Source organism: Chelatococcus asaccharovorans, assembly GCF_003201475.1.
Lineage (GTDB): Bacteria > Pseudomonadota > Alphaproteobacteria > Rhizobiales > Beijerinckiaceae > Chelatococcus > Chelatococcus asaccharovorans.
In genome coordinates this window covers 109,817-225,159 of the sequence record NZ_QJJK01000007.1, presented here as the reverse complement: position 1 = coordinate 225,159, position 115,343 = coordinate 109,817, and the positions used below count along the sequence as shown (strand labels likewise).

General features: G+C 63.1%; 101 protein-coding genes, 2 tRNA genes and 3 pseudogenes (1 of these 106 cut by a window edge). 54 read left to right on the top strand and 52 right to left on the bottom strand.

Going from position 1 to position 115,343, the window contains the following annotated elements:
* The 5 genes in view from C7450_RS17815 to C7450_RS17795 are tightly spaced (at most 59 nt apart) and all read left to right on the top strand, a layout consistent with a single transcriptional unit that may run on beyond the window.
* Positions 1–513: the 3' portion of an NAD-dependent epimerase/dehydratase family protein gene (locus C7450_RS17815; protein ID WP_110375800.1), read on the top strand. Its footprint begins 555 nt before the window's first position; 513 of the gene's 1,068 nt are visible here — the last part of the coding sequence; its start codon lies beyond the left edge, outside the window; its stop codon occupies positions 511–513.
* A 59-nt stretch (positions 514–572) separates the two neighbouring features.
* Positions 573–1,325 (top strand): ABC transporter permease, encoded by a 753-nt coding sequence (locus C7450_RS17810; RefSeq protein WP_110375991.1) that lies wholly within the window; start codon positions 573–575, stop codon positions 1,323–1,325.
* Positions 1,326–1,335: 10 nt separating this feature from the next.
* Positions 1,336–2,157 carry an ABC transporter ATP-binding protein gene (locus C7450_RS17805; protein ID WP_110375799.1) on the top strand — a complete coding sequence of 274 codons (822 nt, stop codon included), beginning with the start codon at positions 1,336–1,338 and terminating at the stop codon, positions 2,155–2,157.
* Between the two features lie 54 nt (positions 2,158–2,211).
* Positions 2,212–3,636 carry an enolase-like domain-containing protein gene (locus C7450_RS17800; RefSeq protein ID WP_146227384.1) on the top strand — a complete coding sequence of 475 codons (1,425 nt, stop codon included), beginning with the start codon at positions 2,212–2,214 and terminating at the stop codon, positions 3,634–3,636.
* Between the two features lie 45 nt (positions 3,637–3,681).
* Positions 3,682–4,686, top strand: coding sequence for an ABC transporter substrate-binding protein (locus C7450_RS17795; protein WP_110375797.1), 1,005 nt, complete (start codon positions 3,682–3,684; stop codon positions 4,684–4,686).
* Here C7450_RS17795 and C7450_RS17790 read toward each other — a convergent pair.
* The 12 genes from C7450_RS17790 to C7450_RS17735 all read right to left on the bottom strand — a co-directional run bounded on the left by C7450_RS17790 (position 4,673) and on the right by C7450_RS17735 (position 16,410).
* Positions 4,673–5,281 (bottom strand): TetR/AcrR family transcriptional regulator, encoded by a 609-nt coding sequence (locus tag C7450_RS17790; protein ID WP_110375796.1) that lies wholly within the window; start codon positions 5,279–5,281, stop codon positions 4,673–4,675. The two genes, C7450_RS17795 and C7450_RS17790, sit on opposite strands and share 14 nt — an antisense overlap.
* Positions 5,282–5,402: 121 nt before the next feature.
* Positions 5,403–6,185 (bottom strand): SDR family NAD(P)-dependent oxidoreductase, encoded by a 783-nt coding sequence (locus tag C7450_RS17785; RefSeq protein ID WP_110375795.1) that lies wholly within the window; start codon positions 6,183–6,185, stop codon positions 5,403–5,405.
* Positions 6,182–7,291 (bottom strand): Gfo/Idh/MocA family protein, encoded by a 1,110-nt coding sequence (locus C7450_RS17780; protein WP_170147293.1) that lies wholly within the window; start codon positions 7,289–7,291, stop codon positions 6,182–6,184. The genes C7450_RS17785 and C7450_RS17780 overlap by 4 nt, the downstream gene beginning before the upstream one ends.
* 26 nt (positions 7,292–7,317) lie before the next feature.
* Complete coding sequence (locus C7450_RS17775; RefSeq protein ID WP_110375990.1) at positions 7,318–8,205, bottom strand: NAD-dependent epimerase/dehydratase family protein; 888 nt, start codon at positions 8,203–8,205, stop codon at positions 7,318–7,320.
* The gene (gene eda / locus C7450_RS17770; protein WP_110375793.1) at positions 8,202–8,855 is read right to left on the bottom strand and encodes a bifunctional 4-hydroxy-2-oxoglutarate aldolase/2-dehydro-3-deoxy-phosphogluconate aldolase; all 654 of its coding nucleotides are present in this window, start codon (positions 8,853–8,855) and stop codon (positions 8,202–8,204) included. Before eda ends, C7450_RS17775 begins: the two co-directional genes overlap by 4 nt.
* Positions 8,852–9,766 (bottom strand): PfkB family carbohydrate kinase, encoded by a 915-nt coding sequence (locus C7450_RS17765; protein ID WP_110375792.1) that lies wholly within the window; start codon positions 9,764–9,766, stop codon positions 8,852–8,854. The genes eda and C7450_RS17765 overlap by 4 nt, the downstream gene beginning before the upstream one ends.
* 26 nt (positions 9,767–9,792) lie before the next feature.
* Positions 9,793–10,986: a mannonate dehydratase gene (uxuA, locus tag C7450_RS17760; RefSeq protein ID WP_110375791.1), complete on the bottom strand. Its 1,194-nt coding sequence runs from the start codon at positions 10,984–10,986 to the stop codon at positions 9,793–9,795.
* Positions 10,987–11,011: 25 nt separating this feature from the next.
* Positions 11,012–12,379, bottom strand: coding sequence for an FAD-dependent oxidoreductase (locus C7450_RS17755; RefSeq protein ID WP_110375790.1), 1,368 nt, complete (start codon positions 12,377–12,379; stop codon positions 11,012–11,014).
* Between the two features lie 97 nt (positions 12,380–12,476).
* Positions 12,477–13,319: a carbohydrate ABC transporter permease gene (locus tag C7450_RS17750; RefSeq protein ID WP_110375789.1), complete on the bottom strand. Its 843-nt coding sequence runs from the start codon at positions 13,317–13,319 to the stop codon at positions 12,477–12,479.
* A complete protein-coding gene (locus C7450_RS17745) occupies positions 13,306–14,256 on the bottom strand; it encodes a carbohydrate ABC transporter permease (protein WP_110375788.1) in 951 nt (316 codons plus the stop codon). The genes C7450_RS17750 and C7450_RS17745 overlap by 14 nt, the downstream gene beginning before the upstream one ends.
* Positions 14,257–14,316: 60 nt before the next feature.
* Positions 14,317–15,633: an ABC transporter substrate-binding protein gene (locus C7450_RS17740; RefSeq protein ID WP_110375787.1), complete on the bottom strand. Its 1,317-nt coding sequence runs from the start codon at positions 15,631–15,633 to the stop codon at positions 14,317–14,319.
* Between the two features lie 39 nt (positions 15,634–15,672).
* The gene (locus C7450_RS17735; protein ID WP_110375786.1) at positions 15,673–16,410 is read right to left on the bottom strand and encodes a FadR/GntR family transcriptional regulator; all 738 of its coding nucleotides are present in this window, start codon (positions 16,408–16,410) and stop codon (positions 15,673–15,675) included.
* Between the two features lie 369 nt (positions 16,411–16,779).
* Between C7450_RS17735 and C7450_RS17730 the strand changes: the two genes are divergently transcribed.
* From C7450_RS17730 to C7450_RS17710, 5 genes are all read left to right on the top strand, one after another.
* Positions 16,780–17,484: a glutathione S-transferase N-terminal domain-containing protein gene (locus C7450_RS17730; protein ID WP_110375989.1), complete on the top strand. Its 705-nt coding sequence runs from the start codon at positions 16,780–16,782 to the stop codon at positions 17,482–17,484.
* 37 nt (positions 17,485–17,521) lie between these two features.
* A complete protein-coding gene (locus tag C7450_RS17725; protein ID WP_110375988.1) occupies positions 17,522–18,220 on the top strand; it encodes a glutathione S-transferase family protein in 699 nt (232 codons plus the stop codon).
* Positions 18,221–18,441: 221 nt separating this feature from the next.
* Entirely contained in the window at positions 18,442–19,734 is a 1,293-nt protein-coding gene (locus C7450_RS17720; RefSeq protein WP_245449879.1) for a YbfB/YjiJ family MFS transporter, read from the top strand.
* Positions 19,735–20,105: 371 nt separating this feature from the next.
* Entirely contained in the window at positions 20,106–21,029 is a 924-nt protein-coding gene (locus C7450_RS17715) for a hypothetical protein (RefSeq protein WP_245449877.1), read from the top strand.
* Positions 21,030–21,248: 219 nt separating this feature from the next.
* On the top strand, positions 21,249–21,671 hold the full coding sequence (locus tag C7450_RS17710) for a cupin domain-containing protein (protein WP_110375987.1): 423 nt from the start codon (positions 21,249–21,251) through the stop codon (positions 21,669–21,671).
* A gap of 209 nt (positions 21,672–21,880) precedes the next feature.
* Here the strand turns inward: C7450_RS17710 and C7450_RS17705 are convergent.
* From C7450_RS17705 to C7450_RS17680, 6 genes are all read right to left on the bottom strand, one after another.
* Positions 21,881–21,955 (bottom strand) — tRNA-Glu (locus C7450_RS17705).
* A 156-nt stretch (positions 21,956–22,111) separates the two neighbouring features.
* Complete coding sequence (recJ, locus tag C7450_RS17700) at positions 22,112–23,800, bottom strand: single-stranded-DNA-specific exonuclease RecJ (RefSeq protein ID WP_245449923.1); 1,689 nt, start codon at positions 23,798–23,800, stop codon at positions 22,112–22,114.
* A gap of 590 nt (positions 23,801–24,390) precedes the next feature.
* On the bottom strand, positions 24,391–25,389 hold the full coding sequence (gene glpX / locus C7450_RS17695; RefSeq protein WP_110375783.1) for a class II fructose-bisphosphatase: 999 nt from the start codon (positions 25,387–25,389) through the stop codon (positions 24,391–24,393).
* A gap of 33 nt (positions 25,390–25,422) precedes the next feature.
* Positions 25,423–26,745 carry a homoserine dehydrogenase gene (locus C7450_RS17690; protein WP_110375782.1) on the bottom strand — a complete coding sequence of 441 codons (1,323 nt, stop codon included), beginning with the start codon at positions 26,743–26,745 and terminating at the stop codon, positions 25,423–25,425.
* A 124-nt stretch (positions 26,746–26,869) separates the two neighbouring features.
* On the bottom strand, positions 26,870–28,087 hold the full coding sequence (locus C7450_RS17685; RefSeq protein ID WP_110375781.1) for an LL-diaminopimelate aminotransferase: 1,218 nt from the start codon (positions 28,085–28,087) through the stop codon (positions 26,870–26,872).
* A gap of 284 nt (positions 28,088–28,371) precedes the next feature.
* Positions 28,372–28,770, bottom strand: coding sequence for a hypothetical protein (locus tag C7450_RS17680; RefSeq protein ID WP_146227382.1), 399 nt, complete (start codon positions 28,768–28,770; stop codon positions 28,372–28,374).
* Positions 28,771–28,900: 130 nt separating this feature from the next.
* Between C7450_RS17680 and phaC the strand changes: the two genes are divergently transcribed.
* Positions 28,901–30,709 (top strand): class I poly(R)-hydroxyalkanoic acid synthase, encoded by a 1,809-nt coding sequence (phaC, locus tag C7450_RS17675; protein ID WP_110375986.1) that lies wholly within the window; start codon positions 28,901–28,903, stop codon positions 30,707–30,709.
* A gap of 27 nt (positions 30,710–30,736) precedes the next feature.
* Here phaC and C7450_RS17670 read toward each other — a convergent pair whose 3' ends face one another.
* Entirely contained in the window at positions 30,737–32,047 is a 1,311-nt protein-coding gene (locus tag C7450_RS17670) for an OmpP1/FadL family transporter (RefSeq protein ID WP_110375779.1), read from the bottom strand.
* 400 nt (positions 32,048–32,447) lie between these two features.
* Here C7450_RS17670 and C7450_RS17665 point away from each other — a divergent pair, with 400 nt between their 5' ends.
* Complete coding sequence (locus C7450_RS17665) at positions 32,448–33,299, top strand: fumarylacetoacetate hydrolase family protein (RefSeq protein WP_110375778.1); 852 nt, start codon at positions 32,448–32,450, stop codon at positions 33,297–33,299.
* Between the two features lie 94 nt (positions 33,300–33,393).
* Here the strand turns inward: C7450_RS17665 and argC are convergent, their stop codons facing one another.
* The 4 genes from argC to rplM form a co-directional block, all read right to left on the bottom strand.
* Complete coding sequence (gene argC / locus C7450_RS17660; protein ID WP_110375777.1) at positions 33,394–34,347, bottom strand: N-acetyl-gamma-glutamyl-phosphate reductase; 954 nt, start codon at positions 34,345–34,347, stop codon at positions 33,394–33,396.
* Between the two features lie 114 nt (positions 34,348–34,461).
* Complete coding sequence (speB, locus tag C7450_RS17655) at positions 34,462–35,418, bottom strand: agmatinase (RefSeq protein ID WP_245449875.1); 957 nt, start codon at positions 35,416–35,418, stop codon at positions 34,462–34,464.
* A gap of 144 nt (positions 35,419–35,562) precedes the next feature.
* Positions 35,563–36,042: a 30S ribosomal protein S9 gene (gene rpsI, locus C7450_RS17650; protein WP_110375776.1), complete on the bottom strand. Its 480-nt coding sequence runs from the start codon at positions 36,040–36,042 to the stop codon at positions 35,563–35,565.
* Between the two features lie 2 nt (positions 36,043–36,044).
* Positions 36,045–36,509, bottom strand: coding sequence for a 50S ribosomal protein L13 (gene rplM, locus C7450_RS17645; RefSeq protein WP_110375775.1), 465 nt, complete (start codon positions 36,507–36,509; stop codon positions 36,045–36,047).
* 476 nt (positions 36,510–36,985) lie between these two features.
* Here rplM and C7450_RS17640 point away from each other — a divergent pair, with 476 nt between their 5' ends.
* From C7450_RS17640 to C7450_RS17630, 3 genes are all read left to right on the top strand, one after another.
* Positions 36,986–37,426 (top strand): CoA-binding protein, encoded by a 441-nt coding sequence (locus C7450_RS17640; protein WP_110375774.1) that lies wholly within the window; start codon positions 36,986–36,988, stop codon positions 37,424–37,426.
* Between the two features lie 162 nt (positions 37,427–37,588).
* The gene (locus C7450_RS17635) at positions 37,589–38,878 is read left to right on the top strand and encodes an O-acetylhomoserine aminocarboxypropyltransferase (RefSeq protein ID WP_110375773.1); all 1,290 of its coding nucleotides are present in this window, start codon (positions 37,589–37,591) and stop codon (positions 38,876–38,878) included.
* A 10-nt stretch (positions 38,879–38,888) separates the two neighbouring features.
* Entirely contained in the window at positions 38,889–40,181 is a 1,293-nt protein-coding gene (locus C7450_RS17630) for an O-acetylhomoserine aminocarboxypropyltransferase/cysteine synthase family protein (RefSeq protein WP_110375772.1), read from the top strand.
* A 294-nt stretch (positions 40,182–40,475) separates the two neighbouring features.
* On the opposite strand, the gene C7450_RS17625 is transcribed toward C7450_RS17630, so the two are convergent.
* Positions 40,476–41,555, bottom strand: coding sequence for a COX15/CtaA family protein (locus C7450_RS17625; RefSeq protein ID WP_110375771.1), 1,080 nt, complete (start codon positions 41,553–41,555; stop codon positions 40,476–40,478).
* Between the two features lie 161 nt (positions 41,556–41,716).
* Here C7450_RS17625 and C7450_RS17620 point away from each other — a divergent pair, with 161 nt between their 5' ends.
* Complete coding sequence (locus C7450_RS17620) at positions 41,717–41,932, top strand: DUF2842 domain-containing protein (protein ID WP_110375984.1); 216 nt, start codon at positions 41,717–41,719, stop codon at positions 41,930–41,932.
* A gap of 10 nt (positions 41,933–41,942) precedes the next feature.
* Here C7450_RS17620 and C7450_RS17615 read toward each other — a convergent pair whose 3' ends face one another.
* Entirely contained in the window at positions 41,943–42,998 is a 1,056-nt protein-coding gene (locus C7450_RS17615; protein WP_110375770.1) for a polysaccharide deacetylase family protein, read from the bottom strand.
* A gap of 236 nt (positions 42,999–43,234) precedes the next feature.
* Here C7450_RS17615 and C7450_RS17610 point away from each other — a divergent pair, with 236 nt between their 5' ends.
* Positions 43,235–44,452: a GNAT family N-acetyltransferase gene (locus C7450_RS17610; protein WP_170147291.1), complete on the top strand. Its 1,218-nt coding sequence runs from the start codon at positions 43,235–43,237 to the stop codon at positions 44,450–44,452.
* 72 nt (positions 44,453–44,524) lie between these two features.
* On the opposite strand, the gene C7450_RS17605 is transcribed toward C7450_RS17610, so the two are convergent.
* Positions 44,525–44,929, bottom strand: a complete 405-nt coding sequence (locus C7450_RS17605; protein ID WP_245449921.1) for a cupin domain-containing protein — start codon at positions 44,927–44,929, stop codon at positions 44,525–44,527.
* Between the two features lie 285 nt (positions 44,930–45,214).
* Complete coding sequence (locus tag C7450_RS17595) at positions 45,215–47,365, bottom strand: GumC family protein (protein ID WP_110375766.1); 2,151 nt, start codon at positions 47,363–47,365, stop codon at positions 45,215–45,217.
* Between the two features lie 177 nt (positions 47,366–47,542).
* On the opposite strand from C7450_RS17595, the gene C7450_RS17590 reads away from it, so the two are divergent.
* The 4 genes from C7450_RS17590 (at position 47,543) to C7450_RS17575 (ending at position 52,578) form a co-directional block, all read left to right on the top strand.
* Entirely contained in the window at positions 47,543–48,106 is a 564-nt protein-coding gene (locus C7450_RS17590) for a polysaccharide biosynthesis/export family protein (protein ID WP_110375765.1), read from the top strand.
* 98 nt (positions 48,107–48,204) lie between these two features.
* Positions 48,205–49,320: a glycosyltransferase gene (locus tag C7450_RS17585; RefSeq protein WP_245449873.1), complete on the top strand. Its 1,116-nt coding sequence runs from the start codon at positions 48,205–48,207 to the stop codon at positions 49,318–49,320.
* Between the two features lie 137 nt (positions 49,321–49,457).
* A complete protein-coding gene (locus C7450_RS17580) occupies positions 49,458–50,972 on the top strand; it encodes an undecaprenyl-phosphate glucose phosphotransferase (RefSeq protein WP_110375764.1) in 1,515 nt (504 codons plus the stop codon).
* A gap of 199 nt (positions 50,973–51,171) precedes the next feature.
* Entirely contained in the window at positions 51,172–52,578 is a 1,407-nt protein-coding gene (locus C7450_RS17575) for an O-antigen ligase family protein (RefSeq protein WP_146227381.1), read from the top strand.
* A gap of 120 nt (positions 52,579–52,698) precedes the next feature.
* Here the strand turns inward: C7450_RS17575 and C7450_RS17570 are convergent, their stop codons facing one another.
* The 3 genes from C7450_RS17570 to C7450_RS17560 all read right to left on the bottom strand — a co-directional run bounded on the left by C7450_RS17570 (position 52,699) and on the right by C7450_RS17560 (position 57,890).
* Positions 52,699–53,982, bottom strand: coding sequence for a porin (locus C7450_RS17570; protein WP_170147290.1), 1,284 nt, complete (start codon positions 53,980–53,982; stop codon positions 52,699–52,701).
* 1,018 nt (positions 53,983–55,000) lie between these two features.
* Positions 55,001–56,344, bottom strand: coding sequence for a porin (locus C7450_RS17565; protein WP_110375761.1), 1,344 nt, complete (start codon positions 56,342–56,344; stop codon positions 55,001–55,003).
* 787 nt (positions 56,345–57,131) lie between these two features.
* Positions 57,132–57,890, bottom strand: coding sequence for an SDR family NAD(P)-dependent oxidoreductase (locus C7450_RS17560; RefSeq protein WP_110375982.1), 759 nt, complete (start codon positions 57,888–57,890; stop codon positions 57,132–57,134).
* Between the two features lie 312 nt (positions 57,891–58,202).
* Here C7450_RS17560 and C7450_RS17555 point away from each other — a divergent pair, with 312 nt between their 5' ends.
* The 6 genes from C7450_RS17555 to C7450_RS17530 all read left to right on the top strand — a co-directional run bounded on the left by C7450_RS17555 (position 58,203) and on the right by C7450_RS17530 (position 65,619).
* Entirely contained in the window at positions 58,203–58,985 is a 783-nt protein-coding gene (locus C7450_RS17555) for an ATP-binding cassette domain-containing protein (protein ID WP_110375760.1), read from the top strand.
* A complete protein-coding gene (locus C7450_RS17550; RefSeq protein ID WP_110375759.1) occupies positions 58,985–60,025 on the top strand; it encodes an ABC transporter permease in 1,041 nt (346 codons plus the stop codon). The genes C7450_RS17555 and C7450_RS17550 overlap by 1 nt, the downstream gene beginning before the upstream one ends.
* Before the next feature lie 93 nt (positions 60,026–60,118).
* Positions 60,119–61,069 carry a sugar-binding protein gene (locus tag C7450_RS17545; protein WP_110375758.1) on the top strand — a complete coding sequence of 317 codons (951 nt, stop codon included), beginning with the start codon at positions 60,119–60,121 and terminating at the stop codon, positions 61,067–61,069.
* 157 nt (positions 61,070–61,226) lie between these two features.
* Positions 61,227–62,309: a substrate-binding domain-containing protein gene (locus C7450_RS17540; protein ID WP_110375757.1), complete on the top strand. Its 1,083-nt coding sequence runs from the start codon at positions 61,227–61,229 to the stop codon at positions 62,307–62,309.
* Positions 62,310–62,551: 242 nt separating this feature from the next.
* Positions 62,552–64,846, top strand: coding sequence for an ABC transporter permease (locus C7450_RS17535; RefSeq protein WP_110375756.1), 2,295 nt, complete (start codon positions 62,552–62,554; stop codon positions 64,844–64,846).
* Positions 64,843–65,619 (top strand): ATP-binding cassette domain-containing protein, encoded by a 777-nt coding sequence (locus C7450_RS17530; RefSeq protein ID WP_110375755.1) that lies wholly within the window; start codon positions 64,843–64,845, stop codon positions 65,617–65,619. Before C7450_RS17535 ends, C7450_RS17530 begins: the two co-directional genes overlap by 4 nt.
* A gap of 48 nt (positions 65,620–65,667) precedes the next feature.
* Here C7450_RS17530 and C7450_RS17525 read toward each other — a convergent pair whose 3' ends face one another.
* From C7450_RS17525 to pyrC, 8 genes are all read right to left on the bottom strand, one after another.
* Positions 65,668–66,660 (bottom strand): dienelactone hydrolase family protein, encoded by a 993-nt coding sequence (locus C7450_RS17525; protein WP_110375754.1) that lies wholly within the window; start codon positions 66,658–66,660, stop codon positions 65,668–65,670.
* Positions 66,661–66,779: 119 nt separating this feature from the next.
* Positions 66,780–67,817: a LacI family DNA-binding transcriptional regulator gene (locus C7450_RS17520; protein ID WP_110375753.1), complete on the bottom strand. Its 1,038-nt coding sequence runs from the start codon at positions 67,815–67,817 to the stop codon at positions 66,780–66,782.
* A 99-nt stretch (positions 67,818–67,916) separates the two neighbouring features.
* Entirely contained in the window at positions 67,917–68,393 is a 477-nt protein-coding gene (locus tag C7450_RS35145) for a hemerythrin domain-containing protein (protein WP_410369498.1), read from the bottom strand.
* Positions 68,394–68,849: 456 nt separating this feature from the next.
* Positions 68,850–69,587: an acetoacetate decarboxylase gene (locus C7450_RS17510; RefSeq protein WP_110375751.1), complete on the bottom strand. Its 738-nt coding sequence runs from the start codon at positions 69,585–69,587 to the stop codon at positions 68,850–68,852.
* A 57-nt stretch (positions 69,588–69,644) separates the two neighbouring features.
* A complete protein-coding gene (locus C7450_RS17505) occupies positions 69,645–70,814 on the bottom strand; it encodes a patatin-like phospholipase family protein (RefSeq protein ID WP_110375750.1) in 1,170 nt (389 codons plus the stop codon).
* A gap of 945 nt (positions 70,815–71,759) precedes the next feature.
* Positions 71,760–72,299, bottom strand: coding sequence for a cold-shock protein (locus C7450_RS34895; RefSeq protein ID WP_323748783.1), 540 nt, complete (start codon positions 72,297–72,299; stop codon positions 71,760–71,762).
* 616 nt (positions 72,300–72,915) lie between these two features.
* Positions 72,916–76,374: a pyruvate carboxylase gene (gene pyc / locus C7450_RS17495; RefSeq protein ID WP_110375748.1), complete on the bottom strand. Its 3,459-nt coding sequence runs from the start codon at positions 76,372–76,374 to the stop codon at positions 72,916–72,918.
* A 169-nt stretch (positions 76,375–76,543) separates the two neighbouring features.
* Positions 76,544–77,584, bottom strand: a complete 1,041-nt coding sequence (gene pyrC, locus C7450_RS17490; protein ID WP_110375747.1) for a dihydroorotase — start codon at positions 77,582–77,584, stop codon at positions 76,544–76,546.
* A 333-nt stretch (positions 77,585–77,917) separates the two neighbouring features.
* Between pyrC and mgtE the strand changes: the two genes are divergently transcribed.
* The 8 genes from mgtE (at position 77,918) to C7450_RS17450 (ending at position 85,587) form a co-directional block, all read left to right on the top strand.
* A complete protein-coding gene (mgtE, locus tag C7450_RS17485) occupies positions 77,918–79,264 on the top strand; it encodes a magnesium transporter (RefSeq protein ID WP_425351233.1) in 1,347 nt (448 codons plus the stop codon).
* Between the two features lie 369 nt (positions 79,265–79,633).
* Positions 79,634–80,074 (top strand): hypothetical protein, encoded by a 441-nt coding sequence (locus tag C7450_RS17480; protein WP_110375745.1) that lies wholly within the window; start codon positions 79,634–79,636, stop codon positions 80,072–80,074.
* A gap of 175 nt (positions 80,075–80,249) precedes the next feature.
* On the top strand, positions 80,250–80,801 hold the full coding sequence (locus C7450_RS17475) for a sigma-70 family RNA polymerase sigma factor (RefSeq protein WP_425351225.1): 552 nt from the start codon (positions 80,250–80,252) through the stop codon (positions 80,799–80,801).
* 8 nt (positions 80,802–80,809) lie between these two features.
* On the top strand, positions 80,810–81,514 hold the full coding sequence (locus tag C7450_RS17470) for a hypothetical protein (RefSeq protein WP_146227379.1): 705 nt from the start codon (positions 80,810–80,812) through the stop codon (positions 81,512–81,514).
* A 37-nt stretch (positions 81,515–81,551) separates the two neighbouring features.
* Positions 81,552–83,312 (top strand): S8 family serine peptidase, encoded by a 1,761-nt coding sequence (locus tag C7450_RS17465; protein WP_170147289.1) that lies wholly within the window; start codon positions 81,552–81,554, stop codon positions 83,310–83,312.
* Positions 83,313–83,559: 247 nt separating this feature from the next.
* Entirely contained in the window at positions 83,560–84,399 is an 840-nt protein-coding gene (locus C7450_RS17460) for a hypothetical protein (protein WP_110375741.1), read from the top strand.
* Positions 84,396–85,067 carry a chromate transporter gene (locus tag C7450_RS17455; RefSeq protein WP_110375740.1) on the top strand — a complete coding sequence of 224 codons (672 nt, stop codon included), beginning with the start codon at positions 84,396–84,398 and terminating at the stop codon, positions 85,065–85,067. The genes C7450_RS17460 and C7450_RS17455 overlap by 4 nt, the downstream gene beginning before the upstream one ends.
* On the top strand, positions 85,060–85,587 hold the full coding sequence (locus C7450_RS17450) for a chromate transporter (RefSeq protein WP_110375739.1): 528 nt from the start codon (positions 85,060–85,062) through the stop codon (positions 85,585–85,587). The genes C7450_RS17455 and C7450_RS17450 overlap by 8 nt, the downstream gene beginning before the upstream one ends.
* Before the next feature lie 129 nt (positions 85,588–85,716).
* Here C7450_RS17450 and C7450_RS17445 read toward each other — a convergent pair whose 3' ends face one another.
* Together C7450_RS17445 and C7450_RS17440 are read right to left on the bottom strand one after the other, a co-directional pair.
* Positions 85,717–86,754, bottom strand: a complete 1,038-nt coding sequence (locus tag C7450_RS17445; protein WP_110375738.1) for an aldo/keto reductase — start codon at positions 86,752–86,754, stop codon at positions 85,717–85,719.
* 176 nt (positions 86,755–86,930) lie between these two features.
* Positions 86,931–87,347 (bottom strand): VOC family protein, encoded by a 417-nt coding sequence (locus C7450_RS17440; protein ID WP_425351232.1) that lies wholly within the window; start codon positions 87,345–87,347, stop codon positions 86,931–86,933.
* Positions 87,348–87,907: 560 nt separating this feature from the next.
* Between C7450_RS17440 and C7450_RS17435 the strand changes: the two genes are divergently transcribed.
* The 3 genes and pseudogenes from C7450_RS17435 to C7450_RS17425 all read left to right on the top strand — a co-directional run.
* Positions 87,908–88,001 (top strand) — tRNA-Ser (locus tag C7450_RS17435).
* 56 nt (positions 88,002–88,057) lie between these two features.
* Positions 88,058–88,633, top strand: coding sequence for a tyrosine-type recombinase/integrase (locus C7450_RS17430; protein ID WP_146227378.1), 576 nt, complete (start codon positions 88,058–88,060; stop codon positions 88,631–88,633).
* 29 nt (positions 88,634–88,662) lie between these two features.
* Positions 88,663–89,174, top strand: a pseudogene (locus C7450_RS17425) (IS5 family transposase); the annotation flags it as partial.
* Positions 89,175–89,438: 264 nt separating this feature from the next.
* On the opposite strand, the gene C7450_RS17420 reads toward C7450_RS17425, so the two are convergent.
* Both C7450_RS17420 and C7450_RS17415 read right to left on the bottom strand, forming a co-directional pair.
* The gene (locus tag C7450_RS17420; protein WP_110375735.1) at positions 89,439–91,184 is read right to left on the bottom strand and encodes an adenylate/guanylate cyclase domain-containing protein; all 1,746 of its coding nucleotides are present in this window, start codon (positions 91,182–91,184) and stop codon (positions 89,439–89,441) included.
* 40 nt (positions 91,185–91,224) lie between these two features.
* Positions 91,225–92,205, bottom strand: a complete 981-nt coding sequence (locus tag C7450_RS17415) for an ABC transporter substrate-binding protein (RefSeq protein WP_110375734.1) — start codon at positions 92,203–92,205, stop codon at positions 91,225–91,227.
* A gap of 265 nt (positions 92,206–92,470) precedes the next feature.
* On the opposite strand from C7450_RS17415, the pseudogene C7450_RS17410 reads away from it, so the two are divergent.
* Positions 92,471–92,896 (top strand): annotated as a pseudogene (locus tag C7450_RS17410) (transposase); the annotation flags it as partial.
* A 286-nt stretch (positions 92,897–93,182) separates the two neighbouring features.
* On the top strand, positions 93,183–93,587 hold the full coding sequence (locus tag C7450_RS35140) for a phospholipase D-like domain-containing protein (protein WP_425351224.1): 405 nt from the start codon (positions 93,183–93,185) through the stop codon (positions 93,585–93,587).
* A gap of 356 nt (positions 93,588–93,943) precedes the next feature.
* On the opposite strand, the gene C7450_RS17395 is transcribed toward C7450_RS35140, so the two are convergent.
* Positions 93,944–94,918 (bottom strand): GlxA family transcriptional regulator, encoded by a 975-nt coding sequence (locus tag C7450_RS17395; protein ID WP_110375732.1) that lies wholly within the window; start codon positions 94,916–94,918, stop codon positions 93,944–93,946.
* A gap of 292 nt (positions 94,919–95,210) precedes the next feature.
* On the opposite strand from C7450_RS17395, the gene C7450_RS17390 reads away from it, so the two are divergent.
* From C7450_RS17390 to C7450_RS34605, 10 genes and pseudogenes are all read left to right on the top strand, one after another.
* Positions 95,211–95,735, top strand: a complete 525-nt coding sequence (locus C7450_RS17390; protein ID WP_170147288.1) for a cupin domain-containing protein — start codon at positions 95,211–95,213, stop codon at positions 95,733–95,735.
* Between the two features lie 11 nt (positions 95,736–95,746).
* On the top strand, positions 95,747–96,883 hold the full coding sequence (locus C7450_RS17385) for an FAD-dependent oxidoreductase (RefSeq protein WP_110375730.1): 1,137 nt from the start codon (positions 95,747–95,749) through the stop codon (positions 96,881–96,883).
* Positions 96,877–97,170 (top strand): hypothetical protein, encoded by a 294-nt coding sequence (locus C7450_RS17380; protein ID WP_110375729.1) that lies wholly within the window; start codon positions 96,877–96,879, stop codon positions 97,168–97,170. The genes C7450_RS17385 and C7450_RS17380 overlap by 7 nt, the downstream gene beginning before the upstream one ends.
* A 29-nt stretch (positions 97,171–97,199) precedes the next feature.
* The gene (locus C7450_RS17375; protein WP_110375728.1) at positions 97,200–98,231 is read left to right on the top strand and encodes an ABC transporter substrate-binding protein; all 1,032 of its coding nucleotides are present in this window, start codon (positions 97,200–97,202) and stop codon (positions 98,229–98,231) included.
* Between the two features lie 19 nt (positions 98,232–98,250).
* Positions 98,251–99,333 (top strand): ABC transporter ATP-binding protein, encoded by a 1,083-nt coding sequence (locus tag C7450_RS17370; RefSeq protein ID WP_245449867.1) that lies wholly within the window; start codon positions 98,251–98,253, stop codon positions 99,331–99,333.
* Positions 99,330–100,229 (top strand): ABC transporter permease, encoded by a 900-nt coding sequence (locus C7450_RS17365; RefSeq protein WP_110375726.1) that lies wholly within the window; start codon positions 99,330–99,332, stop codon positions 100,227–100,229. Before C7450_RS17370 ends, C7450_RS17365 begins: the two co-directional genes overlap by 4 nt.
* Positions 100,222–101,052, top strand: a complete 831-nt coding sequence (locus tag C7450_RS17360; RefSeq protein ID WP_245449865.1) for an ABC transporter permease — start codon at positions 100,222–100,224, stop codon at positions 101,050–101,052. The genes C7450_RS17365 and C7450_RS17360 overlap by 8 nt, the downstream gene beginning before the upstream one ends.
* Positions 101,053–101,083: 31 nt before the next feature.
* On the top strand, positions 101,084–102,121 hold the full coding sequence (locus tag C7450_RS17355; RefSeq protein WP_110375980.1) for an Ldh family oxidoreductase: 1,038 nt from the start codon (positions 101,084–101,086) through the stop codon (positions 102,119–102,121).
* 497 nt (positions 102,122–102,618) lie between these two features.
* A complete protein-coding gene (locus tag C7450_RS34020) occupies positions 102,619–102,786 on the top strand; it encodes a hypothetical protein (RefSeq protein ID WP_170147287.1) in 168 nt (55 codons plus the stop codon).
* Positions 102,787–103,211: 425 nt separating this feature from the next.
* Positions 103,212–103,450: pseudogene (locus C7450_RS34605) on the top strand (IS630 family transposase); the annotation flags it as partial.
* A 119-nt stretch (positions 103,451–103,569) separates the two neighbouring features.
* Here C7450_RS34605 and C7450_RS17345 read toward each other — a convergent pair.
* The 6 genes from C7450_RS17345 to C7450_RS17320 form a co-directional block, all read right to left on the bottom strand.
* Positions 103,570–103,974 carry an acetyl-CoA carboxylase biotin carboxyl carrier protein gene (locus C7450_RS17345; protein ID WP_110375725.1) on the bottom strand — a complete coding sequence of 135 codons (405 nt, stop codon included), beginning with the start codon at positions 103,972–103,974 and terminating at the stop codon, positions 103,570–103,572.
* 1 nt (position 103,975) lies between these two features.
* Positions 103,976–104,947 carry a 5-oxoprolinase subunit C family protein gene (locus C7450_RS17340; protein WP_110375724.1) on the bottom strand — a complete coding sequence of 324 codons (972 nt, stop codon included), beginning with the start codon at positions 104,945–104,947 and terminating at the stop codon, positions 103,976–103,978.
* Positions 104,944–105,603, bottom strand: coding sequence for a 5-oxoprolinase subunit PxpB (gene pxpB, locus C7450_RS17335; protein WP_110375723.1), 660 nt, complete (start codon positions 105,601–105,603; stop codon positions 104,944–104,946). The genes C7450_RS17340 and pxpB (C7450_RS17335) overlap by 4 nt, the downstream gene beginning before the upstream one ends.
* Positions 105,603–106,958, bottom strand: coding sequence for an acetyl-CoA carboxylase biotin carboxylase subunit (gene accC / locus C7450_RS17330; protein ID WP_110375722.1), 1,356 nt, complete (start codon positions 106,956–106,958; stop codon positions 105,603–105,605). The genes pxpB (C7450_RS17335) and accC overlap by 1 nt, the downstream gene beginning before the upstream one ends.
* Positions 106,959–107,027: 69 nt before the next feature.
* A complete protein-coding gene (gene accB, locus C7450_RS17325) occupies positions 107,028–107,516 on the bottom strand; it encodes an acetyl-CoA carboxylase biotin carboxyl carrier protein (RefSeq protein ID WP_170147286.1) in 489 nt (162 codons plus the stop codon).
* Between the two features lie 46 nt (positions 107,517–107,562).
* A complete protein-coding gene (locus C7450_RS17320; protein ID WP_110375720.1) occupies positions 107,563–108,321 on the bottom strand; it encodes an SDR family oxidoreductase in 759 nt (252 codons plus the stop codon).
* Positions 108,322–108,520: 199 nt separating this feature from the next.
* On the opposite strand from C7450_RS17320, the gene C7450_RS17315 reads away from it, so the two are divergent.
* The 4 genes from C7450_RS17315 (at position 108,521) to denD (ending at position 112,735) form a co-directional block, all read left to right on the top strand.
* The gene (locus C7450_RS17315) at positions 108,521–109,471 is read left to right on the top strand and encodes a LysR substrate-binding domain-containing protein (protein ID WP_110375719.1); all 951 of its coding nucleotides are present in this window, start codon (positions 108,521–108,523) and stop codon (positions 109,469–109,471) included.
* Between the two features lie 151 nt (positions 109,472–109,622).
* On the top strand, positions 109,623–110,294 hold the full coding sequence (locus tag C7450_RS17310; RefSeq protein WP_110375718.1) for a 4-carboxy-4-hydroxy-2-oxoadipate aldolase/oxaloacetate decarboxylase: 672 nt from the start codon (positions 109,623–109,625) through the stop codon (positions 110,292–110,294).
* 286 nt (positions 110,295–110,580) lie between these two features.
* The gene (locus C7450_RS17305; protein ID WP_110375717.1) at positions 110,581–111,525 is read left to right on the top strand and encodes a LysR substrate-binding domain-containing protein; all 945 of its coding nucleotides are present in this window, start codon (positions 110,581–110,583) and stop codon (positions 111,523–111,525) included.
* A gap of 229 nt (positions 111,526–111,754) precedes the next feature.
* On the top strand, positions 111,755–112,735 hold the full coding sequence (denD, locus tag C7450_RS17300; RefSeq protein WP_110375716.1) for a D-erythronate dehydrogenase: 981 nt from the start codon (positions 111,755–111,757) through the stop codon (positions 112,733–112,735).
* A 71-nt stretch (positions 112,736–112,806) separates the two neighbouring features.
* Here the strand turns inward: denD and C7450_RS17295 are convergent, their stop codons facing one another.
* From C7450_RS17295 to pxpB (C7450_RS17285), 3 genes are read right to left on the bottom strand one after another with little or no spacing between them, the layout of a single operon-like run.
* Positions 112,807–113,574: a LamB/YcsF family protein gene (locus C7450_RS17295; protein WP_110375715.1), complete on the bottom strand. Its 768-nt coding sequence runs from the start codon at positions 113,572–113,574 to the stop codon at positions 112,807–112,809.
* Positions 113,575–113,612: 38 nt separating this feature from the next.
* Positions 113,613–114,584, bottom strand: a complete 972-nt coding sequence (locus C7450_RS17290) for a 5-oxoprolinase subunit C family protein (RefSeq protein WP_110375714.1) — start codon at positions 114,582–114,584, stop codon at positions 113,613–113,615.
* Entirely contained in the window at positions 114,581–115,279 is a 699-nt protein-coding gene (gene pxpB, locus C7450_RS17285; RefSeq protein WP_245449863.1) for a 5-oxoprolinase subunit PxpB, read from the bottom strand. The genes C7450_RS17290 and pxpB (C7450_RS17285) overlap by 4 nt, the downstream gene beginning before the upstream one ends.
* Positions 115,280–115,343 lie beyond the last annotated feature (64 nt).

Below are 115,343 nucleotides of genomic sequence, written 5' to 3'. Positions count from 1 at the left end.
TATGCCAATTCGGTGGTCGGACGCGAGCGCACGTTCCAGTATTACTCGCGCTTGCATGACACGCCCGGCCGCATTGCACGGCTCGTCTATGCCATCGACATGCGCTACGGCGTGCTGCAGGAAATCGCCAGCTGGGTGCTCGCCGGCAAACCCGTGCCGCTCGACACCGGCCACGTCAACATCATCTGGCAGGGCGACGCCAGCGCCCAGATGATCCGGCTGCTGCGCCATTGCGACGTGCCCGCGAGCCCCATCAACATCGGTGGCCCGGAGACGGTGAGCGTACGCAAGATCGCCACCCAGTTCGGCGAGCTCTTCGGCGTCGAACCCAAATTCTCCGGCGAGGAGAGCACCAGCTGCCTCTTCGTCAACTGCGATGCGGTGGCCGAACGCCTCGGCAACCCCGTCGTGCCGATCAATCCGATGGTGCGCTGGGTCGCGGAGTGGATGAAGAGCGGCAAGCCGCTCTACGGCAAGCCCAGCAAGTTCGAAGTGCGCTCGGGAGTCTTCTAATGGCCGATACCGCCCAGGCGACGCCCGGCACCGGAAACGGCGAGGCCCCGCGTCTTGCGATGCAACTCGGACGGATGGGGCCGGCCATCGGCATCCATCTCGCCCTGCTGGCCCTCTGGTATGCCGTGACCGCGTGGGGCGGCATACCCCGCTTCATCCTGCCGTCGCCGGTGGATACGGTGGCGACGCTGCTGCAGCCCCATTACAACTGGGGAATGCATATCTATATCACGACGATCGAAGTCTTCGGCGGATTTATACTGGCGAGTGTGTTCGGCGTTGCCTTGGCGGTGGTGTTCTCCTGGTGGCCGGTGACTGGCCGCACCGCCATGCCGCTTCTCGTCACGTTGAACATGATCCCGAAGGTGGCGATGGCGCCGCTCCTCATCGTGTGGCTGAGCTACGGCATCGTTCCCAACATTGTCATCGCCTTCACGATCTGCTTCTTCCCCATCGTGATCACCACCGCACGCGGCCTGCGTGAGGTGGAATCGGATCTTGTCGATCTCGTGCGGGCGTTGCGCGGCTCCCGCAAGCAGATCTTCACCAAAATCCAGTTGCCGAGCGCCCTGCCCTACATCTTCTCCGGCATGCGGGTCGCGGCGGTGCTGGCGGTGGCCGGTGCGGTCGTCGGCGAGTTCATCGGGTCCGAGCGCGGCCTCGGCTATCTGATGCTGCAGGTGCAATCGAGCCTCGACACGCCCGCGATGTTCATGTGCCTCGCCCTGATCTCCGCCATCGGTATCGTGCTCTACGGTCTTGTCGTTTTCGGCGAGCGCCTGTTCGTCGTCGCCGACGCCCGCCTCGATTGAGGACAAAGACATGCTCACCACGCTGAACACAGGCTCCCCGATCGCCAGCGGCCAACCCGTGACGGATGCGCCGCCGCCCTTCATCCACCTCAAGGGCGTGCGCAAGGTCTATCGTCAGCGCGGGCAGGAGTTTCTGGCCGTCTCCGATGCGACCTTCGATGTGGCGGAGGGCGAGCTGATCACGCTCGTCGGCCCATCCGGCTGCGGCAAGAGCACCTTGCTCAAGATCCTCGCCGGGCTGCACGGCCACGACGGGGGTATCGTGCGGATCGGCAACGACCGCCAGCCCTTCGACGCCGGCCGGGACATCGGCATGGTGTTCCAGCAGGCGCTGCTCCTGAAATGGCGGCGCATCCTGGACAATGTCATGCTGCCCGCCGAGATCCTGGGGCTGCCCGTCAAGGAGAGCCGCGAGCGCGCGCGGCACCTGCTCGCCCTCGTCGGCCTCGCCGGCTTCGAGGACAAGTTCCCTTACGAGCTCTCCGGCGGTATGCAGCAGCGCGTCTCCATCGCCCGCGCGCTCGTCCACGACCCGAAGCTCGTGCTCATGGACGAGCCTTTCGGCGCACTCGACGCCCTGACGCGCGAGCGCATGAATATCGAGTTGCGCCGGATCTGGCAGGACAGCGGCAAGACGATCCTCTTCGTCACGCATGGCATCGCGGAGGCCGTGTTTCTGGGGACGCAGGTGGTCGTGCTGACGGCGCGGCCGGCACGGATGGCGGCGCGGATCACCATCGACCTGCCGGAACCGCGCACGCTCGACATCAAGACCCATGACGCCTTCGGGGCCTATACCCGCGAGATCTACGGCCTCTTGGGCATGCATTGATTGGGGATGCGTTGACAGCGGAGCGGGCCGCGGCACGGCAAAGAGGCGACCTTGATGGACGACCTGCCTGGACTACGCCTGATGGAGATGCGGCTCGGCGAGCGGCTCTGGCCGCTTCGCATCCCGTTCCACTACGGCCGGGTCACCGTCGACAGCTTCGCTGAGGTGCATCTCGCGCTCGACGCGGTCATCGGCGGACATACCGTCACGGGCTATGCCGCGGAAATTGCCGCGCCGAAATGGTTCGAGAAAGACCCGGGCATTAGCGCGGATGAAAGCGTCGATCGCTTGAAATGCGCGGCGATCCGCGCCGTTGAAATTGCCTCCGGCATAACGGCGGAGCTGCCGAGCCTCGCCGTGCTGGAACGGGAGCTCACGCGAGCCATGGCGACCGACACCACGCTCGCCCTGGCCGGGCTGACCGCGCTGGAGCGCTCGTTCGGCGTGGCGCTGGTCGAACGGGCGGCGATCGATGCGCTCTGCCGCGGCGTGGGCCTGTCTTTCGAGCAGGCTGTCGCGTCGGATCGACTGGGTCTGGCGGCCGAACAGGGCGACCGTTATCGCGCCTGGCTGGCGACACGTGGCGCGGCGCCCGCGACCATCGGCGTCCGCCACACCGTCGGGCTCGACGATCCGCTCGACGGAGCCGGCGCCGGCAGCGGTCCCGATGACGGGCGGCCCGTGACCTTGGCCGATGTCATCGCGGCAACGGGGATCCATCGCTTCAAGGTGAAGCTCGGTGGCTCGCTGGCGGCGCTCGATCGTCTTGAAGCGATCGCCGACGTTCTCGACGCGGCGCTCCCGCGCTACCGCATCAGTCTCGATGCGAACGAGGCCTTCGAGGATGCCGAGAGTTTCGCCGCGGTGATGGCGGAGATCATCCGGCGGCCGCGCCTCAACAAATTCGCGGCAGCGATCGCCTATGTGGAGCAGCCGCTGCATCGCCGGCTCGCGCTCTCCGTCGACCTGAGCCGGCTCGCGCTGCCCTGGCCTGTCATCATCGACGAGTCGGATGACGGCGACGACGCCTTCGCGCAGGCTCTCGCGCTCGGCTATGCCGGGGTCAGCATGAAGACCTGCAAGGGCGTGCTGCACGGCCTGCGCAATGCCGCGCAGGCGGCTGCCGCCGGCGCCTTCGTCACGGCGGAGGATCTTTGCGTCCAGCCCGGCATCGCCCTGCAGCAGAACCTCGCCGCGGCCGCCACGATCCGTGCGGCGGATTGCGAGCGCAACGGCCACCATTTCGGCCCGGGCACCGCCGCCCTGCCGGCGGACGAGCGCGCGGCGATCGACGCCTTGCACTCTGATGTCTATGGGCCGGAGGGCCTTCGCATCGCGGCAGGACAGATCCGGCTTGGCTCCACGCTCGCCGCGCATGGCTTCGGGACGAGCCTGACGCCCTGCCAAGGCGAACCACTCACCAGTATTCGGATGGGTTCGCAGACATCTCGATCGGCAGAGAACAAAGCAACGTATTGAATCCGCGCAGGCGGATTGAAACCAAGGATCATAGGGGAGGATAGGATGAAGCGTATAACACGTAGGCTGGCCGTTATCGCCGCAGCACAGGTCGGGCTTCTCGTCGGCGCCGCGGCGCTTGCGCCCGCCGCGCAAGCCGCGGAGAAAATGACACTTCTTTTGAACTGGGTGCCACAGGGCGATCACAGTCCCTATTACTACGCTCGCAAAATGGGCTGGTATGCGGAGGAAGGCATCGACCTGACGATCGAGGGCGGGCGCGGATCGGCGGCGACCATCCCGCGCGTCGCCGCCGGACAGGTTCAGGTCGGCATTGCCGACATGGCCAATATTCTCGAAGGGCGCAGCAAGAATATCGACGCCGTCGGCATCATGGCGCTCTATGCGAATACCGCCTTCGGCCTCTATTGGAAGAAAGGCGGCGGTATAGCGTCACCCAAGGATATCGCCGGCAAGAAGATTGGCGCGCCGGCTGGCGACGCGGTCCGTCCGATTTGGCCGGTCATCGCCAAGGCGATCGGCATCCCTGCCGACTCGGTGACCTGGGTGAATATCGCCCCGGAAGCGAAGGTTGCCTCGCTGCAGGCCGGCATCATCGATGTCTCGCCCCATCTCTACAGCGTCCATGACGTCTATGAGAAGTCCTTCGGCAAGGATCTCGGCTATGTCTCCCTGCGCGAACTGGGCGTGAACCCCTATGGTCTCAGCTTCTTCACCAGCGGGGCCTATATGAAGAGCAATCCCGAGACGCTGAAGAAATTCCTTAAGGTTTCGCAGAAGGCCATCCGCGCCTGTTTTGAAAACCCGAAGCCATGCACGGAGGTGCTCGCCTCCGAGACAAGCCAGAACGCCGAGGACGTGCTGGCGAACTGGAAGCGCGTCGAAACGCTGATCGCCGATGAGGTCGGCCGCAAGGTCGCGATCGGCGCCTACGACCCCGCGCGCGTGAAGGCAGACGTCACGATGATCGAGACGCTATTCAATGTGAAATTGGGATCCGGGCCGTTCTTCACCAACGACTACCTTGATATGTCGATCAAATTACCCTGAGATCGACCTCACCCGTTCGCGCGGGGGCGATGAGATCGACCAGGGCGCGGGCATCAGCACGCAAGATGTCGGGTGCCGTGTCGAGCCGTTCCAAAACGGCGAGGCCACGCGTGAAGACGACCAGAAGGCGTGCCGCCTGCTCCGGCGACACCGCAAGCCGCCCGGCCGCAGCCGGGCGGCACAGGGCTGCATGCAAGGTCGCCTCGAGCTGCGACAGCAGGTGGCGGAGACCGTCCTGGATACGCGCGCTCGCGTGCCGCGCCTCCATCGCCATCCGCGTTGTCAGACAGCCGCGTCCGGTGGGCGCGGCTGTCATATTGTCGATCGCGGTATCGAGAAAAGCCGTCAGCGCCGCGCGCGGATCCTCGATGGCGAGCGCCTCCTGCGCCGCCGCAAGGAAACGCGCCTCATAGCGCGCGAAGCTCCGCAGGAAGAGCTCTTCCTTGTCGCCGAAGGCATTGTAAAGGCTGCCGCGCTGCACACCGCTGGCCGCGGCCAGGTCGGTCATCGACGTCGCATCGAAGCCTTTCGCGCGGAAGAGGCCTTCCGCACGCTGCAAAAGCCTCTCCTCGTCGAACTGGCGTATCCCGACCATCGTCCCGACCCTGATTGACACTTCCAGACCCAGCAAGTCCGTCAACCTAGAGCAAATCCGACTTGCATGGAATCGCCTGATGCCATCCAAGCTGGGCCAGTCCGCAACAGACGGACTTGCGCTAACTCCCCGGTGGAAACATTGTTGTGTAGGGACCTGCCGCCGCTTCCCCACCATCAAGGGAAAGCGTGTGCCCTGTTATGTGCCCCGCCATGTCGCCGGCCAGGAAAACGATGGCCGCCGCGATTTCGTCCGGCCTCGCCAGCCGTCCGGAGGGAATAGAGCGCGCACGGGCGGTGGCACCGGCCTCGCCCTTGGCGCGGACATAGGCGGAGGTGGCCACCGGGCCTGGCGCGACCGCATTGGCGGTCACACCTGAGCCGGCCAGTTCGACAGCCATGCCGCGAGTCAGGGCGATCAGCGCTGCCTTCGATGTGGAGTAGGGAAGCTGACGCAGCGGCGCGAAAAGGCCCGCCGACGAGGCGACATTGACGATCCGCCCCCAGCCTCTCTTCCGCATATCGGGAACGAGCAGGCTGCACAGCAGCGCGGGCCCAAAGACATTGGCATCCATGCTGCGCCGCAACTCCTTGTCGAGTTCGGACCCCAGCGGTTTTGCATTGCCCATCAGGCCGGCGTTATTGACGAGAACATCGACCTGGAAGCCGTCGCTCGACAGGCGCGACACAGCCCGTGCGATGGATCCGGAATCGGCGACATCCATCGCCACCGACAACGCCCCCTCCGGCAATACGGCCAGCGCGGACAGAAGCCTCGCCTGATCGCGCCCTGCGATGGCGACCCCGTGGCCGGCCGCAGCGAAGGCCTGCGCGGTTGCGAGCCCGATCCCGTCGCTTCCGCCGGTCACCAGAACCAGGCGCCGTGTCGAACCGGCGGCGCTCACGCTACGGCCTCCGCAACGGCGCCATCGTCCGCGACATGGATGGCGACATGGACGGCGACATGGACCGCACCGGCGCTGGAGCGATAGGCGGCATCCAGGACGCGCATATCCTGCACCCCCTTCCCCGCCGGCATCGGCACCGGAGTACCGTCCAGCATGGCGTCCACGAAACAGCGATGCTGGTTGTAGGGATTTGTCCAATCGCTCATCGCAGGCGCCAGCAGCCCATCGAGGACGACGCGGGTGCCTGGTGTCTCATAGCGGATGGCCTCCCCGATGAACGGACTGTCGGCCTTCATGGTGACGACCGAATTGTCGATGTAGGCGAACGACCCAGCGCTGCCGTGCAGCGACATCTGTTCGCCCTTCACGCACCATGCGGCTTCGATCACCCCCAGTTCGCCGCCGGCAAATTCCACGATGGCGGACATGAGGTCATCACCCTCGATATGGTCGCACATCAGGTTCGTGCCAATCGCGGTGGTCCGTATGATGGGCTGATCCAAAAGCCACTGTGCGAGATTGAGATAATGGCATGCAAGCATGGCGAAGGACCCACCACCGACGGCAGCGCGAGACCCGCGCCAGAAATTCGCGGGACGGTTGCGCCAGACATGCCCCATACCGTTGGCGAGCTTGCAGTTGATCGATCCGACTTTCCCCAGAACGCCCTCCGTGATCATGCGTCTCAGATCGCGAAACACGGGATTGTCGAGCGAGTTCATATAGAGCGCCAGAACCTTGCCGGAGTCTTCGGCAACGCGCTCCAGTTCCTCCGCCTGTGCCAGCGTCACGGTCATCGGCTTCTGAAGCAGGACATGCCTGCCCGCCTTCAGCGCTGCCGAAGCTTGCGCCAGATGTAACGGGTTCGGCGTGGAGATGACAACCGCGTCGATATCGCTGGCGATAAGGTCTTCCACGCTGGCGGCGACCCTGCCTCCGAAGCGGGCAGCGAGTTCCCCCGCGCCGGGATCGAACGGATCATGCAAGGCCACGAGCAAACTGCGCGGATACTCGCCGTAGAGCGCGGCATATTTCGACGCCACACCTCCCGTTCCCAAGAGGCCCACGCGAAGCCGTCTTCCGGATTCAGCACCTGTCGCCATCGTGAATGTTCCTTTCCAAGCCTTGTCTAGACGGTCAACGCCTTGCCAGAGTCGAGAATGGCGCTGTGTGACCATCGGTATCGGGGCCGATAGCCGAGCGCTTCCATGGCTCTCTCCGCAGAAAACAGCGAGGGACTGCCATCCAGCGCGATGCGGCATTGAAGTCGGCCGTAATATTCGGCGACGAGTTCCGAAAGGGACCGCTCGCAGAACGCATGCTCTGCGGCGATATTGAACAGCTGATATCCACCGGCGGGCACTGCCGCCGCCAGCGCAACGCCCTGCGCAGCGTCCCGCGCATCTACATAGGCCCAGTTACTGCGCGCGGCCTGTTGCGGATCACCGATGCGCTTTCCAACATGTTCGGAAAAATGGTCCGCCTCCCACACCACCGGCAGGCGGATGGCAATGCCGGTCAATCCGTCCCGAAGGCAAAGCAGGGCCAGCAGGTCTTCGCCGAGTTTTTTGGACAGCGCGTAGCCGTCGCGCGGCCGAACCGGATGCGCTTCGTCGATCGGCAGATAGGATGGCGGGACAAGATCCGGCCCCCGCGAGAGGCCGAGCACCGACTGGCTCGAGATATAGACCACGCGCCGCACGCCGGCTCTGACCGCGGCAAACAGCAACCGCGCGGTGGTCGCTGTGTTGAGGGCCAGCACGTCCTCTTCGGAATATCCACGCCCGAGGTCGGCTATAGCCGCCGCGTGGATCAGCACATCCGTTCCGGCGAGCAGCGGCGCGAGATCGTGCGGCGCCGACAGGTCGATCCCATGGTGTTCGTCGGGCGCATATGGCAGGAGGGGGAACGGGCCGCGATCCAATCCTGTCACGAACCATCCGTCGGCGACGAATCGCTCGACCAACCGACGCCCAAGCAGGCCCGAAGCCCCCGACACGACGCATCGACGCCTCATAAGCCGTCCCCCGCAACAGCGGCGCCGAGAAGCCTCCGGGCCTCTGACATGTTTCGGGACAGAGCGGCCGGGCGAGTTGCGCCCGGCAGCAGGCCTGCGTGAAGCCAGCTCCCGCCGACGGCCAGAACGTTCCTCAGCGACGCATATTTCGGCAATGCGGCTTCGCCGATCCCGCCGGTCGGGACGAACAGCGTACCGGGAAACACGTTCGCGTAGTCTTTGAGGATCGTCGCTGCGTCATTCGGTTCAGCCGGGTAGAATTTCAGCACATCCAGCCCGTATTCCGCCGCCAGCATGACATCGCCGGCGGTCTGCACACCGGGCACGAGAGGGAGCGGCGACGATAACGCGGCCGCTGCAAGCGCGGGTGTCAGGCCCGGGCTGATCATCACATCCGCTCCGGCCTCAACGGCGAGCCCGACGCCCGCGGCATTGATCACCGTGCCCGCCGCCAGCAACACCTCCGGGTGGCGCCGGCGGCAGAGGCGCAGAACCTCCGGCGCGCGGGGGCTGCGCAGCAGGATCTCAATAGCCTCGGCTCCTCCCGCCACGAGGTCGTCGACCAGCGCCGTCGCCGCATCAACGTCGCCGACCGACACGATCGGCATGACGCGCGCTGCGCCGAGCCGGCCAATCCATTCCCTGCTCATGGCTGCCTCGCTTTCAGAAACCCTTCCACCTCGACCCGGGTCGGCGCGCCGCTGCGGCCGCCATAGCGGGAGCACTTGATGGCTGCCGCAGCGCTGGCAAACCGCAAAGCCTCTTCCAGCAGGAGCCCCCGCGTGATCGCGACAGCCAGGGCACCATGGAAAATATCCCCGGCAGCGTTGGTGTCGACGGTCTCGACGTGGAAGGCCGGCATGGACCTGATGTCGCCTCCCGGCACGCACCAGCTCAACCCGTCCGCGCCTTCGGTCACGATGACGCAGGCGTCCGTCATCGCCGACAGTTCCCTCACGGCCCGAGCCGACGATGAGGAGGGGCACAGCACGCTCGCTCCGTCCAGCGACGCAACCACATGGGACGCCAAGGGAACGAGACCGGCCAGGATCTCCGGCGCTCCGACATCGAGATCGAGGATTGCCGGAACGCCGGCCGTCCGCGCCGCGTTCAGCGCATGGGTGGCCGCTGCGGGCCAGCGCACATCGACGAGAACGCCGATGAAATCCCTAGCGGCAAATGGATCAGAGCCCGGCGCGGTAAGAAGCGCAGGATCGTAGTGCGGCACGACGATCCGTTCGCCCCGCGCATCCAGCGTGATCGACGCGATGGCCGACAATACGCCGGGAACCCGCCTGACATGCGATGTCTCGATGCCCTCCCGCCCGATCTCAGCAACGAGGAAATCGCCGATTGCATCCTCCCCCGCCGAGGCCCAGAGGGCCACATGGCAGCCGAGGCGTGCGATGGCTGTGGCCGCGCTCGTCGCCATGCCCGCCGCGACCAGCGCGACACGATCGGCCAGATATTTCCCCGGCCCCTGCGGCAGTCTCGGCACGTGCAGCATCAGATCGCAGGTCAGTGCGCCAACACAGAGAATGGGTGGAACGGCTTCAGTCATGGATGGCTTCAATCATGGCCGGACCGTCAGACCGAGAGGCCCTGGCGAACCGCGAGGTCGAAGCCGTGGATGACACCACGCAGCTCGGCGAGCCCCTTGAGCCTGCCGATCGCAGAATAGCCCGGACGCGTTCCCGCCTTGTCGACATCGTCCAGCATGAGATGCCCGTGGTCCGGCCGGAATGGTATGTCGCTGTCGTGCCGCCCCTCCGCCCGGCGGCGCAGCTCTTCCCGCCTCAACGCGAACACGACGGCCGTCATGTCGCTGCTGCCGCCAAGATGCTCCGCTTCATGGAATATCGTTGCGGATTCGCGCTTCACATTGCGCAGATGCGCGAAATGGATGTCGGGACCGAGCTCATGAACCATCGCCGGCAGATCGTTCGCCGCGCGTACGCCGAGCGAGCCGACGCAGAAGGTCACGCCATTGGCGGGTGACTTGACGCCCGAGACAATGCGCCTCAACTGCTCGCTCGTGCCGGCAACACGCGGCAGACCGAACAGGTTGATGGGCGGATCGTCCGGATGGATGCCCATGCGCACGCCATATTCCTCCGCCACCGGAACGACCTCACGTAGGAAATCGAGAAGCGTGGCGCGATAGTCATCCTCGGTGATGCCCTCGTAGCGCGCAAAGGTCTCCATGAATCCCTTGCGCGAATAGGCGATCGTGCCTCCGGGAAGTGGCGCGAGCACGGTGGCTTCCAGTTGAGCCTTGCGCTCCGGCGACATCGCGCGGAAACGCTGTTCGGCCTGTTCGAGCATCGCTGCGTCATAAGCGGCTGCGGCGTTTCCACGCTCGAGGATGAACAGATCACAGGCCGCGAAATCCGTGAGGTCGAAGCGTAAAGCCAATCCGCTCGGCAGGGGATAGCGGAGATCGGTGCGCGCCCAGTCGATCACGGGGATGAAATTGTAGCAGACCACCTTCACTCCGGCGGCGGCCACCGCGGCGAGGCTCGCCTTGTAGTTGTCGATATGCTGGTGCCAGAGCGGACCCCGCACCTTGATGTCATTGCTGACCGGAATGCTTTCGACGACATCCCAGGTGAAGCCGGCGGCGCGGATCAGATCCGAATGAAGCCGCACCGCGTCGTCATGCCAGGCCTCACCATCGGGAATGTGATGCAGCGACGAGACGATGCCGGCTGCGCCAGCCTGGCGCGCGCCATCGAGCGATACCGGATCGGATGGGCCGAACCATCTCCATGTGGCTTTCATGTCCGCGTTCCTTCGTCAGCCGAGCTCAGCGCACCGCCGAGGCGGGCACGTCATCCATGCCGTCGCCGACCGAAAGGACCTTTTCCGCCCTGTCGAGGATGACAGCCCCATTGGCAAGAAGGCGCGACTGGAGCTCCGACACCTTGAAGCCGCGGGTCGATGTCCCCTTGGCGCAGGCCAGTGCCGCCGCGGTGCCTGCGGCCTGGCCCATCGCCATCGCCGTCACCGTCACGCGGCTCGAGGCCAGCGCCGAACCATCGGCCGAGTGGCAGCGGCCCGCGACCAGCATATTGTCTATTCCGCGCGGCAGCAGGGTGCCGTAGCCGATGTCATAGGGGCGTACGATCTCGTGCATATGGTAGCCGGAGGCATGTTTGGGATGGCGGTCGCGCCACCAGCAGCCGAGCGCGATCACGTCCTTCTGGCTGCGTTGCTGATCGATGTCATCGCCCGTCAGCCTGCTGTCGCCCGCGATCCGGCGCGTCTCGCGCACGCCGGCAAACGGCCCGGTGCTCGATAGGTACGAATCCTTGAACGCCGGCACATGCCGCTTGAAAAGATCGAACATGAGCGCCGCATCGATGCGGCCCTGCACCTCCGCGCGGGTCAGGTCCTCGGGATTGATGCCACTGCCTGCCGCGCGGCAGGCGTTCACATAGACCTCGCTGTCCGCTTCCAGCCTGCCGATCCACGGACCGCCATAAAGGGCAAGATCGCGCTTGCGATGCGCTTCCTTCAACGCGGCGCTGCACTGGTCGCGCGTGTCTTTGTCGATGTGGACGTTGCCGATGCGGAAATGCAGGCTCATCGGCTGCATCTCGTCATCCATATCGAAATCGGCGCCGGCATAGGCGGCGGCGTCGGCATCGCCCGTGGCGTCGACCACCATTTTCGGCGTGACCACGCTGAGGCCCGCCTTGTTGGCGATGACCACGCCCTCCACGCGGCCGCCCTTGCAGATCACATCGACGACCTGGGTATAGTAGAGCACCTTCGCACCGCTTTCGGCGAACATGCGGTCGGCCTGCCGCTTGAAACCTTCGAGGTTGAAGCGGATCTTGTTCCGATTTGGCGTATCTCGCAGCTCGCGCAGTTCGTTGCTGGGGCTGAACGCCCTCGTCATCACATCGCTGCCGCCACCCGTGGCCCCGCGCGCGAATTCCTCGACGATGCCGCCGACGACCGGCAGGCCGCTCCGCAGATCCACGAAGCCGTCGAAGGACGCTCCAATGACGCCGGTAATGTAGCCGCCCGAAAAGCCGAAGCGCTCTATGAGAAGGACGGAGGCGCCTTCACGCGCGGCGGCGATGGCCGCCACCGTACCGGCGCAGCCCGCGCCACAGACAAGCACATCGGGACTGGCCGAAACGCCAAGGCTCCGGGAATACTGCATGGTCAAGCTCCAAAAGCATGATCGGGTTCTTGTGGGACAGCCGGGCCAGCCGGCCGTGCAGCAGCACGCTCGCGGTTCCCCTTGAACCGCAGGCGGTTCAGCCTTTCATTCCGGACAGGGTGATGCCCCGCACGAAAAAGCGCTGGGCCAGCGCGAAGATGATGATGACAGGCAGGATCATGGTCACCGTCCCGGCCATGACGAGATGCCATTGGCTGGCGACATCGTCGCCGGTAATCAGGCTATAGAGCCCGAGTGGCAGCGTGTATTTGGACGTATCGTTGATATAGAGCAGCGGCGAAAGGAAATCGCCCCAGCTCTGCTCGAAGGCGAGGATCGCCACGACGGCGAGCGCCGGCTTCGAGAGCGGCAGCACAACCTTCCACCAGATCTGCAGCTCATTGGCGCCGTCGATGCGCGCGGATTCGATGAGAGCCTTCGGAAGGCCCCGGAAGAACTGGTGCAGCAGGAAGATGAAAAAGGCGTGCGTGCCGAGGTATGACGGGATGATCAAGGGATAATAAGTATTGATCCAGCCCAGTTGCTTGAAAATCAAGAACAGCGGGATCATCCGCACCGCGAACGGGAACATCATGGTCGAGAGCATGATGAGGAACAGAGCCCGGCGTCCGGGGAAACGCAGCTGGGCGAAGCCGTAGGCGATGAAGGCGCTGGACAGGACGTCGCCGGCAACCGACAGAACCGAAACGACGAGCGAGTTGAGCATATAGCGCGCGAAGGGAAAGGCCTCGACCATGACGGTCCAGTAGTTTTCCCATGCCACGGGCTGCGGCAGCACGCGCATCGGCTCGTAGAGCTGCCCTTGGGTCTTCAGCGAGGTTGCCGTCAGCAGCACCACCGGCAGCAGCCAGATGGCGCTCAGACCGAAGAGGACGATGAAGCGGCCGCGTTCCGACCACCATTGCTCAGACGCGGTCATAATTCACCCACTTGTCCGAGGTCTTCATGATGAGGATGGTGAGCGACAGGATGATCGCCACCAAGACCAGCGCCATGGCGGATGCGTAGCCCATCTCGAGGTATTCGATGCCGCGCCGGTAGAGGTACATGATGTAGACCATGGTCTGGCCGGCGGGCCCGCCGCGCGTGAGGATGAAGACCGCGGCGAAGACCTGAAACGAATTGATAATGCCGATGATGAGATTGAAGTAGATCGTGGGCGTGAGCATCGGCAGCGTCACGAAACGGATCCGCTGCATGAAGCCCGCGCCATCAAGGTCGGCCGCCTCGTAAAGTTCCTTCGGAATGTCCTGCAGGCCCGCCAGGAAGATCATCATGGTATGGCCGATCTGCCAGACACTGAGGCTCACGATGGCGAGCAGCGCGAACTTCTCGTCACGCAGCCAGTTTGGTGCGACGACGCCGAACCAATCGCGCAGCGCTGGATTGACAAAGCCGTATTGCGGATTGAGCAGCCACAACCACAGGATCGAGGCTGCGACCAGCGGCACGATCGCGGGCAGGTAAAGGGCAAGCCGGAAGAGCCCGATGCCCCGCGCCTGCGTGTTGATCAGCATCGCCAGCACCAGGCCGACCGCGATGCAAGCCGGCACACGGATGAGCGAGTATTCCACGGTGACGGCGAGGGAATTTCGGTACTCGCCGTCCTCGAAGAGCATACGGGTGAAATTACCAAGCCCGGCCCAGCGTGGAGCCGAAACCACGTCGTAGTGGGACAGACTGAGATAGAACGTGGCCAGAATCGGCCCCAGAGAGAAGAGCGTGAAGCCGATGAGCCATGGCGCGATGAACAGATAGCCCCAGAGCGCTTCACGCGTCGAATGGCTCAGGCCAGAAGCCTTGTGGCGCACGCGACGCGCCGACGCTGGCCGTTGCTGGACGATGATCTCGGCCATTTTCCATATCCGGTTGGTGGCTGGTGGGGGCCGCAATGGGGCGCCCGCGTCGTCAATGGATCAGTTCGTGCGGGCGAGGATCGCCTTCACATCCGTGGCCGCCGTCTTCAGGGCATCCTCGGGCGTCTGGTTGCCAAGAAGCACCGCTTCCTGCATCTGCTGCAGGCGGACATGGACCTGCTGGAAGGCACTTGGCGCCTGGCGCGACTGCACGAGATCGCCATTGGCCTTGAAGGCTGCTGCAAAGGCCTCCGGTACGTCCACCTTGCAATTGCGCAGCGGCGAGTCGACGCGCTTCTGCACGGTGAAGAATGTGCAGGCGCCGCTACCGCCGCCGATGAACTGGAGGAGCTTCCACGCGCCTTCCCGGTTCTTCGCGCCTTTGGGGATGGCATAGCCGGGCGTGCCATAGGCCAGATAGCGTTCCGTCGCCTGCGGATTGTCGCTATTGATCGGAGCGACAAACACGCCAACCTTGTCGAGCATCTGCGGCGCATCCTTGGCCATGATGTTGTAGAGGAACGGCCCGTCCATGATCATCGCCATCTTGCCGGCGTAGAAACTGGGGCGCAGGTCCTTGAAGGTCGAGCCGAACTGGCGCACCGCGTTCGGCCATCCGCCGGCCGTGCGTTGCGAGAAGCCGAGCATCCATTTCAGCGTGTCGAGGCCCTGGGGCGAATCGAAGGCCACGCCCTTGGCATCCGGCGTCAGCACCTCGCCGCCATTGCGCGACAGCCATTCGATGAAGGCATTCTCCGAGCCGCTGCCCGTCGAGCAGTTCAGGCAGATGTTGACGCCGAGCTGGGAGATAACGTCGCCCTTGCGGACCGTGGTCTTGGCTGCCGCCTCCTCGAGCTCTTTCCAGGTCTTGGGCGGGTTGTCGGGGTCGAGCCCGGCCTTCTGGAAGAGCTCCTTGTTGTACCAGATCATCAGGGAGGTCGGCACCTTGAACGGGAACTGTATGAGCTTGCCGTCGAAGCGCGAGCCTTCGATACCGCCGGCGTAAAAGATCTCGTCGAGCTTCAGCCCGTCTCGCGCCACGAGGTCGTCCAGCGGCCTGAACGCGCCGAGCCCCGCCCATTTCGGAAAGTCGTTGGCCTGCGTCATGTAGAGATCCGGCACGTCGCCGGAGGCGACCGCCGTCAGCATCCGCTGCGCGGTCGTATCACTGCTGAGCGTGACGTTCTCAACGACATATTGCGGATTCTGCTTTTCGAACTCATTCAGAATGGAACGGAGCTGCGCCGTGCGGCTGCCGTCCCAGTTGTTCCAGAAGACGATCTTCTCCGCCGCAAAGGTCGGACTCGCCGAAAGGGCGAAACCGACAGCCGCGGCGGCCGACAGCAACGCATGAACAAGCGGTTTCCTTGTTGACACGGCTCTACCTCCCTGTGGTTATTCTGGCGCTTGGCGCGCTCAGTCTTTGCTTTGGTCGTTCCTGATGCGGCGGGCCCAGGAATTGCTGAGATGCCGGCGCATCGCGATACGGGCAGCATCCGGATCAGAGGCCCGGATCGCCCTGAGAACATCGGCGTGCTCTGTCAGCACGAGGCCGAGGCGCTCGGCCTTGTTCTTTTCCTTTGTCACATTTGACGTGACCTCGATCCATGCGGGCATCACCACTTCCAGCATCTCTTGAAGAAGCGGAAGGCCGGCGGCCTGCGTGATGGCGCGGTGGAATCGCACGTCGCAGGACAGCGCCCCCAGCCAGTCGGTCCCCTCCACCTTCTGGCGCGCCTCCGCGAGCGTTGCTTCAATCTCGTCGAGATCAGCCTGCGTCCGTTTTGCAGCCGCCCTTGCGGCCGTTTCACCTTCAAGTATGCCGCGCACATCAAACAATTCGGCAATTCGGTGCGCGTTCATCGACGCCCAGACATTGAATGGTTGTGCCAGGGGATTCTCGGAAACGAACGTTCCGCGTCCCTGCTCGATGCGGATCGTGCCGGTCGCTTGCAGCGATTGCATCGCCTCTCGCACGACCGTCCTGCTGACACCGAACATCTCCGAAAGCACAGGCTCGGCAGGAAGCCGTGACCCGGCGACCAGTTCCTTGCTGCGGATGAAGCCGAGCAACTGATCGATGACGAACTCACGACGGCCGCTGTCATTGAGCCTTGTAACCCGCATAAAATCCCACCTCGAAGCTGAATACATAATACGTATGACGAATTATGTATTGCCGTCAAGTGAGTCTCTCGGCGGGTCGTGCCGAATTGAGCCGGATCGCGAAGCCGCGCCTTGCAGGACGCCCGACGCGCTGGCCAGGCCCTTGTTCGATCGGGTTGCGACGTGCCGAAACGGCCCTCGTCGGCGGCGGCCATTTTGGTGGGGATCGGCCCCGGCAGTGGTCGGGGCAGCTTGCCGAACGGCCGCGCCGCGCCCTTCCGACAGGCAGCCCCAACGTCCCGCGACCAAGGGATCCAAGACAGCGATTTCATTCCTGGCCGCCCACGTCATTCTTGACATATCCGTCAAACTTGACAGTCTCGTCGCGACTGAAGCTGGGATTTGGAGGATGCCGTTTTGATCGAGCTTCTGTATTGGACGACGCCGAATGGCCATAAGATCGTGATCGCGCTGGAGGAGCTCGGCCTTCCCTACCGGATCACCCCCATCAACATCTCAACCGGCGAGCAATTCAAGCCAAGTTTCCTCAAGGTCAGCCCCAACAACCGCATCCCGGCGATCATCGATCACGCGCCGGACGACGGCGGTGAACCGCTCGCCGTTTTCGAATCCGGCGCCATCCTCGAGTATCTCGCTGATAAGACCGGCAAGCTCCTGCCGCAGGAACGACGCCCGCGGTTCGAGGCGCTGCAATGGCTCTACTGGCAGATGGGCGGCCTCGGTCCCATGGCGGGCCAGGCGCACCATTTCCTTCACTACGCGCCGGAGGATGTCGCCTATGCCAAGGATCGCTACGTGAAAGAGGCCAATCGCCTCTACGGGGTGCTCGATCGCCGGCTCGCCGATCGCGCCTTTGTTGGCGGGGACTTCTCCATCGCCGACATCGCCATCTATCCCTGGGTGCGTTCCCATGCGCGTCACGGGCAGGATCTTTCCGAATTCCCGGCCATCCATCGCTGGTACGATGCGATGGGCGCCCGCACCTCGGTCGTCCGGACCTATGAAATCGCCGACACGATCAACAAGGCGCCGACCGTCAGCAAGGAAGCGCAGAGCGTCCTGTTTGGCCAGACGGCGAACTCCCACGCCCCGCGGCCGTGATCGGCCTCGGGGCCCTGGTCGGATGGCCGAGACCCAGATGAGCGATGACATGCTGAAACTCTATGAACTGGCCGGCGCGGACGAAGCAGTGCGTTTCAGCCCGCATTGCTGGAAGACCCGCATGGCGCTAGCCCACAAGGGGCTCGAGGCCGAGCGCATTCCCTTTCATTTTACCGACAAGGATGTCATCGCTTTCTCCGGCCAGGGCCTTGTGCCGGTGCTGGTCGACGGAGAGACGGTCGTCCATGATTCCTGGCAGATCGCCACCTATCTGGAAGAGCGCTTTCCCACGCCCACGCTGTTCGGCGGCGACACCGGCCGCGCCGTTGCCCGCTTCGTCAACGCCTGGGCCGACGGCACGCTCGGTCCCGTCATCGCCAGGGTCATCGCCCTCGACATCCACAGCCGCATCGCGGCGAAAGACCAACACTACTTTCGCGAGACCCGCGAGAAGCGGTTCGGGATGTCCCTGGAGGCCTTCGCGGCCGAGCCGGGAACCCATGTCGCGGCGTTGCGCCAGGCTCTGGCGCCGCTGCGCTTCACCTTGCGGCAACAACCCTTCCTCTGCGGCGAAGCCCCGGCCTATGCCGACTTCAGCGTCTTCGGCATGATGATGTGGGCGCGCTGCATCAGCCCGATCGAGCTCCTGGAGCAGGACGATCCGGTTTTTGCCTGGCGGGAGCGCCTGCTCGACGCCCATGACGGCCTCGCCCGGAATGCGCCACGCGTCGCATGACGGGCATGCGGCCGTGATGGACGGCGTCGCGCGATTGCCTGCCGCGGCGATACGCGACACGATCGTGACGCCTCGCGTCACCGTCCGCGTCGGGCCGCCACGCATGGCAGGGACGCGTTGAGGCTGATTGCTAACGCGACGGCGCAGACGTAAGTCACCGCCGTCACGGGATGGCTGCACCTTCGCCTGCCGCGCCGTCAACAGCCTCCAGGTCGAGCGTTATGCATCAGCCCACCCCAGCCGCCCAGCCGCAGATGCGGTTTCGCGCCTTGCTGACAATCACGGCAGCAAGCGCCGCGTCGCTCGCGGTCGCGATGGGAATCGGGCGTTTCGCTTTCACCCCGGTCCTGCCGATGATGCTGCACGACGGGGTCGTCGACCTGGAAAGCGGCAGCTATCTCGCGACGGCAAATTATCTCGGATATCTCGCGGGGGCGATGATCTGCACCGCGCTACCGCGCAGCTCCACGCGGCAACTGACCGTCGCGATCCGGCTCGGCCTCATCGCGACTGCGCTGCTCACGGCGGGAATGGCGTGGCAGGCCAGTGTCTTCTGGGGCCCCTTCCGCTTCCTGTCGGGCGTGGTCAGCGCGATCGTCTTCGTTTTCACCAACGACTGGTGCGTTCGCGAGCTCGCACGCCGCGGCAAGCCAAATCTCGCGAGCCTGATGTTCATCGGCCCGGGACTCGGGATCATGCTCTCAGGCCTCGCCGCCAGCGGCATGGTGGCCGCGGGCTGGCGCGCATCCGACGCATGGCTTGCCTTCGCAGCCCTGGCGCTTGTGATGATCGCCTGTGTCTGGCCGGCCTATCGCAGGTCGGCCGCGGAGTTGCCCGCCCCCACAGCGGCCGCGTCCGCGACGCGGACTGAGCATCAGGGAGCGGTGACGGCTCAATCCCAGCAGGCCGATAAAACGCCGCGGGAAAGCTCGAGCGAGATGGCCGTCTTCGCCGTGGCCTACGGTTTCGCCGGCTTCGGCTATATCGTCACCGCGACCTTCCTGCCCGTCATCGCCCGCGACGCCTTGCCGGGTTCGGCCTGGCTTGACCTGTTCTGGCCGATTCTCGGAGCCTCGGTCGTGGTCGGCTGCATCATCGGCACGCGCGCCCCGCCCTGGATCGACTATCGCGCAGCCCTCATCGCTGCCTATCTCGTGCAGGCACTTGGCGTCGCCCTCACGCTCGCCTGGCCGAGCGTGACCGGCTTCGTCATCAGCAGCATCCTCGTCGGCTTGCCCTTCACGATCATCTCCTTCCTGGCAGTCCAGGAGATTCGCCGCCTGCGACCGCACCACGTTTCGCGATTTGTGGGGCTTCTCACCGTGACCTACGGAATCGGCCAGATCGCCGGCCCCCCGCTTGTCGGTATCCTCGTCGGTCAGGTGGGGTCGCCCAGCCTCGGCTTTGCCATCGCGCTTGGCGTGGCGGCCTCCTCGCTGGTGTTCGGGGCTCTGCTCTTCGCGCTGATGATCCGCCTCTGGCCCATGCCAAAGACCGACCCATACCGCAGATAAGCAGCCCCGGCTGATCCCGGCCACGGATGCACCAAGCCGGCCGCTCCGATCGTCGCCGGCGGCCAAGAGGCCGATGTGCCCCGCGCGGGCCTTGTGCGCCTCCGCGTCCGACCTGCGCACCATGATCACCCTGTCCATTGATACATCGACGGGACTCGTTTTCAGCGCAACGGTGCCGGCTTGAATACGGCGAATGAGAATTCCTGCGCTGAATTGTCTGCATGCGACGCGAGCCCGTAGGAGGGCAGCGCTCAATGGCGCACACCGTTCGAAGATGTGGCGGGTGCGTTTGAACGCGCTTAGCGTGCATCGGCCCTTCTGGATCGATAATGTCTCGCCCACATCATTCAGGAGCGCGCACGAGGGAAGTCATGGTTGGCGAAATTCGGCTTGTGCTGTCGGCGGACGAGATTCTCGCGCATCCGCATTTCGGAACGGCGCGCGACATTTATATCCGCGAGATGCTCGAACTGCACGAGAACCAGCCGACAGAGAACCGGCTGCTCATCGATGGTGGAACCGCATCCATTTTCTTCAGCGTCATCATCATGAACGCCGGCTATCAACCTCATGTCCGCTCGACGTGGCCGACCATGCAGCTTCTGAAGAGCCAGATGGAGACCCATGGCATTGCAAGCGGTCGTCGCACCCACGACATCGTCCGCCGCCTTATAGACCTGGGATATATCACGACGTTCACAACGCAACGCGACCGGCGCAGCACCCTGCTCGCGCCGACCGACAAGATGCTGGCGCATGATCAGCGCTCCCTGATTGTTTATTTCCATCCCCTGCATGCGCTTTTTCCCCATCCTGGATATCCGGAGCCGATGCGACGGGACCGAGCCTTTCATCGCGTGGCGCGGGAAGTCAGCATTGCCTTTCTGGCGCACGCACAACAGTTCATCCGGGCCAATCCGGTGATCACGTTCTTCCTGCCCCGCCAGGCCGGTCATATGATTCTGACTAAGCTCATGCATTTGTGCGGCGATGAGGATGATCACGGGGTGCCGAAGGTGTCCTTCGTTAGGATTGGCGACAGTTTCGGCGTATCGCGCACCCATGTCCGCAAGTTGTTGCGCGAGGCGGAGAGCTTCGGCTTTGTCCGTCTGTCCGGCGACAGTGTCGCCGTCACGCCTGCCTGCCGTTCGGGCTTCGCGCGATTTCTGGCCGATACGATGGCCGGTAATGATCTTGTCTATCGATTGGCCATGGCGAAACTGGCTTCGACGGCGGTCGCCGGCACGCAATCTGCCGGCCCAGCCTTGGCGGATCTCTCGAGCAGCACGGCTTGAATCGACCAGCCGACGCCATACAAGCTATTGCAGGCGAAAAGTTCCATAACACTTCCGGGACGACGCTTTTAATGTCCATTCAGTTTGCGCAGAGCCTCCGACGGAGTGGTCGATCAGGTGACCGACAACACCGGTGCTTTCGGCGTTGCCTGGGGCCCTGCCGGCATGAGAGGCAGCATCAGCGCAACTGCGGTTGGAATGTCACCATCGGAGAATGTCATGGTACCCATTGTTATCTCAGAGGGGATTGCGCGCATTCACGTCCAGGGCGCGACTGATCCGGCGGTCAACTGGCTGGGCGCCTTTGCGACCTGCGGTGGGCATGGGGCGACCCAGTCCTCCACGATCGTCTACGAAATCCCTGTGGGCGGGCGCCTTGGCTGGCACACGGATGCCACCGAAGAGACCCAGTACATCCTGTCCGGGAAAGGCGAACTATTGATGGAGGATGGTACCCAGGCCATCGGACCGGGAAGCGTCTTCGCCCTGCCGCCGAATGTGCGGCACGACATCGTCAATACGGGCAACGAGACGCTTCACGCCGTCGCGTTCTTCGCCGCGGCCATGTTCACCCAAACCTTCGATCAGGTCATGCTGCCCCCTAACACGCACGTACTCGGCACGCCCAACCGGGAGGGCTGAGCGGCTGCCGCGGTGCGGGGCGGCTTCCGATCAATCAACGCTCATCATGATTTGCCGGCGCCCCAGAAGGGGCTGCCGGGGATGAGCAGCGCCTGGAGCACCGGCATGTCTCCGCCGGGGAATGTAACAGGCAGAGTTTCATCGCATGATCAGCAGGACTGCAGCAATGCTCCGCCGCCCATCCGGCTGTTTGCGGATCTGCCCAGAAGTGGCGCGCTCTAGGGGAATCGAACCCCTCTCTCCACCGTGAAAGGGTGGCGTCCTAACCGATAGACGAAGAGCGCTCCGGCAACAGGCCGATCGCTCGGCTGCGTTGGCGCGAACATATAGAGGCCTTCGCAACGGGCCGCAAGCCTTCCTGCAAGTCAAATGATCACCGATTGCCATAACTCACAGGAAGATCGATCAGCGGCAGCCGTGACGGGCAACCGCAGCCTCGGTCAGCGCACCGGCTCCGCCACGTCGAGCACGCGCAGGCTCACTTTGACCTGCCCGCCCCAGGTATCCAGCGCCAGGGTGCCTGCCACATGGAGCATACGTCCGCGCGCGCCCAGCAGTGCCTGCCCCAGCGGGCGGTCGGCACTGCGGAAGGCCATGCCGCCAAGGCTGGTGCCATCCCCGCTCTTCAGCGTTACGCGAACATGCCCCTTGACTTCGGACACGTCCGCCAGCCGGTGGTGGGGAAAGGCGAAGACGGGCTCCGGATTCCCGGAGCCATAGGGACCCGCCTGGGCGATGCCGGCGACGAGCGCCGGATTTGCGCCGCCGGCCGTCACGGCCGCATCGATTGCAAGGCCGCTGTCGATGCGGGCCTCCGCGACCGTGGCCGCCAGCATGCTGTCGAGATAGGCCGCGAACGGCTGAAGGCCGTCGGAACTGAGCGTGACGCCGGCGGCCATCGCATGCCCGCCACCCTTGACGGCGAGCCCCGCCTCCACCGCCGCGCGCACGGCGCGGCCGAGATCGACACCCGGGATCGAGCGGCCGGATCCAGTCCCGCCCCCCGGCGTCAGGGCGAAGGCGAAAGCCGGCAGACGGAAGCGCTCCTTGAGGCGGGCCGCGACGAGCCCGACGATGCCCGGATGCCAATCCGCGGATGCGACAACCAGGACCGACGCATCTCGCTCCCCAAGCTGGCGCTCCGCCTCGGCTGTCGCCTCTTCCACGGCCTGCTGTTCGATGACCTGGCGCTCGCGATTGAGCCGGTCGAGCTCTCCGGCGATCTGCGCCGCCGCCAGACTGTCGTCGGTGAGCAGCAACTTGGCGCCAAGGGCTGCATCGCCGATGCGGCCGCCGGCATTGATGCGCGGCCCGACGAGAAAGCCGAGATGCCACGCCTCCGGCGGGCCGCGCAGCGCAGCCGCATCGAGAAGCGCCGTCAGTCCCGGCCGTCGCCGCTGCCGCATCACGCCGAGCCCCTGGCGGACGAAGGCGCGGTTCAGGCCTTCGAGGCGCACCACATCGGCGACCGTGGCGAGGGCGACGAGATCGAGATCGCCGAGGAGATCGGGCGGGCCGCCGCGCCCGTCCCAGAAGCCCTCGCCGCGCAGGCGCCGGTTGAGCGCGACGAGCACCATGAAGACGACGCCGGCGGCCGCGAGATGGCCCAGGCCGGAGAGATCGTCCTGGCGGTTAGGATTGACGATCGCTGTCGCCTGCGGCAGCTCCTGCGGGGCCTGATGATGGTCGATCACCAGGGTGTCGAGGTGAAGCCGAGCCGCCTCGGCCAGCGGCTCGAAGCTCGTCGTGCCGCAGTCGACCGTCACCAAGAGGTGCGCGCCCTCCGCCTTCAGAGCCCTGATGGCCTCCACATTCGGCCCGTAACCCTCGGTGATGCGATCGGGAATATGAATGATGAAGCGGGTGCCGCAACGCGCGAGGAAACTGGCGAGCAGCGCGGTGGAGCAAGCGCCATCGACGTCGTAGTCACCGAAGATCGCCACCGTCTCCTGACGGGCGATCGCTTGCGCCAGCCGGTCGACGGCCGCCTCCATATCCCGCAGGACTGAGGGATCCGGCATGAGGTCGCGCAACCGCGGTTCGAGATAACCGGAGGCCTCCTCGCCTGCGATACCGCGCGCCGCGAGGATCCGCGCCACGACATCCGGCAACCCGTGGGACTGGACCATGGCGAGCGCCGTCGCCGCGCCGACATCATCGAGCCGGTCGCGCCACGTCTGCCCGAGTGCGGACTGGGCCACACCGAGGAAAGGTCTGGGGACAGAGGTCGGGGACGTTGGAATCACCGGGTGACTTTAGAGGCGCGCGCGCCGCATGGAAATGAGGCGCGATCATCTGTACCCGGCTTATCCCGCATGGGCCATATCAGGCCTAGAGCAAATCCGGCTTAGATGGAATCGTCTGACCATCTAAGGCGATGAATTTGCTCGTCAATTTTCGAGCGTTGCCAAGTCCGCGACAGACGGACTTGCTCTCGAGTCGGCAATTGTTGAATCACCTGAATCGCTTGGCAGCCGGAGCTGCGAAACTGAATCCGCCACATCGAAGCTCGGACAATGATTCACTATTCACGCATAATACATTGCGCTCAAAGCGTTTTTCCGCGCAAAGACGCGCCGGAGGCAGCAATCTCGCCTGCCATCCCGGAACCGGCAAAGCCGGTGTCCGGGATCCATGAACACGACGGTGGCCCGAGGTTGCTCCACGGCTTCCCCCCGGACGAAGCCGCAGCACACGGCGTCCTCCGGAAGACGCGCAATCAGCCGAGATGGAACTTATCGAAGTTCCGGTGTTCGGCGCTGATGCGACGAACCGTGCCGGTCGCCGAACGATAAACGAGCGTATCGGTCTCGATGAAGCTATTGCCGAAGCGCACCCCCGAGAGAAGCGCGCCGTCGGTCACGCCCGTGGCCGCGACGACGACATCGCCCGAGGCCATGTCCTCGATCTGATATTTCCGGTTGGGGTCGGAAATACCCATCTTCGCCGCGCGCTCGAGCTGCTCGGGCGTGTCCAGAATGAGCCGCGTCTCCATCTGCCCGCCGACACACCGCAGGGCCGCCGCCGCAAGCACGCCCTCGGGGGCCGCGCCGATGCCCATGTAGATGTCGATGCCCGTCTTCTCCGGCATGGTGGTGAAAATGACCCCCATGACATCACCGTCGGTGATGAGCCGCACGGCGGCGCCGACGCGCCGGACGGTGGCGATGAGATCCGCGTGGCGCGGCCGGTCGAGGATAAGGACAGTCAAATCCTCAACCTTGACGCCCTTGGCCTTGGCGAGGGCGTTCAGGTTGTCCTCAGGCGATGCGTCCAGGCTGACGAGCCCGCGCGGATGGCCCGGGCCAATGGCGATCTTGTGCATATAGGCGTCCGGCGCGTGGAGCAGCGTGCCCTCTTCCGCCATCGCCATCACGGCGATGGAGCCCGGCATGTCGCGCGCGCAGAGCGTGGTGCCCTCCAGCGGATCGACCGCGATATCGACTTTCGGGCCGGATTTGTTGCCGACCTTCTCGCCGATGAACAGCATGGGCGCCTGGTCGCGCTCGCCCTCGCCGATCACCACCGTGCCATCGATGGCGAGGCGGTTGAGCTCGCGGCGCATGGCATCCACGGCCGCCTGGTCGGCCGCCTTCTCGTCGCCGCGGCCGCGTAGCTTAGCCGCCAGAACAGCCGCGCGCTCGGTGACCCGCACCAGCTCCAGCGTCAGGATCCGCTCAATATGCGGGTTCGGCTTGGGGCTGCTAGGATTGGTCATCAGCTTTCGCTCCTGCGCATCGCTTTGATTGTACTATTCCCGCTCGATCCGGATGATCTGCGGTGTTTCGACGACGTATCCGTCACCCACCACCTTATCGATGGCCTGACGCACTGCGGCCTCTGTCGTCGCGTAGGTGATCAGGACGACGGGAACCGGCGCGCCGGACCTGCCCGTCGGATCACGTGTCGCTGCATCTTCAGAGCGGTGCTGCACGATGGATTCGAGCGAAATATCGGCTTCGGCGAAGCGGCCGACGATCGAGGCGGCGGCGCCCGGACGGTCGTTCACCGTAAGCCGCACATAATAGCCGCCATGGTGGAGCTGCATGGGTGCACGCTCGGCCTTGCGGAGCTGGGCCACCGGGAGCACGAAAGGCATGCCGCCCGATCCACGGGCGATATCGGCGATGTCGGCCACGACGGCGGAGGCCGTCGCGTCGCCACCGGCGCCCGGGCCGATCAAGGTGATCTCGCGCACGGCGTCGGCTGCGATGGTCACTGCATTGGTGACACCCATGACCTGGGCAATGGCCGAGGTCAGCGGCACCATGGTGGGGTGGACGCGCTGCTCTATGCCCGTTGCCGTGGCCTCGGCGACACCGAGCAGCTTGATCCGGTAGCCGAGTTCCTGGGCCATGCGGATATCGATGGGTGAGATCGCCGAGATGCCCTCCACATGGATCGCATCGGCATCGACCGCTGCGCCAAAGGCAAGGCTCGTCAGGATCGCCAATTTGTGGGCGCTGTCGAAGCCGCCGATATCGAAGGTCGGGTCGGCTTCCGCATAACCGAGGCGCTGCGCCTCGCCCAGGCAGACATCGAAGCTCAAGCCTTCGGCTTCCATGCGCGACAGGATGTAGTTGCAGGTGCCGTTGAGGATGCCGGAAATCCGGGTGATGGCGTTGCCCGCCATGGCCTCGCGCAGGGTCTTGACGATCGGCACGCCACCGGCAACGGCCGCCTCGAACTGCAAGGAGACACCCTTGGCCTCCGCAAGCGCAGCGAGCTCGCTGCCGTGGCGCGCGAGCAGGGCCTTGTTGGCGGTCACCACATGTTTGCCGGCCTTGAGGGCCGCCTCGACGGCAGCCTTGGCGGTGCCTTTTTCACCGCCTATGAGTTCGATGAAACAATCGATCTCAGGCGAAGCGGCAAGCGCAACGGGATCGTCAAACCACGTGAAACGATCGATGTCGAAGCCGCGGTCGCGCGCCCGGTCGCGGGCGGAGACGGCCGTGACCCTTACCTCGCGCCCTGAACCTGCGCTCAAGCTCCTGGCGCGGCGATCGAGCATGAGCACGGCGGATGCACCCACCGTGCCAAGGCCGGCGATGCCTATGCGAAAAACTTGAGTCATCGTTCGTTAAGACCAGGCCTGATGTTGGTTCCCGCAGGAACATGCGCCAGCATGCGGCGGCCTGTCCGCTCCTGCTGATCGGCACAAGGGTGTGGAAGCCGTTGGCTCCACACCCATTTGCGATCTAGCGGTGAGCCGCCAGTGGCACGACGTTGTGCAACGTTTTCTCCGCGGTTTCAAGGAAGCGCCGCAGATTTCGCGCCGCCTGGCGGATACGCTGCTCGTTCTCCACCAGCGCGATGCGCACGAAATCATCACCATGCTCGCCAAAGCCGATGCCCGGTGCGACCGCCAGATCCGCCTTCTCAATCAGCAGCTTGGAGAACTCCAGGCTGCCGAGCGACCGGAACGGCTCGGGAATTTCAACCCAGGCGAACATCGAGGCGCTCGGCGCAGGAATCTTCCATCCCGCCCGCGCGAAAGCATCGACCATCACGTCGCGCCGGCGGCGATAGGTGTCACGCATCTCGACAATGCAATCGTCCGGGCCGTTGAGCGCAGCCGTCGCCGCCACCTGGATCGGCGTGAAGGCGCCATAGTCCAGATAGGACTTGACCCGCGCCAGCGCCGCCAGCAGCCGCTCGTTGCCCACCGCAAAGCCCATGCGCCAACCGGCCATGGAATAGGTCTTCGACATGGAGGTGAATTCCACGGTCACGTCCATCGCCCCCGGCACCTGCAGCACGGACGGCGGCGGTTCGCCGTCGAAGTAAACCTCGGCATAGGCGAGGTCCGACAGGAGAATCAGCTCGTGCTTCTTGGCGAAGGCGACGAGATCCTTGTAGAAATCGAGCGACGCCACATAGGCCGTCGGGTTCGAGGGATAACAGACCACGAGCGCGATCGGTTTCGGAATCGAATGCACGACCGCCCGTTCGAGCGCCGGAAAAAACGCCGGCGTCGGCTCTGCGGGCACCGAGCGGATCACGCCGCCCGCCATGAGAAAGCCGAAGGCGTGGATGGGATAGCTCGGGTTGGGCACGAGCACCACGTCGCCCGGTCCGGTGATGGCCTGCGCCATATTGGCGAAGCCTTCCTTCGAGCCCAAGGTAGCCACGACCTGGGTGTCCGGATTGAGCTTCACGCCGAAGCGGCGCTCATAATATCCGGCCTGCGCGCGCCGAAGCCCACCGATCCCCTTGGAAGCGGAGTAGCGATCCGTGCGCGGACGCCCCGCCGTCTCGACCAGCTTCTCGACGACATGCCGAGGAGCGGAGAGATCGGGATTTCCCATGCCGAGATCGACGATATCGGCGCCATTGGCCCGGGCTGCGGCCTTAGCTCGGTTCACCTGCTCAAACACATAGGGGGGCAGACGCTTGATGCGGTGAAAATCCGACATGGCTTCGTTCCAATCAATGGTCCGGGACGACTCTCTCGCGTAGTGGACCGATGTTGTGAGGCCCCCGCCAAGGGCACAGGCTCTTTCTTCAACCGCCGGCGACGCGGCTGAATATCGTCTCGCCCCCATGCGCCAGCAGCGGTATGATGGCGCAGGATCGCTTATATATAACGGCTTTCGTTCCAAAGGCGTTTATTGCGTTTCAAATTCTAGCAGAAACGTAACTGTCCGACATGTCCCACCAGTCGTCAGTCGCCCGATGCGGCCTTGCTCGACCAGATTCCTCATTCCTGCGGCAGGGCCGGCGGCTTCGGAATGGGGCGGGCGTTGGTCTCGGCCCCCATCGACCGGGCCGTCGTACCCGCGGCCTCATTGGCTTGCCGGCGGGCATCGATGCTCTGCGCGAGCGCATCGACGTCGGACTTCGGCCTTGCCTTGGAGGGACGGTCGGGCGCGCGAACGCCAACGGGCATATAGCCGACATCGTCGCGCCGATTGTCCCGCACGAACTGCGCCGGCTCCGGCTCCTTGGCGCCGAAGCCCGTGGATACCGCGACATCGCGCACGGGATTGCAGGCGGTGAGGCCGCCGAGCACAACGGCAAGAGCGATGGCAAGGCGGGCGACCTTCGCCTGCGGCGCAAAAACCATCATCATCTGCCTCTTGTCATGCGTCTGCAGCACCTGCATCTCAATACCCGCTGTCCACCTGCGTCGCCAGAGGTGCCTTTGTAATCGAACTGGCTTTAATATTAAGTCGAAAATATGAGACGCGCGGGTATCGACGATGCATTCGCCCCTGAATGGAGCCGACATGACGAAGACCACCGACAAGGAACCGCGTGACGCGGGCTTGACGGATCTGGATGAGCTCTCCCGCAACATCGCACAACTCGTCGAGGAAGCGGGCAAGGCAACCGCTGCCTATCTCCGCCCCCTGGAGGAAAACGGTCCGAAGGTTGGCAAGGCCGACGAGGTCAGCGATGTCGTCAAGACCATGAGCCAGCTCGCCGAAAAATGGATGTCCAATCCGCAGAAGGCAATCGAGGCCCAGGCCAAGCTGACGTCGAACTTCCTGGCCCTGTGGAGCGCGAGCCTGAAACGGCTTGGCGGCGAGGCGAGCGAGCCGATCGTCAGTGCCCATCCGCGCGACAAGCGCTTTCTCGACCCGGAATGGCAGGACAATCCGGTGTTCGATTTCGTCAAACAGGCCTATCTCATCAGCACGACCTGGGCCGAGCAGATCGTCGAGGGCGCCGAAGGGCTCGACGACCATACGCGCGACAAGGCCCGCTTCTATGTGAAGCAGATCGGCAGTGCGCTTTCGCCGTCGAATTTCCTCACGACCAACCCCGAGCTCCTGCGCGAGACCGTGCGCGAGAACGGCGCCAATCTCGTACGCGGCATGAAAATGCTCGCCGAGGATATCAAGGCCGGGAACGGCGAACTGAAAATCCGCCAGAGCGACCCCACCCGCTTCAAGCTGGGTGAGAACATAGCGATCACCCCCGGAAAGGTCATTTTCCGCAATGAGATGATGGAATTGATCCAGTATGCGCCAGCGACCGCCACGGTGCTGCGCTGCCCCGTCCTGATCGTGCCGCCCTGGATCAACAAATACTACATTCTCGACATCAACCCAGACAAATCCCTCATCCGCTGGATGGTGGGACAAGGGTTGACCGTGTTCTGCGTTTCCTGGGTGAACCCGGATGCGAGCCTCGCCTCGAAGAGCTTCGAGGACTATATGCGCGAGGGGCTTTTTGCCGCGCTCGATGCCATCGAGCAGAACACCGGAGAGAAACGGGCAGCGGTCATCGGCTATTGCATCGGCGGCACCATGCTCTCGATGGCGCTGGCCTATATGGCGGCGCAGGGGATCGATCGCGTCGTCGCCGCCACCCTGCTCACGGCACAGGTTGACTTCTCCCGCGCCGGCGATCTCAAGGTCTTCATCGACGAGGAGCAGATCGCGGCGGTCGAGGAGAAGATGAAACCGGTCGGCTATCTCGAAGGCATGCATATGAGCACGACCTTCAACATGCTGCGGCCGGACGACCTGATATGGCCCTACTACGTCAACGTCTACCTCAAGGGGCAGGCACCCTACCCCTTCGACCTCCTGCACTGGAACAGCGACCCGACGCGCATGGCGGCGGCGACGCATTCCTTCTATCTCCGGCGGTGCTATCTCAACAACGACCTGGCGCGCGGCAATATGTCGATCGACGGCATCAAGCTCGACCTCGGCAAGGTCACTCTCCCCGTCTACAGCCTGGCGACTCGAGAAGACCACATCGCACCCGCCCGTTCCGTGCATCTCGGCGCCCGCCTGTTCGGCGGCCCGGTGCGACTGGTGATCGCGGGGTCCGGCCATGTCGCCGGCGTCGTGAACCCACCCCACAAGAACAAGTATCAGTTCTGGACGTCGGACGCCCCACTCGGCAGATCCCTGGAGGAATGGCTGGCGGGCGCAAAGGAGACGCCAGGCTCGTGGTGGCCGGACTGGCACCGCTGGCTCGAGGCCCTGGCGCCCGAGCGTGTTCCGGCGCGTGACCCGGACCACGGCAGGCTCAAGCCGCTCTGCGATGCTCCCGGCACCTATGTGCAAGTCGTCTCCTGATGTGACAGGGAGCCGCTCCGCGTCCAATCAGTACGTCGCGGGCGTATAGCGATCGACGAAGACGGGGCGGGCCGCCGCATCCCAACGATAGCGCCAGGCGAAGGAAATGACATCGACGGACGATTTGCCGTCGGCGATGAAGGTCGATCCATTGAAGTCTTCGTAGGCCCCGGTGATCCGGACTGGGGCCTGCCGCATGAACTGGCGCGAATAGCCGATGTCGAGGCCGAGTTTGTCGGTGGCCTGGTAGCTCGCGCCGAGGGAGGCCCATAGCTTGTCTGAATCGATCAGCCGGGGGCTGCGCGCCTCGTTGGTGACTGGCGACGTCTCGAAGCCGACGCCGGCACGCATCGTCACGCCTTCATGCCAGAGATATTCGGCACCGAGGGACAGGAAGGTGCCATCCCGGTAGCCGAACGCCAGGCTGCTGACTGGCAGCCCGGTGGCCCGGCTGATGACGGCGGAGCGCTCCATCCGGCTCCAGTTGGTCCACTCGCCCGTCGCCAGGATCGTCCAACGGGGATTGAGCATCTGGGAGATCCCCAAGCTCAGCGTTTCCGGCAGGGTTATGCCGGCCGTGATCGGGACGGGAATGCCCGGTGTCCCAGCCCATTGACCCGAGATCTCATGGTGCACGGCCGAGCGGAAGCCGATGCCGACCATCGTGCCAGGCCTTGGCTGAACCGTCGCGCCCAGCGAGAAGCCGACACCGAGGTCATTACCTTGCAGAATGGCGCTGGGAGCTCCCGGCGCTCCATTCACAGCCTGTTTGAACGTCAGGTCAAGATATTGCGCCGTCACCCCGGCGCCGAGCGTAAGCCAGTCGTTCACACGATAACCAACGGTCGGTGTAAACGCCGCACTCGTCAGCCGCGAGGAGCGCGCGTAGGATTGCCCGGCCCAGTCCTGCCGAGGCTTCGAGCTGAAACCGTAAGGCGTGTTCAGCGCGGCACCGATCCACAGCGCCTCATTAATCTGGTAGCTTCCGTAAGTCGCCGCCACATAGCGCCCCTGGCCCATCTCCCCGGATGACCAAGGCGAGCCGCCGGCGAGATCCGCCGCCATGAGCGTGTGCCAGTCGGGCGACAGGCGCGCCTGCGTCCGCGCGAGGCTGATGTCGCTTTCGCTTTGCAGACCGGGAAACAAGGCGATCGATGCCGGATTCCAGACGATGGAGCCAAGGCCGCCGCTTCCTGCAGCCACCCCCGCGAATGCAGCTCCCTGACTGCGGGCATTCTGCTCCCGCACGCCGATAGCGCCGGCCGCGGCACTTCCGCTCCCGCCAAACAGGCCGAGAGCCAAGGCCACCGCCCACCACCAGAGCCGCCAACCACTCATCCCGATGCTCCATGATCGCAATTGGTAACGGTTTCAGGCGAGGCCGCTGGCCAGCGCCCGACACATACGCAACGCAACCTCCTCGCACCGCCGGTTCGGCGCCTTCCTTTCCCTATGCCGATGTTGCCAAGGCCTCCGCCGCCGAGAAACGCGCTGCCAAGGCCGATGCCGAAGATCCGGCCTGTTCCCCAGCTGTCCCAATCTCGCCAATCCCGTGCGGGAATCAGCCGCTTTTCGGCTTCGCATGTTGGGCGACGAAGACGGGTAAATACAACTTAAAGTTTATTTCTTCAGATCGCATTCAAATAACGGTTGCTTATTTCATCCAACATGTCAGGTCGCACTTGCGGCATTTGCCGAAGGCGTTACACATCTCACCAGCAAACAGGAGTGAACGCTGATGAAGCTTGTGCGTTTCGGCAAGGTGGGTGAAGAAAAGCCTGGGTTGATCGATGCTGACGGGACGATCCGTGACCTCAGCGGCGTCGTACCGGACATCTCTGGACCCTACCTGTCCAAGGAGAAGCTCGCGGAACTCGCCAAGCTCGATCCGGCCTCGCTGCCGAAGGTCGATGCCGGTGTCCGCCTCGGCCCCTGCGTCGGCAATGTCGGCAATTTCATCGCGGTTGGCCTGAACTACGCCGACCACGCTGCCGAAACCAATTCGCCGATCCCAAGCGAGCCCATCCTTTTCAACAAGGCCCGGTCATGCATCGTCGGCCCGAATGACGACGTGATGGTGCCCTTCGGCTCCGAGAAGATGGACTGGGAAGTCGAGCTCGCCATCGTCATCGGCAAGACCGCCTCGAATGTCTCGGAAGCGGATGCCCTCTCGATCGTCGCCGGCTTCTGCCTCTGCAACGACGTGTCGGAGCGCGCCTGGCAGACCGAGCGCGGTGGCCAATGGATGAAGGGCAAGGGCTGCCCGACCTTCGGTCCGCTCGGTCCGTGGCTGGTGACCCCCGACGAGATCGCCGACGTGCAGAACCTCGGCATGTGGCTCGACGTCAACGGCAAGCGCATGCAGACCGGCTCGACGAGCACGATGATCTTCGGTGCGCTCTATCTCGTGCACTACATCTCGCAATTCATGCGGCTCGAAGCCGGCGACGTCATCACCACCGGAACGCCGCCCGGCGTCGGCATGGGCATGAAGCCGCCGGTCTATCTGAAGGCCGGCGACATCATGACGCTCGGCATCGAGGGCTTGGGATCGCAGCGCCAGACCGTGGTGCCCTACAAGGCCGGCTGATCGTCGTCCCAAGCATCCGACAGAACAAGAAGCCCGGCCTGATCCGATCAGGCCGGGTTTTTTTGGCGATGATGTGTAATGGACGACCGCCGCTCTACTGTCCCAGCATCAGCTTGATGTTCTGGACAGCGGCGCCGGATGCGCCCTTGCCGAGATTGTCGAGCCGGGCGACGAGCACCACACGGCCACCATCCTTGTCCGAGAACACGAAGATTTCGAGATTGTCCGTGTTGTTCAAGGCTTCGGCATCGAGGCGTCCGCCGATGGCATGGGAGCCCTCGATCCCGATGACCCGCACGAATTCGCAATCACGATAGCGGGCCGCGAGAGATGCCGCGAGATCGTCCGCCGGCGGCTGTGCCGGCAAGGCCGACAGATTGAGCGGCACGCTGACGAGCATGCCCTGCCGGAAATTGCCGACCGAAGGAATGAAGATCGGTGCCACATCCAACCGGCTCAGCGCCGTGATCTCGGGCAGGTGCTTGTGGTCGAACCCCAGGCCGTAGAGCTCGAAGGCAGGTGCGCGGCCCGCCTCGTAGGCCTCGATCATCGTGCGACCACCGCCGGAATAGCCACTGACCGCGTTGATCGTCAGCGGATAATCCGGGGGAATGAGGCCACAGTCGACGAGTGGTCGCAGAAGCGCGATCGCACCCGTGGCGTAACAACCGGGATTGGAGACAAGCCGCGCGGCGCGAATCGCGTCCGCCTGGCCCTCGGCCAGTTCGGCGAAGCCGTAGGTCCAAGCCGCGTCGGTACGATGGGCGGTGCTCGCATCGAGGATGCGCGGTGCATCGGCGCCGAGATCCCGTGCGAGTGCGACGGCCTCACGCGCCGCCGCATCCGGCAGGCACAGCACCACGAGGTCGACGGCCGCCATCATGGCCTGGCGCGCCTTTGCGTCCTTGCGCAATTCGGGATCGATGCTCTTGACCGTGATGCCGCTGAGCGACTGCAGGCGTTCGCGGATACCAAGGCCGGTCGTTCCCGCCTCTCCATCGATGAAGATGCTTGGCACGGTTCCATCCTTGAAGGACGCGGCACTCATATCGGGCACTCCTGGTGACCTTCGGACACGCGACACCGATCGGCGTCCGGCATCTCCGTCGATGTACGGCGTTCAGCCAAAACTTCAAGGGAAAACGTGGTTGGTGAAGTCCGCTCAATCATCCTTTTCGGCGAGGATTTGCAGGTAATGCTGCACGATCGCAGCGGCTGCAAGCGCGGTCGTATCCGCGTGGTCGTAGGGCGGGGAGACTTCCACGACATCCATGCCATGCCAGTCGAGCCCGCGCAGCCCCCAGAGGATCATCAAGGCCTCGGCAGAACTGAAGCCCCCCGCCACGGGTGTTCCGGTGCCAGGTGCGAAGGCGGGATCGAGCGCGTCGATGTCGAAGGAGAGATAGGCAGGTGCCGCGCCGACCCTTTCCTCGATGCGCTGGATGATGCCTCTCACGCCGAGTTCACGCCCCTCGTAAGCATCGATGATTTCGATGCCGAAGTCATCGGGCGCAACCGTGCGGATGCCGAGCTGGATCGACCGTGACGTGTCGATGAGGCCTTCGGCCTCGGCGGTGGTGACGAAACTGCCGTGGCCCTGCCCGAGATCATCGCTCCAGGTGTCCTGGTGCGCATCGAATTGGACGAGGGCGAGCGGGCCGTGCATGGCCGCATGGGCGCGCAGCAGCGGCAAGGTGATGGAATGGTCGCCGCCAAGCGTGACGAGGTGACAACCGTGGCCGAGAATATGCGTCGCCTCTTTCTCGATAAGCGCAGGCACGTCCTGAAGGCGCCGGTAGTCAAAGGCACAGTCGCCCCAGTCGACGACGCTCAATTCGGCGAAGGGGTCGAGCCCCGAGGGAAATTGCGGATCGCCGTCGAAGGTCGCCGACGCCCGGCGGATCGCCTGCGGACCAAACCGTGTGCCGGGCCTGTTCGACGTGCTGCAATCATAGGGAATTCCCCAGATCACCGTATCGATGCCGACAAGATCGCGGCTGTAGCGCCTGCGCATGAAGGAGAGCGCCCCGGCGAAGGTGGGATCGCTCGCGCCTCCCCGCACCGGCCCAAGAAAGGCATTATCGATGGCGGGCCCGGGATGTGGCTCGTCAGACGGCACGGTGATTCCCTCGTCTAATGACCTTTTCCGAAGTTCAGCCCTTGGATCCCTTCAGGCGCAAGAAAAAAGGGCGGCTGACGCCGCCCTTTTTCTGTATATCCGTATAGCCAAGGTAACGGACGCCCCGAAAGGCGCCGGCCAGTCTCAGCGCTTGGAGAACTGGAAGGAGCGGCGAGCCTTGGCGCGACCGTACTTCTTGCGCTCGACCACGCGGCTGTCGCGGGTCAGGAAGCCTTCCTTCTTGAGCACCGAGCGCAGCTCCGGCTCAAAATAGGTCAGAGCCTTGGACAGACCGTGACGCACGGCACCGGCCTGGCCGGACAGCCCACCACCGAGGACGGTGACATTGATGTCGTACTGGTCAACGCGGTTGGCGACGACGAGCGGCTGACGCAGGATCATCCGCAGCACCGGGCGCGCAAAATACACGTCGATCGGGCGGTCGTTGATCGTGATCTGGCCGGCACCGGGCTTGATCCAGACGCGGGCGATGGCGTCCTTGCGCTTGCCGGTGGCATAAGCACGGCCGTAGGCGTCCAGCTTCTGGACATGCACAGGTGCGTCGGGCGTGGCCGGCGCAATACGCTCGCCCAGCTCGGAGAGGCTCTGGAGGGTCTCGGCCATGATCAGGCGCTCCTCACGTTCTTACGGTTCATAGCGCCGACGTCGAGAGTGACAGGCTGCTGGGCTTCGTGGGGATGGGACGCGCCCTTGTAGACGCGGAGGTTGCCGAGTTGCTTGCGGCCAAGCGGCCCGCGCGGGAGCATGCGCTCGACGGCCTTCTCGACGATGCGCTCCGGGAAACGGCCCTCGAGGATGAACTTCGCAGTCCGCTCCTTGATGCCGCCTGGGTAGCCCGTGTGATGGTAATAGACCTTCTGGTCGCGCTTGCGGCCGGTCAGGACCACCTTGTCGGCATTGATGATGATGATGTTGTCACCATCGTCCACATGCGGCGTGAAGGACGGCTTGTGCTTGCCACGCAGCCGAAGGGCGACGATCGTAGCGAGGCGGCCGACAACGAGCCCGGAGGCGTCGATGAGCACCCACTTCTTCTCGACGTCGGCTGGTTTGGCCGAAAAAGTCTTCATGAGGGTCTTCCGAAACTGATACGGCGGTAAGCCGCGCTGCCACAGCGCATACGGACAAGCCGCCGCGCGAGAGTGACGATCGCATAATCAGGGCAGGCGCTGCTGTCAAGCGCGATAATCGGCGCAGGCTGGCAAAAAAGGAATAAAAAACATCATCTTAGGATAAATGGTAATATAATACCGCTTTTTTTGCGCTTCCCTCTCCCGTCCCGCCCCGGTCATCCCGGAAGCCGCGCCGCGGCTGTCCGGGACCCATGAACACCGGTGGTGCCGAATGGTGCGCTACAATGGTCATGGATCCCGGGCTCCCTGTTCCGCAGGGCCCCGGGGTGACAACGGGAGGCAGAGTTGTCCGAGATGACAACGGCTGCGGCGTCCCCGGCGACAACGGGGATCATCAGGGGATATGCCTTTCCGCTTCATGGCAAACGATGGCTGCGTTACCGTCGCGCCGGCAAGGTGAAGCGAGGTGACCCATGGCCCATGACCATTACGACGACGATCTGATCCGCCGCGTTCTGACGGAGACCAGGACGATCGCGCTTATCGGCGCGTCGAACAATCCGGCACGGCCAAGCCACGGGGTCATGGCCTATCTCATCGATGCAGGCTACGCGCTCTACCCCGTCAATCCGGGCCTCGCCGGGCAGACGCTCCTCGGGCGCGATGTTTTTGCGACGCTCGCGGATGTGCCCGTTCCCGTCGACATGGTCGATGTCTTCCGCAATTCGGAGGCGGCCGGCGCGGTGGTCGACGAAGCGCTGGCCCTGCCGGCCCTTCCGAAGGTCATCTGGATGCAGCTCGGCGTTCGCAATGACGCCGCCGCGAGGCGCGCGGAGGCCAAGGGGGTGACGGTGATCATGAACCGCTGCCCAGCCATCGAACGCCCTCGCCTCTTCGGCGGGAGCCATCCCTGAAGGGCGGCAATCGCCGCGGCAATTCCTATGGCCAGAAAACCCAGCCCCGCCCATGATTTCGTCGTTGACCGACCGGTCCGTTCGGTTTATCGAACAATACGGCCGTTAAACAGGAAATGACAGATAAGGTGAGCGCGGCCGCACCACTGAGGAGAGATGGCAATGGCTGATAAAGAACCCGGTTTCGACACGCTGGCCATCCACGCCGGTGCTCATCCGGATCCCACCACGGGTGCGCGCGCCACACCTATCTATCAGACGACATCCTTCGTCTTCAACGATGTCGAACATGCCGCGTCGTTGTTCGGCCTGCAGGCCTTCGGCAATATCTACACGCGCATCGGAAACCCGACGAACGCCGTGCTCGAGGAACGCATCGCCGCCCTCGAGGGGGGCACCGCGGCGCTGGCGCTCGCATCGGGCCACGCAGCGCAGTTCCTGACCTTTCATGCCTTGCTTCAGCCCGGTGACGAATTCATCGCGGGCAACCGGCTCTACGGCGGCTCGATCAACCAGTTCAACAACTCCTTCAAGAGCTTCGGCTGGAATGTCGTCTGGGCAGACAGCACCGACCCGGCGAGCTTCGAGCAGGCCATCTCGCCGAAGACCAAGGCGATCTTCGTTGAATCCATTGCCAATCCGGGCGGCGTTATCGTCGATATCGCGGCGATCTCGGCGATTGCCAAGAAGGCCAATCTCCCCCTCATCGTCGACAACACCCTGGCGACGCCCTATCTCTGGCGGCCCATCGAGCACGGCGCCGACATCGTCGTCCATTCGGCGACCAAGTTCATCGGTGGCCACGGCAATTCGATCGGCGGCCTGATCGTGGATGGCGGCTCGTTCAACTGGGTCGGCGACAAGCGCTATCCGCTCCTTTCCGAGCCGCGTCCGGAATATAACGGGATGGTGCTTGGCGAGACTTTCGGCAATTTCGCCTTTGCCATCGCGACGCGCGTGCTCGGCCTGCGCGATCTCGGGCCGGCGCTGTCGCCCTTCAATGCCTTCCTCATTCTCAACGGCGTCGAGACCTTGTCGCTCCGGATGCAGCAGCATTCCGACAACGCGCTCGCGGTCGCCCAGCATCTGTCGCAGCATCCGGCCGTCGCCTGGGTGGGCTACGCCGGCCTCGAGACGAGCCCCTATTACGCGCTCACCCAGCGTTACCTGCCGCGCGGCGCCGGCGCTGTTTTCACCTTCGGCCTGAAGGGCGGCTACGACGCGGGCATCAAGCTTGTCTCCAATCTCAAACTCTTTTCCCATCTTGCCAATATCGGCGACACCCGCTCGCTGGTGATCCACCCTGCATCCACCACCCACAAACAGTTGACCGACGCGCAGAAGGTCGCCGCGGGGGCCGGACCGGACGTCGTGCGCCTGTCCGTCGGCATCGAAGACAAAGACGACCTGATCGCCGATCTCGACCAGGCGCTTGCCGCCGCCAGCGCCTGAGGAACCCAGCATGTCAGACCAGAACAAGCCCCTCGCTTTCGCAACCCGCGCCGTCCAGGCCGGCACGGCCCCCGATCCGGCCACCGGCGCCCGCGCCACGCCGCTATTCCTGACCAACGGCTTCGTCTTCGATGGCCCGGACATGGCCGCCGATATCTTCGCGATGCGCCAGACCGGCTTTTCCTATTCGCGCGGTTCCAATCCGACGACGGCCCCGCTGGAGCGGCGCATCGCCTCGCTCGAAGGCGGCACGGGCGCCGTTGCCATAGGCTCCGGCCAGGCGGCGCTTCTCGTCATCCTCATGACGCTTCTCGAGAGCGGCGACGAATATCTGGCGGCCAGCATTCTGTTCGGTGGGTCATTGGGCCTGATGGGCAGGCTCGCCAAGCGCAACGACGTGAAGCCGATCTTCGTCGATGCCGACCGGCCCGAGAATTTCGAGCGGGCCATCACGCCGAAGACCAAGGCGATCATCATCGAGTCGATCGTCAACCCCTCGGGCGAAGTCGTTGATATTGAATCGATTGCAAAGATCGCGCAGAAGCACAAGCTGCCGCTCATCGTGGACAACACGCTGGCGACGCCCTTCCTCATCCGCCCCTTCGAATACGGCGCCGACATCGTCTTCCACTCGGCCTCCAAGTTCCTCGGTGGCCATGGGCAGGTGATCGGCGGCGCCATCGTCGACGGCGGCCGGTTCGACTGGAAGGGTGACAGTCGCTTCCCGATGATCTCGGAGCCGTGGCCGGACTACGGCAACATGGTGCTCACGGAGAAATTCCCGGCGAGCCCCTTTGCCGTGGCTTCACGTCTTTACGGCCTGCGGGACCTCGGCCCCGGCCTCTCGCCGTTCAACGCCTTTATGATCCTGACAGGGATCGAGACGCTTCCCCTGCGCATGAAGCGCCACTGCGCCAATGCCCATGTGGTGGCCAACTATCTCGCCTCACATCCGGCGGTGGCGTCGGTGAGCTATCCGGGACTGGAGGGGCATCCCAACCGCGCGCTCGCGCTCCGCTACAGCCCGCTCGGGCCGGGCTCCGTCTTCACCTTCGCCCATAAGGACGGAGAGCCGGGCGCGCGGCGCTTCCTGAAAAACCTCAAGCTCTTTTCGCATCTCGCCAATATCGGCGAGACACGCTCGCTCGCCATCCACCCGGCGACGACGACGCATAAGAGCATGAGGCCGGAGCTGCAGGCGAAGGCGGGCGTCGGTCCGGAGGTCATCCGCCTGTCCATCGGCCTTGAAGATACCAAGGATCTGATCGCCGACCTCGAGCAGGCGCTCGCAGCGACCGCTTAAGGCGCGGTTACACCTCTCCCGGCGGGGAGAGATCGGCACGCAGTGCCGGATGAGGGGATGGCGACTGTCGTCCCCCTCATCCTGCCCTTCTCCCCGCCGGGGAGAAGGAACGCCACCCGGAGAAGGGTTCACCTCTCCCTTGTGGGAGAGGTCGTGCCGCAGGCACGGGTGAGGGACACACGTCCTTAAATGCGAAGGAAACCTTCTCCCGTTTGGGAGAAGGATGCGATCGACAACACTTTGCTTATCCGCGAATCATCGCAAGGCCTTAGCAAAGCTTGCGCATAAAATGATTCAGGCCGGCTTAACCAGCAGCCGGCGATGGGCCGTCGCATGACCGAGGAGGAGCATGGCGAAACCCTGATGCAGCAGGCCGGCCCAGACCGGCACGACGAGCAAGAGGGTGACGATGCCGATGCCCGCCTGGATGACCACCAGCATAGCCAGGATTGCAGCCCGCCGCGCCGCCGGTGAATCCGGCGCGATCCGGCGAGACCGGTAGACATGCCAGAAGGTGACAGCCAGAAGCACATAGGCGCCAAGGCGATGATTGAACTGCACCGCCGCGATGGATTCGATGACATTCAGCCAAAGCGGCTTGATCGGTAGCAGCGTGTCGAGCTGCGGGGCAAAGCCGCCGTCCATCAGGGGCCAGGTGTTGAAGGCGAGCCCCGCATCAAGGCCGGCGACCAGGGCGCCAAGTGCGATCTGCACGAGAACGATCGCGAGAACGAGGCTCGCGCCGAAAGCCAGCCGGCGCTCGCTCGCCTGGACGGGACGGAGCTTGAGACCAACGGCGACCCAGATCAGCGCCACGAAGATCGCCGAGGCGGCCATGAGATGCGCCATCAGCTTCACCGGTGCGACCGCCGTCATGCCCGGCTTGAGGCCGGAGGCCACCATGATCCAGCCTATGGCGCCCTGCAGGCCGCCCAACACGCCGATACCGAGCAGAACGGCAAGGAAACGGCCGCGCACCCAGCCCTTCGCAACGAAAACGAGCAATGGGAGCAGATAGGCGGCGCCGATCAACCGCCCCAGGAAACGATGCCCCCACTCCCAGAGGTAGATGTGCTTGAACGCGGCGAGGCTCATGCCCTGATTGAGGAGCTGATACTGCGGAATCTGCTTGTACTTCTCAAATTCCGCCAGCCAGGCCGCCTCGCTGAACGGCAGGAGAGCGCCGGTCACCGGCTTCCATTCGGTGATGGAGAGGCCCGAATCCGTCAAGCGTGTCGCGCCGCCGACAAGGATCATCACGAAGACAAGCCCGGCGACGCTGAACAGCCACAGGCGCAAGGCCCGCAGGCGCGCCCGGTCGGTTGCATCATCCGCGCCGCGCACCGTGCCGTTGATCTCTGCCACACTGGCCATGGATAACTCACCCGTCCTGTCATGCCGCATCACCACCCTCCCCGCGCGGTTCGGTGGGGGTTGCGGACGGCGTGCAACCGACACATAGTCCGCGCCGGCTGCGGGAACAACGCTTCCTGCCGCCGCACCCTCGCTCGCAGCCCCTTCAAGGACGGATGGTCATGCGCCGGCGCACGCGCAAATTTCTCGGAACGGTCTTCATGCTGGTGTTCGTCTGCGTCTATGCGCTTGTGGCCATGGCCCTGGCGCAAGGGCGCGTGCAAGCCTCATCGAGCGGCGTCCAGATGGCCTTCTACGTGATCGTCGGTCTCGCCTGGATCCTGCCGCTGCTGCCCCTCATCCGCTGGATGGAGCGCCCGGACGCCGCCGACCGCTGAAACCTGCCGCTCAAGCGATATTGAGCCGGCGCCCGCGGTTCCAGAGGAGGAAGGGCACACCGGAGGCGAGGGCCTCGACCGCGGCGGCAGACTGGAAAGCCCCGTTTAGCGAGACGCGCGGCAGCGCATGCAGATGGTGGAGATGTTCCGCGAAGATGTGACCCGGCCGGGTCGTCACCGCCAGTTCGAACCCCGCCTCGGCCGCCGCGTCGAACTCACGCTCACCGGCCGACTCGGGGTCGCCGACGGGATAGGCGAAATGCCGAACGCCGCGGCCGAGCTCGCGCTCGATCGTGACCCGGCTCATGTGCATCTCCGTACGCACCATCTCCAGGCCGTGCTTGGCCAGCATCGGATGGGTCATCGTATGGGCGCCGATCGACACGCCCGGCTGACGTGACAGCGCACGCAAGTCGTTCCAGTCGAGACAGAGATTTTCGACGAGTGCCGCACCATCGACGCCGGTGCGCTCCGCGAGCATCGCGACCACGGCACGCAGGCGCTCCTCGGGACCTTTGCGCAACTGCCAGTAGAGCTGGTTGAAGGCGGCTGACTTCTCGGCCGCACTCCGCGCCGGCAGGCTGAGCGACAGGGGCTCCTCCTCGCCGATCTCGACATCGAGCCGATCGAGGCGCCGGATGGCTTCCTCGAGCTCGAGCCACCAAAGGCTCGCGCTGCGATCAGCAAAGCCGGGCGTGACAAACACTGTCCAAGGCACGCCATGGCGCTGGAGCACAGGCAACGCGAATTCCGCATTGTCGCGATAACCGTCGTCGAAGGTCACCGCCGCGAACGGACGCGCGCCGGGTTCCCGGAGCCGCCGCGGGATATCGCCCAGGGCGACGAAGTCATGGCTGCGTCCGACAATGCCCAGCGCCTTGTCCAGGAAGTCCGGCGTGACTTCCAGAATGGCGTTGGGCGCAAAATCGCGCGGCACCCATGGCCGGACGTGGTGCAACATCAGGATCAGGCCTCGCCCTTGCGCGAAGGGGCGCAGCCAACGATTGGCCCGCGCGGCGGAGATCGCGGCGAATCCCATGCGCAACACGGAATAGCGGGTACTCATGAGCCTTTCCCCTGTAACGCAGGCACAATGCGCGAGAAAGATTGATCCAATCTTTTCGCAACAGCAGGATCATGCGCGCGAAGTTGATTTCTTCTCCGCTAACCGCTTTCACAAGCATCAATTGACGGCGCTCGCCTCCGCGGGGTACCTCCGCGCTGGCGCCGCCGTTGCTTGAGGCACGGCCGATGACACGCATGGTTGGGGTGCAAGGACCTTCAGCACAGGATGGAATCGCCATGAGCAACATACCGAGCGAAGGATCCGCAACGACGAAGACCCGTCCCGTCCACGAGGCCGGCCGCACACCGGCCATCGCGCGGACGCTCGGCCCGGTCAGGATTTACCGCGACGTCGAGGCAGTCGCCAGCCTCTGGCGCGAATTCGGCGCAAGCGCGCTCGGCACGCCCTATCAGATGTTCGACTGGGTGATGGCCTACGCGAAGACGCTCGGCGCGGCCAACCACGAGACACTCATCGTCGCCACCGTGGAGGATACGGCGGGCAAGCCTGTCCTGCTGCTTCCGCTTTCGCTCCATCGCCAACAGGCAACCACGATCGCGACATTGCCCGGGGGCAAGCAGGCGAATTTCCACATGCCGCTCTTCGATGCCGGCGCGCTGCACCTTTTCGACAGAACCACATGCCTTACCATCCTGCGCGAGATCGCCCGGGCCGCCGGCAACATCGATGTGTTCGCCTTCTCCAACCAGCCCGCAGAGTGGCAGGGCACGCCCAATCCCTTCGTCAGCCTCGGGGGCCATCTGAGCCCCAGTCCGGGCTTCAAGCGCGCCCTCGATTTTCCGCCCGACAAGACCGCTCATGTGCTGCACGGCGGCGAGACGCGCAAGAAGATGCGCAAGAAGGAGCGGCGCCTGTCGGAAATCGGCGTTCTGGATTACCGGCAGATTGTCGATCCCGCGGAGATTTCACGCGTCCTTGATGTCTTTCTGGATCAAAAGGGCCTGCGCTTCCGCCAGAAGCACATCAACAACCCCTTTGCGCATCCTGCCGCAGTTGCCTTCCTGCAGCGCGGCAGCGCGCCGGCGGACGGCCGCAAGCCCGCGATCGAGCTCTATGCCCTCTTCGTCGGGGAACGGATCATCGCCACCTTCGGTGGAACCAGTGCCGGCACGCGCTTCTGCGGCATGTTCAATTCGTTCTGCACGGAAGACGACGTCGTCAAGTCGAGCCCCGGCGATCTGCTTCTGACCCATGTCATCGAGACCCAGTGCCGGCGCGGCCTCGCGACATTCGACCTCGGCGTTGGCGAAGCGCCCTACAAGCTCGTCGTTTGCGACAAGATCGAGGAATTGACTGACTCCTACATTCCTGTGAGCGCTAAGGGGCATGTCTACGGTCTGGCCGATGGCGGGTTGCGCACCGTCAAGCGGTGGGCGAAGCAGACGCCGTGGGTCCTGGCCCTTGTGGAGCGCGCGCGCCGGAAGCTGGCGTGACCCGGCCCTACTGGCCCGCTCCAAAGGCCGGTCCGCTGAACTGCGTCGCGGGATCCGATCCTCGCTTCTGCATCAGTCGTGGAGGATGGTGTTGGAGGCCCCCTTGTCGACCTGGTCGATGACAAGGAGCTTGACCGGTGTTGCGCCGATATTTGTCCCCCGGTGCCATTGACCGATCATCTCGACAATGAAGTCGCCGGTCTTGTAGTCGTCGCTTTTGTTGGTTTCGGTGTTGGTCACGCGCAGATCGCCCGCCAGCACATAGGCATAGCGGGGAAAGGGATGCTTGTGCACCGGCAGTGTCGCACCCGGCGCGATGTCGAAGGTGGACACGATGACCTCGGCATTGCCCCGGGGCAAGGTGATGGGCTGACCGCTCGCCGTGGTCGTCGTCGACAGGAGCGGGGTCACTAGAACGCCCTGGATGGCCGGAGGCTTGTTGTCGTAGGCCTGCGCGAAACCGGAGACGAGAACCACTGCGACCAGTGCGGGCAGTCCGCGGGACGCGAACCTGGAAAGATACTTCACCCTCTCCCCCTTCATTATTGCTTGATGTCGAGATTTGCGGGCCAACCTCGCGCATTTCCGGACATGTGACTACTGAAAAAACCCGGAACCTGGCATCCGAGCACGCCAAATTCCCATCCGGCGCCGGGCAGCTCAAAACAGCGGTCCGCGAGACCCTGACATCCTCTGACGTCCGTCATGCGAGCGGCGGCCACCGCTTGCATCACACGGCTTGCATCATACAGGGCAGAGCCATCAGGCCGCGCGATGTAGCGGACCATCATCCTCCGCCGGCGTCACGGCGACCACGATGTTCTGGGCACCCAGTTCCTGCAGGTTCTGGTAGGCGCTCAACGTGGCCTCCTCGCTCTCGCCCTCGCGTGCGACCAGAACGGAGCCATCGGTGCGGCTCGCGAATGCGCCGAGGATTGCAGGATCCAGCCCCGGCGACAGGCCGCATACGACCCAATCATACGTCTGGTCGAGCGCCGAGAGGGAAAGGGCAATGGCGTCAGGATCGCGAACCAGCACCTCGGACGGCTGGGTGCCATGGGCCATCACGTGCAGGCGCGAGCCCGCCTCGCGCCCCAGCACGTCGGAAAAGCCAGCGTGCTCGGTGACAAGATCGGTCAGGCCGGGCTCGTCGAAATCCGCGTCCCTGTTCGCAACGAGGTTGATGAGCACGACCCGCGCCCTGCGCGAAAGATGGCGCGCCAGAGCCCTCGCCATGTCCGTGTTGCCTGCGGCAACAGTTGCTTCCGCGACAAACAAGCGGCGCCCTCGCTCATTGTTCTCCGGCAAGGCCAGTTTCGACAGGATGACATCGAAGGTGCCGGAGCTGCCGGGCGGGGATCCCGGCGAGGGGGCCTGCTGCGCCCCGACGTCGCGGAACTCCGCATCGATGGGGGCGGGCAAGGTCAGGAACGGCTCCTGCGTCGCCTGGGTCATCGGCGCTGCGACTGGGCCGTAGCTTTCCTCCTCACGCGCAACAGTCGCCCGCCCGGAAACCAGTTCCAGCGACAGCACACCGACAAATGTCAGAGCGAAGGTGGCCAGCGTAGCGATGAGGATGATCGGGATCTTCTTCGGGAAGGAGGGCACACTCGGCGCGACCGCACGGGACACGATCCGCGCATCGGCAGGCGCGGCATCGCGGCTGTCGCGCACCTGGGCCTCCCTGTACTTGGCGAGGAAGCCCTCGAGTTGCTCACGTTCGCTACGCGCATCGAGCTCGAGCGCCCTGAGCTTCACCTCGTTCTCGTTCGCGTCGACGGCGACCTGCTTTTGCGTGTTGATCGCCGCAACCAGGCTGTCCACCCGCGATCCCGCGAGGCGCGCATCGCTCTCGAAGGCGCGCACGGCGCGTTCTGCCGCCAGGCGAATCTGGCTATCGAGGTCGGCAAGCTGGGCGTTCAGTTCCTTGATGCGGGGATGTTCAGGAAGAAGATTGCGCGATTCCAGCGCGAGTTGTGTGCGCAGGGCAATGCGCTGTTCCGTCAGCCGGCGCACGAGATCATTGTTCGCGACATCCGGAATCTCCAGAAGATTGCCTGAACCCAGCATGCTGCGGATCATATTGGCTTTCGCCTGTGCATCCGACTGGGCCGTGCGCGAGGCGGCGAGCTGGGCGGAGAGATCGGCGAGTTGCTGCGTCGGCAGCGTGGCCGTGCCGCTTCCCAACAAAAGGCCCGTCTTGGCGCGAAAGTCCTCGACACGCGCTTCAGCCTCGGCGACGCGCTTGCGCAGCGGCTCGATATTGCTCGCGAGCCATTCGGAGGCGGATCGTGCCGCCTCCTGTTTTACGGTCTGCTGCAAGGCAATGTAGAGTTCGGCAACCGTATTGGCGATGCGCGCGGCAAGGTCCGAATCCTCCGATGTGAATTCGATGGCGAGCACGCGCGATTTCCCCACCTGGAAAACCTGCAGTTGCTGGGCAAAGATGTCGAGAGCCTGCTCTTCCGGATTGATCCGCGGCGCCTCGCCTCTGACCCCGAGCGCGTTCATGACGCGGCGCACCAGCCCGATCGAAGCATCTGGATTATTGAACAGCGGATTGTTCGTCAGATCGAGTTTGCGGATGGCCTCACGCGCGAGGTCCCGTGACATGATCAACTGCACCTGGCTCTGGACGGCCTCGCTGTCGATCTGGCCTTGGAGCTCCTGGGCCCCACCTGGACGCGTGTAGAAGTTGTCGCCATTCTGAAGGATGACGCGCGTTTCCGCAGTGTAGCGCGGCGCCATGAGATTGACGGCGACGACCGCAGCGACGCAGGCCATTACGGTGGGGATGATGATCCACAGCCGCCGCGCCATGATCGCGCGCCAGATCTGGCCCACGTCAAGATCGTCCACCGGCCGCAAAACAGCGTCCCTGTCTGCTGCACCGGCGCCAAAGAACTTCGACATGGGCTCACCTACGCATCATTAGCCGCAAAAGAACATCACTTCTTGGTTGCCGTAGAGTTAAGGCCACCGCGCCACCTGCCGTTCGGAAACAACGGTCGACGTAAGATCCTATCCCGCTGACTCTTTATTAACCATGCGAGGCTACCGTGCAGCAGTAGCATTCATTGTAGCAAAGCCATGGCGCGCACACATTCGCTTGTTTATGCCCTCCTCATCGGTCTCGCGTGCACAGCTTGCGCTCAGCGTCAACCTGCCGTTGAGGTCTTTCGCGCTCTGCCATCTCAGCCCTATACGCTCGGGCCGGGCGACAAGCTTCGCGTCATCGTATTCTCACAGGACAACCTTTCGAATATCTACGCGGTGGATGCGCAAGGTCGCATCACGATGCCGCTCATCGGCACGATCCCGGCAACCGGAAGGACGACGACGGACCTCGCCAAACTCATCGAGCAGAAGCTGCGCAGCAGCTATCTGCGGGAGCCGCGCGTCACGGTCGAGGTCGAGACCTATCGGCCGTTCTTCATTCTGGGCGAAGTGCAGAGCTCGGGCCAATATCCCTTCGTCAGCGGCATGACCGTGCAGACGGCCGTTGCCATTGCCGGCGGCTTCTCGCCGCGGGCAAACCAGAATGAAGCGGAGATTACACGCCAGCTTGGCGGCAAGGTGGTTATCGGCACCGTTCCCTTGACCTATCCCGTCCAGCCGGGCGACACCATCATGCTCAAGGAACGCTGGTTCTGAGAGCCGACAAAAGTCGCGTGCGATCCCCGCGCCCTGATCTCCGCTCAGGCCACCTGGGGATGTGGTGTCAATTGCCAACGGACAGCGAGTGAACCGCCGTGCGTATCCTGCATGTCTTCCGCACGCCGGTCGGCGGTCTGTTTCGCCATGTGATGGATCTTGCACGCGGACAAAGCGAGCGCGGCCATGACGTCGGCATCATTTGCGATGCGACCACCGGCGGTGCGCGCGCCGATGCGGCCCTTGCATCCCTGGAGGCCTCGCTCTCGTTGAGCGTCAGGCGTGTCGCAATGGGGCGCCTGCCCGGCGTTGGCGATCTCGCGACGATCCGTACGGTTGCCCGTCATGTCCGTCACCTCCGGCCCGATGTTGTTCACGGCCACGGCGCGAAGGGTGGCCTGTTCGCCAGGCTCGCCGCCAGCCGCAAGCCTGGCGGCCCCGCGCGCGTCTATACGCCCCACGGTGGCAGCTTTCACTACGGCCCCGCGCATCCGGCGCACCATCTCTACATGGCCGTGGAACGGTATCTCGCGCGCCGCACCGATCTCTTCATTTTTGAAAGCGGCTTTGTCCGCGAAGAGTTTCATCGCTACCTCGGCCCCTCCGGGCAGTTGGAGAAGGTCGTCCACAACGGCCTCACCGAGGCGGAATTCGCCCCGCTCTCCCGCCCGTCCCCGGCCTTTGATCTCCTGTTCATCGGGGAGCTCAGGACCTTGAAGGGCATCGATATTCTCCTTGACGCCATTGCCCTTCTCAGGGCGAGCGGACAGCCCGTCCCGCGCCTTCTCATCGTGGGCGCGGGGCCGGACGAGGCAGCCTTCCGCGCGCAGATCGTCAAACTGGGGCTCTCTGATACGGTGACCATGCGGCCACCATCCCCGATCCGCCATGTGCTGCCCGAGGCACGCGCGATGGTCGTCCCGTCCCGCGCGGAATCCCTTCCTTATGTCATCCTGGAAGCCGCCGCGGCCGGACAGCCGCTGATTGCCACGCGGGTGGGCGGCATCCCCGAAATCTTCGGCCCGGCCGCCTCGCGGCTGGTCGCCCCCGCCGACGTTCCGGCTCTCGCCGCCGCGATCACGCAGACCCTCGGCGACGCCAATCGCGCGCTCGCGGACGCCGAAGCGCTGCGCGACTATGTGCATGCCTCTTTTTCAGTCAGCCTCATGGTCGATGGAATTCTCTTGGGATATGATGAAATCCGTGCTCGATAGCGGGATCAACCATTGCGTTAAAGCTTCCGTGACGCTTATCAATTAGGCATATGTGCCGCAGTGATCCGCCGCCAAGTGCCGCGGTGGGCTATGTTCGTCGGCCAGCGCGGGGTCTTGGGTCGGCAGAGAGGCGGCATATGCCTACCTACGATATTCGTGATCTTCTCAAGCAACCGATCCCAGCCGATGCCGCGCGGCCGTTGACGCCGCTTGCCGAGGAGATTGCCGCCCGTCCCGTCAAGCCGACCTATTCGCCGGTCGTCCTCGCCGGAATTGCGCGCGTGGTCGATTGTGCGACCGTGGCCGCGGCGGGCCTCGGCGTCCATGCACTCTACCTCAAGCCGGACAGCCAATTCCCCCTCATCCACGGCATCACAATCCTGTCCGTCGCCATCCTCACCGTCATCGTGTTCCAGGCGCTCGGGATCTACCATATCAGCTCGTTTCGGACGATGCTCGCCCAGGGACTGCGCGTGATCGGAGGCTGGTGCGGGATCTTCCTTGTTCTGATGGCCGCCTTGTTCTTCGCCAAGCGCGGCGAGGACTTCTCGCGTGTCTGGCTCGCAAGCTGGTTCCTCGTCGGCCTCGTTCTCCTTCTGGTAGGGCGCACCCTCTTGTCCTACGCGGTGAAGGCCCTCACCCGGGCGGGCCGGCTCGATCGACGCACGGCGATCGTCGGCGGGGGTACAGCTGCCGAGGAACTCATCCGCGCACTCGACGGCCTGCCTGACACAGGCCTGCGGATCTGCGGCGTCTTCGACGACCGCAGCGACGAACGGTCACCCGACATCGTCGCTGGCTATCCGAAGCTTGGTAACGTGAGCGATCTCGTGGAATTCGCCCGGCGCGCCCATCTCGATCTCGTCATCTTCACGCTGCCGATCACCGCAGAGGACCGTCTGCTCTCCATGTTGCGCAAGCTCTGGGTGCTGCCGATCGACATTCGCCTGGCCGCGCATCGCAACAAGCTGAGGCTGCGGCCGCGCGCCTATTCCTATATCGGCGCCGTGCCGGTGCTCGACGTGTTCGATAAGCCGATCGCCGACTGGGACCTCGTCCTCAAATGGCTGTTCGACAAGGTCGTCGGCGCCCTGCTCATCATCCTCCTGTCGCCTGTCCTGGCCGCAACGGCCCTCGCCGTGAAGCTCGATTCGCGCGGCCCGATCCTCTTTCGCCAGAAGCGCTACGGCTTCAACAACGAGTTGATAGAGGTCTTCAAGTTCCGCTCGATGTATGTCGACCAGTCCGACGCCGATGCTGCGAAGCTCGTGACCAAGGGGGATCCGCGGGTGACACGGGTCGGCCGCATCATCCGCAAGACATCACTGGATGAGCTGCCGCAATTGTTCAACGTGGTGTTCAAGGGCGACCTCTCGCTGGTCGGCCCCCGTCCGCATGCGGTCAAGGCCAAGGCTGAGAACCGCCTCTATGACAAGGTGGTCGATGGCTATTTTGCGCGCCATCGCGTGAAGCCCGGCATCACGGGCTGGGCGCAGATCAACGGCTGGCGCGGCGAGACCGATACCGAGGAGAAACTGCAGCGCCGCGTCGAGCACGACCTATTCTACATCGAGAACTGGTCCGTGCTCTTCGACCTTTATATCCTGATCCGGACCCCCTTCGCCCTGCTCTCCACCGAGAACGCCTATTGAGCGCGTGGATGCCAGGGCCGGACGCACAAACGGCCGGCCATCGGAGGGCCGCAGCGCGTGCGTTTCCGCCTTCCCTCGCGTCGCGAAAACGTTGGAACACCCCGGCTCTAAGCAATTCCATCGGAACCGCCGCCCCGTTATCGCGGAATTGTTCGAAGATGCCTTGCGTCCCTTCCCGACAGCCTCCGCCAACGGAACCATGGCCCAGGCGCGTCCGATAGCCGGAACAGGCGGCACGACGCACGACGATCTGCGGCAGGCTGCGGCTGCCCTGGCACCGCGCCGGGCGCGGCGTGGCGGCAAGCTACGCATCTCGCTCGCGCGCCTCGACAGTCTCGCGCTCTGGCTGTTCGTCTTCGCGGGCGCATTCGTCCTGATCGAACCGTCCTTGTACGAGCTTCTCTTCCCCCTCGCCCTCGTGACCGCGCTGCTCATCGGCTTCCGGATTCCCGCAAGTGCAGCACCGATGCTTGGTCTGTTGACGCTCTTCAATATCGGTGGGGCCGTCTCGCTGATGCCCTATCTCAATGAAAGCCGCAGCGTCCTATTCATCGTCATCTCGATCTATCTCGCGATGACGTCCGTCTTCTTCGCATCGGTCCTCACGCAGGCGCCGCTCCGGCGGCTGGAAACCATACGCTCCGCCCTGATCTGGTCGGCCTGGCCGGCCGGCATCGCCGGTCTTCTCGGCTATTTCGACATCGCCGGCCTTGGCGGCATCTTCACCGTCTACGGGCGTGCCTCCGGCACCTTCAAGGACCCCAATGTTATGGGTCCCTATATGGTGCTGCCCATCGTCTATATCGTTCAGGGGCTCATCGAGCGCCGCACCGGGATCCTCAAGACGATCCTCCTCCTCAGCGTTCCGCTGCTCGCCCTGTTCCTGTCGTTCTCGCGCGGCGCCTGGGCTGATCTGGTCGGCGCTCTGGGACTCCTCTTTGCGCTCAGCTTCATCACGGGTGCCACGCTCGCCCAGAGGCGCATGATGATCTTCTACGCGCTCGGCTGTGTCGCCATCCTCCTGGTGATGCTGGGCGTTGCCCTTTCGATCGACGGCGTGCGTGAGATCTTCACCATGCGCGCCTCGCTGTCACAGGACTACGACGAAGGGGCGACCGGGCGCTTCGGTAACCAGCTGCGCAGCATCCCCCTCCTCCTCGAGCACGTCAACGGCTTGGGGCCGTTGCGATTTCACGTCTATTTCGACGCCGACCCCCACAGCGTCTATATCAACGCCTTTGCATCCTATGGGTGGCTTGGTGGTCTCTCCTACGTGACCTTGATCGCCGCGACGTGGGTGGTCGCATGGCGCACGGTTTTCCGGCGGGGGCCGCTGCAGCCCCACGCGATCGCCGTCTGGTCCGCGCTGATCGTCATAACGATCCAAGGGTTCCAGATCGATACCGACCATTGGCGGCAGTTCTATCTGATGCTCGGCCTCATCTGGGGCATTGCGGCGGCGAGCAAGGCCCATGCGAAAGCCGATGCGAAGGCTCGCAGCGCCGCCGAAGGTCTCCACTCACCGCTCGCCGCTCCGCCGCGTCAGACAGCCATCACCCATCAGGGAGGGGCCGGCCAAACGCAACGCCTGGAGCATCTTCGATAAACGCCAGTTTACCGGATCGGCTCTGCGATCGGGAGAGACCGTTCGCAGAAACGGCGACCCTGTTGCCAAGGCCGCCGTTCTGCAATCAGACAGGCTGGAGCCGACGCCTTTCGGCAATCGTCAGAAGTCGCGCTGGAAGCGCAGACGTGCCTGCCACTGGTCCTCGGACGACTTGTAAAGCGCCGTGGTGCCATTGTCATAGACGAGTGTGCGGCCGCTCGGGTCGAGCTTGGTGTAGAGAACCTCGACACCGATATCCATGGCGCTGACCGGTGACCAGATGAGGTTGGAGCCCACCGTCCAGGTGTTGAAGTCGCTAATGCCATAGGTGGAGGTAACGGCACCGGAGTAATTGACCTTGCTGTAACCACCGAAGACGCTCTGGCGAATATTCGGCGTCCAATAGTGGAGCATCGCGGCAAGAGCGTTCCACCCTTGCGTCTTCTTGATATCCCCATTAACGATCGCGCCGTCGGTCGCGACGCCCACCATCGGCCCGATGACCTGATCACCGTTGATGCCGATATAACTGAGGGCGCCATCCGTATAGGCCGCCTGCAACCACATGTAATCGCCGGCAGCGAGCATCGGCAGCTTCACCTTCACGCCGCCTTGCACGGCAAAACCGTATGTGGTGTCTACCCTGCTGCCGAAGGTGTCGGTGCCGTAGATGGTGCTTGAATTGAGCTGATGCACCGCGCCGGAGAGCTGTGCAGATCCCCATTCCTGATCCAGCAGCAGATTGCCGACCACGTCCGGCAGCCGTTCGCCGGCGGCATTATAGTAGCTCGTGCCGACATTGCGCTGGTTGCGGTCTTCAAGTGAGATGGTCGCCGAGAAGCCCGACCCGAAGGTCGCGGAATAGGCCAGCAACTGGGTCTGGCCGTCATCGGAACCGAGCGAACCGCCGTAGTTCAGGTCATTCGCGTAGAAGTCGAAGAATGATTGGGCGACACCGGCCGTAAAGCCGGCAAACTGAATGAACGCCTTGTCGAGGCTCGAGTCGGTCACGCTGCCGGCCGGAACGCCAAGCGCGCGATAGGCCCCGCTCTGGCGCGTCAGCTCGAAGCGGAAGTAGGCGCGGATCGTGCCCCATTCGGAGGACGAGCGGGCATCGACCTCAAGGCGACCGCGCGCCAAGAAGCCTGTCGCATCCGCCGAGCGGCCGTTGCCGGGCACCGACCACTTCGGTTGCGCGTAGAGATACTCGGCACGAACATAGCCGCCAAGCTTCAGGCAGAGGTCACTGCCCGGAATGTAGAAGAAGCCGGCACCGTGAACCGAGCATACCCGGACATAGTCGGCCGGCGCGGCCTTGGCCATCGGCAGATCGGCCGCCAGAGCGCCCGATACCGAAGCGAAAGCGGCAACAGAGCTCAACAGCACGAGGGAAGCCAAACGCATCTCAGTCTCCTCCAACGGCGAAGGCCGTAACATCTGGCAATACTTTACGCGCAGCGCGCATTTGCGGTCGATGGGAAACAACCCAAGAATTCATCAAGACTGCATATGCGACAAAAGCGCAACAGATAGTTGATTACCATTTATTCAAAGCGTTCCGAATTCGCACAAAATATGGACAACGCAATATTTCCTCTGAAAACGCATAATTTAAAATAATTATAACTCGCATCCAGCGGCTATAACTTACTCAAAAAAGATCCTGATGTCGCTTCACACCCTCTACTTGTCCTGTGTTTTGGATCCCATGGAAAGTTTCCGCCAACTTAAGAAGGTAACCGCGCGACCTTTATTGAGACGGCCCATCGCATTCAAAGACGATGCTACACATTTCGATTGCCACTCGGACCTGCATTGTTGTCCACATTCATTAAAAGCCGAATGATTGAACACCAAGCTGCGTCTCGCTCCGCTCAACAATAAACACGCATATTCCCGGGCTCAGCCGGTATCGGCGGCTGCACTACAAGCCGGATTGGCGCGGAGCATCGCCGGTGAACTCTGGCTCACTGGCAATGTTCTCGATCCTAGAGCAAGTCCGTCTTTTGCGGACTTGCTCTGCTCATAAATTCAACAGTAAATTCAATGACTTATATGGAATCAGACGATTCCATATAAGTCGGATTTACTCTAGTTTTTACGGAATGCCTTCACGCGAACTGGGATCCACATCGCTCGACAATGCGCCGGCGGAAACGCGGCGCAGGGGACGATGCTGTGGCCGAATGGGGGACGCATTTCTCGCCGGGCTCGATCACTACGCCCGTCGGATCGTTCACGGCCCGTGCGCGGCGCCACGGCTTCATCAGGCGGCGAAGGCGAGGCGCCCATCTCAATGTCATGACATCTTGGGAGCCTCGCGGCCCCACGGCGGCGCAGATTCGCGGATGGTCTTGCAGCAACGAAAAAACCCCGGTGCCAGGCACCGGGGTTCCATGAACTCAGAGAGCTCAGTCTGGGATCAGAAATCGCGCTGGAAGCGAAGACGACCCTGCCACTGATCTTCGTTGCTCTTCTGATAAACGGTCGTAGCCCAGTTACGCTTGGCATCGACCTTGGCGTAGAGGACTTCCACACCGATATCCATCGCCTTCACCGGCGACCAGATCAAAGCCGAAGCGGCCTGGAAGACCTTGAAGTCACGGTAGACGCTGCCAGCAACAACCTGGCCGGGGAAATCAACAGAGGTGTAGCTGCCCCACAGGGTCGAACGCAGGCTCGGGGTCCAGTAGTGCAGGAAAGCGCCGAGAACGTTCCAGCCCTTGGTCAGCTTGACACCGCCTGTCGCGTAGGGCGTCCCGCCAACATTAGCGACCGGGATCACGTAGTCGGACACCGGCAAAATATTGGTAAGACCGCCGAGCCCCGGATTGCCCGTCACACCGATGTAGCTAAGAGCGCCTTCCGCATAAGCGGCCTGCAACCAAAGCTGATCACCAGCGGCGAGCATCGGCAGGTTGATCTTCACACCACCCTGGATGGCATAGCCATACTTGTTGTCCACGCGGCTGCCGCCGATGTAGGTGCCGTAATTGTAATCCAACAGAGAGGAATTCAACTGACGCACGGCACCCGACAACTTGGCCGAACCCCAGCCCTGATCAACGAACAGGACACCGACCACGTCGGGCATGCGCTGACCAGCGCTATTATAAGTGTAAACAACCGTATTCGCGCCAGCAACTGCGCGCTGATTGCGGTCTTCGAGCGAGATCGTCGCCGAGAAGCCCGAACCGAAGGTCGCCGTGTAAGCGAGCAACTGAGTCGCGCCCTGGTCCGAACCCGGGAGAACGCCCGGAGCGGAACCCCAGTTCAGAGACTCAGCATAGAAGTCGAAGAACGACTGAGCGACACCGGCCGTGAAGCCCGCGAACTGGATGAAGGCCTTATCCAAGTTCGAGTCGTTCGCGCTGCCCTGCGGCCCGGCGTAGGACGCGCGGTACACACCGCTGTTGCGCGTCAGCTGGAAACGGAAGAAGGCACGGATCGTGCCCCATTCGGACGAGGTACGGGCATCGACGTCGAGCTGACCACGGCCGCGGAAGCCGGTGGCGTCACGATTGCGACCCTGCCCCGCACCGTTGTTCAGCGGCTCCTGATACATGAACTCGGCACGGACGCGGCCGCCGAGCTTGATGCAGGTGTCGCTGCCGGGGATGTAGAAGAAGCCCGCGCCGTGGACCGAGCAAACGCGAACATAGTCAACCGGCGCAGCCTTCGTCATGGGAAGATCTGCGGCTTGAGCCCCGGCAACCGCGGCGAAGCCTGCAGCGCTACCGAGTAGAAGGCTCTTAACGAGCTTCATTCTGACCTCCAAAAAAATCGAGACCCATTGGGAGCAGGCTTTCTTCAAAACCAGACCGGAGCCTGAACTTCAGAAGTGCCCTTTTCCCCGTTTTTTGTAGGTTATCCTCCGGTCACTCACTCCGAAGAGCCCATGCCAGCGGTTTAACCCGCGATGCGTAACGGGTGCCCCCGACGCCTCATTACCATGCTGGACGGAAGCCCAACGTTCAATCAGTTCCAAAGCACGGACGGGAGGCTGGGGGTGTTTTTGACCCCCATGTTGCATAAACGACACTTTAAGAGACCGCGGGAGCGAACATTTCCGAGCGAAGACCCATTCATTAGCGAATTGATGCGGCGCAGCATCCGTTGCTGCGTTGCGACATCACTGAATCACGGCATCAATGCGGCACGATTCGGGAAATCACGCACCTCAGCCACCATCTGCAGCGCTGCGCCGCGTCCGACGCGGATCCTATTCGACACGCGATATCACCTTCCCCATGGGAGCGTCGCGCAGGCCCCTGAGACCCGGCGGCAGGACCCGCTCTGTATCTGCACCCGCCACGGACGGCACCGGACCAGCAACACCTACTGCCATCCAGAGAATCATGATAGATAGCGCAACCTATCGTTGCACTGCCGGTGCTGCTGCGCATTGCGCGCAACCACTGAGGCATCCGCTGTCAAATAGCGGCGTCCGGATGCAGCTGATGCCGCCGCATGCGAGGCACGAACGCCCCTGTAAGAGGCATCATCTTAATCTTTAGGGCGAGCGCAGCGTTATGCAATCCGCGCGTATCCGCTCAGACCCAACCGCCGTCGACCACATAGTGCTGATTGGTACAAGCTGAGGCCTCATCAGACGCAAGAAAGATAGTGAAGCGCGCAAGCTCATCGGGAACCAGCCTGCGCTTCAGGCACTGCCGCCGCATGAGCTCCTCTTCTCCTTCGGGCGTCATCCACTTCTCGATCTGCCGTTCGGTCATGATCCAGCCCGGCGCGATGGCGTTCACGCGGATGTTGTAAGGGCCGAAATCACGGGCGAGCGACCGCGTGAGACCGAGGACCGCCGATTTCGACGCGGTATAGACAGCCATATTGCCCTGTCCGACCATCCACGAGGTCGATCCGAAATTGATGATGACCCCCGCCTTCCGGTCCTTCATGTCCGGCAGCACAGCCTGCGCGGCGAAGAACTGGTGCTTGAGATTGACGGCGATGCGATCGTCCCAATAGGCCGGTGTCACCGTTTCGGTCGCGTGGCGCTCGTCGTGGGCTGCATTGTTGACGAGGATGTCGATGGGGCCGAACTGGGCCCGGATTGCGCCGATCGCGGCGACAAGGGCGTCGATGTCGGTGACATCGGCCTTCTCGAAATGCACGGTGCCGCCTGAGGCGCGAATTTCATCGGCAAGCGCGCGGGACTCCTCCTCTTTGATGTCGAGAAACCCCACCTTGGCGCCCTGCTGCGCGAAGCGCCTTACGATACTGGCGCCGATGCCGGAGCCTCCACCGGTCACCACGACAGTCTTGGCCGCAAGATCGGGATAAATCGCTGACATGGGCTCGCCCTCCTCGCCGGACATGGTTCAGCCGGCACCATTATGATGATCGCCTCTCAAGAGGCGGCAAAATTGGGCTGAGCGTCAACCCCGGACACCTCAGCCCATTCACGCAAATCAAGCAACTTTGCTGCCTTTAAGGCAAGCGTGATCTCAAATTCCTTTTTTCTTTCAATAACAAGTGGCGCCTGGGCGACAAGCGCGCATTGGCCGTGATAGGATAATATACCTGAGGATCGAACATCAATATTCTACGTTATTGGACCAAATGGGGGGTTGCGGAAGACAGAGGCTTTGGGCATCGTCACGTCAATGGGCCCGTTGAAGGCGCGCAGCCAGACCAGGGAGGATCGTTTGACGCTCCTGAGACTGCGGGGGATAGGCAAGGAATTCGGCGCGATACGCGCATTGGCGGAGATCGACCTGACGGTCGCCGCCGGCGAGGTCGTCGGCTTGATGGGCGACAACGGCGCCGGCAAGTCGACGCTCGTGAAGATCATCGCGGGCAACTTCCCCCCCTCGCATGGAACAATGATCTTCGACGACCAGCCGGTGCATTTCTCGCGTCCGATCGATGCGCGCTCTGTCGGCATCGAGGTGGTCTATCAGGACCTCGCGCTCGCCGATAACCTCACGGCGGCCGCCAATGTCTTCCTCGGCCGTGAGCTCAAACGGCGGCTGGGACCTGTGACGGTTCTCGACCATGCGGCCATGAACAGGCGCGCCGCTGCGCTCTTCCAGGAACTGAAGTCTGAAACCCGCGCCGACGATCTGGTGCGACAGATGTCCGGCGGCCAGCGTCAAGCCGTTGCGATCGCCCGGACACGGCTCAAGGAAGCCAAGCTTGTGCTGATGGACGAACCGACCGCGGCGATCTCCGTACGCCAGGTTGCCGAAGTCCTCGACCTGATCCGCCGTCTGCGCGACGCCGGCATAGCTGTCATCCTGATTTCCCACCGCATGCCGGATGTCTTCACCGTCTGCGATCGCGTCGTCGTGCTGCGGCGTGGATCCAAAGTGGCTGATAAGCCGATCCAGAGTTCAAGCCCGGAGGAGGTCACCGCCCTCATCACCGGGGCAAAGGAGGCGGCCTGATGGACGATCTGTCGACGGCCGGACGACATAGGAGCGAAAGCGGATTCACCAATGTTGGCCGCGCGCCTTGGTGGCAGCGCGGTTTTTTTGCGTCCCAGACAGCCTATGTCGTGCTGGCCTTTCTCATCATTACCGTCGCCATCTCTTTCGTGGCCGACAATTTCCTGAATCCGGAAAACCTGCTGCGCACCTCGCAGAACTTTTCTTATGTCGGCATTGTGGCCCTGGGGGCCACACTCGTCATCATCACGGGCGGGATCGATCTCTCGGTCGGATCGGTGATGGCATTGACCGCAGTCGTGACCATGATCGTCATGAAATGGATCGCGGAAACGGCGCTCGGCTTCGTCTCGATGCCGCTTGCGCTGCTCATCGGGCTGATGGTCGCGGGCTTCATCGGCCTGGTCAACGGCCTGCTCATCGCGCGCCTCAAGCTGTCGCCCTTCGTCGTCACGCTCGGCATGCTGTCGATCTGCCGCGGGCTCACCTACGTGATCACAAAGGGGCGCAGTCAGGCACCGGGCGGGCCCAGCGTCGATACGTTCTATGCGCTGACCAACGGCAAGCTGTTCGGCCTGCCAATCCCGCTTGTCTATCTCCTCATCGGCGCGGCCATCATGGGCTTCGTCCTGCACCATACGGCGGCCGGACGCCATATCTTCGCCATCGGGGGCAACGAGCGCGCTGCCGCGTTGACGGGCGTCGCCGTGGAGCGCGTGAAGATCGGCGTCTACGTCGCCTGCAGCATGACGGCCGGCCTCGCCGGCATTCTGATGTCCGGCTGGCTGGGTGCGGCGCAGGCCAATCTGGCAACCGGCTACGAACTGACCATCATCGCCGCTGCGGTCATCGGCGGGGCCAATCTTGCCGGCGGTTCCGGAGGTCCCGTCGGGGCGATCATCGGCGCAGCGCTGATCGAGGTCATCCGCAACGGCCTCGTGCTGGCGGGGGCCGACAGCTACTGGCAAACCGCCATCATCGGCATGATCATCATATTCGCAGCCATCGTTGACCGGTTGAGGAGCCTACGCGCGGCCTGAACCGAGATGGGCGGCCGCCAGGGAGAGCACGTACCACGAGCACGTAACAGGGGGCACATATAAGCCCAGCGCGCAGCAAAGGGAGAGAGATCAATGAAACGCTTTGTGTTTGCGGCTCTGGCCGCCGTCGCCATTGCCGCACCGTCGCTGATATCACCGGCCATGGCCCAGCAGAAAATGCGCTTCGCCATCGTTCCGAAAGCGATGAACAATCCCTATTTCGACCTGTCGCGCGACGGCTGCATGAAGCGCGCCAAGGAACTCGGGAATGTCGAGTGCATCTATAAGGGACCGATCGAGCACGAACCCGCAAGCCAGGTGCAGATCATTCAGGATCTCATCACGCAACGGGTCGATGGCCTCGCGATCTCCGTCTCGGATGCCGAGGCCGCAATCAATGTGATCAAGCAGGCGCGCGATGCCGGCATCCCCGTCATCACCTTCGATGCGGATTCGCCAAAATCGGCGCGGCAGGCCTATGTCGGCACCGACAACAAGGAAATGGGCCGCCAGCTCGGTCGTGAACTCATCAAGCGCAAACCCCAACCGGGCACCTTCATCACCCAGTCGGGCGGACCGGCGGCTGAAAATCTGAACGAACGCCTGGCCGGGCTTTACGAAGTGGTCAAGGCGGCAGGCTGGAAGGAAGCCAGTGGCTCGCCGAGCTATTGCAACGACGATTCGGCGCTCGCTGTTCAACAGCTCAGCGACATGGTGACGGCCAATCCCAATGTGGATGCGGTGGTGCCGGTCGGCGGCTGGGCGCTCTTCGCGCCCGAGGCCTACAAGGGCTTCGTGAACGCCAACAAGAAGAACTACGAAAGTGGCAAGCTCGCGCTCGTCATGCCCGATACGCTCAAGGTGGAGCTCGAGCTCCTGCGCGACGGCTATGCCAATGTGCTCGTCGGACAGCGCCCCTTCGAGATGGGCGAGAAGGCCATGGACATCCTGCTTGCCCTGAAGAAGGGCGAGAAGGTCGAGCCTATCACTTATGTCGGCCTTGACGTCGTCACGAAGGACAACGTGGCGGAATTCCTGAAGTAAGCCCTTTCAGATGGGAGAGCGAACCTCTCCCATCTCCTGCGGCGCGAATTGCAAGTCTCGAGACCGCTTCTGCAAAAGATTAGTCCGGCGTAAACATGTACAGGCTCGGGCAAGGTTGTCCGATGTTCCATCAAAAGACCCGTTGGGAGGCATTCAAATGAAGACCCTCGCTATCGCCACTGCGCTTGTGGCTGGCGTTTCGTTGGGCAGCGTCGCGGCCCATGCTCAGTCCGGCGCACTCTCGAAGGCCGTAGGTGGCTACTCCTTCGAAGACGCAGCGAAGGAAGCGCCGGACACCAAGAATTTCAACTCCAAGGACGGCAAGCTCACCTTTGCCATCATCACTCACACGGCGGGCAACGGCTTCTTCGATCCGACCTATGTCGGTGCGAAAGCGGCAGCCAACGCGTTCGGCATCAATCTGATCACGCTGGGCTCCGAGGCTCCCGTTGATGACATTCCCCGTGAGATCGAGATCATCAACCAGGTGATCAACGACCCGACCATCGATGGCGTCATCATGACGACGCCGCAGTCGGGCGCTTATGACGACATCGTGAAGAAACTTGAGGCCAAGGGGATCCCGGTCGCGACAACCAATTCGTTCGACCCCAATCTCGCCAGCCGCTCGAAGATCTCGCATACAGGCCAGGATGCCGGCGCAGCGGCGATCGGCGGCGAAGCGCTGGCGCAGTGCCTTATCAAGAACGACGTCAAGGGAGGCTCCATCATCTTCCCGTCGACGACGACGCTCGGGAATGTCGAGGTCAACAACCGTATCACCGCGGCATTCCAGGCAACGGTGAAGGCGCTCAACGCGGCCGGCAAGCTGAAGGACTTCAAAGTCGACGCCGGCCCGCAGAACATCGGCATCGACGTGGACAAGGACAATATCGTCGGCTCCATCGTCACACTGATCGAGAGCCGCAAGGACGTGGTCGGCGCTTTCGCGGCCAATGGCTTCGTGACGCCGGCCCTGGGGGATGCCATCAGCCAGCTCAAGCTCAACGGCAAGGTCTGCGCCTTCGGTTTCGACCTTGGACCGAAGCAACAGGAGCAGATCCGCACAGGCGCTCTGACCGGCTCACTCGGCCAGCAACCCTTCCTGCAAGGCTTCTGGCCGGTGGCGCAGCTCTACCTGCAGATCGATCGCGGCATCTCGGCAGCCAATCTCGATACACGCGCCCAACTCGTGACCAAGGATAGCGTCGACAAGGTCGGCAAACGTTTCGAAAACTGATCGATTTGCACGGGAGGCCCGCCGTTGCGCCGACACTGCGTGGCTGCGTCGGGCACCACCATTCACAAGGGAGGGCGATCGACGCCAACGCGGAATGAGCGAGCCAACTTCGGCAGCTTTCGTTGCGCGTATGCGCCGGCGTCGGGCGGCTCTCCCGTTGGTGTCGATCCACAAGGCGCACCACAATCGATATGCGTTCGCGATGACGCGCGCGCGCCAGTGCGTTTGAGAATGGAAGCTGAATGTCTCTTGAAATGACCGCTGGTCCTCCCCCGTCCAGACGCGTGAAGCTGCCCCCGCAGCTGCTGGGCAGCTGGGAGGCCGGCATGCTTGTCTTCATGGCCTTCCTCTATCTGGCCGGCGTCCTCATAAACCCCGCCTTCTTCGGCACGACCGACGCCATCTCGGCGGTCCTGCGCGACACGGCGCGCTTCGGGGTCATGGCGGTGGGGATGACATTCGTCATCGTCAACCGCGATCTCGATCTCTCGGTCGGATCAACGCTCGGCCTCGTGGCCGTCAGTTTCTCCATCCTCTTTGCACCGACGCATCTGAACCTCGATGCCGGCACCGCCATGCTGATCTGCATCGGCCTTGGACTGCTCGTCGGGCTTATCAACGGCCTCCTGGTCGCCATCCTGCGCGTGCCGCCCTTCATTGCCACATTGACCATGCTGTTCATCGGCCGTGGCGTGGTGCTCGGCCTCACCGGTGGCAAGACCATCAGCTATGAGATCAAGGCGCGTGACTACGGGTTCTTCGCGTTCGGCGAGACCAACGCACTCGGCTTCAACAACCAGATTCTGATCTTCCTCGTCTTTGCGATCGCCGGCGCCGTGTTGCTCGCCAAGACCCGCATCGGTTACGAGACCTACGCGACCGGGGGTAACGACCAGGCGGCCCAATATGCCGGCATCAATACGCGCTGGGTACGCATTCGCGCCTTCTTGCTATCGTCGCTCTGCGCGGCGGTCGCCGGCCTCATGAATGTCGCCCAGGACAAAGGGGTGACGTCCCAGTACGGCCAGGGCGCAGAACTCATTGTCATCGCCGCCGTCATCGTGGGTGGGGCATCCATCGCCGGCGGCCGCGGGCGTGTGCTCGGCGCCTGCCTTGGCGCGGCGCTGGTCGTTCTCATCGATAAGGTACTGCGCGAGGGTGTACCCACAACGCGGGTGATTGATGTCGGCGGCGTCAAGATGGAAGTGGCAGCGATGGCGCAATTACCGCCGGGAGCGGTTCCGGCCTTCCTTGGCCTGCTTCTGCTCGGCGCCGTCCTGCTCGAACCCGTTGTCGTGCGCGGCAATGTGCTCGGCCGCCTGAAAGCCTGGCTGCTGCGGCAGGAGGCGCCAGCGTCGCACGATAGCGGCGGCATCGCCATCGTCGGCGTCAAGACCATGGGTGCGGCGAGCGACGCACGCGGCGTCGGTCTGCGCGGATTTCGGGCCTTCCTGCACCGTCGCGATGCGGCCGCCATCATCCTGATGGTCGTGCTGTGGGCCGCCGGTTTCTGGCTGCGGCCGGACTTCTGGGGCTCGCTCGACAATTCCTTCAACCTGCTTCTCGCGTTCACCGAGATCGGCCTGCTGTCGCTCGGTCTGACTTATGTCATCGCCAATGGCGACATCGACCTGTCGGTGGGATCGGTGCTCGCGCTCTCCGGCGCGGTCGCCGCCTTCACCATGAAGGAACTCGGCGGAGATCCGGCGACCGCCGTGGTGCTCGCGCTTGCCGCCGGCGTCGCCTGCGGGTTGTTCAACGGCTGGCTCACCGCAAAGATCGGCATGCCCGCCTTCGTGGCGACGCTCGGCATGTTCTACATCGCCCGCGGCCTCGCGGCCTGGCTCGTCTCCGGCCGCCAGCTGTCTGCCTTTCCCGAAACCTACAATCTGCTCGGCCGCAACCTGTCCGTGGTGCTGGAATCTTTTGGCATACACGCGACGGGAACGTTTGCCGCCGTGGCGCGGGCCGTCAGCGTCCAGACCCTGTTCCTCGCCGTGGTCGCGGGCATCGCAGCGGTGGTGCTCGGCGCCACATCCTTCGGACAGAAGGTTTATGCAACAGGCGGCAATGAGCGGGCAGCGAGCTATGCGGGCATCAACACCCAGCGTGTGCGCCTGTTATCGCTCGTGTTCTCCTCGCTCTGCGCGGCAGCGGCAGGCGTCATCTATGTCGCCTACTACCGCAGCTTCAATCCGGCGGCCGGCCAGTTGCGCGAGCTCGATGCCATCGCCTCGGTCATCATCGGTGGGGGATCGATCTTCGGCGGCTACGGCACCATCATCGGCTCGCTCGCGGGCGCGGCGGTCATCACCTTGATCCGGGCCCTGTTGTCCCTGCAGATCTTCATGAGCGACGGTTCCTCCTTCGTGATGCCACAACATTGGATGAACGTATTCATCGGCCTCATCCTTTTGGCGGCGGTGATCGGTGACATATGGTTGAGGCAGAACAACATCGTCAGCGAATGGAAGCGGCGGCGACAAGCCCGCGCACAGGCCCGTCACGACACCCGCGCGACAGGAGTAGCAGCATGACCACCCCGATCATCGCGATGCGCGGCATCGTCAAAACCTTCGGCGCCGTCCAGGCCTTGCGAGATGTCAACCTTCATCTCATGCCAGGCGAGATCCTCGGCCTCGTCGGCGACAATTCCGCGGGCAAATCGACCCTTATGAAGGTGTTGACCGGCGCCTATACGCGCGATGGCGGCGATGTGCTCGTGAATGGTGAGATCACGCATTTCAAGAGCCCACACGAAAGCCGAGATCTCGGCATTGAGATGATCTACCAGGATTTCGCCCTGTGCGGGAACATGGACGTCGGGCAGAACATCTTCCTCGGCCGCTGGCCGAAGCGCTTCGGGCTCTTCGTCGACCGTCCGAAGATGTATGAGGAGGCACGCGCCGTGCTGTCCCGCCTCAAGGTGGATGTGAACTCGGTCTTCCAGAAGGTCGAGAGCCTCTCCGGCGGCCGACAGCAGTCGGTCGCCATCGCGCGGGCCATCTCCTTCAATCCGAAGGTTGTCATCTTCGACGAGCCGACCGCCAATCTTTCAGTGATGGCGACGGAACGCCTGCTCGAAACCATGAGCGAACTGAAGCGCCAGGGTGTCGCCCAGATCATCATCTCGCATCGCCTCACCGACATCTTCGAGGTCGGCGACCGCATCATGGTGCTGAAACGCGGCGAGAACGTCGGCGATCGCTACATCGCCCATACCACGGAGCGCGAGGTGCTCGAGCTCATCGTTTCCGGCACCCCCGAGACCGCCCTGACCGCTGAAGAAGCGATGAAGAAGGCGGCTTAAGCATGCCAGCCGCGTGCTCCCTGGTCAGACCGGGGGCACGCGGTCTTGCTATTGGCGATCAAGCAAGTACCTCTGAACGGCTTTCTCAACGATTGCGTCTGCTTCGGCCCGGGCGGCTGGATTGCCACCGTAGGATGCGCCGCGCCGCATGCACGAGCGCAGGTAGGCACTGATGTCGCCCGGCGGAACGATCGTACCCGTGTCCCATCGCCGGGCCTCGACCGGATCGAGCGCGATATCGAGGCCGCAGTCTCGTGCTGTCTGGGCTCGGGGCAGATAGCGGACGGGCGTGGGCAGATCGAAGCCGTGATGGGCGCCAGCGAAGATGAACATGTCCACCCGCGCCCCCTTGCTACGGAGAAAGTCGACGTAGCGACCGCAATGAACCGCCGGCGTGTAGTCATCATCGCCTCCGAGCAGAAGGAACACCGGCGCCGGCGACACCTCCTCCGCCTTGTAGGGGATCGAGCATGATGAATAGAAAGCGATGTGGAGCGCGAAGCGCAGGTCATCATCGATGACTGCCCGGCGGAATGGCGCGAGTGTCGTATACAACGCGATCTGCCCGCCCTTCGAATAGCCGATGATACCGATGCGGTCTTTGGCGATGCCGGGATGGGAGGCGAGAAGCTTCAGCGCCGTCAATGCATCGGTGACGCTTGCCGCCAGCGGAAGTCGGCTCTGGTCATCGCCCGTGCTGGAAAAGCCCCTGGGCCTGAAGCTGTCGACGACGAATGTCGCCACCCCAAGCTCATTGAGGCGCGCGGCCCAGTCCTGTTCCCGCCCCGGCAGAATCCCGCCGCTGCCGTGCATGATGATCATCGCTGGGAAAGGGACCGGCGCTACATTTGGAAGGGTCAGGTGACCGGCAATCGTCGTTGGCCGGCCACCGCCAGCCATCATCTCGGTCGGTCCCGTCGGCGTGCGCGATGCAAACTCGATCGCCCCCACACGTCCATCCGCGAGATCGGAAACGGGCTCGGCCTGGCACAGGCCGCCCGCGACGACGCACAGTAACAACCCGGCAACGGCGGCGCGCATCGCAATTATCTCCCCAGGCAGACCGGGCGCAATTCCGTGTTGGAAACCCGGCGATTGTAAGACCCAGCCCAAGCCTGCGGCCGTGTTCCACGTCTGGCGCGAGGGCCTCTGGTGTCCCCTCAGGGCAGATTATCACGCAGAAAAATGTCGATGCGAATGCGCTCCTGCTCCGCGACAATCGGCTCGCCGCTGCAATGCGCCAGCAGCACACGCGCCGCAGAGCGGGCCTCATGCCCTGGATCCTGATTGATGATGGCATCGATCACGCCATGAAGCAGCAGACGCCGCGAATGACCGGTCAATTCGTGGCCGATGATGATGAGATCCTGGTCGCGCCCGGCGGCGCGCGCGGCCGTCGCCAGCCCCTGCAGGCCCGCGCCGGCATTGTAGATACCGACCAGATCGGGATTCCTCTCGATGATGTCTTCGACCACCTTCTGGGTCAGAGCGATATCGTCCCTGCCCTCCTCGGCGGCGAGCACGCGCAGCCCCTCAAATTCGCCCGTAATGACCTGGAAGAACCCAAGCAGACGCTCGGCGTGATCGCGCAGCGCCAGTGAACCGGCAACCACGCCGATGGTGCCCTGCCGTCCTGACGCGAAGCGGCCCATCAAGGCGCCTGCGGTGCGCCCTGCGGCCGTATTGTCGATGCCGACGTAGCGCAACCGACGCGAGGTCGGCGCGTCGGATACCAGCGTGACGACGGCAACGCCGCGGCCAACGAGATCATCGATCGCTCCCCTCACCCGCGGATGGTCGAGAGCCACGACCGCCACACCGCGGTAACGCGTATCGAGCCCTTCGAGCGCCTGAGCCAGCGTCTCGGGATCGAAGACATCGACGCGCCGTACATCGATGAAGGCCCGCTGCCCCGCCAGCCAATCGGCCGTTGCGGCAATCTGCTCCTCGAGCAGCCGCATGAAGCTGTTCGTGCCCGCCGGCATGATGAAACAGAAGCGGAAGGTTTCATTGCGGGCAAGCCGCGTCGCGAGCGGATCAGGCCGGTATCCCAACCGGTCGATGGCCGATTGCACGCGCTCTACGGTCCGGTCTCTGACACCGGGGCGGCCGTTAAGAACGCGATCCACCGTGGCGAGAGAGACCCCCGCCTCTTCGGCGACATCCTGGAGCGTGACTCTGGCGACGGGAACAATCATGACATTCCATGCTGCCCTCATTGCTTGAGGTACGCAACTCACGCAGCGTTCTTAGGGGGATTTGTCGACAGGTGCTTGCACCACCATCCGTCGCGCCGGTCAATGGCGAACGGGCGATAGACAGCGGTCGGCAAGATGTGGCCATACCGGTATAGGCGCGCGCGTGCGCCGTGACTGGAAATCATGCCCGATAGACAGGCGATCGCGAAGGGTCAGGCGCTGATGCGCGATGGGCAGGAGAATGCCATTTTCGAGCGCGAGATGCGTCTCGGCGAGGAAGATGAGCCGCAACAGATCGGCACGAAGCGCCACAGGAATCTGCATGCGTCCCTCGTGACGGCAGGCCGTAAGCTGTGCCATAACCGTTGCGGCGGCATCCTCCAGAAGACCATGCTCGCCGAGCAGTTGCCTGATCAAGGGCTCTATGTTGTCCTCTCGACGTTTACGCTGGAAAAGCAGCGGAAACAGGCTGTCTTCTTCATCGGCGCGATGCAGGGTGGCATCGGCCTTCAAGGGGCGCATGACCGCTACTACATCGGCAACATCGACCTCGCGCGCCTCGATCGTACGAATCATGCAATCGAGGATCGCGCGCTGGCGATGATGCTCCACCAGCAGAAGATCGACCGGGTCGTTGCAATGATCGAGACCACCGCTCGATAGCAATGCACGGGATAGGCTCTCCGATGCCATGACTACGCTTTCGCCCTTTCGGCGTGACGCGAGAAGCTGGATTTGCCCTCGACGCGAGGGCGAATCCAGCTTCTCGATCAGATCACACCCAGATTGTCGATATGGAGCGAGAAGGACTCCAAGTATCACCGCGATCGCAAAGCATTTGTGCGATCATCCAATCATAAGGTGAATTGTTCGGAAGCTACAAAGTCATAACAGCCGCAGAATGCCGCCATCAAACTTGCATTTTGTGCACGCCCTCGGGGTAAGCATCGCTGAAATAGAGCAACTCTCACCCCGCCGGATCGCGCCCCTGCGGCATCACAAGAGCGTGTCCGGCATGCCAATGACAAGATGTCAGCGCAGATAATCGTGAACGACCTTGCCGAGCCCCAGCGTCAGATCCGCGACGATGTGCAGGGCGGATATGACCTCGAGCACCGGCAACTCAGCCACAGGCGCCAGGGCATGGGGCTGAAGGGCCAGAGCCGCCGGGCCAGACCAGGCCCCTTTGATGGTGACATCCTCGAGATAATACTCGACGATCTCGCAGATGCGCGGCGAGCCATCGACATGCGGGATGATCTTCAGAAGAAAGTTCGGCGCCAGCAGCGCGGCTTTCACCGTTTCTTCGGGCACGACCTTGTGCTTGTAGCCCATCGTACCCGTGGCAACGCGGACTGGACCATAGTCGAGCGTGCCGACGAGCGTATCGATTTCGGCGCGCAGGACGGGTGACGCGAGTTTCTTCGGGAAGCCCCACAGTTCGCGTCCGCCGGCAATTGGCGGATGATCGTTCAAAAACATGCAGTGGGTATAGCCGCCCTTGCGCCCCTCGAACGAAACGGGAATGACCTGTCCGGTTTCCGTATAGTCACCGAAACCCGTCGAATTCGGCATGCGGATGAATTCATATTTCACCACCGGATCGGTGATCTCGAGAGGCTCCGGGACCAACGCCCGCAGCCGCTCGGGATCCGTGCGATAGGTGATGATCATGTATTCCCGGTCGATGAAGCGATAGGGGCCTGGCGGATAGGCCGGGCTTGTCAGCGGCATGGCGAAGGCCCGTTCACGCACTTCATGCTCTTTCATGCTGCACTCCTCAATCCACCGGGATGGCCGTTCACAATCGATAGGCATACACGCCGCTCACTCATAGCCGCTCATCGCGCAGTCGAAGGTCATGACGCCTTCGATATTCGTCGGGCGCTGGTAGATCTCATCATGCCGGAGGGTTCTGACTGCATCATGATAGCCTGCTCTCCAGTGCTCTTCCATGCTTATGCGCGAAAATTCATAGTCCTTACTGTCACCTTCGTAATTCTTCGAACGATATATAAGATGAACTACGTTATAAAGATGTCGATCCGACGCATCTTTCAACATCTCGTAATCTGAGCCCTTCTTATATTCGTCGGGCAGCGTTGCGAGAAAATCAGCAAGAGTGACACGTAGCCGCTGTATTTTCTTGAACTGATCAGTACTGGCGCGCGTGCGACTGGAGAACTGCACCTCCTTTTGCCGCACCGATACTTGCGTCAGGTCCGCCGGAAACTGGCCGCGGGCGCTCCAGAGATCGACCTGAAAGGCGAGCGTATCCTGACGCGAATTCTGCACCACCCATTGTAGCGGCGTGTTGGAGATGAGGCCGCCGTCCCAGTAGAATTCCCCATCGATCTCGACCGCTGGGAAGCCGGGCGGCAGCGCTCCGCTCGCCATGATATGCTCGGGGCGGATAACATGCGTGGCTGTATCGAAATAGGAAAAGTTGCCACTGCGGACATTCACGGCGCCGACGCTGAGCCGCATGCCGTCATTGTTCAGCCGGTCGAAATCAACGAGGCGTTCCAAGGTGCTGCGCAGTTCCGCGGTGTCATAGTAGCTCGTTGCGCCAGGGGTGCCCGCCGGCATCATCCAGGGTGGCGGATAGCGTGGCGTGAAGAAACCAGGCGCGCCTCCGGTCAGGGCATGGAAAGCGCTGAACTGGTTGAAAGCCCCGCGTGCGGCATCGCCCTGCGCCGTCTTTTGGGCCACCGGTGTCAGAAAATCCCAGTAAGGACGCGTCGTTATCTCTTCCCAGAACTGTCGCAACCTCGCGACGCGCTCCTTCGGGGGATTGCCGGCGATGAGGGCCGAGTTGATGGCGCCAATGGAAATGCCGGCGATCCAATCCGGATGGAGATCTGCCTCCGCCAGCGCCTCATAGACGCCAGCCTGATACGATCCGAGCGCACCGCCCCCCTGCAGCAAGAGCGCAACAGAATCAAACGGTGGGCGTTTGACCATCCTGTGGCTTTTCCTCAGGCCCTTTGCCGGCATTGCCAACTCCCTCTCGCCGCATAGAGCGGCCTCTATGAAAGACATATATCATTCAGAACTGAAGCTAACGTGACTTTCGCTGATGAAGCTAGTGGTTCTGCTCCGACATTTGCATCCGTCTGATACGGGCCTTGGAGCAAATGTCGGAGTCAAGAGAACCACTAGCAAGTTAATGGTTTTAGTGGAGCTTTTGAATTTGACATTTGATCTGGAGCCTCCTGTCAGGCGGGACTCACATGTCAAATTCGCTCCACTCGTGCGGTGGATTTGAAATGCGTCACAGACTGGATCGAGGGTGTCGAACGAATTTCAAATCCGCAAACCACACGAGAATCACGATCTTGGCGGTGAATTGAATGCGACATGCGGTACGCGCGCGATGTCGGCATCGCGTGCGCATGTCAAATCCGAAAATTCCAAGAGAATCATAAACAACCGAGTGGTTCTCCCGTTCTCAACATTTGCCCGCGAGGGCCGATACAAGTGGGATGCACATGTTGGAAGCGAACCACGCATATCGCTGTCGAATCCGAAGTTCGACCGACGTCTCCCGGAAATGATACGAATTTCCGCTCAGGGGCACTCATGCATCGCAGCACAATGCGCGCTAACAGGCGCAAAACAAGCGATGCGACGATGGGACCGGCGCAGCTTTCGGGCCGTTCACTGCAAACTGCTCCCGTCTGGCCGAACGAGCGTTCGCGGGGAGCAAGCTCCACGTCCGGCCAGGACAGTGTTCAAGGCAATATTCCAGAACAGTGTTCATTTGCTGGAGGGGCGACCTTGAACGAACAAGCCCCCGGGCAGACCCGAGGGCTCAAACTGCAGACATGGCCATTACTTCGGTGCGGGGCGCCGCAAGCGAAATGCCCGCACCAAAGCTATACCGAATGCAGGTCGTGCATTCGGCACGCAAGGCTATCTGGTCCCCGTTTCGAAGCGGGGTCAGTAGCTCTCGGCAATATTCGCCGCTTCGCGACCTTTGGCCCCTGCGACCACGCTCATCTGCACCCGCTGACCTTCGGCAAGGTCGTTGAGCCCTGCGCGCTGCAGAGTGGAAGCATGAACGAATACGTCGCGACCGCCGTCGTCCGGCTGGACAAAGCCGAAGCCCTTGTCACGGTTGTACCATTTCACCGTGCCATTCAGTTCCTCGGACGGACCGTCGGCGCGAGGCGGATAGCCGCCACCCCCTCCACCGCCGCCGCCGAAACGGGGCGCCGAAGGCCGCGGTGCGCGCTGTTGCGGCGGCAGGTCCTCAAGCTCGATGACCTCAGCCACCTGCGGTCCCTTGGGTCCATCGCGCAGGCGCACCATGGCGCGAGCACCCGCCTCTGCGCCCGCATGGCCAGCGGCCTCAAGCGTACGCAACGACAGGAACGCGTCACCCGAGCCATCGGAGCAGGCAACGAAGCCAAAGCCCTTGCTGGGATTGAACCACTTCACGGTCGCTTCGATCACAGGACCGGCGGGCGGTGCGAACATGCTGTCTCTCGGATCTCCGCCGCGCGGATCTCCACCAGAGCGCGGGCTGCTAAAGCCGCTATCGCGCGCGTCAAAACCGTCTCTACGGCCGCCGCCCCGGCGGCGCGTATCACGGGAATCATCATATCGGTTCATACAGGAAGATCCAACTAGAGAGATATAGCTCTTATCCGAACAAGGTTTCGGCGCACCACACGATTACGCTTCTTAACTTTATGCAACCCTCATGCTCGTGGCGAGCGAAATCATAACCTCGATTTGGGCAACACGCGAGCACCCAAATGCGGTAAAATTGCAAGTTTTTTTGGTCTTTTTTCCCAGCTTGACGCTGGAGAAAATCGCAGTTCCGGCTTCGCCGATCAGAGCTTAACGCCCGCTAGCCATCGTAAAGCCCCGCTGAAGGTGCCGACGCCGCGACGCTCGCCTTGTGTGCGGGCCGGATGAGACGCCAAGATGTACGAGCAGGGAGATGTAAATTATTGTTTTATTTCAACATCTTATTACATCCCGCGACGCGCGAGCGATCTGCCTGACGGCCCCGGGACGGGAAGGATCCAGCTACTGACATGCGGACAGCCGGTCACAAGAGGGAGCGGCTGCCCGACAGCTGGATCGTCTATGACAGCACGATCAGAAGATCCTTGGCATCGATCGGGCTGGCGCGATGAACGAGAATCTCGGCGACCGTTCCATCACGCGGCGCATGCAGAGTCGTTTCCATTTTCATGGCCTCGATGGTCAAGAGGACGTCGCCAGCCTTCACGGGCTGGCCGACCGTCACGGCGATCGATGAGACCGAGCCCGGCATGGGAGCGGCGACATGGGCATCATTGCCATCCTCTGCCTTGCGGCGCTCGGGCTGCGAGGCAACCGCAGCGCGATTGGGAACCTTGGCGATACGCGGCTGCCCGTTCAGCTCGAAGAAGACACGTACCTGGCCCTCTTCATCGGTTTCACCGATCGCCTGCAAGCGCAGAACGAGCGCCTTGCCCTTCTCGATCTCCACCGAGATCTCGTCACCAACGCCCATGCCGTAGAAGAACACGGGTGTCGGCAACATGGATACGGGGCCGTATTTGCGCTGTGCACCGGCGAATTCTGCGAACACCTTGGGATACATGAGATGCGCCGCAAGCGCCGCGTCATCAGCCTCGCCGTCGAGCGCCTTTGCCGCCTCGGCACGCGCGGCATCGAGGTCGCAGTCGGCCAGAAGCGAGCCCGGCCGAGCCTTCGAGGGTGTCTCGCCCTTCAGCACTTTCCTGACGAGCGCTTCGGGCCATCCACCCGGCGGCTGGCCGAGATCGCCCCGCAGCATCTCCACGACCGAAGCCGGGAAGGCGATCTCCCGCTCAGGGGCGAGAATATCGGCGGGGGTGAGATCCTGCGCCACCATGGTGAGAGCGAGATCGCCGACGACCTTGGATGAAGGCGTCACCTTGACGATGTCGCCGAAGAGGTCGTTCGCCGCCCGATAGGCCTTGGCGACCTCGTGCCAGCGGGTCTCGAGCCCCAGTGAGCGCGCCTGCTCCTTGAGATTCGTGAACTGCCCGCCCGGCATTTCGTGCAGGTAGACTTCCGAGGCCCCGGCCTTGAGGTCGCTCTCGAAGGCCGCGTATTGGGCGCGCACCGCCTCCCAATAGAAGCTGATCTGGCGGATGGCTTCGGGATCGAGCCCGCTCTCCCGGTCGCCATGCCGCAAGGCTTCCACCATCGAGCCGAGACAGGGCTGGGAGGTGAGACCGGACATCGCATCCATGGCGCCGTCGACAGCATCGGCACCGGCTTCGATCGCCGCCAGCATGCTCGCCGCCGAGATGCCGGAGGTGTCATGGGTATGGACGTGGAGCGGAAGACCGACCTCCTCCCTGAGCGCCTTCACCAGAACGCGCGCAGCCGCAGGACGCAGCAGCCCCCCCATGTCCTTGAGGCCGAGAACGTGGCAACCCGCTGCCTCCAGCTCCTTGGCGAGGCCGACATAGTAGTTCAGCGAGTATTTCGCGCGATCGGGATCGAGAATGTCGCCGGTATAGCAGATCGCGCCCTCGGCAATCTTACCCGTTTCGCCCACCGCATCGATCGCCACCCGCATGTTCTCGACCCAGTTGAGACAGTCGAAGATACGGAACAGGTCGATGCCGCCCTTCGCGGCCTGAGCCACGAAGAAGCGCACGACGTTATCGGGATAGTTGGTGTAGCCGACGCCGTTGGCCCCGCGCAGCAGCATCTGCAGCATGAGGTTGGGCACGCGCTCGCGCAGCAGGGACAGCCGCTCCCAGGGATCCTCGTTGAGGAAGCGCATGGCGACGTCGAAGGTCGCGCCTCCCCAGCATTCGAGCGACAACAGCTGCGGCAGGCCGGATGCATAGGCATCGGCGATCCCGACGATGTCGTGGGTGCGCATGCGCGTGGCGATCAGCGACTGGTGCGCATCGCGCATCGTCGTGTCGGTAAACAAAACGCGCTGCTCTGATCGCATCCACTGGCCGAAGGCCTTGGCGCCGAGATCGTCAAGCAGCTGTTTGGTGCCAGCGGGCTTGTCCGCCGCGAAGACCGGCGCGATGGGCTTGCGCGCCTCCGCGGGCGGACGCGGGCGGTTCTTGACCTCGGGATGGCCGTTGACGGTGACGTCGGCCACATAGGTCAGGAGCTTGGTGGCCCGGTCGCGGCGGCGGCTGAACTGGAAGAGTTCAGGCGTATCGTCGATGAAGCGCGTCGTATATTCGGCCTTGATGAAGCTTGGATGGTCGAGCAAAGCTTCCAGGAAGGTCAGATTGGTGGCCACACCGCGAATACGGTATTCGCGGAGCGCCCTGTTCATGCGGTGCGTCGCCTCCTCGGGAGTTTGCGCCCAGGCTGTTACCTTCTCCAGCATCGGATCATAGAAGCGCGTCACCACCGCACCCGAATAGGCCGTGCCGCCGTCGACGCGGATGCCGAAGCCAAAGGCGCCACGATAGGCAGAGATGCGCCCATAGTCCGGAATGAAGTTGTTCTCCGGGTTTTCGGTCGTGATGCGGCACTGGAGCGCATGGCCGTTGAGATGGATGGCCTCCTGCGGCGGAATTCCGGTCTCCGCCACATTCCCGATATGGCCGCCCTCGGCGATGCGGATCTGTGCCTTGACGATATCAAGCCCCGTCACGACCTCGGTCACGGTGTGCTCAACCTGGATGCGCGGGTTGACTTCGATGAAATAGAAGGCGCCGGTGTCGGCATCCATGAGGAATTCGACGGTGCCGGCACCGACATAGCCGGTGGCGCGGCCGATCTTGAGTGCAGCCTCGCACAGCGCCTGGCGCTGGCTGTCGTCCAGGAAGGGCGCCGGTGCGCGCTCAACCACCTTCTGGTGGCGGCGCTGAATGGAGCAGTCGCGCTCGAAGACATGGACAAGATTGCCGTGCGTGTCGCCGAGGAGTTGCACCTCGACATGGCGTGCGCGGCGGACGAGCTTCTCGAGATAGACTTCGTCCTTGCCAAAGGCCGCCTTCGCTTCGCGGCGCGCGGTCCTGACGGAATCGATCAGGGCGTCTTCGCTCTCGATCGGACGCATGCCGCGTCCGCCGCCGCCCCAGGAGGCCTTGAGCATGACGGGGTAGCCGATCTCGGCCGCCATCCGCTTGATCTCGGCCGGATCGTCCGGCAGCGGCTCCGTCGCCGGCATCACCGGCACGCCGACCGAGATCGCGAGATTGCGCGCGGCCACCTTGTTGCCGAGCGTGCGCATGGTCTGCGGGTGCGGGCCAATGAATATGATGCCGGCGGCCGCGCAAGCTTCGGCAAATTCCGGGCTTTCCGACAGGAAGCCGTAGCCGGGATGGATGGCGTCGACCTTGGCCGCCTTGGCAACGCGGATCACTTCGTCGATCGCGAGATAGGCCTCAAGCGGTCCGAGCGATTTCTCCCCCTGGGCCCCTCGCCCCACCTGGTAGGCCTCGTCGGCCTTGAAGCGGTGAAGCGAGAGCTTGTCCTCCTCGGCGTAGATCGCAACCGTCTGGATGCCGAGCTCGGTCGCGGCACGGAAGACGCGAATAGCGATTTCCGAACGGTTGGCGACTAACAGCCTTTTGATCTTCATTATGCATCGCTCCTGATGGGCGCATTGCGGCGCACCTTATTTTGCTGCGATGCAATATTCAGACTATCTTGGCGAGAAATACAAGCCTGACATGTCAGCATGCCTCAACCCGGGTCCACGCGGGCATTTCGCGGACCAATGAAGATGCAGATGAAGATGACGAGGGCCGTCAGCCCTCGACGGTCCACGTCACCTCTTCGCCGCCGCGATAGACATGCACGGCCTCGCCGGTCGCCAGCGCCACATCCTCGGCGACAAAGCGGGGCCGCTTGACCAGCGTGACGGTGCCCTGATTGGGCTCCAGGCCGTAGTGACGCGGGCCATTGAGGCTGGCGAAGGCCTCGAATGTGTCAAGCGCGCCTTCCTCGTCGAAAACCTGTGCATAGGTCGCCAGCGCAACCGGCGCGACGAACAGGCCGGCGCAGCCGCAAGCCGCCTCCTTCGCGCCGCGGGTATGGGGGGCCGTGTCGGTGCCGAGGAAGAAGCGCGGACTGCCGGAGGTGGCGGCGCGGCGCAACGCCTGCCGATGGTTCTCGCGCTTGGCGATGGGCAGGCAGTAATAGTGCGGGCGAATGCCGCCCTGGAAGATGGCATTGCGGTTGAACATGAGATGGTGCGGCGTGATTGTGGCGCCAATGCCGGGCCGGGCGGCCTCGACAAAGGCGACGCCCTCGGCGCTCGTCACGTGCTCCATCGTGATGGTGAGGCCGGGGAAGCGTTTCGCCAGCGGCTCGAGCACCCGTTCAACGAACACGGCCTCGCGATCAAAGATGTCGACCTCGCCATCCGTGACCTCGCCATGCATGAGCAGCGGCACGCCGGTGCGCTCCATGGCGGCCAGCACGGGATAGACCGCCTCGATGCGCGAGATGCCGAAATGCGCATTGGTGGTCGCGTGCTGCGGATAGAGCTTCACGGCCGCGATCGTGCCGTCGGCATAGCCGGCAATCACATCGGAGGCATCCGTGTCATCGGTCATGTAGAGCGTCATCAGCGGCTTGAATTCGCTGTCCGGAGGCAGCGCCGCCTCGATGCGCCGGCGATAGGCCAGCGCGTCCGTCGTGGTCACGACCGGCGGCACCAGATTGGGCATGATGATGGCCCGTCCGAACTGGGCAGCCGTATGGGCGACGACCGCCTCGAGCATTGCGCCGTCACGCAGATGCACATGCCAGTCATCGGGGCGGCGGATGGTGATGCGTTCGCTCATGCTCAACTCCAGTCTGCAGGCGCGTCATAGACCAGCCGTGCCGCCGAGAACAGATGCAAGTCGCAGAGGCTGCGCGAAGAGGCCGCCATGGACAAGCGGCACCCGGCCGCACATATGAACGCATGGAACGCGCGTGCGACCGTTGACGCAACGGGCCATTCGGTTCATGACACCGCACGGCCATAGTGGCCAGGGCTTTGGAGCCATTCTCACCATGTCAAGCGACAGTAGCACCGCCCGCCCGGAGATGGCTGCCCGCTGAGCCTCTGGCTTGCCGTGCCGCCATGCCCCAGTGGCGCGGCAGCGGAGTAAGCCATGCAGAACGATATCCTGATGCGCGGCCGCGCCGTTTTGGCGCGGGACCTGAACGCCGACAACCCCTCGACGGCCCTTCTCGTGGAGCGTCTTGCCGCGCTCGAACCGGGCGACGCGGCAGCGGCCCTCCTGGTCCTGCCGCGCCGTCGCGCCGTCGCGGTCCTCGACCGGCCCGAATTCGAAACCGCGCCCGACGTATTGACCGCCCTGCCCCGGCAGGAAGCCGCTGCTTTTCTCGCGGATATGTCGGCCGACCGCGCCACCGACGTCCTGGGCCTGCTCGATGGGCCCTTACGCAACGAGTTGCTGGCCCGGATCGAACCCCGCGCCCGCGCCACGCTGAAGCAATTGCTCGCCTATCCCACGGACACGGCCGGCGGGATCATGACCACGGAATTCGTAGCCCTCCCCGAGGCCACCACAGTGGCGGCAGCACTCGCCCACCTGCGCACCGTCGAGCAGAGCCGTGAGACCATCTACGCCATCTATGTGGTGGATTCCGACCAGAGACTGACAGCCGCCATCACCCTGCGCCGGCTGATCTCGGCCGATCCTTCCGCGGCGATCATCACGCTGTCGGCGGGCAGGCCGCCGGTCGTCGTCCATTCGGATACGGACCGGGAAACGGTCGCCAGCGCCATTCGCCGACATGATCTGCTCGCGGTGCCCGTTGTCGACGCGGCGGGACATGTCCTGGGAATCGTCACCGTCGACGACGTCCTCGACGCGATCATCGCGGAAACAACGGAAGACGTGCAGAAATTCGGCGGGCTCGAGGCCTTTCATGCGCCCTATCTGCAAATCGGCTTCCTGTCGATGATCCAGAAGCGCGCGGGCTGGCTCTGCGCCCTGTTTCTCTCCGAAATGCTGACCGCATCGGCCATGCAGCATTTCGAAGCGGAACTGGAGCGCGCCATCGTGCTGACGCTCTTCATCCCGCTCATCATGAGCTCGGGGGGCAATTCGGGCAGCCAGGCGACATCGCTTCTCATCCGCGCGCTCGCGCTCGGACAGGTCAGACTGCGTGACTGGTGGCGGGTGGTGTTCCGCGAATTGCCGGCGGGCCTCACGCTCGGCATCATCCTCGGCACGATCGGCATGGCGCGTATCGGCATCTGGCAGGGGCTCGGGCTCTACGATTACGGCCCCTACTGGATGCTCATCGCGGCAACGGTAGGCGCCGGCCTCGTCGGCATCGTGACCTTCGGCTCGATGGCGGGCGCCATGCTGCCCTTCATCCTGCAGCGTCTCGGCTTCGATCCGGCGAGCGCTTCGGCGCCGTTCGTCGCCACCCTCGTCGATGTCACGGGCCTCATCATCTATTTCTCGGTGGCGACGGTCATTCTCAGCGGCACGTTGCTGTAGCGGGCCGAGTGGCCGATCGACATCGACAGGCGCGCGTCCGCTTCCGCCCGTGTCATCCCCGGCGTCGCGTAGCGACGGAAAGGGGATCCATGAACCATGGCGCTTGATCTCTGGATCCCCTTTCCGGCCGGTTGCAACACGGCTGTTGCCGTGTTGCTCGTGAAAAAGCCAAGTCGGGAACACCCGACTTGGCACCGGCCGCCGGGGATGACGCGGGGTACTGGCCCGAGCTTCGCCTTCGACGGCGCCTCCTCTCGCAAAAAAAAACCCAAAAAAATCGCGCGGGGCATGAACCTTTTTCCGCGTCGCCGCGACCAACGGTCATCGGGATCGCAGAGGGCGATGCCGCACCCAAGATGGAGAACACCGATGACCACTTTGTCCTTCAAATCCGCGGTTTCCCTGAAGACCGCCGTTGTCGCGCTCACCCTGGCGAGTGCCGCTCTCACCGCCTCGTCCTTCACCAGCGCGGCCTATGCCGGCCCCGGCTTCGGCGGGCCGGGCACAATCGCCGCCCCGGGCGGCAAGGGTCCAGGCGGCCACGGCGGCGGTGGTCATGGTGGCGGACATGGCGGTGGCTCGGGGTGGGGCGGCCCCGGCAAGCCTGGTCCACACTGGGGTGGCGGCTACCGCCCGCACCGCCCCGGCTACTGGGGACCGCGTGGCGCCTTCTATGCAGGCCTGCCCATCGCCATCGGCATTGCCGGCGCCACCGCTTATGCCAGCGCGCCGGACTGCTACCGGGTCTATCGCAAGGTCTTCGTGAAGGGCGTCGGCCGCGTGGTGCGTCCGGTCACGATCTGCGACTGATCCCACCCCATGAGTTCCACGCGAACGCGAAGAGGGGGCGGATGACACATCCGTCCCCGATTATCCGGCCATCAAAGGCGCCCTGTTCATCACAAACGATTGGCAACGGTATCAGACTGCGGCAGGCTCACGCCAGATTGTCCCGTGGCAGAGACCGGGAAAAACGATGGTGGGGATGTCCGAGGCAGACTTGGTGGAGCGTTTGGCGGCCGGCGACAAGGCCGCCATGCGGGCGATCTTCAATGCCCATCACCTGCGTGTCTTCCGCTTCGTCGTGCGTCTGATAGGGCGGGAGGACATTGCCGAGGACGTGGTGACGGAGGTGTTTCTCGACCTCTGGCGGCAGGCTGGGCAGTTCGAGCAACGATCGAGCCTCTCCACCTGGCTTTTGGCGATCGCCCGCAACAAGGCCTATTCTGCCTTGCGCCGCCGACGGGAAGAGCAGCTCGATGAGGGGGTCGCCGAGGCGATCCCGGACCACGACGACACGCCCGACGTCCACGCCCAGAAAATCAACAAGGCCGCGATCCTGCGCCGATGCCTCGACACGCTCTCGCCCGAGCACCGCGCCGTGATGGATCTGGTCTATTATCAAGAGGAGCCGATCGAAGCCGTCAGCCGCATTCTCGGCATTCCCGAGAATACCGTGAAGACGCGGATGTTCCATGCGCGCAAGCGCCTCTCGGAACTCTGCCAGGCGGCAGGATTGGATAGGGGATGGCCATGAGCCCGACCATGAGCACGACCCAGGACGACCACGGCGATGCGCCGGAGCCCATCGAGGCCCTGCTGCCCTGGTATGCGGCGGGAACCCTCAACGCCGCGGACACGGCGGCCGTCGAAAAGGCACTTGCCGCCGACGCCGGGCTGCGCGCCCAGCTCGCCTTGATCCGTGAAGACCAGGCCGAGGCCATCCATGCGGCGGAGAGCATCACCGCACCGTCCGCGCGCATGGCTCGGACACTGTTTGCGGCGATCGATGCGGAGCCTCTGCCGGCTTCGGCGCGCCAACCGCTCCGTCAGGCTCCCTGGCTCGAGCGGTTCGGCGCATGGCTTGGCGTATGGCTTGGCGCGCTCACGCCGCGCAACCTCGCTTTCGCCGCACTGTCTGCCGCGGCACTGATCGCCCTGCAGGCCGGCATCGTTGCAGCGCTGATGGCTGCGCGATCGCCCGGGGCCACTTATGAGGTCGCCTCCGGGCCAGGCGCCACGGTCGCGGGCGGAAGCGCCCTCCTGGTCGCCTTCGAGCCGACCGCGCGGCTCGACCAGATCACGGCGCTTCTGACCGAACTGAACGCATCCATCGTCGAGGGCCCGCGTGCCGGCGGCCTGTTCCGCCTGCGCTTCGCGGAGCCCGGCGACAGCGCGATCATGGCTTCCCGCCAGGCGCGGCTGAACAATGCCAAGGGCGTCGTGCGGCTCGTCGCTCCCGCGAACTGACAATATCCGAATATCCCGCGCGACAGAGGAGGCGGGCATGATAAGGACAGCCACGTGCACGCAAGCCCCCAAACCGGGAAAGCCGCTGGCCGGCCGCCTGCTGGCGGCCGCTGCTCTCACTTTCGTCGCGGGCCTCGCCGGACTCGCGGTCGCACATCCGGCGCAGGCGGAGACTTTGCCTGCCGCGGGACGCGGTCCGCTCATGGCACAGGCGAGCGGCCGCTATCCGAGCGACAGCGATGCGCCCTCGCGCTACGATCAGCGGCCGGAACGGCCGCCGCGCGGCAGCTATGACACGCGCCGCCCCCCGCGAGAACCCAACTATCCCGGCCGCCCGGACCGCCCGTGGCGTCCGCCGGGCTACGGCGCGCCGCCCATTTACGGCGGCCCCATCGTGCCACCATTCGTCCGCCCTGCCCCGCCCCCCGTCTTCGTCGACGACGACGGCTTCGAGGCTGAACCAAGCCCGCGTCGGCCCCGCGCGGTGCAGCCGGCAAAACCGCCCGCGAAGAAAGCCGTCAAACAGCCGCCGGCAAAAAAACCACCTGCGAAAACCCCCGCCCGCGCGACTCCGCCGGCATCGCCGCCCGCCCAGGTCGCCAGCGATCAGTTCGTCACGGACGAGGTTCTCTTCGAGATGAGCGCCGACGCCGCCGCTGCAGAGGCGGATGCGGTCGCGCAACGCTTCAATCTCACGCTCCTGGAGCGTCGGCCAATCGATCTTCTCGGCGTGACCATCATCCGCGCCCGCCTGCCGCGGGGCCAGACCGTCCCCGCGATGGTGCGCGCGCTCACGGCCGATCAGCGTGTGGCCAGCGCCCAACCCAATCATGTCTTTCGCCTGCAGCAGGGCGACGCCTTGCGGGAGGAAAAGCCCGCTCCGATCGCCGCGCCGACGACCGCCCCGCCCATCGCCGCTCCCGCCGCCGATCTCGCCAGCGTGCAATATGCGCTTGAGGTCCTGCGGCTCAAACCTGCGCAGGCTATCGCCCGCGGCAAGGGGGTGACCGTCGCGGTCATCGATTCGGCGATCGACGGCACCCATCCGGAACTCGCCGGCAGCCTCAGCCCCCACTCGCGCGCGCGCCAGCCTTCTCCTCACGGGACCGGGATTGCGGGTATCATCGCCGCCCACGCCCGCATGCTCGGTGCCGCCCCCGATGTGCGCATCCTCGGCATCGATGCCTTCATCGAAACCAATGATGGCGCAAGCGGCACGAGCCTCGACGTGGTGAGCGGCCTCGACACTGCGGTGAAGCACGGCGCCGCCATCGCCAACCTCAGCTTTGCCGGCCCGCGTGACGCGCTGATGTCACGCGCGCTCCGGGCGAGCAGCCAGCGTGGGCTCCTTCTGGTCGCGGCGGCAGGCAATGGAGGGCCGAAGGCGGCGCCTGTCTACCCGGCAGCCCATCCCGACGTCATCGCCGTCACGGCGGTCGATGTCGAAACGCGCATTTACGACAAGGCCGCGACCGGTCCGCATGTAGCCGCCGCAGCACCCGGCGTCGACATCCTCGTCCCCACTCCTGGCGGCGGCTATCAGCAATCATCCGGCACGTCCTTCGCCGCGGCCTATGTCAGCGGAACGGCGGCGCTCCTGCGCGAGGCCCACGCCGAACTGACCGCAGACGCCTTGCGGACGGCCCTGACCACGACCGCACGCGATCTCGGCCGCAAGGGGCGCGATGACATTTTCGGCGCGGGCCTCATCGACGCGGCCGCGGCGCTCACTCTCGTCGCGCATCCGGCCGGCGCGGCAGATTCCCGCGCCGCGCCGACCCTCACGGCCACGCCGTGAGGCAGCCGATGCTCGGGCAATGTTCACCACGACGAGCGAGAGCATCGAGAGGAAAAAATTGCCGTTGAAATCCCGCAAATGATACCGCATGACATTGGTGTGACAGTCGCAATGGTGCTCTGGCGAACAGGGATCGGCCTGTTTCTAAAAGCGCGCGCGGCACGACTGCATAGGAATATCCGCAGATCCGGGTATTCATGCGTGCCATCGGGGAATTAACGTCACCATTCATGTCGCGAGTTCGGGAATGGAAGATCTTCACTATCGTGAGTACAAAATCCTTCTAAGGCCGGAGCGTTTCTTCAACCCTCAACAATTCGAGGTTTTCTGGAAGAAAATCGCGGCGATAGCTGCCAAGCACAAGGTCGAGGTGGCGACCAACAAGAATGCCTTCCAGCGCCAGGTGCGGGAAGTGCTGTTCTACGACACGAACGACCATGCTCTGTACAAGAACGCCTTCATCCTGCGTCGGCGCACCTTTTATACGGATGGATGGCCGGACCCCGCACACGAACTGACCTTCAAGTATCGTCATCCCAGTCTCGACAGTGCAGCAGCCGTCGATGTCACGCCGCATCTGCAATGCAGTGCCGCCATCAAGTTCAAGGAGGAAATCCTCCCGCTCAAGGACAGCCTCGGGGGCATGCGCAGCCTTTACTCTCACAACTGTGTGCTGATGAGCCCCGCCCTCGAGCTGAACCAGGGGGTCGAGCATATCGCAAGCATCTTCCCGGCGCTTGGTCAGCTCCACAGCGGAGCCACCGGGCCCAAGATCAAGCTCGTCAATAATCTCTCGGTCGAGGAGGTGCAGGTGAATGTGGGCACGTTCTCATTCGGGCGCGACCTTGAGGCGAAGGCGACGATTGCGGTCTGGCGCAACCGTGCCAGCGAAACGCCCCTGATCGGAGAATTCGCGTTCCAAACGAAGTTCAACCGCTATGATGACCTGCACGCCAAGGCCAAGAAGCGATCCGAGGACTTCTTCGTGGACGTGCAAAATCAGGAGCCGGAATGGGTCGCGCTGGGGACGACCAAGACCGCCCTCGTCTACGGGCTCGGCAAAGCCGTGACGGTCGGCCACGAATGATCGCGCCGGCTTCCACGGGCACAGAACGACCGGCCCGCGTCGGGCTGGTCGACATCTTCGTCACCTTCCTGATCATCGGCGCCACCAGCTTCGGCGGCGGCGTCGTCGCCTATCTGCGCAACAGCCTTGTGATCAAGAAGGGCTGGCTGGACGAAGAGCGCTTCCTCTCGGCGCTCGAAATCGCCCAGACGCTTCCCGGCCTCAATGCCACGAACATGAGCGTCATCGTCGGCGACCGCTTGCGCGGACCGATCGGCGCCTTCATCGCGTTTCTCGGCATGACTCTGCCGGGGGCGACACTTGTCATGGTGCTCGGCGTGCTCTATGCGGCGCATTCTGACAATCCAGCGGTCAATGCCGCACTTGTCGGCGTCGGCGCCGCGTCGGTCGGCATGCTGACCGCCGTCACCCTGCAGATCGGCCGTAAGCAGTTTGGATCGGTGATCGATGTCGCGATCATCGTTGTGACCATCGTCATGGTCAGCTATTTCCACCTGTCGCTGCTGGTCGTGCTCTTCACCGTCGGCCCCGTGGCGGTTTTTCTCTACCGACCCAAGGCGCCGGCCAAGGTCGCCGGAACGGATGTGACGGAGACGAGGCCGGTCGATCCATCGTCCGCCTCCGCCAGCCCCAACAGCGATGCCGCAAAGGCTTCCGGCCATGAATGACACGAACCTCAGCATTTTCGGCGTGTTCTCGCTGCTGTCGGTTCTCGCCATCGGCGGCGGCACGGCAGTTCTTCCCGAGATGAAGTCCCTCGTCATCGGCGGCCACCACTGGCTGACGGACGACCAGTTCCGGGATATCTACGGGCTCGGCCAGGTCGCACCCGGCCCCAACATGCTGATGGTCCTGGTGATCGGCTACCATGTATCCGGCTATCTCGGGGCCCTGCTCGCCTTCATCGGCTTCTTCCTGCCCGCGAGCCTGATCTCGCTCGGTGCATCGCGCCTGTGGGACCATTTCGAAGGCTCGCCATGGCGGCAGTCCCTGCAGATGGGCATGGCGCCTCTGGTCATCGGATTGATGGCGGCCGGCACGATCGCCATTGCCCGTACCGCCATCGAGGGGGCGACGACCGTCGTCCTGGCGATCGTCGTGTTCCTCGGCATCTGGTTCGTCAAAAAGATAAACCCGGCGCTGTTCATCCTTGCGAGTGGCGCCTTCGGCTTCTTCGCCCTGCAATGAAACGTCCGCCCGTGCTTTTGAGGCACGGACGGAGGACGAGCGGCCCGATGTCCCAAAGCGATCCACCGATCAGCCTGCGCGCAAGCTGATCGGTGTGGACCCGAGGCGCCGCGGTTCGCGGCGCCCCCCTCAGCGGCGTGGCGACGGCTTGGTGCGGTTGGCGCTTTGGCGTGCAAACATCCATCCTGGATATTCAGGTGGCAGCGCGCTGACCGAATCGAGCGCGGCCAGATCATCCGCAGTCAGCTCGACCCCGGTGGCGCCTATATTCTCCCTGAGTTGCTCGGCGCGCTTGGCGCCGACGATGACGCTCGTCACCACCGGCTGATGCAGGAGCCACGCCAGCGCGACCTGGGCGATCGTCGCGCCACGCGCCTCGGCAATCGGCCTGATAGCCGCGATAACGGCATCGGCGCGATCGCGCTCCACCGGCGGGAAATCGAAACTGGCGCGGCGCCCCCCTCCGGCATCTGCACCATTGCCCGCATATTTGCCTGACAGCAGTCCGCCGGCGAGCGGGCTCCATACCATCAGTCCGACCTTTTCGGAGGTCAGCATCGGCACGATCTCGCGCTCGAGATCGCGGCCCGCCAGGGTGTAGTAGGATTGCAGCGAGCGGATCGGCGCGAGATGGCGCCGCTCGGCGATGCCGAGGGCCTTGGCCACGTGCCAGGCCGCCCAGTTGGATACCCCGACGTAGCGCACGTGCCCGTGGCGAACCAGGATGTCCAGCGCCTCCAGTGTCTCCTCGATCGGCGTCACGTTGTCAAAGCCGTGGATCTGATAGAGATCGATATGCTCAAGCTTGAGGCGCTTCAGGCTTGCCTTGACTTGATCCAGAAGGTGGACGCGCGTGGCGCCGGAGCCGTTGGGTCCCTCGCCAACCCGCCCGAAGGCCTTGGTCGCAACCACGACCTGGTCGCGGGCGATGCCCAGATTGCGCAAGGCCTGCCCCGTAATCTCTTCAGACAGGCCGGCGGAATAGACATTCGCCGTATCGATGAAGTTGATGCCGGCATCAAGCGCTGTCCGCACGAGTTCGTCGGCTTCGGCTTGCTGGAGTCCGCCCATATTCTGCCAGATGCCTTCGCTGCCCCCGAAGGTCATGGTGCCGAGGCAAAGCTCCGAAACGAACAGGCCGGTCTGGCCCAGTGTATTGTAACGCATGGCTGGAAATCCCTTGGAGATAACGCGGGTGCGGGCACGGCGCGCACGAACCCGGACGGCAGTGTCAATCGGAAACTGAGAAAACTGCTCCTGCGGGGCCGGACGCGATCAAAGCTCAAAGGCACCGCGGCGGAGATAACCGTGCGGCATGGCAACGGCTGAGGGCGCGCAGGCTATCAACCATCGAAGGACAGAACGACCGATGGCGCGGATCGCTCGGCGGGACCGTGAAAAACGGCCTCGATATTGTTTCCGTCCGGATCGAGAAGGAAGGCGGCGTAGTAGCCGGGGTGATAATCGCGAATGCCCGGTGGACCGTTATCACGTCCTCCGGCGGCAAGCCCCGCCTGTTGGAAACTGTCCACCATGGCGCGATCGGCCGCCTGAAAAGCGAAATGGACGTGGCTGAATTGCTCGGGCCGCCCCTCGTCGACCCACAATTCGTCGGCGTAGAAAAAGCCCTCGCCATCGACGACCTCGACGCCGATGACCTCCAGCACGGCGCCGTAGAAGCGCCGTGAGGCCCTGAGATTTCGAACCTTGAGATGGAGATGATCGATCAGGCGGCCGCGGTGCAAGTGCATTGGCATGATCTCCCGTTTCGGTGGATCGACCTTGGGCCTATGTCGTCACGGCGCGGGCAACCTGCAAGAGTGCGAGAGGGTGCGCGAGCGGACTTTTCGCCGGACGTGCGGAACTTTGCGCCGCGCCTTCGCACAAGCAGGTCCCGTGAACTGCGAGGATCACACCAAGGATGATCCAACAGTCCCGCACCTTCCCGTGGCGAGAAGCAACCTGTTGTCAGGACCGGCTTGATTCCAGCACCGGCTCGCGGGGATGACGGACCGTCTCGCCATGCGGCTCCACGCCTTTCTCCATCGCTTTGCTGTGGATGATCAGACATCCGGCGGCGGCATCTCGATTCTCCAGCAATGCCTCGGACACTCAAGCTTGGCGCTGGCCCAAATGCGCCACGCCAATCTTACGCCTCAGGCGGTTTTAGCATCACCTGCTCTGGCGGCATCCGGCCAAACTGGAGAACAATCCAAGCATAAACATGCCACCTTTCGCGCCGTCCTGTAAGATGAATGTCCCCTGTCGTCCCGCAAAGGGTATTGACCTCAACCCGACGATCTGTAAGGAAACAGCCGCTGGAGACGTGGCCGAGAGGCTGAAGGCGGCGGTTTGCTAAACCGTTATAGGGTTGTAAAGCCCTATCGAGGGTTCGAATCCCTCCGTCTCCGCCAGTCCCGCCGATTGCCGTGTCCGAGACTGTCCGAAACACCTTACAAAATAAGGTGTTTTGCGCGATTTCTCTTCCGAGATAGGCTACCGTTTTCTGCCTCAAGCTGGAGAAATTACGGGTAGTTTTCCGGGTATCAGATCTTGGCGGCCGGGTATTTCGGGAATCGGCATGCTCACGGACGTCCAGATTCGGAAGGCCAGACCCGCCGACAAGGGCTATAGGCTCACAGATGGTGCCGGGCTGCATCTGCATGTTTCGCCGGCCGGCGGAAAGCTCTGGCGCTTTCGATATGAGATCGGCGGCAAAGAAAAGCTGCTTTCCCTCGGAGCCTATCCGTCTGTTTCCCTCTCCGATGCTCGCGAGATGGCGGGCCGGGCCAAGGCAGCTCTCCGCGACGGGAAGGACCCCGCGCTTCTGAAGCGTGAGCAGAAGCTGGCGCTGCGGCATGATCCCTCTTTGACCTTCCAGGCACTCGCCGAAGAATGGCACACACTGCAAAAGCCGCAGTGGGCGCCCGTCCATGCGGCCGACGTCCTGCGCAGTCTGGAGCGGGATGTGTTCCCGTCGCTGGGTGCGCGGCCGCTGCGGGACATCTCGACGCCCGAAGTGCTCGAGCTGCTACGCGGCGTCTAAAAGAGGGGATCCGGTGAGACGGCTCGCACCGTGAGCGGGCCGGGCGCGAGGCGAGCCCGACGGCCGGCGTGATCGACAGCCAGTCGATCAAGGCTCCGCGTGCTGAAGCAAGGGGTTATGATGCGGGCAAGAAGATCGTCGGGCGCAAGCGCCACATTGCGGTCGACACCGACGGGCGCCTGCTGATGGTCAATCTGACGACCGCCGACATTTCCGACAGAGCCGGTGCTCAGGCCATTCTCGACGCCATCCGCAAGCGCTGGCCTTGGGTGAAGCATCTCTTCGCCGATGCTGCTTACGACCGCTCAAGCTGATGGACAAGGCCGCCTATCTCGACTTCGTGGTCGAGATCATCCGCCGCCGTGACGGCGCCCAGGGTTTCGAGGTGCTGCCGCGCCGCTGGGTCGTGGAGCGAACCTTCGGTTGGATGATCCGATGGCGCCGTCTCGTGCGCGACTATGAGCGTCGCATCGACGTCTCAAAGGCCAAGGTCGTCGTCGCCAGGGGCGGAAATCTCGCCCGCAGAAACGCCCATCCGTGAGGTTCCAAACGGGCTCTCAGCGATGATCCCCTGGTCAGCCTGCCAGCTGCGGCGGCCTGACCATCCCGGCCAACGCTGGCGAGCGAAGGTCAAAGCCGTCAGCTACACCACGAACTGGGACTCGACCAGAAACGAATATGCTGTGAGCAAATTGCGGGCTAATCAATACCGATCATCGATATCGCATTGAGTGCATGTGTACTGAGCCCCTGCCCATTGCGCGAGCCACCGGTTTCAGGAGGTGCCGCACCCGCGCACCTGCCGCTACATCGTTGTGGGCGGGGGCGTGCCAACTACGAAGATCGGAACACGCTGGTCGAATCCTTTCAGGACGCGTGCCTCGAGTTCAACGAGGTCAACCGCCCTCCCGACGGCCTGGGCCGCCATGCGATCGACGAGGATTTGGCCGTCCTTGGCGCTCGCGCAGAGGCGCGAGGCGAGGTTTACGACGTTGCCTATCGCGGTATAATCGAGGCGGCCTTCTGACCCGATCCGTCCTACTGTCGCCGGCCCCATAGCCAAACCTACACCGAAGCCCAGATCATGCCCGGCCGCACGCCATTCGGCCAGGAGCTCTTGAACGCCGGCCTGCATGTCGCGCGCCATGGCGACGGCGCGGAGGGCTGGGTCCGGGCAGGCGACCGGCGCGTTCACCAGCACCATGACGCCGTCGCCCAAGAAGCTGACGAGCGTCGCCCCGTGTGCCGTTATCACGCGATCGAGGGCATCGTAATAGACACTGAGGGCCCTGATGATGGTCTCGGGTTCCGACCGCGCCGAGAACGCGGTGAAGCCGCGGAGATCGCAGAACACCACCACCACCTCGACACGCCGCCCGTCGAGCACCCGGTCATCGCCGCTCCGGTCAACCAGTTCGGCGACCTGGGGGGCGAGGAAACGCTTCAGCCGGCTGATGCGTTCCGAGCGTTCGTTCGAAACGGCAAGTTCGCCAGCCATTTCATTGAGGCGCTCGGCGAGTTGCTCGAGTTCGTCGCCTGTGGAGAGTTGGATGCGATGGTCGAACTGGCCGCTGCCAATGCGGGCAACCCCATCCTCCAGCAGGCGGATGTGTCCGACCACGCGCTGCGTCAGCCAATAGGCCAGCAGCGCGGCGAGGATCGCGCCGGCAATGAGCAGGATGCCGGTACGCCACAGGGCAGCATAGATCGGCCCGAACGCCTCCGCCACGGGCTGCTTAACGATGACGCTCCACTCGACCATGGGGATGGAGGCCATCGTGGCCATGACCATGTTGCCCTCCGTATCGCTCCCGGCGACGGCCTCGCCGGGTTCCGCAACAATGGCAGCTCGCAGGAGTTGCAGCGGCAAGGCTGACGTTTCGTCAGCGCGCAGGACCAAACTGATGTCGGGGTGCGCCACGAGGCGCCCCGGCTGGTCGAGGACAAAGGCCGCCCCGGTCTGCCCCACCCGAATGGCGGAAATCACCTCCCAGATGAATTTTAGATTGACCTCAGCGATCGCGACGCCGGCAGCCGCACGAGTTCCCGCGACTGCAATGGTCATGAAGGGCTCCGAGCCGCCTTGGAAGACAACAGGCCCTAACCAAGTCCGCTGAGCTATCGCACCGATCACCGCGGGATCACCGGAATAGTCGTCGCCACTCTCGACACGGTTGAGCCCGATGCGCGAAACGAAAAGGCGCTCCCTTCCGGCGGCGTCGATGAGACGAAGGCTCATGATGGGTTGTGCCTGGCGCAGAAGGCGCAACGCGTCCAACCTGCGCCGCTCATCGGCGCCAGCGGACCAGGGCAACTGCACCATCCAGCTGAGATGGTCGCTAATCCCTTCGAGGAAATACTCGATCTTGACGGCCGCAAGCCGTGCCTCCGAGTCGAGCAGGTCGCTCAACCGTGCCCGCTGATCGCGATAGCCGAACCAAGCTTCGCTGGCGCCGGCGACCAGAAGCGGGACGACTACTGCTGCGAACAAGGCGACGAAGTATTTCGTGAAGAGCGACTTGCGGGGAGGCGTGGGTGCATTGCTTACCATGTAGCCCGCTGCTCTCCCGGCATGGCCTGCTTCTGACAGGCTATTCGATCACGACGTCGGCGCTACTCAGCAGCGATGGCGGGACAGTCAGGCCAAGCGCCTGGGCTGCCTTGAGATTGATGAAGAACTCCACCTTCGTGACACGCTGGACCGGCAGATCAGCAGGCTTCTCGCCCTTGAGAATGCGTCCGGCATAGATGCCGGTGTGTCGATGCGACTGCCGGAAATCGCCGCCGTAGCTCATCAGCCCGCCCGCCAGAGGAAAATCGCGCGCCTGGGTGATCGCCGGAACCCCATGCCGCGCGGCGAGTTCAGCGAGGCGTGCGCTGCGATAAGCGAAATACGGGTCGGAGGTAAAGACAAGCCCGCCCGCCCCCATGGCGCGGGCCGACGTGAAGATCCCCTCGAACTCGTCCGACTTGCTCGCGTTCAGCACATGCAGTCGAAGGCCGAGCGCGCTGGCGGCGGCGTCAAGGCTCTTCAACTGGGAACCGACTGTCGGACTGGTCGGGTTGGCTGCGATTGCGAAGAGCTTCGCTGCGGGAGACAACTCGCTCATGAACTCCAGGCGCTTGCGCGAGACCTCGACGCTGAGGCTCGTGACCCCGGTCATGGTACCGCCCGGCCGGGACAGGCTGTTCACCAGGCCGAGCGCGACAGGATCGCCGCCGAGTTCGAAGACGATGGGAAGGCCGCCGGCGGCCGTCTTGGCCGCAAGCGCAACCTCCGCACCGCCCGGAGCCACCATCACTGTCACCCGGCTTGCTGCGAGTTCCGCCGCCAGCGCCGGCAGTTCAAGATATTTGCCGTCCGCCCATCGAGACAGGATGGAGACGTTGCGTCCTTCCACATATCCTGTCTCGGCCAGACCCTCTGCAAAGGCGACGAGCCGACTGGCGCTGCGCTCGGGGGTCTCGGGTCCGAGATAGCCGATTACCGGAATGGCCGACTGTTGCGCGCCTGCCGGTGCCGCCCATGCTGCGGCCACGGCCATCGAAGCGATGAAGTCGCGCCGCCGCATCCAAGCATTGGCTCGGTGATGGCATAGGCGATACAGCAACTGGCCGTCACCGCTAACCACCGACATCGCTGCCACCGTGAATCGATGAACTCACCCTTATTCGTGCAAACCCTATCATAGCGGTTCGATGGGAATGGCGAAAGTCACTTTACAGGGTCAGAACCATCCTTTGATCGATGGTTCAACCGCTTGCACCGCCAAGGTTTAGCCGTCGGCGACGCGGCCAGATGGACCCGCTTCTCGCGCGGTGGGCTATGCCGAGGCTTTCGATGCCGGCAAGAAGATCGTCGGACCTAGACGCCATATCGCGTTAGATACCGACCGGCGGCTGCTGATGGTCAATCTGACGGCCGCCGATATTTCCGACAGTGCCGGTGCTCAGGCCATTCTCGATGCAATCCGCAAACGTTGGCCCTGGGTGAAGCATCTCTTCGCCGACGCCGACTACGACCGGCTCAAGCTCATGGACAAAGCCGCCTATCTCGACTTCGTCGTCGAGATCATCCATCGCCGTGACGGCGCCAAGGGCTTCGAGGTCTTGCCGCGCCGCTGGGTCGTGGAGCGAACCTTTGGCTGGATGACCCGATGGCGGCGCCTCGTGTGCGACTACGAGCGTCGCATCGACGTTTCAAAGGCCATGGTCCTCGTCGCTATGGGCGGGAATCTAACTCGCAGGAACGCCCATCCCTGATTTTCCAAACGGGCTCTGATGAGATTTCATGGAGCGGTTCCGCCGGAACACAACTCCGCGACATACTGCAAGACAATTTCCCCAGGGTCTCCGTTCTGTAGAGTCGCCTCAGTTGCGGATGCATCGTCCAGTCCGCTTGCGTCCTTCCGGGCCTCGCCGGCCAGGGCCATCCGCGACGAGGGCCTGCTGACCACAAAAGCCGGCGCGCCTTCGTTGAGCAGATTGACCAGGCCGTCAGACAGATGGGACAGCATCGTCCATCTTGACGCCTCGCGCCACGATCTAGGTGGATGATCCCGAACTGGTGGATCTCATCCTCGAACGGGCCGGCAATGTCCGGATCATCCTCGCCAATACGGGCGAAGAGGATGGCGCCTGGGATCACCGGAACGCGGCAGCCCGCCAACGTACCTTCGAGGAACGCAATGTCTCGATCGTACGGGCTTCACGGATCGATGATCGCCGCCTGCTCGGCGATTTCGGCATGGAGCAATTGACCGCGAAGGGCCATGTCGGTGCCATCATCCACGACAAGGTGATGGTCATCGATCCACTCTCCGACGATTGCACAGTGGTGTTCGGCAGCCACAATCTCGGGTTCAAGGCGTCCTACGCCAACGACGAGAACATGGTCGTGGTCAGCGGCGACAGAGCCCTTGCCGAGCCTATGCCGTCCATATCCTGGATGTGATCGACCATTTTCGCTTCCGCGGTCGAAGCCGAGCTGAGCCGCAAGCACAAGAAGAGTTGGTCGGGCTTTCTCAAGACTGACGACAGCTGGCTGGCCCCCTCTGTGAGTGGCGATCGAGGCGCGCTGACGCGCTACTTCGCGCATGGTTCGCGCCACGATCGCAGTTTGGGGGCCAATTCGCCAAGGTCGGCTTTCGAACCCGCATCGAACTTCTGCTCATGGCGCAAAGGTGCCTATGCGCCGTGCCTCGCTCATGTCCGCTTTTGCGCCGCGGCCGGTATCAGATCAATGACCGCAATGGGGACGCAAAGCTGCCGTCTTTTCTTTCAGATGGTCGATTCCTCCATAACCCTCCCTTATCTCTCCTGACGCCGGAGCCAGTGGGAATCCTCGAGGATTTGCTGCCTCCATCGGCTGGGGCTTTTGCCGTATCGCTTCGTGAACGTGCGGGAGAAGTGCGGAAGGCTCGAGAAACCGGATGCCAGTGAGACGTCCGAAATGCTCACTGTGCTCTGCCAGAGAAGACGCTGCGCAAGCGTCATCCGGCATCGCATATATATCTCGGAGAACGAGGCGCCCGTATATTTGATGAAGAGGCGCTCGAGGTGTCTCGATGAGATGTCCATCTCTTCGGCGATCTCCTCCCTGGACAGCGGAGCGGCGATGTTGTCCTCCATCCGGGAGATCGCAGCGCTGACGATGCTGTTCGTCACGATGTGGCGATCGGAGACGCTGCCGCGCTGGGGGTCTCCAGCAAAACTGCCCTTGGTATAGAGAAACCACTCAGAGACGCGCTGCGCGAGGCCGGCGTCGGCACGCTCGGCGATCAGGGAACTCATCAGGTCGAGCGCTGCGATACCGCCGCCGCATGTCACTCTGTTCCCATCCCTGACAAATCGGGCAGGCTCCGGCGTCAGCAGCGGAAACATCTCCTGGAACAGATCCACATGTTCCCAGTGGATGGTGAATCTCCGGTCGGTCAAAAGCCCAGCGCGGGCCAGGAAAAACGGGCCGGCCGTGATGCCGCCGATCGTTGCGCCGTGACGTGCGGTGCGGCGTATGCAGGCGTCGATGCGGCGAGACCTCCACTGGTCGACATGTCCGCCGGCGACCACGAACAGATGCGACAGGTCCTCCGTCGCCTGTGGCAAATCCTGGGTCTCGACAGCCATTCCTCCTGACGAACTGACCCAGCCGCCGCCGTCGGAGTGGAGCGACAGATCGAAGAGCTTCTGGTTGGAGATATGGTTCGCCGCCCTCAGGGGCTCGAGCGTCGCCGAGAACGACATAAGGGGGAAGCCCGATACGAGAATGAATGCGATTTTCGCCATTCGCCAACGTTGTCCGATTTGCTCAAAATTGCGTCCGGCAGAGGCAAGCACCTTAGGGCAATCGGACTTAACGTTCAATGGATGAGATTTCCAGCATATGTGTGGGAGGCGATAATAACTGCGATTTTATCGTTCACATGGCGCAGGAAATTTTTCAGTAAATATTTGCACATAGGTCGTAGCGGAATGAATATGGACAAGTAGTGATCTGAAATATTTATCGGACAGCGAAGATAGATTATCAACGAGATTGTAAATCATGAGTTCTGGGGTTGATAGAATGGGGAATGACATGAGATCGAGCATATCGGTCGAGGAGTATTTCACGTTCGGGGACGGAAGCGTTCCCAACTCGAGATTTCCCATCACCGTGTATCGCGACCTTGGAGAGGACAGGATCGAGGCCCGCAATCTGAAGAATTGCCTTGGCCGGAACGGATGGATCCCGGACTGGTTCTCGACGGACGGAATGTATCCCCGCCATCACTTCCACAGCGACGCACACGAGTTCATTGCCGTGCTGGATGGCGAGTTCACCTGCCGGCTCGGGGGTGAGCACGGTGTCGACGCTCATCTCCGCAAGGGCGATGCGCTGGTGATACCCGCCGGCGTGGCCCACTGCGGCGATCGAAAGTCCGAGAAGCTGGCCATCCTGGGTGCGTTTCCGGATGGCTTCGGCATCCATGATTTCAGGCTTGGCTACCCGTCGGAATACGCGCAGATGGCCATGCGCGCGCAGCAGGTCCCCGTGCCGCCGAATGACCCGCTGTTCGGGCCCAAGGGGCCCCTCCTGCAGCGCTGGACACAACATTCCTGAAGGTGCGGGTCATGCGACAGGTAGAAATTGCGGGCGGCGGCATTGCCGGATTTGTTGCGGCCATTTCGTTCGCGCGGACCGGCTGGAAGGTCAGGGTGCACGAGAAGAGCGACCGTCTGAGGACGGCCGGCAACGGCTTCGTCGTATGGGCCAACGGCCTGCGGGTGCTCAGCGCCCTCAACATAACGCCCGATATCGACAAGGTCGGAAACCAGATCAAGACGTGGGATGTGCGCGACGAAGCCCACGGTCTCCTGAAACACTATGACATTCCGAGCGCCAACGGTGGCCGGGCAGCGATCTTCACGCGTCAGGAACTGGTCGACCTGCTCTCCGCCACCGCGGCCGATTTGGGGGTCGAGATCTCGCTGGGATCGAACGTGGCCGGGGTCACGGCAGATGGCCAGATGAGCTTCGCGGATGGCAGGACGATCAGCGCCGATCTGGTCGTATGTGCCGATGGCGTCTTCTCGAACGCGCGCCGCTCGCTGCTGGGAGACCTGCCGATCGCAAAGCACCGCAAGGGGGCGATCCGGATGCTGCTCCCGTCGCATCCTGACCAGTTCAGCGAAATTGACCGGCATCACGCGACCGAGTTCAATCACCCGGAGGGGCGCCGCGCCGGCATCATTCCCTGCGCGGGCGGCCTGGTCTACGTGATCCTCGTTTCGATGATGACCGATCCGGCGGCGCACGCCGTGCCAATCGACGTCGACTATTGGTCGAAGACGTTCCCATCCTTGACCACCTACTTCGAACAGGCGGGCGACCTCGGGCACTTCGACCAGTATTTTTCCGTGTCGGCGCCTAGTTGGCATCTTGGCCGGTGCGCCGTGATCGGCGACGCCGCGCACGGAATGACCCCGGCGATCGGTCAGGGCGCCTGCTCGGCGATGATGTCGGCATACGCGCTCGGCCATACCGACTTCGGAACCGGCACGGTCGAGAACGCTCTCGCGCGCTGGGAAGCCAGGATACGGCCCCTCCTGGATATGGCCCAGGACTATTCCCGCGCGACGACTGCTGGCCTGACGGATCCCAACAGCCACAATCTTTTCCTCAGCGATCCAGCCATACGGCCGATGTACGAAGCCGATATTCCGGCTCTCTATGGACAAACAACTTCACCGGAGAAAGAAACGTGCTGATCTCGGGTCCGTCTGCAGACAAATATGATGCCGTGTCAGATTTCGCTGCCATTGCCAGCGATCAAGACGATATCGACGCGCATGCCCGGTTTCCGGATCACGTCGCGAACCTGGTCCGCATTCGCGACATACTGCTTGCGAGGCGGCGACTGTTCGCGCAGGACGCCGCCGCATTCCCCGTCGTCACGATGGGGCGCGCGGGCGATATCATCACCGTGTCCCGCATGCTGACGGAACTGGACGCCATCATCGAGCAGGAAAAGCGGCTTGCATCAGAGACGGCGTAATCGAACATCCAAGAACAAGGGGAACTGAGATGAAAAAAATATCATTCGCAGTTGCGTTGTCGCTTCTGCTCGTCGGCGGCATCTCGGCATCGGCCGACGAGGTCACCTATGCCGGTCCTGGCGGACTATACCAAGAGCTTATGAAGAAGACGACTTTTGATCCTGCGAAGACCAAGTATGGACTTACCGTCAACCTGGACAACATAAAATCCATCGCCGACGCCCGAATGCAGGTGCAGTCCGGCAACCCAACCTGGGATATTGTCGAGGTGCCCGAGCAGCAGTGCCGTTCGGCCGAGGCCGACACGCTGTTTGAAAATATCGACTATAGCCTGGTCCCCAACGCGGCTGATCTGCCAGACAATCTGAAAGGAAAGAACTGGATTGGCGGCTTTACCCGCTATGCCATGGTTCTCGTATGGAACAAGAAGACCTACGGCGCCAACCCGCCAAGCAGCTGGGCCGACTTCTTCGACGTCGCGAAATTCCCCGGCACCAGGGCCATGTACAACCAGCCTCGCATGATGGCCGAGCTGACGCTTCTCGGCGATGGCGTGGACAAGGCGAAGATGTATCCTCTCGACGTCGAGCGCGCGATCCGGAAAATGGAAGGTTTCCGCAAGAACATCACGGTGTTCTACGAGACCTACGGACAGGCCACACAGCTGTTGGCCAACGGCGAAATCGACATGATGGCTCTCACCAACGGTCGGGCCTCCGCCATTGCAGCGGACTATGGCCAGTTCGCCTATACGCTGAATGAAGGCATCGCAGACAATGGTTGCCTGGCCATCCTCAAGGGAACCAAGAACCCCAAAGCTGCGATGAAGGCGCTGAATGCCTTTATCGATCGGGAGTTCCAGGCGAACATCGGCGCCGAATCGACGTATGGGCCGGTGAACCCCAAGGCATTCGACGTTGGAACAATCTCCGCTGAGAAGATGGAGCAGCTACCGACCTATCCGCCGGTTCTGGAGAAAATGCTGCTGCTGGATGCCGGCTGGTGGGCAAAGAACGAGGTGGACGTCGTTCCCCGCTGGTTGCGCATGATGCAGAAGTGACATGAGCGGAGCACATCACGTGGACGTTCACCTTCCCACCGGAGGTGTGGAAATCACCGCGCGGGATCTGGGCAAGCGATACGGGGGCGTCTCGGCGTTGCGCGAGACCACCCTTGATATCCCTGCCGGCGAGTTCCTGACGCTGCTGGGCCCCTCAGGGTCCGGCAAGACGACGCTCCTGATGATCCTGGCCGGGTTTACCCGGCCGGACAGCGGGGAACTGTTCTTCGGGGACCAGCCCGTCCACCGGCTGCCGCCGCACAAGCGGAACGTCGGCATGGTGTTCCAGAACTATGCCCTGTTCTCGCACATGACGGTCGCGGAGAACATCGCCTATCCGCTCCGGATACGCGGTGTCGGCCGGGCGGACTGCGAGAAGCGGGTTGCCGAGATCCTGTCGCTGGTTCATCTGGAAGGTTTCGAAGACCGGCAGATCAGACAGCTGTCGGGAGGCCAGGCGCAGCGCGTCGCCCTCGCGCGGGCCACGGTCTTCAAGCCGAAGATCCTCCTGATGGACGAGCCCTTGTCCGCGCTCGACAAGAAGCTGCGCGACCAGATGCAGGTCGAGATCAGGCGCATTCACAATGCGCTCGGCGTCACCACGATCTATGTGACTCACGACCAGCGCGAAGCGCTGACGATGTCGGACCGGATCGCCGTCCTGAACAGGGGAGCGGTCCAGCAGGTAGGTACGCCGAATGAAATCTACACCTCTCCCAAGACGGCGTTCGTCGCCGACTTCATCGGGGGCAGCAACATCCTGCCGCTGGTGCGGAATGGAGAGGGCGTGCGGTTTGCGGACCAGGACATCCTTGCCTTGAACTCTCCTCCCGATGCGGAGTTGCTCTACCTCGTCGCACGGCCCGAAAAGCTCATGTTCTCGTCGTCCGGCGAGCCGGCGTTGGATGCGAACCGGTTCTCGGCCATCGTGACCAACATTTCATTCGAGGGCGACAGCTATGCAGTCTCGGCGGCCCTGACGAATGGCCGCGAAGTAACTGTGCGCTGCGCGACGACGATACGCGCGCTCCCGAAAGAGGGCGAGATCGTCACCCTGGAGCTCGCAAGGCAGGACGCATTGATCGTCAGGGGCGACACATGAGCACGGCAGCGCCCGCGTCGGATGCCGTTGGGCTGTCGCAGGGGAGAGCCGACGGCTATTCCTCTGCCTGGGCGGCGCTGGCCTTCCCAGCCGTCTTTATCGTCATCGGCGCGCTGGTCATCCCCGTCCTGGTGATGGTGCTGCTGTCGTTTGTCGACCGCTCCGGCTCGATCAGTCTCGACAACTACCGGCTGCTCATTTCGGACCCCTCGCTTCCCACCGTCATCGGAACGACCGTGAGCATCGCGTTCTGGTGCACCCTGTTGTGCGTACTGCTCGGGACGCCCGTCGCCTACCTTCTGTCGGAGCTTCCGCAAAAGATCGCCGGCCTGCTCCTGATCGCTGTGCTGCTGCCCTTCTGGACGTCGCTGCTTGTCCGCACCTACGCGATGCTGCTGCTCCTGCAGCGCCGCGGCCTCGTGAACCAGACCCTGCAGTCGATCGGATTGACGGCGGAGCCGCTGCAACTTGCCCATAATGTGATCGGGACCGTGATCGCCATGACCCAGATCATGCTGCCTTACTTCATCCTGCCGCTTTACGTGAGTTTCAGGCGGATCGATCGCGGGATGATGAATGCCGCGGCCGGCCTTGGGGCCACGCCGATCCGCGTCTTCTGGACGATCACCCTGCCGCAGGCGCGCAGCGGTCTTCTCGCCGGCGGCTTCCTGGTCTTCGTCCTGTGCTTCGGCTTCTACGTGACGCCGGCGATCCTCGGCGGAGGCCGGGTGATCATGATGGCACAGGCCATCAACACCTATCTCGGCCTCTATCCGAACTGGGGGGCCGCGGGCGCGCTGGCGACGGTCCTGTTCCTTTGCACCCTGCTGACACTGGGCTTCATGCGGCTGTGCATGGTCTATCTCACGCGCAAAAGGACCACCTCCCGTGCATAGCAGCAACAATGATCGACAGATCTCTCACGGCAGGCGAGCCTGGCTTTATCTCTGGACCGCAGCGGTGCTGGCATTCCTGGTGGCCCCCAGCCTCATCGTCATCCCGATGTCGTTCAGCGCATCGAACCTGCTGGAGTTCCCGCCGTCCACGTTGTCGGGGCGCTGGTATGCCAGCTACTTCTCGTCCAGCGAATGGATGCGCGCCACGGCAATCTCGCTGAGCACCGCTCTGCTTACGGTCCTCATCGCAACCCCGGTCGGCTTCCTGGCCGCCTATGCCGTTGCGCGCACGACGCCCAGGCTAGGTTCCGTCGCGACTGCGATCATCGTCCTGCCGACGATACTGCCGCATATCGTCGTTGCCGTCGGCATGTTCTTCGTCCTGTCCTGGGCGGGATTGATCAACACGATCACGGGCCTGACGATCGGCCACGTCGTCGTCGCCTTGCCCTTCGTGTTCGTGGTCATGCTGTCCGCCCTGAAAAGCTATGACTTCAGCCAGGAGAAGGCCGCGGTCAGCCTCGGCGCTTCGCAGTTCCGTGCTGTCGTCGACATAACCTTGCCCCAGTTGAAGATGTCCCTGGTCACCGCCGCGCTGCTGGCGTTCATTTCGTCCATCGACGAAGTGATCATCAGTATGCTGGTGTCCACGGGAAGCGCCTCGACCTTGAGCCGCAGAATGCTCGTGTCCCTGACCGACGTGATCGACCCGACGATCGCGGCGATTTCCACGTTGTTCATTCTGGTCACGGTGTCGGTCATCGTCATCGTCCAGCTCACCGGAAACCGGTCCGCGCTGGTACCGGGGGGAACTGAGCGGTGATCCGGCTGAGGGGAACATGCCCATGACGACAATGGCCGACCTGTGTCTCGTCGGTATCGACGAACTCACCGAAAAGGTGAAAGCCATCTTCCGCAAATCAGGGCTGACCGATGCAAACGCGGCGGCACTCACCCGGGCCCTGATTGCCGGCGAGCGCGACGGGTGCAAGTCGCACGGCATCTACCGGATCGAAGGCGCGCTTCGGACGATCAAGGCCGGCAAGGTGCGGCCCGATGCGGTCCCACGCGTCCTCCCATCGGACGGGTCGGCGATTGTGCGTGTCGATGCCGACGGCGGCTTTTCCAATGCGGCCTTCGAGCTGGGCGTGCCGGCCCTTGTCGAGCTGGCCGAACGCTACGGTCTCGCATCGCTTGTCATCAACGACTGCTGTCACTTCTCCGCGCTCTGGCCGGAGATCGAGGCGCTGACGGAGAATAATCTGGCCGGGCTCGCCATGTGTCCGAGCTACGCGACCGTGGCGCCGACCGGAGGCAACAGGCCGCTTTTGGGTACCAACCCTTTCGCCTTCGGCTGGCCGCGTCCCGGCAATGATCCGTATGTCTTCGACTTCGCGACATCCGTCGCTGCACGTGGCGAGATCGAACTCAGGCGTCAGGCGGGGGAGCCCTTGCCGGAAGGCTGGGCGATCGACGTGGACGGCCGTCCAACGACAGATCCCGCGGCGGCGCTGTCGGGCGCCATGCTGCCCTTCGGCGGACACAAGGGATCGGCGATCAGCACGATGATCGAACTTCTCGCAGGCGTCATGATCGGCGACCTGACGAGCCCTGAAGTTCTGGATTTTCTCGGGACGACGACCCTGGCGCCATTTCACGGCGAGTTGATCCTAGCCTTCTCTCCGAAGATTTTCGCAGCGGGACGCCCTGGAGACCCCTTCGCCCGAGCGGAAACGCTGTTCGATGCGATCCTCGGCCAGGGTGCAAGGCTGCCATCACAGCGCCGCTTCGCCGCGCGCGCCGCCGCCCTGACCGAGGGGATACGCATCAGCGGTGAGGAGATGAGGCAGCTCGATCGTCTGCTGGCCCATGGGCTCGGCGAGGTGTGTTGACGCTTCTGGAGCAAGCGTGCGTTCTCGAACCGATCCCTCTGTCGGCTGACGCGCGCTTAGCGGGCAGAACACATGTATAGCAGCTTCTGGAGCTCAGCTTTCCGCGGATCACCGACGAACTGAGAGATCACGTGCGTGAGCTGTCTGAAGGCGTGCGGCCTGATGATGCAATAGGCCGTACGCTGGCTGGCTCAGCGGTTTTCTCAGACCCGCAGGAGTGAAGCGACGAGGAGCAGGCTGAGGTGGAGGGCGCGGTCATCGCCGCTGCTATGCTCTATGCCATGTTGCGGCCGCCCCCGCGTCAGAGCTTCGCGACCGACTGTTGCCCTGCAATCGACCAGGTGCATCGCTCAATGTGGCCATATGGCGGGACATGCCGTTCGGGACAGTGGCGGAGGCCGCGGCCTTAGCCCTTGGCAAAGATCCACGTTTGCTCGATGAGGGATCGCTGGCGGCCGATGAGGCGCTGCCAGAGATCAACAGCTTCAAGGAGCAGCATGAGCAAATCCGACGGGCTTGTCGCGATAGGCCTTGTCGGTCATAACGGCATGGTCATCCCGCAGAAGCTGGGATTGGCTGGGGGATGCCGCGTCCTGGGAGGCTTCGCGGAGGCAACCACGCCCGCAGGATTGGAAAAGTGGGGAGCAGACCGCACCGCGCTTTGACAAAGTGAGAAAGCTGCCTGCGAAGACGAAACCCTCCCACCGACCGCCTAAAAGGGTTCCAAAGCGCCGTGAATGATACCGGGCCGTCTGTGGAATGAGCGATGAGCCCGGCTTTAGTGTATCTCACGTAAAATGCACTCTCCCAGTAGGCAAAGGTCGCTTGCCTGATGCGCGGTAGCGAGTCGTTGCGCCCCATCGCTGCGCAGTAGGGGCGATTGTAAAGGGTAACGAAGAACTGCTCGCAGCGGAGTATTCAATGTGAAGCCATGAGATAGAATATATTGATCAAAGCGTGGAGCTCGGTCGTCTCTTTTATGCCTTCGTAGCTATCATCTAACGCACGCAGCACGGATGCCTCCTCCACCCCAATTGTCGCGCCGGACGGGAGACTGCACCGGCACTTGATGGTTATTGGTATCGCAGCCGCGCGGCGGCGGGCACAGTGGAGAAAGCATCATGGCCGGCTCGATCCGCACCGGCTCGTCTTCATTCATGAGACGTGGGCCAAGATGAGACGTGGGGCAAGACCAACATGGCGCCTTTGCGTGGATGGGTTCCGCGCGGCCTCAGGCTGATCGCCAAGGCTCCGCACGGCAAATGGCGGACGCTTACCTTCCTGGCGGCATTGCGCCACGATCGTATCGACGCGCCCTGTGTCGTTGAATGAAGCTGAGTCTAATGCCAGACGCTATGTTTTTCGGTTTGTTGTTTCGAACGAATTGTAAATTTTAGCTACTCAATGCCCTTAATTAATCTAAATGCACTTAAAAGTAAATATAAGACCTACTTTATCGTGATTATAGGTGTTCCAAATCCGATCGCGGTTCCGGTTTCAACTAAAATTTCTACAACCGAGCCGGTCGCCGGCGACGGAATCGGCGTATAAATTCGGCCAACCTTCACCAAGCCGACGAGTTCGCCTTCCGTGACTGCCTGGCCAAGCTGAACAAACGGGTTCTCCCGCCACGGATGCCTCGCCACGTAAATGCCGGCGACCTCCGCCTTCACGACGGTCCCTGCCGACGTGGTGGCAATATTCATGGGAGAATGGGCCGATGTGCCCGAAAAGGCCACATGGTGCAAGGTGATCTTCAGGCGCTGTCCGGCGTCCTCGATCTCGATCCCGCCCAAGCCGGACCGTTCAAGCAGGATCGCCAGATGCTCGATGTCCCGAATGCTCAACGCCATTCTACAGTTCCCCTTGAAGACGAACACTCGCGCGCAATCTCTCGAGGTAAACGCTGACCTCGGCCTGCGCCGCCAGCGCCTCCTGATGGGAGATCGGCTCGAAGCGGAGCCGGCTGCCGAGGCCCGCCTGGCCTATCCGCCACAGATCCGCTTCGACGACGGTCGCGAATTTCGGATAGCCTCCCGACGTCTGCGCGTCCCGCAGCTGGATAATCGGCTGGCCGTTGGGCGGGATCTGTATGACACCGGGCACGATTCCATGGGATCGCTTCTCGATGGGGACGATCGGCTGGACGGGCGGCCCTTCCAGCCGGTAGCCATAACGGTTGCTCTGGGGCGTCACTCTCCAATCGGTGTGCCAGAATAACTGGCGCGCCGCCTCGTCATACCGGTCATATTCGCCGGCGATGATGACGCGGATACGGCGCGCCCCGGAGGCGAGGGTCCGCTGTCGCAGAGCGATATCCGCCGGCTCGGCCCCCAGTTCACCGGCGTCATCTGGAGATTCAGAGCGGTCGCAGGGCAGGATATCCCCCGGCTGAAGGGCGCGACCGTGAAAGCCGCCGAATTCTCCCCGCAACTGGGTGCTGCGTGACCCCAGCACCAAGGGGACATCAATGCCGCCGGCAACGGTGAGATAGCTGCGCGCGCCCCGGGACATGGCCTTGAGGACCAGGATGTCGCCGGCGTGAGCGCATGCCCGCCACCATGGCGGAAGCAGGCGTCCGTTGAGCTCGGCGCCACCGTCGGCGCCGGTCAATGCGAAGGCCGCATCGGCATTGAAACGCAGCTTGAAAGGCGCGAAAGCGATCTCCACGCCGGCGGCATTCTCGTCGTTGCCGAGGAGAATATTGCCGGCGCGCAAGGCGATGTCGTCCATCGCGCCGGAGGTGCCCACGCCGAATCGGTATTGGCCGACGCGCCCGAGGTCCTGCACGCTGGCAGGGCCGAGCACGGACAGGATCTCTATCAACGGATCACCCGCTCGATCTTGAAGCGGACCCTGTCTCCAGGGGCGAGGGCCGCGGGAATGGGCCAGGACGGGTCAAAGAACGTCCATCTCGTATGGCCGATGGTGTGCCAGCCGCTCGGCCCCGGCGACGCCGCGACCCCGGTCTGCGATCCGCCGATCGAGACCGAGCCACCCGCCACGCTTTGCAGCGGCGACCTGCGGCGTGGCACGGTGAGGCTGGGATCCATGCCGCCGAGGTAGCAGTAACCAGGGTGGCTGCCCAAGGCGAAGACCACGTAGAGCGGCGCCGCATGACGCGCAACGACCTCGTCGATCGACAGGCCGGTGTGCTCGGCAACGTCGTGGAGCGAGAAACCGAGCTCGCCGCCATAGGTCACGGCCATCTCGACCTCGCGCCCGACAAGTTCGGTCTCGCCTGCCTCGTCCCAGGCATCGCGGAGCGCGTCGACGAATGTGCCGATCGCGCTGGGCGGAGATATGAAGGTCACCATCAGGTTGGTGACGCCCGGAATGGCTTCGCGCACGCCCGGCCAGCCACTGATCAGGGCGGCCAGATTCCAGATCCGCCGTTGCGTCGGCAGGTCCATGGCGCCCGGCGCTTCAAGGAGCACCGCCGTCGTGCCGAGAAGGCTGATGCAGGGGCCGGCGCTGGACATCAGGCTGCCTCTGCCCTGTCGCGCAGCCAATGCTCAAGATAATGAATAGCATAGCCGCCCTGGCGGAAGACGGGATCGTCGAGAAGCGCCTTATGCAGCGGCAGGTTCGTGTCAATGCCCTCGACGCGCATCTCCGACAGCGCGACGCGCGCGCGAGAGAGAGCCTCCGCGCGATCCCCGCCATGGACGATCAGCTTGCCGATGAGCGAGTCATAGTATCGGGGAACGCTACCGCCGGCCACCATGTGGGAATCGACGCGGACGCCGATGCCGCCCGGCACGTCCCAGCACGTCGCGACTCCAGGTGACGGCGCGAAGGTGAAGGGGTTTTCCGCGTTAATGCGAAACTCGATCGCGTGCCCCCGGGGTGCGATATCCCTCTGGGAAAATGACAGCCGCTCGCCCTGGGCGACGCGGATCTGCTCCTTGACGATATCGATGCCGGTCACCGCCTCGGTCACCGGGTGCTCGACCTGGATGCGCGTGTTCATCTCTATGAAGAAGAACGCATTTTCCTCGTAAAGAAATTCAAATGTGCCGGCGCCGCGATAGCCGATGCGACGGCACGCCTCGACACAGGTCTCCCCGACACGTTGCAGGAGCGCGCGATCGATCCCGGGTGCTGGCGCTTCCTCCACGACTTTCTGGTTGCGTCGCTGGAGCGAGCAATCGCGGTCACCCAGCCAGATGGCATTGCCATGGCTGTCACACAGAACCTGGATTTCGATGTGGCGCGGGTTCTCCAGAAACTTCTCGATATAGACATCGGGATTTCCAAAGGCCTGGCGCGCCTCCTCGCGCGTCAAAGGCAGAGCTTCAGCGAGCTCGGACTCCTGACGCACGATCCGCATGCCGCGCCCACCGCCGCCGCCGGCTGCCTTGATGATCACAGGGTATCCGATCTCCCGCGCGATGTCGGCGACGTCATTCGCCTCATCGGGCAACGCACCGTCCGGCCCCGGGACACAGGGCACGCCCGCGCCACGCATAGCCCGCTTGGCGGCGACCTTGTCGCCCATGGTCCGGATGCAATCGGCCGGTGGGCCGATGAAGGTCAGCCCCGCCGCGGCCACCTTGTCCGCGAAGGCGGCATTCTCCGACAGGAAGCCGTATCCGGGATGGATGGCCCCGGCGCCGCTGACCTCTGCGGCGAGCAGGATAGCGGCGGAATTGAGATAGGTCCTGCCAGCCGGTGCCGGGCCGATGCAGAGCGCCTGATCCGCCAGTTGCACATAGCGTGCGTCCCTGTCCGCCTCGGAGTGGATCACAACAGTCTTTAGCCCCAGCGCCCGGCAGGCACGCTGAATGCGAAGGGCGATCTCCCCGCGATTGGCGATCAGAATTGTGTCGAACATCTTTGGGCTCGCATTATTCGGCTCGCAGTTCTCAAGGCCCGATCCTGCCCGCAGCCTGGAGCGATCGGGCTATACGCGATCAACGTCCGCCGGCTGCGGGCCGATGCGAAACAACGGCTGCCCGGCCTCGACCTCCGCACCATTGTCGGCCAGCACGGCCAGCACGGTTCCGCTGGCCTCCGCCTCCACACCGATGAACGTCTTCATCGCCTCGATGATGCAGATTTTCTGGCCGGCTTCGACAGGCGAGCCGACCTCGGCGAATGGCGCCGCGCCGGGCGCGGATGCGCGGTGGAAAATGCCGTGCATGGGCGCCTGGACGATCGTCTCCGTGGCCGCGCGCGCCGTTTGTGGCGCTGGCTCAGATGAGACCTCCGCGGCGGTGGTGACCGGAGCACTTTCACGAGCTCTTTCGGCGCTGTGTGAGACGGCAGCCGTGTCGCCGGCTGACGCGTATCTCCATATTCTGACGCGGGTTCCGTCCCGGCTCACATCAAGTTCCGCGATGCGTGACCGCGAGACCAGATCAATCAGTTCTGCAATTTGGGCAAGGTCCACGGACAGTCTCTGCGATAAAGGCGATACGGAGAGGCAATGGATCACGTCACGAGGTGGTCGGTGTCTTCCTTTGGGCAAAGTTCAGTCCACCGACGACTTGTTGGGTGGGCAAAACCTCCATGAAAGCAACATTCATGCGGGCGGGTGCATCGACGACGAAGGCGATGGCATTGGCAAGATCTTCGGGCTGCAAAGAATCGTAATCGTCGAAAAAGCGACGCTTCGCTTCGGCGAGATCCCCGAGCAGTCGACCAAAGACTTCTGTTTCCACGCGGGCAGGAGATATTTCCGTAACCCGCACGTTCTTCCCGAAAAGATCAACCCGCAACTGCTGCGACAGCGAATGGACACCCGCCTTCGTCGCGTGATAAACTGTGTTTCCGCCCGGAAAGGCGTAGTGCCCGGCAATCGAGGAGATGTTGATGACATGACCACGGTTGCGCTGCGCCATCCCCGGCACGACGAGGCGCGTGAGATGCAGGACCGCTCGCAGATTGATGTCGACCAGCGCGTCGACATCCTCGGGTGTGGTGTCAAGAATGTTTCCCCGCCGTGACTGGCCGGCATTATTGACGAGAACATCGATCTCGATGGCGTCGATAAGGCGCTCGACTGCGGCGCTGTCTCCGACGTCCACCGGATGCGGTTTACATCCGGTCTCGGCTGCCAGTTCTTCCAGCCGCTCGGCATTGCGGGCGACGGCATGAACCGTCAAGCCTTCGGCGCATAGCCGGCGTACGGTGGCGGCGCCGATCCCGGAGGATGCGCCCGTCACCAATGCCGTTCGATAATCCGAAAAAGCCATCGCGACGGCTCCCTGTGCATATGCCGGCCTTCCCATCCGTGACAGCGCGGTGAACCTGCCAGTGGACGGGATTGCTCTCGATATCAATTCCTCGAATAGCTATAGGACGCGGCGTGCGGCGAGCGCTAAGAAGATTTCGCTCTAGAGCCATAGGTTTGGTGTATAACGTTTTCTAAGCCTGCGCGTGGAGAAGGCCGGATTGGAAACTCGACGTCTAGAAGCTTTTGTGAAGGTGGTCGACCTCGGTAGCGTGACGAGCGCAGCTAAGGTTTTGAACGTTGCCCAACCGGCGTTGAGTCAGCAGATCGCCAGCCTGGAAGCCGAATTCAAGCGTCAGCTACTCGTGAGGAGCACGCGTGGCGTCATGCCCACGGAAGCGGGCCGGACGCTCTATCGCTATGCGAAATCCATCCAGCGGCAGATCGATGAAGCCCGGCGCAGCGTACTCGACAGTGAGCAGGAGCTCTCAGGCAACGTAACCATAGGCCTTGCGCCTCTCAGCTCCGCGACCTTGTTCGGGCCGCCTCTGCTGACGCAGCTGCGCCGGCGCCATCCCGGTATCATCCTGCACATCTTCGACAGCTTTGGTGTCACACTCAGCGAACTCATGCTCAAAGGTAGCATGGACATAGCCATCCTTTATGGCGACCGTTCAGTGCGTGGTCTCGACTACAAGCCTCTTGTGATGGAAGAGTTCTACTTGGTTGCACCACGCGATATATTCTCCTCCGAGCTATGGGCGCAAGATATCCGGCCCGAGGAATTGGCAAAGATCGACTTGATGCTGCCTTCACGCGAGTCGTTCCTGCGGCAGGCGATAGAGCGGGTTTGCGCTGAAGTTGGCGAGCGCTTGCGCATCGTGGCGGAAATCCAATCCCGCTCGACATTGTCATCTGCAATGATGGCGGGCGTGGGCGCGACGGTGCTTCCGAAAACAGTCGCGCAAGCCTTGCCGAATTTTGAGCAGCTCGGCCTTCGACGGATCGATTCGCCTGCTGCGTCTTTGCAGATGTCGCTCTGCATATCGGACTATGCTCGCCTGTCGGATGCGGCATTTGCTGTCTACAATATACTTTTGGAAACGATCGCGCTGTTCAAAGACGATATTTCGCCTCACAGCATGGACCCGGAGGCGTTTCTCGCCGAGTAGATCTGAAGGCGCGCGACGCCACGCCCCAGCGTGGCGTCCCCCCATAACGAAATCCAATACCTCAATCAGAAAATATGGATTTGTCCCCTGGATGTCGGGCTGACTAAGTAGCGTGACGTGTGATCAATTCGCGCCATCCTTGGGAGGAACCATGGCTCACGTCATCAGAAACTTCGAGCGGCCTGCTGCGGAACTTGTCGAACGGATCAAGCAGTTTCCGCCGTCGACGCTGCACGAGGCGCAGGGGCGTTCCGGCGCGCTGACTTCACGCATCAAGCCGATTTATCCGGGCATGCGCGCTTGCGGTCCGGCTTTTACCGTCAGCTGCCACCCTGGCGACAACATGATGCTGATAACCGCGATCTCGCTTGCAAGCCCTGGCGACATTCTCGTAGTGAGCGCGGGCGACCACCCGGAGCAAGGTGGTTTTGGAGAGGTTCTATCGACCGCCTGCATGGCAAAGGGCATCGTCGGCCTTGTGACGGACGCGGGTGTCCGTGACGGGCCCGCCATTCATGCGCGCGGCTTCAACGTTTTTTGTTATGGCCTGTGCATGAAGGGCACGGTCAAGGAAACGCTCGGTTTCATCAACCACCCCATCGTGATCGGCGGGGTTGCCGTCCGTCCGGGCGACATCGTCAGCGCCGATGACGACGGGGTTGTCGTTGTGCCATGGGAGACTATCGCCGACGTCACGGCCAAGTCCCGCGCGCGCGAGGACAAGGAGGCCGAGGTGATGAAGGCTCTGGAAGCCGGAGGAGATATTCTGGAATTGTCCGGCATCGGCAAGGTCCTGCAAGCTAAGGGCTGCGCCTTCGCCTGAGCGGGTGTGATGGAATGAGGGGCGAGGCGCTCAAGTCGCGCGCCGCGCCTGCCTGGGGACGGAGAGGTCTTTCATAGGACCTGCGTTAAGGGCCGAATGGGGTCTCTTCGTCGCATTGTCTTGAGCATTGCCTCGGCGACCTCATCAATGGGGCAAGCAGGTGCCTCGACAGAGGGATGAAGGGACGCCTCTCATTCTCTTCAAGCATCCACTGCTTCAAGCCAAATCGATGCCTGATGCTCTATTGTGGTGGCTGTACACGCTACAGCTGTGCGGAGTTTGGCCCTTGGAGACGCGGCGCCTTCAGTCCTTCATCAAGATTGTCGATACCGGCAGCATCACACGTGCTGCTGACGCCTTGAACATTGCGCAACCCGCATTGAGCCAGCAACTCGCCGCTTTGGAAGTCCATTTCCGACAACAGTTGCTTATTCGTGGGCCACAAGGCGTTACATTGACGGAGGCCGGCAGGACGCTCTACCGGCACGCGCAAGTCATCCTGAGGCAACTCGACCAAGCCTATTCAGACGTCAGCGTTTCCCGCTATACCGTCTCAGGAAAGGTCTCGATCGGCGTTGCACCCTATAGCAGCGGCATGCGACTTTCCGTGCCGCTGTTGAAGGCGGTTCGCAGCGAGCTGCCCGGCGTGCGATTGCATATCGTGGACAGCTTCGGACAAGCCTATAGCGAACTCGTCATCAACGGCAGGCTCGACCTTGCAGTGATCCATGGTGCGGGCCCGATCAAGGGCGCGCGCTTCAAGCCCATCATGACCGAACGTTTCTGCTTGATCTCGCCGGCGACGTCCGGTTGGCAGCAAGGCGAGCCCGTTTCCGTTGAGCAACTGGCCGACATTCCCATGCTGCTTCCTCCCATCTACAACTTCGTACGACGGGCCGTCGAACTGGCCTTCACCCGGAACGGCACACCGCTCAATCTCATTGCTGAGGTGGAATCGCTGATCACTCTTGCGCAAAGCGTGAACGAGGGCATTGCCGCGACGATTCTACCCGCTGCCTTCGCGCGGGATATGCAGCTCAACGACCAAACGACCGTGAATCCAATCGTTGCCCCGACTATCGAGGAAACATTGTCCATCTGCACGCCGGACAACAATCCCCTGTCAGAACCAGCGGAAGCTGTGCGCCAAATACTTGAGAAGCTCACTTGCAGGTTGAGTGAATCACTGGATCAAGAGCAAACCGATATCATAGGAAAACATGCTGACTGATCGCGCTGGCGAAGGCGGTTTCCGCGATATCCGCACAGGCCGTCATCTCGCCATTTTACTTTTGTTCCTATGTTGCAATCGCCAAGCATTCTAACCGTATCTGCACTGCCGCCGGTGCTTTTCCATTGCCGGCCAGTTTCGCCATCAACGATGCCATACGGCATCTCGTTACAACTCGGCGATACGGTCGGACTGCCGCCGTCAATTTTTCCATCTCTCGGAGTAATTCATGCACATTCTCATCATCGGCGCGGCCGGCATGGTCGGCCGCAAGCTGACCAACCGGCTGGTCGCTGACGCGCAGCTTGGTGAAGCGCCCATTACCCGGCTGACGTTGCATGATGTGATCGAACCGGCCCGAGTCGAGGCGTCTTTCACCATGGAGACGAGGGCGTCCGACTTCTCTGCCGCCGGGGAAGCCAAGCGGCTGTTGGCGGACAAGCCGGATCTCATCTTCCACCTCGCGGCCATCGTATCGGGAGAGGCCGAGGACGACTTCGACAAAGGCTACCGCATCAACCTGAACGGTACATGGTCACTCTTCGAGGAAATCCGTGCGCTCAACAGAGCCAGCGCCGGCGCTTACAAGCCGCGCGTGGTCTTCACCTCGTCGACAGGCGTGTTCGGCGGCCCCTATCCTCCGCGCATCATGGATGAGTTCCTTCAGGCTCCGCTGACCTCCTATGGAACCCAGAAGGCTATCGGTGAGCTCCTGCTCGCCGACTACACGCGCAAGGGCTTTTTCGACGGCATCGGCATTCGCCTGCCTACCATCTGCGTGCGTCCTGGCAAGCCCAACAAGGCGGCGTCAGGCTTCTTCTCCAGCATCATCCGCGAACCTCTTGCGGGGCTTGAGGCTGTGCTGCCTGTTTCGGAAGATGTGCGGCACTGGCATGCGTCTCCCCGTTCGGCCGTCGCCTTCCTCCTGCACGCGGCGACCATCAATGGGGACGCCGTGGGCCCCCGGCGCACGCTCAGCATGCCCGGTGTCTCATGCACCGTTGGCGAGCAGATCGAGGCCCTGCGCAACATCGCGGGCGACGCCGTCGTCGCGCGCATCCGCCGGGAGCCCGACGAGAAGATCATCCGGATCGTTGATGGTTGGCCACGGGATTTCGATGCGCGCCGCGCGCTGTCTCTTGGCTTCAAGGCCGAGAGCAACTTCGAAGACATCATCCGCATTCACATCGCAGATGAACTTCGCGGCTGATCCATCGGTAATAATAAGCCCCCGAGATCATCTCGCGGGGGCTTATTCCTGGAAAGACGGCCGCAGGTCCATCACGCCAGCAATGCCGTCGCCGGAGTAATGGTGCCGCCGCCCTGTTCGATGACACGGCGGACCGTGGCCGCGAGATCGACGGCGCCGGGCGTGTCGCTGTGGACGAGAATGGAGCGGGCCTCAATCTTGATCGACTGGCCCTCGATGGTCTCTATCGTTCCGCTGTCGAGAAAGCGCTGAACACGCTTCGCCACTGCATCCGGTGACGTGATGACCGAGTTGCGGAGTTTCCGGGACACGAGATTGGCGTCCGCATCATAGGCGCGGTCTGCCAGGAACATCGTAAGAACCCGCAAGCCCGCGGCCTGAGCGGCCCGCACGATCTCCATATCCGGCATGGAGAACACGATGAGATCGCGATCGACGGCAGCGATCGCCCGTGCGACGAGATCCGCCATGTCGGGATCGGCATTGACCATGTTGCCCATGGCCGCATGGAAGCTGACATGGGTGACGCGATGGCCGGCGTTCAGGGCAATCGCTTGCAAAGCACCGATCTGGTAGACCATGTGCTTCTCGATCTCCGTGGCATCCATCTGGATGACGCGACGTCCGAAGCCCAGGAGATCGGGCAGGCCGGGATGCGCACCGATGCCCACACCCTTCGCCTTGGCCATGCGCACCGTGCGATCCATGATAAGGGGATCACCAGCGTGAAAGCCGCATGCGATATTGGCGGACGAGACGATGTTCATCAGAGCCTCGTCGTCGCCAATGCGATAGGGCCCGAAGCCCTCACCCATATCCGAATTGACATCGATCTTCATCGTTGATCCAGCTCCCAGAACATAAATCGATAGCCGCCTCAAAGCGCCCGGTAGAGCGCACTCGTTGTGCCAACGCGCGCAAGGTAGTTTTCGACCGGATCCATCGCGGCGACGGCCTCGCGGTAGCTCACACCCTTGAAGGTCACGAATGATCCCGGCTTCGCCTGCCCAAGCCGCCAGAGGTCGGCTTGTACGACGGCGGCGATCTTCGGATAGCCGCCCGCCGTGTTTGCATCGCTCATCTGGACAATAGGTTCGCCCGCCGGTGGCACCTGTATGACGCCCGGAACCACGCCGTGAGAGCGCATCTCGACGGGCTCTGGCAGCAAGAGTTTCGGCCCCGCGAGGCGATAGCCGCCGCGATCGCTTTGCATGCCGATTTTCCAGAGCGTCGACCAGAACAGGTCTTGCATCGCCGTGGGGAACAGGTCGTATTCACCGGCGCGCAGCGCGCGCACCTGCAAAGCCTTTCCGTCGACCGGCGCAGGAATCGCGATGTCCGGCGGCTCGGCACCGAAGCCCACACGTCCCTCGGTGGGGGCCGCCGCCGAGCAGAGCGGAAGCGCGTCACCCGCCATCAGCGGACGGCCCTCGAAGCCGCCAAACCCGGACCGCAAATGCGTGCTGCGCGAACCCAGGATCAGCGGCAGATCAAGGCCGCCGCGAAAGGTAATATAGCCGCGCGCACCCCGTTTTGGTGCGTTGAGCTGAAGTACATCTCCAGCCTTGGCCTGAGCACACCACCACGGCGGCAAGGATACCTCCCCGAGCCTCGCCATGCAGTCGGCCCCCGTGACTGCGAACGCGCAATCGATGGTGAAACGGATCCGGAAAGGAAAGGTCTGCACCTCGATGCACGCGGCGTTCTCGTCATTGCCCAGAAGCGTATTGCCGACCGTCAGCGCGAGGGGATCCATGACGCCGGACGTGCTGACACCGAAGCGGCGCACGCCGACACGACCCTTGTCCTGAACGGTGTTGAGCGCGAAGCTCGTCAGCACTTCAATCACAGCTCGATCCGATCGATCCTGAACTTGACTTGATCGCCCGGCAGCATCAGCGACGGGTTGTCGCTCAGGGGATCGAACATTGGCAGCGACGCCCAGCCGATGGCATTCCAGCCATTGGGGCTCGTCACCACCGCCACGCCGGTCTGCATGCCGCCGATGGTGACGGAACCGGCGCGCATGTTCAGCGAAGGCACCGACTTCCGCGGCATGAAGATGCGCGGATCAAGACCATGGAGATATCCGAAGCCGGGCGAACTGGCGATGGCACAGACCGTATACTCGCCCCCGCTGTGGATGCGGATGACATCTCGCTCCGATAGCCGGGTGCGTGCCGCCACCGCGGGCAGGTCAAACCCGGCTTCGCCGCCGTAGATCACCGGTATCTCAATGAGCTTGCCTGAGATGTCCCTGCACGGCAGATTATGCCAGAGTTCGACGATGGCTGCGCTCAACCCGTCAAGAGCTTCAGGCGGCTGATCGAATATCAGCATGAGATTGGTGACACCCGGAACAGCCTCCTGAACATTCGGCCAGGATGAGACAATATCCGCCAAAGCCCAGATGCGGCTCTGTTGCTCAATTGTGAATTCACCCGGTGCCTCCACCAGCAGAGCCAGGGTGCCGATGGAGCTGATCTTCGGATCCTTCGCAATCGTTGCGATGAAGGGTGCGAGGGCAGCATGGTCGGTCAACAAGATATTTCTCCGATTCCGGCTGTCTTTCGAGGAGCCTCCGGCTGGAGCAACCTAGATAAATGAT

What these genes read in the sequence shown, in the direction of transcription:
- C7450_RS17810 (WP_110375991.1), top strand. Translation starts at nt 573, where the DNA reads ATGCAACTCGGACGGATGGGGCCGGCCATCGGCATCCATCTCGCCCTG.
- C7450_RS17805 (WP_110375799.1), top strand. Translation starts at nt 1,336, where the DNA reads ATGCTCACCACGCTGAACACAGGCTCCCCGATCGCCAGCGGCCAACCC.
- C7450_RS17800 (WP_146227384.1), top strand. Translation starts at nt 2,212, where the DNA reads ATGGACGACCTGCCTGGACTACGCCTGATGGAGATGCGGCTCGGCGAG.
- C7450_RS17795 (WP_110375797.1), top strand. Translation starts at nt 3,682, where the DNA reads ATGAAGCGTATAACACGTAGGCTGGCCGTTATCGCCGCAGCACAGGTC.
- C7450_RS17790 (WP_110375796.1), bottom strand. Translation starts at nt 5,281, where the DNA reads ATGGTCGGGATACGCCAGTTCGACGAGGAGAGGCTTTTGCAGCGTGCG.
- C7450_RS17780 (WP_170147293.1), bottom strand. Translation starts at nt 7,291, where the DNA reads ATGGCGACAGGTGCTGAATCCGGAAGACGGCTTCGCGTGGGCCTCTTG.
- C7450_RS17775 (WP_110375990.1), bottom strand. Translation starts at nt 8,205, where the DNA reads ATGAGGCGTCGATGCGTCGTGTCGGGGGCTTCGGGCCTGCTTGGGCGT.
- eda (WP_110375793.1), bottom strand. Translation starts at nt 8,855, where the DNA reads ATGAGCAGGGAATGGATTGGCCGGCTCGGCGCAGCGCGCGTCATGCCG.
- C7450_RS17765 (WP_110375792.1), bottom strand. Translation starts at nt 9,766, where the DNA reads ATGACTGAAGCCGTTCCACCCATTCTCTGTGTTGGCGCACTGACCTGC.
- uxuA (WP_110375791.1), bottom strand. Translation starts at nt 10,986, where the DNA reads ATGAAAGCCACATGGAGATGGTTCGGCCCATCCGATCCGGTATCGCTC.
- C7450_RS17755 (WP_110375790.1), bottom strand. Translation starts at nt 12,379, where the DNA reads ATGCAGTATTCCCGGAGCCTTGGCGTTTCGGCCAGTCCCGATGTGCTT.
- C7450_RS17750 (WP_110375789.1), bottom strand. Translation starts at nt 13,319, where the DNA reads ATGACCGCGTCTGAGCAATGGTGGTCGGAACGCGGCCGCTTCATCGTC.
- C7450_RS17745 (WP_110375788.1), bottom strand. Translation starts at nt 14,256, where the DNA reads ATGGCCGAGATCATCGTCCAGCAACGGCCAGCGTCGGCGCGTCGCGTG.
- C7450_RS17735 (WP_110375786.1), bottom strand. Translation starts at nt 16,410, where the DNA reads ATGTATTCAGCTTCGAGGTGGGATTTTATGCGGGTTACAAGGCTCAAT.
- C7450_RS17725 (WP_110375988.1), top strand. Translation starts at nt 17,522, where the DNA reads ATGAGCGATGACATGCTGAAACTCTATGAACTGGCCGGCGCGGACGAA.
- C7450_RS17720 (WP_245449879.1), top strand. Translation starts at nt 18,442, where the DNA reads ATGCATCAGCCCACCCCAGCCGCCCAGCCGCAGATGCGGTTTCGCGCC.
- C7450_RS17715 (WP_245449877.1), top strand. Translation starts at nt 20,106, where the DNA reads ATGGTTGGCGAAATTCGGCTTGTGCTGTCGGCGGACGAGATTCTCGCG.
- C7450_RS17710 (WP_110375987.1), top strand. Translation starts at nt 21,249, where the DNA reads ATGGTACCCATTGTTATCTCAGAGGGGATTGCGCGCATTCACGTCCAG.
- recJ (WP_245449923.1), bottom strand. Translation starts at nt 23,800, where the DNA reads ATGGTCCAGTCCCACGGGTTGCCGGATGTCGTGGCGCGGATCCTCGCG.
- glpX (WP_110375783.1), bottom strand. Translation starts at nt 25,389, where the DNA reads ATGACCAATCCTAGCAGCCCCAAGCCGAACCCGCATATTGAGCGGATC.
- C7450_RS17690 (WP_110375782.1), bottom strand. Translation starts at nt 26,745, where the DNA reads ATGACTCAAGTTTTTCGCATAGGCATCGCCGGCCTTGGCACGGTGGGT.
- C7450_RS17685 (WP_110375781.1), bottom strand. Translation starts at nt 28,087, where the DNA reads ATGTCGGATTTTCACCGCATCAAGCGTCTGCCCCCCTATGTGTTTGAG.
- phaC (WP_110375986.1), top strand. Translation starts at nt 28,901, where the DNA reads ATGACGAAGACCACCGACAAGGAACCGCGTGACGCGGGCTTGACGGAT.
- C7450_RS17670 (WP_110375779.1), bottom strand. Translation starts at nt 32,047, where the DNA reads ATGAGTGGTTGGCGGCTCTGGTGGTGGGCGGTGGCCTTGGCTCTCGGC.
- C7450_RS17665 (WP_110375778.1), top strand. Translation starts at nt 32,448, where the DNA reads ATGAAGCTTGTGCGTTTCGGCAAGGTGGGTGAAGAAAAGCCTGGGTTG.
- argC (WP_110375777.1), bottom strand. Translation starts at nt 34,347, where the DNA reads ATGAGTGCCGCGTCCTTCAAGGATGGAACCGTGCCAAGCATCTTCATC.
- rpsI (WP_110375776.1), bottom strand. Translation starts at nt 36,042, where the DNA reads ATGGCCGAGACCCTCCAGAGCCTCTCCGAGCTGGGCGAGCGTATTGCG.
- rplM (WP_110375775.1), bottom strand. Translation starts at nt 36,509, where the DNA reads ATGAAGACTTTTTCGGCCAAACCAGCCGACGTCGAGAAGAAGTGGGTG.
- C7450_RS17640 (WP_110375774.1), top strand. Translation starts at nt 36,986, where the DNA reads ATGGCCCATGACCATTACGACGACGATCTGATCCGCCGCGTTCTGACG.
- C7450_RS17635 (WP_110375773.1), top strand. Translation starts at nt 37,589, where the DNA reads ATGGCTGATAAAGAACCCGGTTTCGACACGCTGGCCATCCACGCCGGT.
- C7450_RS17630 (WP_110375772.1), top strand. Translation starts at nt 38,889, where the DNA reads ATGTCAGACCAGAACAAGCCCCTCGCTTTCGCAACCCGCGCCGTCCAG.
- C7450_RS17625 (WP_110375771.1), bottom strand. Translation starts at nt 41,555, where the DNA reads ATGGCCAGTGTGGCAGAGATCAACGGCACGGTGCGCGGCGCGGATGAT.
- C7450_RS17620 (WP_110375984.1), top strand. Translation starts at nt 41,717, where the DNA reads ATGCGCCGGCGCACGCGCAAATTTCTCGGAACGGTCTTCATGCTGGTG.
- C7450_RS17615 (WP_110375770.1), bottom strand. Translation starts at nt 42,998, where the DNA reads ATGAGTACCCGCTATTCCGTGTTGCGCATGGGATTCGCCGCGATCTCC.
- C7450_RS17610 (WP_170147291.1), top strand. Translation starts at nt 43,235, where the DNA reads ATGAGCAACATACCGAGCGAAGGATCCGCAACGACGAAGACCCGTCCC.
- C7450_RS17595 (WP_110375766.1), bottom strand. Translation starts at nt 47,365, where the DNA reads ATGTCGAAGTTCTTTGGCGCCGGTGCAGCAGACAGGGACGCTGTTTTG.
- C7450_RS17590 (WP_110375765.1), top strand. Translation starts at nt 47,543, where the DNA reads ATGGCGCGCACACATTCGCTTGTTTATGCCCTCCTCATCGGTCTCGCG.
- C7450_RS17580 (WP_110375764.1), top strand. Translation starts at nt 49,458, where the DNA reads ATGCCTACCTACGATATTCGTGATCTTCTCAAGCAACCGATCCCAGCC.
- C7450_RS17575 (WP_146227381.1), top strand. Translation starts at nt 51,172, where the DNA reads ATGGCCCAGGCGCGTCCGATAGCCGGAACAGGCGGCACGACGCACGAC.
- C7450_RS17570 (WP_170147290.1), bottom strand. Translation starts at nt 53,982, where the DNA reads ATGCGTTTGGCTTCCCTCGTGCTGTTGAGCTCTGTTGCCGCTTTCGCT.
- C7450_RS17565 (WP_110375761.1), bottom strand. Translation starts at nt 56,344, where the DNA reads ATGAAGCTCGTTAAGAGCCTTCTACTCGGTAGCGCTGCAGGCTTCGCC.
- C7450_RS17560 (WP_110375982.1), bottom strand. Translation starts at nt 57,890, where the DNA reads ATGTCAGCGATTTATCCCGATCTTGCGGCCAAGACTGTCGTGGTGACC.
- C7450_RS17555 (WP_110375760.1), top strand. Translation starts at nt 58,203, where the DNA reads ATGGGCCCGTTGAAGGCGCGCAGCCAGACCAGGGAGGATCGTTTGACG.
- C7450_RS17550 (WP_110375759.1), top strand. Translation starts at nt 58,985, where the DNA reads ATGGACGATCTGTCGACGGCCGGACGACATAGGAGCGAAAGCGGATTC.
- C7450_RS17545 (WP_110375758.1), top strand. Translation starts at nt 60,119, where the DNA reads ATGAAACGCTTTGTGTTTGCGGCTCTGGCCGCCGTCGCCATTGCCGCA.
- C7450_RS17540 (WP_110375757.1), top strand. Translation starts at nt 61,227, where the DNA reads ATGAAGACCCTCGCTATCGCCACTGCGCTTGTGGCTGGCGTTTCGTTG.
- C7450_RS17535 (WP_110375756.1), top strand. Translation starts at nt 62,552, where the DNA reads ATGTCTCTTGAAATGACCGCTGGTCCTCCCCCGTCCAGACGCGTGAAG.
- C7450_RS17530 (WP_110375755.1), top strand. Translation starts at nt 64,843, where the DNA reads ATGACCACCCCGATCATCGCGATGCGCGGCATCGTCAAAACCTTCGGC.
- C7450_RS17525 (WP_110375754.1), bottom strand. Translation starts at nt 66,660, where the DNA reads ATGCGCGCCGCCGTTGCCGGGTTGTTACTGTGCGTCGTCGCGGGCGGC.
- C7450_RS17520 (WP_110375753.1), bottom strand. Translation starts at nt 67,817, where the DNA reads ATGATTGTTCCCGTCGCCAGAGTCACGCTCCAGGATGTCGCCGAAGAG.
- C7450_RS35145 (WP_410369498.1), bottom strand. Translation starts at nt 68,393, where the DNA reads ATGATTCGTACGATCGAGGCGCGCGAGGTCGATGTTGCCGATGTAGTA.
- C7450_RS17510 (WP_110375751.1), bottom strand. Translation starts at nt 69,587, where the DNA reads ATGAAAGAGCATGAAGTGCGTGAACGGGCCTTCGCCATGCCGCTGACA.
- C7450_RS17505 (WP_110375750.1), bottom strand. Translation starts at nt 70,814, where the DNA reads ATGCCGGCAAAGGGCCTGAGGAAAAGCCACAGGATGGTCAAACGCCCA.
- C7450_RS34895 (WP_323748783.1), bottom strand. Translation starts at nt 72,299, where the DNA reads ATGTTCGCACCGCCCGCCGGTCCTGTGATCGAAGCGACCGTGAAGTGG.
- pyc (WP_110375748.1), bottom strand. Translation starts at nt 76,374, where the DNA reads ATGAAGATCAAAAGGCTGTTAGTCGCCAACCGTTCGGAAATCGCTATT.
- pyrC (WP_110375747.1), bottom strand. Translation starts at nt 77,584, where the DNA reads ATGAGCGAACGCATCACCATCCGCCGCCCCGATGACTGGCATGTGCAT.
- mgtE (WP_425351233.1), top strand. Translation starts at nt 77,918, where the DNA reads ATGCGCGGCCGCGCCGTTTTGGCGCGGGACCTGAACGCCGACAACCCC.
- C7450_RS17480 (WP_110375745.1), top strand. Translation starts at nt 79,634, where the DNA reads ATGACCACTTTGTCCTTCAAATCCGCGGTTTCCCTGAAGACCGCCGTT.
- C7450_RS17475 (WP_425351225.1), top strand. Translation starts at nt 80,250, where the DNA reads ATGTCCGAGGCAGACTTGGTGGAGCGTTTGGCGGCCGGCGACAAGGCC.
- C7450_RS17470 (WP_146227379.1), top strand. Translation starts at nt 80,810, where the DNA reads ATGAGCACGACCCAGGACGACCACGGCGATGCGCCGGAGCCCATCGAG.
- C7450_RS17465 (WP_170147289.1), top strand. Translation starts at nt 81,552, where the DNA reads ATGATAAGGACAGCCACGTGCACGCAAGCCCCCAAACCGGGAAAGCCG.
- C7450_RS17460 (WP_110375741.1), top strand. Translation starts at nt 83,560, where the DNA reads ATGGAAGATCTTCACTATCGTGAGTACAAAATCCTTCTAAGGCCGGAG.
- C7450_RS17455 (WP_110375740.1), top strand. Translation starts at nt 84,396, where the DNA reads ATGATCGCGCCGGCTTCCACGGGCACAGAACGACCGGCCCGCGTCGGG.
- C7450_RS17450 (WP_110375739.1), top strand. Translation starts at nt 85,060, where the DNA reads ATGAATGACACGAACCTCAGCATTTTCGGCGTGTTCTCGCTGCTGTCG.
- C7450_RS17445 (WP_110375738.1), bottom strand. Translation starts at nt 86,754, where the DNA reads ATGCGTTACAATACACTGGGCCAGACCGGCCTGTTCGTTTCGGAGCTT.
- C7450_RS17420 (WP_110375735.1), bottom strand. Translation starts at nt 91,184, where the DNA reads ATGGTAAGCAATGCACCCACGCCTCCCCGCAAGTCGCTCTTCACGAAA.
- C7450_RS17415 (WP_110375734.1), bottom strand. Translation starts at nt 92,205, where the DNA reads ATGCGGCGGCGCGACTTCATCGCTTCGATGGCCGTGGCCGCAGCATGG.
- C7450_RS17395 (WP_110375732.1), bottom strand. Translation starts at nt 94,918, where the DNA reads ATGGCGAAAATCGCATTCATTCTCGTATCGGGCTTCCCCCTTATGTCG.
- C7450_RS17390 (WP_170147288.1), top strand. Translation starts at nt 95,211, where the DNA reads ATGAGATCGAGCATATCGGTCGAGGAGTATTTCACGTTCGGGGACGGA.
- C7450_RS17385 (WP_110375730.1), top strand. Translation starts at nt 95,747, where the DNA reads ATGCGACAGGTAGAAATTGCGGGCGGCGGCATTGCCGGATTTGTTGCG.
- C7450_RS17375 (WP_110375728.1), top strand. Translation starts at nt 97,200, where the DNA reads ATGAAAAAAATATCATTCGCAGTTGCGTTGTCGCTTCTGCTCGTCGGC.
- C7450_RS17365 (WP_110375726.1), top strand. Translation starts at nt 99,330, where the DNA reads ATGAGCACGGCAGCGCCCGCGTCGGATGCCGTTGGGCTGTCGCAGGGG.
- C7450_RS17355 (WP_110375980.1), top strand. Translation starts at nt 101,084, where the DNA reads ATGGCCGACCTGTGTCTCGTCGGTATCGACGAACTCACCGAAAAGGTG.
- C7450_RS34020 (WP_170147287.1), top strand. Translation starts at nt 102,619, where the DNA reads ATGAGCAAATCCGACGGGCTTGTCGCGATAGGCCTTGTCGGTCATAAC.
- C7450_RS17345 (WP_110375725.1), bottom strand. Translation starts at nt 103,974, where the DNA reads ATGGCGTTGAGCATTCGGGACATCGAGCATCTGGCGATCCTGCTTGAA.
- pxpB (WP_110375723.1), bottom strand. Translation starts at nt 105,603, where the DNA reads ATGTCCAGCGCCGGCCCCTGCATCAGCCTTCTCGGCACGACGGCGGTG.
- accC (WP_110375722.1), bottom strand. Translation starts at nt 106,958, where the DNA reads ATGTTCGACACAATTCTGATCGCCAATCGCGGGGAGATCGCCCTTCGC.
- C7450_RS17320 (WP_110375720.1), bottom strand. Translation starts at nt 108,321, where the DNA reads ATGGCTTTTTCGGATTATCGAACGGCATTGGTGACGGGCGCATCCTCC.
- C7450_RS17310 (WP_110375718.1), top strand. Translation starts at nt 109,623, where the DNA reads ATGGCTCACGTCATCAGAAACTTCGAGCGGCCTGCTGCGGAACTTGTC.
- denD (WP_110375716.1), top strand. Translation starts at nt 111,755, where the DNA reads ATGCACATTCTCATCATCGGCGCGGCCGGCATGGTCGGCCGCAAGCTG.
- C7450_RS17295 (WP_110375715.1), bottom strand. Translation starts at nt 113,574, where the DNA reads ATGAAGATCGATGTCAATTCGGATATGGGTGAGGGCTTCGGGCCCTAT.